129 protein-coding genes and 8 tRNA genes (2 of these 137 cut by a window edge) are annotated in these 113,754 nt (G+C 43.2%); 103 read left to right on the top strand and 34 right to left on the bottom strand.

The genetic code is table 11. The features are described from left to right. The 24 genes from IPJ70_02215 to IPJ70_02100 form a co-directional block, all read left to right on the top strand. Window positions 1-435, top strand: partial view of a ParB/RepB/Spo0J family partition protein gene (locus tag IPJ70_02215; GenBank protein ID QQR82902.1) — the 3' portion only. It extends 360 nt beyond the left edge of the window; the window shows 435 of its 795 coding nt (coding positions 361-795); its start codon lies beyond the left edge, outside the window; its stop codon occupies window positions 433-435. Window position 436: 1 nt separating this feature from the next. Continuing rightward, entirely contained in the window at window positions 437-862 is a 426-nt protein-coding gene (locus IPJ70_02210; GenBank protein QQR82901.1) for a hypothetical protein, read from the top strand. Further along, complete coding sequence (locus tag IPJ70_02205; protein ID QQR82900.1) at window positions 813-2,462, top strand: hypothetical protein; 1,650 nt, start codon at window positions 813-815, stop codon at window positions 2,460-2,462. Before IPJ70_02210 ends, IPJ70_02205 begins: the two co-directional genes overlap by 50 nt. A 2-nt stretch (window positions 2,463-2,464) precedes the next feature. Then, entirely contained in the window at window positions 2,465-4,360 is a 1,896-nt protein-coding gene (locus IPJ70_02200; protein ID QQR82899.1) for a hypothetical protein, read from the top strand. Window positions 4,361-4,365: 5 nt separating this feature from the next. Next, entirely contained in the window at window positions 4,366-4,605 is a 240-nt protein-coding gene (locus IPJ70_02195; protein ID QQR82898.1) for a hypothetical protein, read from the top strand. Between the two features lie 194 nt (window positions 4,606-4,799). Beyond that, on the top strand, window positions 4,800-5,642 hold the full coding sequence (locus IPJ70_02190) for a hypothetical protein (GenBank protein ID QQR82897.1): 843 nt from the start codon (window positions 4,800-4,802) through the stop codon (window positions 5,640-5,642). 56 nt (window positions 5,643-5,698) lie between these two features. Next, window positions 5,699-6,922, top strand: a complete 1,224-nt coding sequence (locus IPJ70_02185; protein QQR82896.1) for a DUF5309 family protein — start codon at window positions 5,699-5,701, stop codon at window positions 6,920-6,922. 104 nt (window positions 6,923-7,026) lie between these two features. Further along, window positions 7,027-7,383, top strand: coding sequence for a hypothetical protein (locus IPJ70_02180; protein ID QQR82895.1), 357 nt, complete (start codon window positions 7,027-7,029; stop codon window positions 7,381-7,383). Window positions 7,384-7,418: 35 nt separating this feature from the next. Further along, window positions 7,419-8,198, top strand: coding sequence for a hypothetical protein (locus tag IPJ70_02175; GenBank protein ID QQR82894.1), 780 nt, complete (start codon window positions 7,419-7,421; stop codon window positions 8,196-8,198). Window positions 8,199-8,216: 18 nt separating this feature from the next. After that, the gene (locus IPJ70_02170) at window positions 8,217-9,770 is read left to right on the top strand and encodes a right-handed parallel beta-helix repeat-containing protein (GenBank protein QQR82893.1); all 1,554 of its coding nucleotides are present in this window, start codon (window positions 8,217-8,219) and stop codon (window positions 9,768-9,770) included. Window positions 9,771-9,776: 6 nt separating this feature from the next. Next, window positions 9,777-11,078 carry a hypothetical protein gene (locus IPJ70_02165; GenBank protein ID QQR82892.1) on the top strand — a complete coding sequence of 434 codons (1,302 nt, stop codon included), beginning with the start codon at window positions 9,777-9,779 and terminating at the stop codon, window positions 11,076-11,078. Continuing rightward, the gene (locus IPJ70_02160) at window positions 11,075-11,389 is read left to right on the top strand and encodes a BppU family phage baseplate upper protein (protein QQR82891.1); all 315 of its coding nucleotides are present in this window, start codon (window positions 11,075-11,077) and stop codon (window positions 11,387-11,389) included. The genes IPJ70_02165 and IPJ70_02160 overlap by 4 nt, the downstream gene beginning before the upstream one ends. A 6-nt stretch (window positions 11,390-11,395) precedes the next feature. Beyond that, window positions 11,396-12,028, top strand: coding sequence for a hypothetical protein (locus IPJ70_02155; GenBank protein ID QQR82890.1), 633 nt, complete (start codon window positions 11,396-11,398; stop codon window positions 12,026-12,028). Window positions 12,029-12,033: 5 nt separating this feature from the next. Continuing rightward, window positions 12,034-13,836 (top strand): hypothetical protein, encoded by a 1,803-nt coding sequence (locus IPJ70_02150; protein QQR82889.1) that lies wholly within the window; start codon window positions 12,034-12,036, stop codon window positions 13,834-13,836. A gap of 11 nt (window positions 13,837-13,847) precedes the next feature. Continuing rightward, window positions 13,848-14,102: a hypothetical protein gene (locus IPJ70_02145; GenBank protein ID QQR82888.1), complete on the top strand. Its 255-nt coding sequence runs from the start codon at window positions 13,848-13,850 to the stop codon at window positions 14,100-14,102. After that, window positions 14,099-14,311, top strand: a complete 213-nt coding sequence (locus tag IPJ70_02140; protein ID QQR82887.1) for a hypothetical protein — start codon at window positions 14,099-14,101, stop codon at window positions 14,309-14,311. The genes IPJ70_02145 and IPJ70_02140 overlap by 4 nt, the downstream gene beginning before the upstream one ends. Before the next feature lie 6 nt (window positions 14,312-14,317). Then, window positions 14,318-15,655, top strand: coding sequence for a LysM peptidoglycan-binding domain-containing protein (locus IPJ70_02135; GenBank protein QQR82886.1), 1,338 nt, complete (start codon window positions 14,318-14,320; stop codon window positions 15,653-15,655). A gap of 6 nt (window positions 15,656-15,661) precedes the next feature. Further along, complete coding sequence (locus tag IPJ70_02130) at window positions 15,662-18,469, top strand: hypothetical protein (protein QQR82885.1); 2,808 nt, start codon at window positions 15,662-15,664, stop codon at window positions 18,467-18,469. 4 nt (window positions 18,470-18,473) lie between these two features. Beyond that, window positions 18,474-18,701, top strand: coding sequence for a hypothetical protein (locus IPJ70_02125; GenBank protein QQR82884.1), 228 nt, complete (start codon window positions 18,474-18,476; stop codon window positions 18,699-18,701). Window positions 18,702-18,705: 4 nt separating this feature from the next. Continuing rightward, window positions 18,706-19,272 carry an N-acetylmuramoyl-L-alanine amidase gene (locus IPJ70_02120; GenBank protein QQR82883.1) on the top strand — a complete coding sequence of 189 codons (567 nt, stop codon included), beginning with the start codon at window positions 18,706-18,708 and terminating at the stop codon, window positions 19,270-19,272. Between the two features lie 5 nt (window positions 19,273-19,277). Continuing rightward, complete coding sequence (locus IPJ70_02115) at window positions 19,278-19,532, top strand: hypothetical protein (protein ID QQR82882.1); 255 nt, start codon at window positions 19,278-19,280, stop codon at window positions 19,530-19,532. 325 nt (window positions 19,533-19,857) lie between these two features. Then, window positions 19,858-20,307, top strand: a complete 450-nt coding sequence (locus IPJ70_02110) for a hypothetical protein (GenBank protein ID QQR82881.1) — start codon at window positions 19,858-19,860, stop codon at window positions 20,305-20,307. 404 nt (window positions 20,308-20,711) lie between these two features. Further along, window positions 20,712-21,365, top strand: coding sequence for a hypothetical protein (locus IPJ70_02105; GenBank protein QQR82880.1), 654 nt, complete (start codon window positions 20,712-20,714; stop codon window positions 21,363-21,365). Window positions 21,366-21,516: 151 nt separating this feature from the next. Next, a complete protein-coding gene (locus IPJ70_02100; protein QQR82879.1) occupies window positions 21,517-21,933 on the top strand; it encodes a DUF1761 domain-containing protein in 417 nt (138 codons plus the stop codon). Here IPJ70_02100 and IPJ70_02095 read toward each other — a convergent pair. Further along, window positions 21,930-22,565: a ComF family protein gene (locus IPJ70_02095; protein ID QQR82878.1), complete on the bottom strand. Its 636-nt coding sequence runs from the start codon at window positions 22,563-22,565 to the stop codon at window positions 21,930-21,932. The two genes, IPJ70_02100 and IPJ70_02095, sit on opposite strands and share 4 nt — an antisense overlap. Before the next feature lie 89 nt (window positions 22,566-22,654). Here IPJ70_02095 and pilM point away from each other — a divergent pair, with 89 nt between their 5' ends. The 23 genes from pilM (at window position 22,655) to IPJ70_01980 (ending at window position 45,349) form a co-directional block, all read left to right on the top strand. Continuing rightward, the gene (gene pilM / locus IPJ70_02090; protein ID QQR82877.1) at window positions 22,655-23,782 is read left to right on the top strand and encodes a type IV pilus assembly protein PilM; all 1,128 of its coding nucleotides are present in this window, start codon (window positions 22,655-22,657) and stop codon (window positions 23,780-23,782) included. A gap of 221 nt (window positions 23,783-24,003) precedes the next feature. Next, the gene (locus IPJ70_02085; GenBank protein ID QQR82876.1) at window positions 24,004-24,702 is read left to right on the top strand and encodes a hypothetical protein; all 699 of its coding nucleotides are present in this window, start codon (window positions 24,004-24,006) and stop codon (window positions 24,700-24,702) included. Between the two features lie 10 nt (window positions 24,703-24,712). Then, complete coding sequence (gene pilO, locus IPJ70_02080; protein QQR82875.1) at window positions 24,713-25,261, top strand: type 4a pilus biogenesis protein PilO; 549 nt, start codon at window positions 24,713-24,715, stop codon at window positions 25,259-25,261. Between the two features lie 6 nt (window positions 25,262-25,267). Beyond that, window positions 25,268-25,621: a hypothetical protein gene (locus IPJ70_02075; GenBank protein ID QQR82874.1), complete on the top strand. Its 354-nt coding sequence runs from the start codon at window positions 25,268-25,270 to the stop codon at window positions 25,619-25,621. A 26-nt stretch (window positions 25,622-25,647) separates the two neighbouring features. Beyond that, window positions 25,648-27,447: a type II/IV secretion system protein gene (locus tag IPJ70_02070; GenBank protein ID QQR82873.1), complete on the top strand. Its 1,800-nt coding sequence runs from the start codon at window positions 25,648-25,650 to the stop codon at window positions 27,445-27,447. A 9-nt stretch (window positions 27,448-27,456) separates the two neighbouring features. Next, complete coding sequence (locus IPJ70_02065) at window positions 27,457-28,530, top strand: PilT/PilU family type 4a pilus ATPase (GenBank protein QQR82872.1); 1,074 nt, start codon at window positions 27,457-27,459, stop codon at window positions 28,528-28,530. A gap of 199 nt (window positions 28,531-28,729) precedes the next feature. After that, entirely contained in the window at window positions 28,730-29,935 is a 1,206-nt protein-coding gene (locus tag IPJ70_02060; GenBank protein QQR82871.1) for a type II secretion system F family protein, read from the top strand. 252 nt (window positions 29,936-30,187) lie between these two features. Then, window positions 30,188-30,643: a type II secretion system protein gene (locus tag IPJ70_02055; protein QQR82870.1), complete on the top strand. Its 456-nt coding sequence runs from the start codon at window positions 30,188-30,190 to the stop codon at window positions 30,641-30,643. 222 nt (window positions 30,644-30,865) lie between these two features. Further along, entirely contained in the window at window positions 30,866-31,681 is an 816-nt protein-coding gene (locus IPJ70_02050) for a prepilin peptidase (GenBank protein QQR82869.1), read from the top strand. A gap of 53 nt (window positions 31,682-31,734) precedes the next feature. Beyond that, window positions 31,735-32,385, top strand: a complete 651-nt coding sequence (locus IPJ70_02045; GenBank protein ID QQR82868.1) for a type II secretion system protein — start codon at window positions 31,735-31,737, stop codon at window positions 32,383-32,385. Window positions 32,386-32,503: 118 nt separating this feature from the next. Further along, window positions 32,504-33,034 carry a type II secretion system protein gene (locus IPJ70_02040; protein QQR82867.1) on the top strand — a complete coding sequence of 177 codons (531 nt, stop codon included), beginning with the start codon at window positions 32,504-32,506 and terminating at the stop codon, window positions 33,032-33,034. Window positions 33,035-33,093: 59 nt separating this feature from the next. After that, the gene (locus IPJ70_02035; protein QQR82866.1) at window positions 33,094-33,672 is read left to right on the top strand and encodes a hypothetical protein; all 579 of its coding nucleotides are present in this window, start codon (window positions 33,094-33,096) and stop codon (window positions 33,670-33,672) included. Window positions 33,673-33,816: 144 nt separating this feature from the next. Continuing rightward, window positions 33,817-35,025, top strand: coding sequence for a LamG domain-containing protein (locus tag IPJ70_02030; protein ID QQR82865.1), 1,209 nt, complete (start codon window positions 33,817-33,819; stop codon window positions 35,023-35,025). A 75-nt stretch (window positions 35,026-35,100) separates the two neighbouring features. Further along, complete coding sequence (gene ligA, locus IPJ70_02025; protein QQR82864.1) at window positions 35,101-37,110, top strand: NAD-dependent DNA ligase LigA; 2,010 nt, start codon at window positions 35,101-35,103, stop codon at window positions 37,108-37,110. Window positions 37,111-37,122: 12 nt separating this feature from the next. Then, a complete protein-coding gene (gene gatC, locus IPJ70_02020; protein ID QQR82863.1) occupies window positions 37,123-37,410 on the top strand; it encodes an Asp-tRNA(Asn)/Glu-tRNA(Gln) amidotransferase subunit GatC in 288 nt (95 codons plus the stop codon). Beyond that, on the top strand, window positions 37,407-38,843 hold the full coding sequence (gene gatA, locus IPJ70_02015; GenBank protein QQR82862.1) for an Asp-tRNA(Asn)/Glu-tRNA(Gln) amidotransferase subunit GatA: 1,437 nt from the start codon (window positions 37,407-37,409) through the stop codon (window positions 38,841-38,843). Before gatC ends, gatA begins: the two co-directional genes overlap by 4 nt. 74 nt (window positions 38,844-38,917) lie before the next feature. Continuing rightward, complete coding sequence (locus IPJ70_02010; protein QQR82861.1) at window positions 38,918-39,814, top strand: hypothetical protein; 897 nt, start codon at window positions 38,918-38,920, stop codon at window positions 39,812-39,814. 185 nt (window positions 39,815-39,999) lie between these two features. Beyond that, a complete protein-coding gene (locus IPJ70_02005) occupies window positions 40,000-41,937 on the top strand; it encodes a hypothetical protein (protein QQR82860.1) in 1,938 nt (645 codons plus the stop codon). A gap of 116 nt (window positions 41,938-42,053) precedes the next feature. Continuing rightward, window positions 42,054-43,115, top strand: coding sequence for an AI-2E family transporter (locus IPJ70_02000; protein QQR82859.1), 1,062 nt, complete (start codon window positions 42,054-42,056; stop codon window positions 43,113-43,115). A 7-nt stretch (window positions 43,116-43,122) separates the two neighbouring features. Beyond that, on the top strand, window positions 43,123-43,956 hold the full coding sequence (locus tag IPJ70_01995) for a TatD family hydrolase (GenBank protein ID QQR82858.1): 834 nt from the start codon (window positions 43,123-43,125) through the stop codon (window positions 43,954-43,956). A gap of 101 nt (window positions 43,957-44,057) precedes the next feature. Continuing rightward, window positions 44,058-44,579, top strand: coding sequence for a 30S ribosomal protein S6 (locus IPJ70_01990; protein ID QQR82857.1), 522 nt, complete (start codon window positions 44,058-44,060; stop codon window positions 44,577-44,579). Window positions 44,580-44,654: 75 nt separating this feature from the next. After that, window positions 44,655-45,125, top strand: a complete 471-nt coding sequence (locus IPJ70_01985; protein ID QQR82856.1) for a single-stranded DNA-binding protein — start codon at window positions 44,655-44,657, stop codon at window positions 45,123-45,125. A 20-nt stretch (window positions 45,126-45,145) separates the two neighbouring features. Next, on the top strand, window positions 45,146-45,349 hold the full coding sequence (locus tag IPJ70_01980; GenBank protein ID QQR82855.1) for a 30S ribosomal protein S18: 204 nt from the start codon (window positions 45,146-45,148) through the stop codon (window positions 45,347-45,349). Between the two features lie 63 nt (window positions 45,350-45,412). On the opposite strand, the gene IPJ70_01975 is transcribed toward IPJ70_01980, so the two are convergent. The 4 genes from IPJ70_01975 to IPJ70_01960 all read right to left on the bottom strand — a co-directional run bounded on the left by IPJ70_01975 (window position 45,413) and on the right by IPJ70_01960 (window position 49,839). Continuing rightward, window positions 45,413-45,973: an elongation factor P gene (locus tag IPJ70_01975; GenBank protein ID QQR82854.1), complete on the bottom strand. Its 561-nt coding sequence runs from the start codon at window positions 45,971-45,973 to the stop codon at window positions 45,413-45,415. An 81-nt stretch (window positions 45,974-46,054) separates the two neighbouring features. Continuing rightward, window positions 46,055-47,083: a recombinase RecA gene (gene recA, locus IPJ70_01970; GenBank protein ID QQR82853.1), complete on the bottom strand. Its 1,029-nt coding sequence runs from the start codon at window positions 47,081-47,083 to the stop codon at window positions 46,055-46,057. A gap of 48 nt (window positions 47,084-47,131) precedes the next feature. Beyond that, window positions 47,132-47,641 carry a hypothetical protein gene (locus IPJ70_01965; protein QQR82852.1) on the bottom strand — a complete coding sequence of 170 codons (510 nt, stop codon included), beginning with the start codon at window positions 47,639-47,641 and terminating at the stop codon, window positions 47,132-47,134. A 2-nt stretch (window positions 47,642-47,643) separates the two neighbouring features. After that, on the bottom strand, window positions 47,644-49,839 hold the full coding sequence (locus IPJ70_01960) for a DNA translocase FtsK 4TM domain-containing protein (protein ID QQR82851.1): 2,196 nt from the start codon (window positions 49,837-49,839) through the stop codon (window positions 47,644-47,646). A gap of 247 nt (window positions 49,840-50,086) precedes the next feature. Between IPJ70_01960 and IPJ70_01955 the strand changes: the two genes are divergently transcribed. Then, window positions 50,087-50,851, top strand: a complete 765-nt coding sequence (locus IPJ70_01955; protein ID QQR82850.1) for a DeoR family transcriptional regulator — start codon at window positions 50,087-50,089, stop codon at window positions 50,849-50,851. Between the two features lie 583 nt (window positions 50,852-51,434). Further along, window positions 51,435-53,375, top strand: a complete 1,941-nt coding sequence (locus IPJ70_01950) for a peptidoglycan-binding protein (protein ID QQR82849.1) — start codon at window positions 51,435-51,437, stop codon at window positions 53,373-53,375. A 439-nt stretch (window positions 53,376-53,814) separates the two neighbouring features. On the opposite strand, the gene IPJ70_01945 is transcribed toward IPJ70_01950, so the two are convergent. After that, window positions 53,815-54,267, bottom strand: a complete 453-nt coding sequence (locus IPJ70_01945) for a GatB/YqeY domain-containing protein (protein QQR82848.1) — start codon at window positions 54,265-54,267, stop codon at window positions 53,815-53,817. A gap of 82 nt (window positions 54,268-54,349) precedes the next feature. On the opposite strand from IPJ70_01945, the gene IPJ70_01940 reads away from it, so the two are divergent. Beyond that, window positions 54,350-55,399, top strand: a complete 1,050-nt coding sequence (locus IPJ70_01940) for a DNA recombination protein RmuC (protein ID QQR82847.1) — start codon at window positions 54,350-54,352, stop codon at window positions 55,397-55,399. 64 nt (window positions 55,400-55,463) lie between these two features. Beyond that, window positions 55,464-55,538 (top strand) — tRNA-Met (locus IPJ70_01935). A 234-nt stretch (window positions 55,539-55,772) separates the two neighbouring features. Here IPJ70_01935 and IPJ70_01930 read toward each other — a convergent pair. From IPJ70_01930 to IPJ70_01920, 3 genes are all read right to left on the bottom strand, one after another. Further along, the gene (locus IPJ70_01930) at window positions 55,773-56,549 is read right to left on the bottom strand and encodes an SIMPL domain-containing protein (GenBank protein QQR82846.1); all 777 of its coding nucleotides are present in this window, start codon (window positions 56,547-56,549) and stop codon (window positions 55,773-55,775) included. 302 nt (window positions 56,550-56,851) lie between these two features. Further along, window positions 56,852-56,928: transfer RNA gene (locus IPJ70_01925), tRNA-Asp, on the bottom strand. 199 nt (window positions 56,929-57,127) lie between these two features. Then, window positions 57,128-57,201 (bottom strand) — tRNA-Met (locus IPJ70_01920). A gap of 275 nt (window positions 57,202-57,476) precedes the next feature. Here IPJ70_01920 and IPJ70_01915 point away from each other — a divergent pair. Further along, complete coding sequence (locus IPJ70_01915) at window positions 57,477-58,115, top strand: hypothetical protein (protein ID QQR82845.1); 639 nt, start codon at window positions 57,477-57,479, stop codon at window positions 58,113-58,115. 111 nt (window positions 58,116-58,226) lie between these two features. On the opposite strand, the gene IPJ70_01910 is transcribed toward IPJ70_01915, so the two are convergent. Both IPJ70_01910 and IPJ70_01905 read right to left on the bottom strand, forming a co-directional pair. Further along, a tRNA-Thr gene (locus tag IPJ70_01910) sits at window positions 58,227-58,299 on the bottom strand. Window positions 58,300-58,311: 12 nt separating this feature from the next. Further along, window positions 58,312-58,387 (bottom strand) — tRNA-Thr (locus tag IPJ70_01905). A gap of 73 nt (window positions 58,388-58,460) precedes the next feature. On the opposite strand from IPJ70_01905, the gene IPJ70_01900 reads away from it, so the two are divergent. The 4 genes from IPJ70_01900 (at window position 58,461) to IPJ70_01885 (ending at window position 61,659) form a co-directional block, all read left to right on the top strand. Beyond that, complete coding sequence (locus IPJ70_01900) at window positions 58,461-59,360, top strand: PCRF domain-containing protein (GenBank protein QQR82844.1); 900 nt, start codon at window positions 58,461-58,463, stop codon at window positions 59,358-59,360. 10 nt (window positions 59,361-59,370) lie between these two features. Further along, on the top strand, window positions 59,371-60,057 hold the full coding sequence (gene ftsE, locus IPJ70_01895) for a cell division ATP-binding protein FtsE (GenBank protein QQR82843.1): 687 nt from the start codon (window positions 59,371-59,373) through the stop codon (window positions 60,055-60,057). A gap of 114 nt (window positions 60,058-60,171) precedes the next feature. Next, window positions 60,172-61,098 carry an ABC transporter permease gene (locus IPJ70_01890; GenBank protein QQR82842.1) on the top strand — a complete coding sequence of 309 codons (927 nt, stop codon included), beginning with the start codon at window positions 60,172-60,174 and terminating at the stop codon, window positions 61,096-61,098. A gap of 24 nt (window positions 61,099-61,122) precedes the next feature. Then, window positions 61,123-61,659, top strand: coding sequence for a cob(I)yrinic acid a,c-diamide adenosyltransferase (locus tag IPJ70_01885; protein ID QQR82841.1), 537 nt, complete (start codon window positions 61,123-61,125; stop codon window positions 61,657-61,659). Window positions 61,660-61,686: 27 nt separating this feature from the next. Here the strand turns inward: IPJ70_01885 and IPJ70_01880 are convergent, their stop codons facing one another. The 4 genes from IPJ70_01880 to IPJ70_01865 all read right to left on the bottom strand — a co-directional run bounded on the left by IPJ70_01880 (window position 61,687) and on the right by IPJ70_01865 (window position 66,502). Next, window positions 61,687-64,017 (bottom strand): ribonucleoside-triphosphate reductase, encoded by a 2,331-nt coding sequence (locus tag IPJ70_01880; GenBank protein ID QQR82840.1) that lies wholly within the window; start codon window positions 64,015-64,017, stop codon window positions 61,687-61,689. Between the two features lie 220 nt (window positions 64,018-64,237). Beyond that, on the bottom strand, window positions 64,238-64,942 hold the full coding sequence (locus IPJ70_01875; GenBank protein QQR82839.1) for an FAD-dependent oxidoreductase: 705 nt from the start codon (window positions 64,940-64,942) through the stop codon (window positions 64,238-64,240). After that, window positions 64,939-65,625, bottom strand: coding sequence for a hypothetical protein (locus tag IPJ70_01870; GenBank protein QQR82838.1), 687 nt, complete (start codon window positions 65,623-65,625; stop codon window positions 64,939-64,941). Before IPJ70_01870 ends, IPJ70_01875 begins: the two co-directional genes overlap by 4 nt. After that, on the bottom strand, window positions 65,612-66,502 hold the full coding sequence (locus IPJ70_01865) for an FAD:protein FMN transferase (protein QQR82837.1): 891 nt from the start codon (window positions 66,500-66,502) through the stop codon (window positions 65,612-65,614). The genes IPJ70_01870 and IPJ70_01865 overlap by 14 nt, the downstream gene beginning before the upstream one ends. Window positions 66,503-66,586: 84 nt before the next feature. On the opposite strand from IPJ70_01865, the gene IPJ70_01860 reads away from it, so the two are divergent. The 4 genes from IPJ70_01860 (at window position 66,587) to IPJ70_01845 (ending at window position 68,923) form a co-directional block, all read left to right on the top strand. Beyond that, on the top strand, window positions 66,587-67,252 hold the full coding sequence (locus tag IPJ70_01860) for a response regulator transcription factor (protein QQR82836.1): 666 nt from the start codon (window positions 66,587-66,589) through the stop codon (window positions 67,250-67,252). Continuing rightward, complete coding sequence (locus IPJ70_01855; GenBank protein ID QQR82835.1) at window positions 67,200-68,246, top strand: HAMP domain-containing histidine kinase; 1,047 nt, start codon at window positions 67,200-67,202, stop codon at window positions 68,244-68,246. The genes IPJ70_01860 and IPJ70_01855 overlap by 53 nt, the downstream gene beginning before the upstream one ends. A gap of 72 nt (window positions 68,247-68,318) precedes the next feature. Beyond that, entirely contained in the window at window positions 68,319-68,489 is a 171-nt protein-coding gene (locus IPJ70_01850; protein QQR82834.1) for a rubredoxin, read from the top strand. 8 nt (window positions 68,490-68,497) lie between these two features. Then, complete coding sequence (locus IPJ70_01845) at window positions 68,498-68,923, top strand: hypothetical protein (GenBank protein QQR82833.1); 426 nt, start codon at window positions 68,498-68,500, stop codon at window positions 68,921-68,923. Here IPJ70_01845 and IPJ70_01840 read toward each other — a convergent pair. Beyond that, entirely contained in the window at window positions 68,920-69,237 is a 318-nt protein-coding gene (locus tag IPJ70_01840) for a hypothetical protein (protein ID QQR82832.1), read from the bottom strand. The genes IPJ70_01845 and IPJ70_01840 overlap by 4 nt on opposite strands. A 117-nt stretch (window positions 69,238-69,354) precedes the next feature. On the opposite strand from IPJ70_01840, the gene IPJ70_01835 reads away from it, so the two are divergent. The 4 genes from IPJ70_01835 to IPJ70_01820 all read left to right on the top strand — a co-directional run bounded on the left by IPJ70_01835 (window position 69,355) and on the right by IPJ70_01820 (window position 72,080). Beyond that, a tRNA-Gln gene (locus IPJ70_01835) sits at window positions 69,355-69,425 on the top strand. Between the two features lie 343 nt (window positions 69,426-69,768). Further along, window positions 69,769-70,461: a methyltransferase domain-containing protein gene (locus IPJ70_01830; protein ID QQR82831.1), complete on the top strand. Its 693-nt coding sequence runs from the start codon at window positions 69,769-69,771 to the stop codon at window positions 70,459-70,461. Between the two features lie 101 nt (window positions 70,462-70,562). Further along, a complete protein-coding gene (locus IPJ70_01825; protein QQR82830.1) occupies window positions 70,563-71,279 on the top strand; it encodes a nucleotidyltransferase domain-containing protein in 717 nt (238 codons plus the stop codon). 39 nt (window positions 71,280-71,318) lie between these two features. Then, entirely contained in the window at window positions 71,319-72,080 is a 762-nt protein-coding gene (locus IPJ70_01820; protein ID QQR82829.1) for a class I SAM-dependent methyltransferase, read from the top strand. Between the two features lie 45 nt (window positions 72,081-72,125). On the opposite strand, the gene IPJ70_01815 is transcribed toward IPJ70_01820, so the two are convergent. Next, window positions 72,126-72,794, bottom strand: coding sequence for an HAD family phosphatase (locus IPJ70_01815; protein QQR82828.1), 669 nt, complete (start codon window positions 72,792-72,794; stop codon window positions 72,126-72,128). Window positions 72,795-72,867: 73 nt separating this feature from the next. Here IPJ70_01815 and IPJ70_01810 point away from each other — a divergent pair, with 73 nt between their 5' ends. The 13 genes from IPJ70_01810 to IPJ70_01750 all read left to right on the top strand — a co-directional run bounded on the left by IPJ70_01810 (window position 72,868) and on the right by IPJ70_01750 (window position 81,929). Then, window positions 72,868-73,308, top strand: coding sequence for a hypothetical protein (locus IPJ70_01810; GenBank protein ID QQR82827.1), 441 nt, complete (start codon window positions 72,868-72,870; stop codon window positions 73,306-73,308). Between the two features lie 149 nt (window positions 73,309-73,457). Then, window positions 73,458-73,985: a hypothetical protein gene (locus tag IPJ70_01805; GenBank protein QQR82826.1), complete on the top strand. Its 528-nt coding sequence runs from the start codon at window positions 73,458-73,460 to the stop codon at window positions 73,983-73,985. 93 nt (window positions 73,986-74,078) lie between these two features. Beyond that, complete coding sequence (locus tag IPJ70_01800; GenBank protein QQR82825.1) at window positions 74,079-74,309, top strand: histidine phosphatase family protein; 231 nt, start codon at window positions 74,079-74,081, stop codon at window positions 74,307-74,309. Then, window positions 74,221-74,622 (top strand): histidine phosphatase family protein, encoded by a 402-nt coding sequence (locus IPJ70_01795; protein QQR82824.1) that lies wholly within the window; start codon window positions 74,221-74,223, stop codon window positions 74,620-74,622. The genes IPJ70_01800 and IPJ70_01795 overlap by 89 nt, the downstream gene beginning before the upstream one ends. Before the next feature lie 61 nt (window positions 74,623-74,683). Continuing rightward, window positions 74,684-75,217 (top strand): AAA family ATPase, encoded by a 534-nt coding sequence (locus IPJ70_01790; protein ID QQR82823.1) that lies wholly within the window; start codon window positions 74,684-74,686, stop codon window positions 75,215-75,217. A gap of 92 nt (window positions 75,218-75,309) precedes the next feature. Then, a complete protein-coding gene (locus tag IPJ70_01785) occupies window positions 75,310-75,852 on the top strand; it encodes a hypothetical protein (protein ID QQR82822.1) in 543 nt (180 codons plus the stop codon). Window positions 75,853-76,013: 161 nt separating this feature from the next. Continuing rightward, window positions 76,014-76,427, top strand: a complete 414-nt coding sequence (locus IPJ70_01780; GenBank protein ID QQR82821.1) for a hypothetical protein — start codon at window positions 76,014-76,016, stop codon at window positions 76,425-76,427. After that, complete coding sequence (locus tag IPJ70_01775; protein QQR82820.1) at window positions 76,424-77,008, top strand: TVP38/TMEM64 family protein; 585 nt, start codon at window positions 76,424-76,426, stop codon at window positions 77,006-77,008. Before IPJ70_01780 ends, IPJ70_01775 begins: the two co-directional genes overlap by 4 nt. Then, window positions 77,005-77,565 (top strand): methyltransferase domain-containing protein, encoded by a 561-nt coding sequence (locus IPJ70_01770; GenBank protein ID QQR82819.1) that lies wholly within the window; start codon window positions 77,005-77,007, stop codon window positions 77,563-77,565. The genes IPJ70_01775 and IPJ70_01770 overlap by 4 nt, the downstream gene beginning before the upstream one ends. Before the next feature lie 66 nt (window positions 77,566-77,631). Beyond that, window positions 77,632-78,531, top strand: coding sequence for a hypothetical protein (locus IPJ70_01765; GenBank protein ID QQR82818.1), 900 nt, complete (start codon window positions 77,632-77,634; stop codon window positions 78,529-78,531). 16 nt (window positions 78,532-78,547) lie between these two features. Further along, the gene (locus IPJ70_01760) at window positions 78,548-79,435 is read left to right on the top strand and encodes a succinylglutamate desuccinylase/aspartoacylase family protein (protein QQR82817.1); all 888 of its coding nucleotides are present in this window, start codon (window positions 78,548-78,550) and stop codon (window positions 79,433-79,435) included. A 23-nt stretch (window positions 79,436-79,458) separates the two neighbouring features. Continuing rightward, window positions 79,459-80,367, top strand: a complete 909-nt coding sequence (locus IPJ70_01755; protein QQR82816.1) for an MliC family protein — start codon at window positions 79,459-79,461, stop codon at window positions 80,365-80,367. Between the two features lie 62 nt (window positions 80,368-80,429). Further along, the gene (locus IPJ70_01750) at window positions 80,430-81,929 is read left to right on the top strand and encodes an ABC-F family ATP-binding cassette domain-containing protein (GenBank protein ID QQR82815.1); all 1,500 of its coding nucleotides are present in this window, start codon (window positions 80,430-80,432) and stop codon (window positions 81,927-81,929) included. Window positions 81,930-81,939: 10 nt separating this feature from the next. Here IPJ70_01750 and IPJ70_01745 read toward each other — a convergent pair whose 3' ends face one another. Together IPJ70_01745 and IPJ70_01740 are read right to left on the bottom strand one after the other, a co-directional pair. Next, the gene (locus IPJ70_01745) at window positions 81,940-82,647 is read right to left on the bottom strand and encodes an rRNA pseudouridine synthase (protein QQR82814.1); all 708 of its coding nucleotides are present in this window, start codon (window positions 82,645-82,647) and stop codon (window positions 81,940-81,942) included. Window positions 82,648-82,672: 25 nt separating this feature from the next. Then, the gene (locus tag IPJ70_01740) at window positions 82,673-83,935 is read right to left on the bottom strand and encodes an NAD(P)/FAD-dependent oxidoreductase (GenBank protein QQR82813.1); all 1,263 of its coding nucleotides are present in this window, start codon (window positions 83,933-83,935) and stop codon (window positions 82,673-82,675) included. A gap of 44 nt (window positions 83,936-83,979) precedes the next feature. On the opposite strand from IPJ70_01740, the gene IPJ70_01735 reads away from it, so the two are divergent. From IPJ70_01735 to IPJ70_01705, 7 genes are all read left to right on the top strand, one after another. After that, entirely contained in the window at window positions 83,980-84,360 is a 381-nt protein-coding gene (locus IPJ70_01735) for a diacylglycerol kinase family protein (GenBank protein ID QQR82812.1), read from the top strand. 21 nt (window positions 84,361-84,381) lie between these two features. Then, window positions 84,382-85,095 (top strand): ZIP family metal transporter, encoded by a 714-nt coding sequence (locus tag IPJ70_01730; GenBank protein QQR82811.1) that lies wholly within the window; start codon window positions 84,382-84,384, stop codon window positions 85,093-85,095. Window positions 85,096-85,128: 33 nt separating this feature from the next. Further along, the gene (locus IPJ70_01725; protein QQR82810.1) at window positions 85,129-85,500 is read left to right on the top strand and encodes a response regulator; all 372 of its coding nucleotides are present in this window, start codon (window positions 85,129-85,131) and stop codon (window positions 85,498-85,500) included. A 197-nt stretch (window positions 85,501-85,697) separates the two neighbouring features. Next, a complete protein-coding gene (locus IPJ70_01720) occupies window positions 85,698-88,106 on the top strand; it encodes a PAS domain S-box protein (GenBank protein ID QQR82809.1) in 2,409 nt (802 codons plus the stop codon). An 89-nt stretch (window positions 88,107-88,195) separates the two neighbouring features. After that, window positions 88,196-88,576 (top strand): response regulator transcription factor, encoded by a 381-nt coding sequence (locus IPJ70_01715; GenBank protein ID QQR82808.1) that lies wholly within the window; start codon window positions 88,196-88,198, stop codon window positions 88,574-88,576. Window positions 88,577-88,593: 17 nt separating this feature from the next. Beyond that, window positions 88,594-88,989: a tryptophan-rich sensory protein gene (locus IPJ70_01710; protein ID QQR82807.1), complete on the top strand. Its 396-nt coding sequence runs from the start codon at window positions 88,594-88,596 to the stop codon at window positions 88,987-88,989. A gap of 5 nt (window positions 88,990-88,994) precedes the next feature. Then, the gene (locus tag IPJ70_01705) at window positions 88,995-89,399 is read left to right on the top strand and encodes a cupin domain-containing protein (protein QQR82806.1); all 405 of its coding nucleotides are present in this window, start codon (window positions 88,995-88,997) and stop codon (window positions 89,397-89,399) included. A gap of 57 nt (window positions 89,400-89,456) precedes the next feature. On the opposite strand, the gene IPJ70_01700 is transcribed toward IPJ70_01705, so the two are convergent. Continuing rightward, window positions 89,457-89,693 (bottom strand): hypothetical protein, encoded by a 237-nt coding sequence (locus tag IPJ70_01700; protein ID QQR82805.1) that lies wholly within the window; start codon window positions 89,691-89,693, stop codon window positions 89,457-89,459. A 125-nt stretch (window positions 89,694-89,818) separates the two neighbouring features. Here IPJ70_01700 and IPJ70_01695 point away from each other — a divergent pair, with 125 nt between their 5' ends. Genes IPJ70_01695 through IPJ70_01670 form a run of 6 tightly spaced genes read left to right on the top strand, consistent with a single transcriptional unit; the run spans window position 89,819 to window position 93,914 of the window. After that, the gene (locus tag IPJ70_01695; protein QQR82804.1) at window positions 89,819-91,240 is read left to right on the top strand and encodes a methionine--tRNA ligase; all 1,422 of its coding nucleotides are present in this window, start codon (window positions 89,819-89,821) and stop codon (window positions 91,238-91,240) included. A 2-nt stretch (window positions 91,241-91,242) separates the two neighbouring features. Further along, the gene (locus tag IPJ70_01690; protein ID QQR82803.1) at window positions 91,243-91,785 is read left to right on the top strand and encodes a hypothetical protein; all 543 of its coding nucleotides are present in this window, start codon (window positions 91,243-91,245) and stop codon (window positions 91,783-91,785) included. A 9-nt stretch (window positions 91,786-91,794) separates the two neighbouring features. Beyond that, a complete protein-coding gene (locus tag IPJ70_01685; GenBank protein QQR82802.1) occupies window positions 91,795-92,217 on the top strand; it encodes a Gmad2 immunoglobulin-like domain-containing protein in 423 nt (140 codons plus the stop codon). A gap of 10 nt (window positions 92,218-92,227) precedes the next feature. Next, window positions 92,228-93,145 carry a trypsin-like peptidase domain-containing protein gene (locus tag IPJ70_01680; GenBank protein QQR82801.1) on the top strand — a complete coding sequence of 306 codons (918 nt, stop codon included), beginning with the start codon at window positions 92,228-92,230 and terminating at the stop codon, window positions 93,143-93,145. A 29-nt stretch (window positions 93,146-93,174) separates the two neighbouring features. Beyond that, window positions 93,175-93,495, top strand: coding sequence for a hypothetical protein (locus tag IPJ70_01675; GenBank protein ID QQR82800.1), 321 nt, complete (start codon window positions 93,175-93,177; stop codon window positions 93,493-93,495). Window positions 93,496-93,503: 8 nt separating this feature from the next. Then, window positions 93,504-93,914: a hypothetical protein gene (locus IPJ70_01670; protein QQR82799.1), complete on the top strand. Its 411-nt coding sequence runs from the start codon at window positions 93,504-93,506 to the stop codon at window positions 93,912-93,914. 73 nt (window positions 93,915-93,987) lie between these two features. Here IPJ70_01670 and IPJ70_01665 read toward each other — a convergent pair whose 3' ends face one another. The 5 genes from IPJ70_01665 to secG all read right to left on the bottom strand — a co-directional run bounded on the left by IPJ70_01665 (window position 93,988) and on the right by secG (window position 99,561). Further along, entirely contained in the window at window positions 93,988-94,269 is a 282-nt protein-coding gene (locus IPJ70_01665) for a glutaredoxin family protein (GenBank protein ID QQR82798.1), read from the bottom strand. 66 nt (window positions 94,270-94,335) lie between these two features. After that, the gene (locus IPJ70_01660; GenBank protein QQR82797.1) at window positions 94,336-95,493 is read right to left on the bottom strand and encodes an MFS transporter; all 1,158 of its coding nucleotides are present in this window, start codon (window positions 95,491-95,493) and stop codon (window positions 94,336-94,338) included. Between the two features lie 13 nt (window positions 95,494-95,506). Further along, a complete protein-coding gene (locus IPJ70_01655; GenBank protein ID QQR82796.1) occupies window positions 95,507-97,402 on the bottom strand; it encodes a ribonuclease J in 1,896 nt (631 codons plus the stop codon). A gap of 182 nt (window positions 97,403-97,584) precedes the next feature. Beyond that, complete coding sequence (locus tag IPJ70_01650) at window positions 97,585-99,297, bottom strand: hypothetical protein (GenBank protein ID QQR82795.1); 1,713 nt, start codon at window positions 99,295-99,297, stop codon at window positions 97,585-97,587. A 42-nt stretch (window positions 99,298-99,339) separates the two neighbouring features. After that, entirely contained in the window at window positions 99,340-99,561 is a 222-nt protein-coding gene (secG, locus tag IPJ70_01645; protein ID QQR82794.1) for a preprotein translocase subunit SecG, read from the bottom strand. Window positions 99,562-99,666: 105 nt separating this feature from the next. Between secG and IPJ70_01640 the strand changes: the two genes are divergently transcribed. The 7 genes from IPJ70_01640 (at window position 99,667) to IPJ70_01610 (ending at window position 105,967) form a co-directional block, all read left to right on the top strand. After that, window positions 99,667-101,328, top strand: coding sequence for an FAD-binding oxidoreductase (locus IPJ70_01640; GenBank protein ID QQR82793.1), 1,662 nt, complete (start codon window positions 99,667-99,669; stop codon window positions 101,326-101,328). A gap of 106 nt (window positions 101,329-101,434) precedes the next feature. Next, on the top strand, window positions 101,435-101,767 hold the full coding sequence (locus IPJ70_01635) for a co-chaperone GroES (GenBank protein QQR82792.1): 333 nt from the start codon (window positions 101,435-101,437) through the stop codon (window positions 101,765-101,767). Window positions 101,768-101,894: 127 nt separating this feature from the next. Continuing rightward, window positions 101,895-103,529: a chaperonin GroEL gene (groL, locus tag IPJ70_01630; protein ID QQR82791.1), complete on the top strand. Its 1,635-nt coding sequence runs from the start codon at window positions 101,895-101,897 to the stop codon at window positions 103,527-103,529. 329 nt (window positions 103,530-103,858) lie between these two features. Continuing rightward, the gene (locus IPJ70_01625; protein ID QQR82790.1) at window positions 103,859-104,398 is read left to right on the top strand and encodes a LemA family protein; all 540 of its coding nucleotides are present in this window, start codon (window positions 103,859-103,861) and stop codon (window positions 104,396-104,398) included. A gap of 5 nt (window positions 104,399-104,403) precedes the next feature. Further along, the gene (locus tag IPJ70_01620; GenBank protein ID QQR82789.1) at window positions 104,404-104,607 is read left to right on the top strand and encodes a hypothetical protein; all 204 of its coding nucleotides are present in this window, start codon (window positions 104,404-104,406) and stop codon (window positions 104,605-104,607) included. Between the two features lie 76 nt (window positions 104,608-104,683). Further along, window positions 104,684-105,580: a M48 family metalloprotease gene (locus IPJ70_01615; protein ID QQR82788.1), complete on the top strand. Its 897-nt coding sequence runs from the start codon at window positions 104,684-104,686 to the stop codon at window positions 105,578-105,580. A 3-nt stretch (window positions 105,581-105,583) separates the two neighbouring features. Further along, window positions 105,584-105,967: a hypothetical protein gene (locus IPJ70_01610; protein QQR82787.1), complete on the top strand. Its 384-nt coding sequence runs from the start codon at window positions 105,584-105,586 to the stop codon at window positions 105,965-105,967. An 18-nt stretch (window positions 105,968-105,985) separates the two neighbouring features. Here the strand turns inward: IPJ70_01610 and IPJ70_01605 are convergent, their stop codons facing one another. Together IPJ70_01605 and IPJ70_01600 are read right to left on the bottom strand one after the other, a co-directional pair. Beyond that, window positions 105,986-106,117, bottom strand: coding sequence for a lmo0937 family membrane protein (locus IPJ70_01605; GenBank protein ID QQR82786.1), 132 nt, complete (start codon window positions 106,115-106,117; stop codon window positions 105,986-105,988). A gap of 17 nt (window positions 106,118-106,134) precedes the next feature. Next, window positions 106,135-106,677 carry an RNA polymerase sigma factor gene (locus tag IPJ70_01600; protein ID QQR82785.1) on the bottom strand — a complete coding sequence of 181 codons (543 nt, stop codon included), beginning with the start codon at window positions 106,675-106,677 and terminating at the stop codon, window positions 106,135-106,137. 237 nt (window positions 106,678-106,914) lie between these two features. Between IPJ70_01600 and IPJ70_01595 the strand changes: the two genes are divergently transcribed. From IPJ70_01595 to IPJ70_01575, 5 genes are all read left to right on the top strand, one after another. After that, entirely contained in the window at window positions 106,915-107,490 is a 576-nt protein-coding gene (locus IPJ70_01595; protein QQR82784.1) for a PAS domain-containing protein, read from the top strand. Between the two features lie 77 nt (window positions 107,491-107,567). Beyond that, window positions 107,568-107,927 carry a YggT family protein gene (locus IPJ70_01590; GenBank protein QQR82783.1) on the top strand — a complete coding sequence of 120 codons (360 nt, stop codon included), beginning with the start codon at window positions 107,568-107,570 and terminating at the stop codon, window positions 107,925-107,927. 58 nt (window positions 107,928-107,985) lie between these two features. Next, the gene (locus IPJ70_01585; protein ID QQR82782.1) at window positions 107,986-108,180 is read left to right on the top strand and encodes a hypothetical protein; all 195 of its coding nucleotides are present in this window, start codon (window positions 107,986-107,988) and stop codon (window positions 108,178-108,180) included. A 404-nt stretch (window positions 108,181-108,584) separates the two neighbouring features. Beyond that, entirely contained in the window at window positions 108,585-108,833 is a 249-nt protein-coding gene (locus IPJ70_01580) for a hypothetical protein (GenBank protein QQR82781.1), read from the top strand. Between the two features lie 154 nt (window positions 108,834-108,987). Then, window positions 108,988-109,641, top strand: coding sequence for a hypothetical protein (locus IPJ70_01575; protein ID QQR82780.1), 654 nt, complete (start codon window positions 108,988-108,990; stop codon window positions 109,639-109,641). Between the two features lie 46 nt (window positions 109,642-109,687). Here IPJ70_01575 and IPJ70_01570 read toward each other — a convergent pair whose 3' ends face one another. From IPJ70_01570 to IPJ70_01540, 7 genes are all read right to left on the bottom strand, one after another. Beyond that, window positions 109,688-110,239: a hypothetical protein gene (locus IPJ70_01570; protein ID QQR82779.1), complete on the bottom strand. Its 552-nt coding sequence runs from the start codon at window positions 110,237-110,239 to the stop codon at window positions 109,688-109,690. Between the two features lie 31 nt (window positions 110,240-110,270). Beyond that, window positions 110,271-110,738 (bottom strand): hypothetical protein, encoded by a 468-nt coding sequence (locus tag IPJ70_01565; protein ID QQR82778.1) that lies wholly within the window; start codon window positions 110,736-110,738, stop codon window positions 110,271-110,273. Window positions 110,739-110,826: 88 nt separating this feature from the next. Continuing rightward, the gene (locus IPJ70_01560) at window positions 110,827-111,684 is read right to left on the bottom strand and encodes a hypothetical protein (GenBank protein ID QQR82777.1); all 858 of its coding nucleotides are present in this window, start codon (window positions 111,682-111,684) and stop codon (window positions 110,827-110,829) included. 174 nt (window positions 111,685-111,858) lie between these two features. Beyond that, a tRNA-Ser gene (locus tag IPJ70_01555) sits at window positions 111,859-111,943 on the bottom strand. Window positions 111,944-112,058: 115 nt separating this feature from the next. After that, the gene (gene miaA / locus IPJ70_01550; protein QQR82776.1) at window positions 112,059-112,949 is read right to left on the bottom strand and encodes a tRNA (adenosine(37)-N6)-dimethylallyltransferase MiaA; all 891 of its coding nucleotides are present in this window, start codon (window positions 112,947-112,949) and stop codon (window positions 112,059-112,061) included. Between the two features lie 3 nt (window positions 112,950-112,952). After that, window positions 112,953-113,372 carry a hypothetical protein gene (locus IPJ70_01545; protein ID QQR82775.1) on the bottom strand — a complete coding sequence of 140 codons (420 nt, stop codon included), beginning with the start codon at window positions 113,370-113,372 and terminating at the stop codon, window positions 112,953-112,955. A 10-nt stretch (window positions 113,373-113,382) separates the two neighbouring features. Then, window positions 113,383-113,466 (bottom strand) — tRNA-Leu (locus IPJ70_01540). A gap of 211 nt (window positions 113,467-113,677) precedes the next feature. On the opposite strand from IPJ70_01540, the gene IPJ70_01535 reads away from it, so the two are divergent. Further along, window positions 113,678-113,754, top strand: partial view of a ParB/RepB/Spo0J family partition protein gene (locus tag IPJ70_01535; protein QQR82774.1) — the 5' end (the start) only. It continues 907 nt past the right edge of the window; 77 of the gene's 984 nt are visible here — the first part of the coding sequence; the start codon lies at window positions 113,678-113,680; its stop codon lies off the right edge, out of view.

Here is a 113,754-nt window from a genome sequence, read left to right as displayed (position 1 = left end):
CAAAACGGCCATTCGATAAAAGATATCGCACAGAGTCTCGGCGAGGAGGACGTGAATGTCAAAGATGCACTCGACCTCGTGAAAGACGAGATCGAAAAGAAAATGATTGAGCTCAAGAAAGCGGAACGTGAGAACTTTATCGTCCTGAATTTTATCGTCGACAAAGACCCGAAAAAATCTGCTGATGATTTTATCGCCGCAGTGACCGCTTTTGCCAAAACCAAGGGCGTAAAAGTGTCCAAGGCGGTGAAAGACGTGAATTCGCAGAGAGAAACCATTGCTCTTATAAGCTTCAACGTGACCAATCCGCAGAAAAACGCTGTAGATGAAGCACTTTCTGCGTTAACCAAGTCCGAAAAGATGACCGACAGTGAGGCGATATCGGAGATTTGTGGTCGATTTTTACTGACACTTAATGACACTAAACAACACTAAAATGGCAAAAACTGTTGAAATAAAAAGTGCGAAGTGTCAGGAAGCCATACGACTTAAATATGAGGGTGAATCGTATGAAGCAATTTCCAAGAAAACCAAAACGCCCCTCAACACGATCAAGGGCTGGTTTCGGAGTGAGGGGCCACTGCGAGAGGAATACGACACCTATGCTGACGAGCAGAACGAGCTTCGGCTCAGTGAGTCGAACCAAATCCTCAAGAGAAACATCCACACTGCATCGAACATGCTCGTTGCTCTCATGGGAAGTCCGGACGATAACGTCAAATTTCGTGCCGTCAAAGAGATGCACGACCGTGTCCACGGCAGTCCGAAGCAGACGTTTGATCGTGATGGACTGTTTGGCACAGACATAAGCTATGAACAAATCCTCCGCAAAGCCAGAGAAAAGCCCCCTCCAGATGGTTAAGGACATCACCGAAGTGATGAGGATTTGTGATGCTGATCCGCAAACCTTCATCGAGCACTGTTTATCAATAAAAACCAAGAATCAGCAGACTGTTCTTTTACACCTGAATACCGCACAGACCATGATCCACGACAGGATCAAGAAACTGCGAGCACTCGGTAAGCCAATAAGAATGATCATCTTGAAAGCGAGACAGGAGGGGGTCTCCACTCTCTGCGAAGCTCTGATCTTCGAACGGACTGCCAGATTCGAGAACACAAACTCGCTTATAGTCGCACACGAACCAGAATCAACAGATGCAATCTTTGCCATGAGTAAGCTCTTCTACGACTTACTACCGAAATGGGCGAAGCCAATGCGTCGGTACGACAACAAGAAACAGATGGTGTTCGAGAATCCGGACGAGAAAGCGAGAGCAAAAGACCCGGGACTGCGAAGCCGAATGGTTATCGCAACCGCCGAGAAAGCGAAAGTGGGACGAGGTTTGACCATCCATAACTTTCACGGATCGGAAGTAGCGTTCTGGAAAAACGCAAAGGAACTGATGCTCTCGGTACTCCAAGCAATCCCGAGCTTGCCGAATACCGCAGTCTTTCTCGAATCAACTGCCAATGGATTCGGAGGTGATGGCGAATACTTCTACAAGACCGTGCAAGACTCGCTTGCCGGCAAGAACGAATTCGAGCTTGTGTTCCTGCCGTGGCACCTGATGGACGAATACAGCACACCATTCACCAGTGATAAAGAAAAGATAAAGTTTTCCGAAACACTGGATGAATACGAAAAGAGTCTCAAAGCATCAGCAAAGCTGACCCTAGAACAGCTCAACTGGCGACGCTGGGCAATCCAGAACCTAACCGGTGGAGACATCGAGAAATTCAAACAGGAATATCCAGCCACGATCGAGGAAGCATTCGTTGCCTCAAGTAAGTCAGTCATCCCAAAGCAATACATCGAAGCCCAGGGTAAATTCACCCGAAGCCCGATACGAAAGCTAGACGACATCCTGATCTACGAGGAACCGAACCTGAAGCACTTCTACAGCCTAGGGGCAGACCCGAGCGAAGGGATCGGACAAGACGACTCAACAATGACCATCATCGACAAGATGACCGGACGAGAAGTGGGATCGTACATCGGACAGATACAGCCGGACTTGTTTGCCAAGAAAATCAAACAGGCGGCCGAACTCTTCAACAACGCACTGGCAGTCGTAGAGATAAACAATCATGGTCTGGCGGTAATCAACGCACTCAAGGGTGAGTACACGAATCTCTACCAACGCACGACGTTCGATAAAGCAACGAACACCAAACGCAAAGAGCTGGGGTGGAAAACAAGCCAAGTAACCAAACCGCTCATGGTAGACGACTTCATCGCAGGACTTCGAGATGACGACATCGGACTCTCAAGTCAGACGACCGTAAGCCAGATGATGACGTTCGTACACACGAATGAAAGCAACCGGTACGGAATGGGTGCGGAATCAGGACAGAAAGACGATGCCCTTATATCAGCAATGCTCGCATGGCAAGGACTGAAAGAACTACCGAGCGAGATGCCAAGCAATAGAAAAGGTCGAGCAATGAAACTTTACTAAATATGGCAAACACCAAACAACTACAAAAATATAACAGCGAGTACGATGAAGCGAAAAAGAACTTCTTGTACTATTTCAAACCCGAATTTGATCGGGGTTATAAGCTGTTCTCGTCTTACAACGGCGATCGTGCCGCTGAACTGGAAAGAACGAATGATGGAGAGATATGGCAGTCCAATGTTTTCATTCCGCAGGTATTTTCATACATCAAGACATTCCTACAAAAGACCGTGGGTATCACACCGGACTTCAAGCTCGAGGGTAAGAATGGTGAAGCCCTAAAAGACTTGATCATCTGGCTATGGGAGATCGGCATGAGTGACGACCTGATCGACTACTTCCTGCAAGTGTTCATCTGCGGAACGACCATCGGCAAAGACTTCCTCAAGAAAGAAACCAAGAAAAAGAGAAAGAAAGAGATAAGCATAGTCGAAAAGATAAAGCGTCTCGTGTTCAAGACCGAAACATCAAAGATCACATTCCGTCCAGACTTTGACCCTGTAGACATTTACAACTTCTATCCTCACCCAAGGATGAAAAAGATTGCCGATCCGTTCCCCGTATTCCACCGATACGTGCTGACATTGGATGAAATGAAAACACAGTACCCGGACGTGCCAAAGAATACGTGGTCGCAATTTGTAGACCGAAATGGTGACGTAACAAAGTCCGGCGGTGACACTACCGACTATGCCTACGTGAGAAAAGAAGTCCTCCTAGAACTACGAAAGAATCTCCGAGAGACAACCAAAGCGTCCTCTCCGATCCAAGGCAACCCAAACAACCCGGTCCAAATGCCAACGACAGACGATAAGCTCTTCGAAGTCGTAGAGCGATGGACTGACGACCATATCTGCGTGTTCCTGCCGATGGACGGCACACCGATAGAGATCAAGGACGGTGATAACCCATACGACCACCAGCAAAAGCCCTACTCACGAACTGGCTTCTTCCCCCGACCATTCTCATTTTACTGGCTCGGTATCCCGAAGCTCGTAGACCATTTGCAAGAACTCCTGAATTCTGTGACCAACCAGAGAGTGGATGCAATCACGATGAAAATACACAGCATGATTGCGGCGGCACCAGTAGCTCTCCCCGGATACAAGCAATCAAGCATCACTGTAAGACCGCTTGGAATCCTATGGACGAATGATCCGAACTCAGTCAAAGAGCTGAAGTTTGGCGACGTGAACTCCTCTGCATTTATCGAGCCGAATCACATCAAAGAAGCAATGCGAATCGCCGTAGGTGTAGACGAATACACAACGACGGCCGGCAAGGACTCAAGAGAAACAGCAACAGTCGCCTCGTTTATGCGTGAGGCAACACTAGAGGGCGTGAAGCTCTTCCTGATTATGCTTCGAGGTTCGTACATCATGCACTTTGAACACTGGATCTGCATGGTCAAACAATTCTGGACGACCAAAAGCGTTGTTCCGGACAAAGCCGTAGCAATCATGATCCGACACGGACTTATAACCCCTGAAGTGGAAAACATTGAAGGACTCTTTGACGATGAATATGAGATATCACTCGAATCAACATCGGCTCTTGCTTCTTCCTCTGAACTTAAGAAGTCAAAAGACTTGGAACTCTGGGGACTGATCAAAGACGTAGACCAGATCGTGGATGCGGAAACCGGTACGACATACTCCGTCAAGAAATTCAAAATCCTAATGAAGCTCTTTGAGGATTATGGCTGGGAACCAGACAACTACATTAGCGAAATAAAACAACAGCCGGTCACGCCTCCGGTTGACCCAATGAATCCAACTGATACCGGAATGCCGGCCGGTGATGCACCTGCGATCGACACACCACCCGACGTAGTGCCAGAGCAAGGACTCCCCGGTAACGAAATGGGTGCGGTTCTCGGTAACGCAATGAGGCAATAACACATATGACCAAAACACTTCACAAAGACATAGAAGCGACGATCAGCAACTTGTACGAAACCAAGTATTTTGAAGCGTTGTCCGAGCTTATTGCGAACGAACTTGATACCACAAAGACGTGGCTACTCAACAAACAACTGACTGCAGACGAGATTCGGTTTTATCAAGGTCGAGCCGAAGGACTCGGAATCATTCTCCTGCAGATCAAAGCTATTCACGATGAACATATGAAAGCACCAACATAAAACCAAACAACCAAAGGAAATCGCCAAACTTTTTGAGGGGTTCAGCTGGCCTCTTAAGATGGGATTTCTGGCGATTTCCTACATCTTGAGAGACCAACCGAGCCTCCCGAAAAGGGGCTCGGTTTTATTAACAGCAGACGCCGACGTTCCGACCGTGATCGGAAACCAAGGATCAATCTGCAATAAACACGCCTATGGAAAAACCAAACGAATCCGGCGCCGAACCGAATACACCGTCATTTGACGATGCAGTCGGCAAGGAACAACCGGTCAATTCAATCCCGTCGGGCACCTCGAAAGAGGAACAACCTGACAAGAAACCGGACGCCTCGAAACCCGAGGATCAATCCGGCGGTACGCCAGCCGATAAAGGCGAAAGTCCCGAGGACAAAGACAAAAAGCCCGAGGGCGACAAGACCTTCTGGGGCAAGTTCAAGAGCGAGGATGATGCTAAACGCTCGTATGACGAAGCTCAGACCAAGATTATCGATCAAGGCAAAGAGATCAACGATCTCAAAACCGCAAGCGAGAAAAACCAACAGTTTCTCTCAGTACTCGATAAGGCACTGGTCAAGAATCCGCAACTAGCCGAACAGCTGAAAGCAAGTATTGCCGAAGCTATGAAAGCCAGCGATGCAGAGCCAGAGGATCAACCGGACATAGACACTCTCCTCGATAAGAAGCTCGAGGAACGGGAAACGAAAGCAAAGACCAAGGCCGAGATCGACAAGTGGATCGAGGATCACGAGGACTTCAGAACTCCTGAGATCGGTCACCAGATTCTCGACTTGATCGAGAAAGAAAAGCTTCCGTTCAATGCCCGAACGCTTCAACTGGCCTACGATTCCGTAACCAAGGATTCGCAGACAAAGAAAGCGGCTGACGAAGCTCTCAAGAAAGAGGAAGTCAAAAACCTCGAACGAGAGAATGCATCAGGAGTCGGCGGTGGCCAACCGGCCGCCAAAGGCAAAACCGACCAAGAGAATCCATTCGATGATCTTGTCGGTGAAAGTATTAACCCAAATAAAGTCCGGTAACGCTTATAAGATTTTGAGGTCTCGTGAGCGGTTGCCGGCAGTAACAACCACAACCTATGGCAGAACCTGCACACATCATCGGCACGAGAGATACGTTGACTATCGAACAGTCACAGCGTATTCCCGATGTCGACGACAAAATCTTCCTGCTTGAACCCGGAGAATCGCCGCTCACAGCTTTCTTGACCCAAATCGGAAAGATCGGTGACGGCGGTGGCAAGTTCAAGGGCATGGCTCTTCAAAAGAGAGTCGTGTACAACCCGGAATTCACTGAATATGAGGATCAGTATTCCGGAGTCTGGGCTCGAATCAACAACGGTGCCGGATACGCATCCGGTGACACGGCGTTGGTCGTAGACAGCCCAGGAGCATCGATCTTCACAAAGTACGATCTGGTGAAAAACACCCGTACTGGTGAAATCATGCGAGTCACTTCAGTCAATTACTCCACGAATACCCTCACAGTAGCTCGTGGAGCCGGTGCAACAGCGGCCGCCGCTATCTTAGATAACGATTGGCTGTTGGTCATCGGTCCGGCCTTTGAGGAAGGATCGAAGTCTGGCGATTCCAACACGACTAAACTCGTGAAGGTCACTAACTTCACCCAAATCTTCAAGACCAAATTCGGCGTCACTGCAACTGAGAACGCCTCGAAGCTCTATCCGTCCGGTAACCCCGGTGCGGACTTGAAGTACCTGCGTGCAAAGCATGGTATTGAACAAGCAAAGAAAATCGAGCGTGCGTACTGGTTCGGTGAAAAGAAAGAAGTGACCGGTCCCGACGGCAAACCGCTTCGCCTCTCCGGAGGAATCTTGGAAGCGATCACAGCCGCCGGCAACGTCCAGGACGAGGCGGCTTCAGCTCTAACCGAAGCTGAATTCCGATCGTTCCTCCAGAATTATGCGTTCAAGTACGGATCAGCCGAGAAGTATTTCTTCTGCGGTAACACCGTGCTCGGATACTTGGAAAGCTTTGCAACTTCCAAGATGTACATCGTACCGAGCGATAAGACCTTCGGAGTCGAAATCCGTAAGTTCCAGTCGTCATTCGGAACGCTGAACATTGTCCGTCACCCGATGTTCGACAACCAGTACGCCGGTATCGGTGTAGTGGTCGATCTCTCCACGCTCAAGCATTGCCCACTGAATGGTCGAGACACCATGCTCGAAACCAACATTCAGGACAACGATGCTGACGAGGAAGTCGATCAGTATAAGACCGAAGCCGGTTTGCAGAGAGTCAACTTCGAAAAGAACGCATTGCTCAAGGGCGTCGCCTAAATCGAATAAGCGTCTCTGCTCTTACTCGCTGGCTTTCACTCACGTGGAGGCCAGGAGTAAGGGTGGAGGCCGAAATTACAAACATTAATCACCCAAACTTACTTATGGCTAAATTCAATTCACACATCAAAAGTCTGCGAATCGTACTCAAGCCCGCCCAGCCGATATTCGAGGGAGGCCTCAAGGTCGGAGACACCCCGGGCGAGTACGCACAATTCGCGGACGGACAATTCGAGACCTCAAACGAGGAACACGTTTCCAAGTTAGAAGGTCTCCCAACTTACGGCATCGATTTCTGGAAAGTCTCCGAGGAATCATCGCCGATTGATCCGCCGACGGTCGACGGCGAACTGCAGAAGCTCACCAAAAAGGAATTACAAACCTTGGCTGGTGAAAAAAATGTCGAACTGGACGGGTCCGAAACAAAAGACCGTCTGATCGAACTTCTGCAAGGCAAATAGACCGAACATGAGGTCGCTAATAACACACCAATCTTATGGCAATCGTATCAGCAGACTTAAAAGAATATGAGTCAAACAGTGTTGACTCAGACGGCGGTGAAATCACGGCAGTAGAAGTCGTGGACAACGTCGACAACAATCTCTTCACCGATATAACCGGTGACGAAGCGGCGGCCGGAGGCACTGAATACCGAAAAGCCTTCCGCAAGAACACACACGGATCGCTTTCGTGGCAGAACGTCGTGACGTGGCTACAGTCACAGCCGACCAACGCCGCCCTCTCGTTCGGATTCGGAATCGATCATGCCGATGATGATGACGGTGCTCAAGGAAACATGTCGGCATTTTCCGCAAACGCTGTCGTGGCCGTTGTTTCCGACGGTGCTGACACCAGACAAGTGACGGTTGTCGGAGAGGATGCATCCGGAAACAGACAGACGGAAAACCTGACACTGAACGGCACCACCGAAGTCGTGGGTGCTCTGACGTTCTCCAAACTCTACGGTGCGTATGTGGCATCGCTCTCTGGATCACGCCTTGTGACGATCCGGCAAGGATCGGGAGGCACTACCCGAGGAACCATCGGAATAAACAAAAAGATCAGCTTTATCTGGTACGGCAGAGTTTACTCCGGCGGATCTCCGATAGATGCCGAGGGAGGAAACATGGCAAGCAAGGTGGCCGGCATGGAACACGGTGACATTGCGTCCGCTGGAAACTTCGGACTCTGGTATCGCCTAACGTGGCCAGCTGGAGCCGGTGCAGTAACCGCCAATTCAACCCAAGTGAAGTCCGAGGGTGACACGGCGGCGTAAACGAAAGATCGATGAGCTATGGCTAAAACATTCTTAACAAAAAAGAATAACGCCAAGAGCACAATCACGGATAACCCTCTGACATCGGGTGCGACAACCGTGAACGTGCAGACCGGCGACGGTGCAAAGTTTCCGGCGGCTCCATTCCACGCCACGCTCTACACGAGCGACCCAAGCGTGGGAGAAATTGTGAAAGTAACTGCCAAATCGACAGATGCGTTCACAATCGAACGAGCCAAAGAAAACACAACCGCCCAAGCATGGGCGCAAAACAGCCGAATAGAACTCTTGGTAACAGCCAAGCTCTTTGACGACTTCCAAACCCGAACCGAGATCATAGTCGCAACGGACGATTCAGGAGATTACAACTGCGATGGAACAGATGATCAAACGGAGATAAATGAAGCGATTAGCAACTTGCCAGCCGGTGGCGGTATCGTTCGTTTGAAAAAAGGAACGTACACACTAACCGGTCTTGTCGAAATTCTCAAAGACAATGTCGTGTTTGAGGGTGAAGGGGCGGCGACACTTATAAAAGCGGCCAATGCCAGCAACCTCGGCGACATCTTGCGTGTGGGAGATGGAGGTACAACACCGTACTCAAATATCGTCATTCGAAACTTGAAAATCGACGGCAATCAAGCAAATCAAACTTCCGGAAATTCCAGTCCACTTGTACTCTGGGGTACGAGCTCAAACAAACACAAACGAATCCTCATTGAGAACTGCTGGCTCACCGGTGCTCGCCTCGACTGCCTGAAAGTTATCGGCACCGAGGAAAGCATCATCAGAAATTGCTTCATCCACGACAACACCGGAACCGGAATAGGACTCTTCACCAGCTCACAGCACAACACGATCACTGGAAATGTTCTGACTTCAAACGGTTATGGCGTGTATGACAGCGGATGCAACTACAACACGATGACCGGCAATGTTAGCCGAAGCAACGGCTACGGTTTCTATCTAAGCAACGCTTGGCGAGAAGCTATCTCCGGCAATGCCATCTTCACCAGCACAAACTACGGAGTGTACATAGTCGGAGGTCAAAGAAATGCTGTGACAGGCAATCATCTCTACGGCGATAGCTGGGGAATGATTATCGGAAACAGCTCAAACATAACCAAGTACAACGTCATCTCCGGAAATACGATCGCATGGGCGACGAGCCAAGGCATCGCTCTCTATCACGGAAGCGGTACCACGATCAATAACGTGGTAACTGGCAATCACATCTTCGGATGCGGAGGTCACGGAATCTACCTGTACGGCTCTTCCTACAACACCGTCACCGGAAACGCCATCGACAATGCTTCCAGAAGCACCAACAACACGTCACACAGTATCTATCTCTCCAACAACGGATCGGTTTACTCAACCTATAACGTTATCTCCTCGAATAACTGCCAAGCGACCCAAGCGAATAAGGCCGCCTATCACATCCGTGAACAGAGTACGAGCGATGACTTCAATCTGGCAATCGCAAATGTCTGCAAGGATGGCGTAACCGGACAGATCGGACTGCAAGGAACCAACTCAGTGAGAGGCACAAACATCCCATCAACTGGATAAACACTTATGTTCAACTCCTACCAATTCAACAGTGCAAGACTCAATGACACCGGCTCTTCAGTCGTGAGTAAGGTGATGAACTATGTGCTCGATGCGTTCGGATTGGTAGCAAAACCAATCACGTATGTCTTCGACCAGATGATAACGGTGGAAGCTGTGCGAACGTACCTGACCGATATCCGAAATCTCGCTGGGAAAATAGAAACGTATCTCATGGACGTGTACGCTCTTGCTGAAAAAGCCCTGACGTATGTCTTCGACATGCGAAGCCTGATCGACAAGACATCCACATACCTCTGGGACGGACTGCAACTCATCGCAAAGCAAATCACATATCTGATCGACATTATCGGAGGTGCGATCATGACAATGACGTACAAGCTCGATGTGAGAAATCTGGCGACTAAAAGCACGACGTATCTGAGTGACATCCTGATCACGATCGGCCAGACGATAACTTATGTGTTTGATTCGTTCCTGTCGGCCACCAGAGAAACAATCTACCGGCTAGATATAAGAAACCTTGCGACAAAGCTCACATCCTACTTGATCGACATTGGTGACGTGGTCGCAAAGATCATGACGTACCGACTCGACCTGAGAAATCTCGCCGAAAAGTCGACTGCGTACCTACTAGATATCCGAAACCTAATCAGTAAGACGTGGACATACGTGATCGATATCCGAAACCTTGCGACCAAGGCCGTGCAGTACCTCTTCGACATGGCCGGCACAGTAAGCAAAAGCACTGAGTATGTGTTCAATGTGCTGATGAGTGCAGTAAAGCAGATGACGTACCTCCTCGACATGAGAAGTCTTGCGACCAGAGTATCGACATACCTGTTCGATATCAGAGGACTTATAGCAACAGTGCTGACTTACAGATGGGACGTCCGGACACTCGCATCAAGAGTAACCAGCTACCTATGGGATATCACGAGCTTTGTCTCAAAGTCGATCACTTACGCATTCGACATCCTAAGCCACATTGCAAAAGTCTGGACGTATCGACTCGATATCCTGCTCGGAATCGGAAAAGCATGGACATACCTCCTCGACATTCGAGGATTGGTATCGAGGACGTGGAAGTACGTGTGGGACATCCTGAAAATTCCTCCCGGACTAAAGATCGCAATCGAATTCCTGTCGGCGAAAGTATCGGTGCTGATGCTCTCGGCCAGAGAAACGTTCGGTCTTACAACATCTAAAAGCAGTATTGAGGTCAAGACTGCCCGACAAGATCAACAGCTTCAAAACGCCAAGGCCGATGTGACTCTTCCGGGCAATAATCAAGACATAAACCTATGAGCATCAAAATCGTACAAAATGACACCCGTCCTCCACTGGAATTCAGTCTGACACAAGACGGTGCGCCGGTGGATTTAACCGGATGCACGGTGAAGTTCTACATGAAGGACTCCTCCACTGGATCGGTAAAGATTAACGGCGTGGCATGCGTTATCACTGACGCAACTAAAGGAAAATGCCGATACAACTGGACGGCCTCCGACACGAACACGGTCGGAACGTATCTCGGTGAGGTCGAGGTGACGTTCCCTGATGCAAAAATTCAGACCGGGTTCAAACAATTATCAATCATCATCCGTGATGACATCTAAACGCTTATGAACAGAGGCGACATCCGAAAAGCAATAAAGAACGAGGTCGACGATCAGACGATCGATGACACACTTGCAAACTCGTGGGTACAGCGTGCCGATGAAAAGGTGCAAAGCTGGCGGCCGCCTGAGGATAAAAACCAGACGTTTGACTACTGGGACTATCTCAAGACCGAACAGCCGTACACGACCGTTGCAAATCAACCGAAATACCCGGTCCCTGAAAACTACCGGGCATTCGTGGAATTAAAGATCGGCGACGACAAGCGTCCGTTCACGCTCGTCGATTACCGAGCAAGAGACCGATACAACGATCACATTGTGTACACGCTCGGCGGTTACTTCTATCCGGTAACAACTCCAACCGCAGACGGCGATGCAATGATGCTCGTCTTTGTCCGCATATCGGATGACTTCGCATCAGACAGCGACGAACCGGAAGTCGAAAAACTCTATCACCAAGCGTACGTCGAGTGGGGCAAAAAGATGTACTACAACCAGCAGGGCGACACGGAACTCGAACGCCAAGCTGAAAGCAACTTCGAACGGATCATGGTCGGCAAATGGCGTGATCAAGAACTTGCACGCATGGCGGCCGCAGATGATCAGGCCTCAATTCCGAGAAGCAGTCTCGTATAAAACCTATGGCACTACCTAAAAAAGTTTGGAAAACATCAAGATTCGAGAAGGGACTCGGAAATCTAAATGCCGAGGGTACTTTTTGGTGGTCGCAGAATCTTGATCTTGAAAAAACACCTCCGTACCTGCGTGTGTCCCACAAACTGTTTAAGAACCTAGACGTGAACATCAACGCAGAGGTCAACTCGATGCCGATTGACGGAGCACTCTTCGGCAAGAACATGGGTGGTACACAAATGTACAACTGGATGATAACCCAGGGCTGGGGCAACACGGCAAAATTCTTCAGATATGAATATCCGAACTGGGTGCATGTGCATAGCTATTACTTTCCGGGAGGCAGAGCCTATTCGCTTATGGGTGACAGCGTCTTTAACACGCCGGTCATCGGAACGGAACAAGGATATCTCTACTTCACGATAGGAAACTCTCTCGGACGTTACGATGCCTCCTCCAATTCATGGAACGATGCATGGCAATCACTCGGAAGCGGTGTGCTGTTCTCACAAGGCAACGTACCGCTCACAAAATTCCTAAAGTATGTGCTTGCAGGATTCAACAATATGCTCTGTGCATGGGACACCGTAAACCTAACGTGGCACGGCAACCCGAATCCTCCCAAAATCACACTTCCGCAAAATTTCGATATCCGATGGTTTGCAGTGCTTACTGACTGGCTCGTGATCGGCGCACATGACCTGACAACAAATGGTTCTGCTCTCTTTTTCTGGGACGGAATCTCTGGAACATACAATCGTGTGCTTCGTATTCCGAACGTCTCGTGTCCGGCCGGTGTCGTAGACAAGAACCGCCTATATCTCATCACTGGTGATGGATGGATCAACTACTTCGACGGGTCCGGACTCGTAAAACTTAATCGCTTCCCGGACATCGAAGCCGGCGACATTTCGTTCCAGATCAACCAGAACGCAGTGAAAGTACATAACGGCGTGATCCTGATCGGCGTCAAAGCACATGGCTTCAATATGGAAAAACGCTACTACGCCGGAGGTATCTGGGTATACAACCCTATAACCAATGCTCTCTACTTCCGAAACACACTCTCGCATGGAGGCACCACGAATATCAGCGGTACCGGCGTGGTTCAGGTCGGAAGCATCCAGCTTACGCCAAACAGTGATCAATTCTTTGTCGGCTGGGACAAGGGTGGCGGAAGCGATCGGTATCTGCTCGATGTGAATCACGATACCGGATCGTATCGACCATACAACTGGAATGCGACTGTCGTTAGCCCGATATTCGATGATGAGCCGTACCGACGTAAGCGATTCATTCAAGAAGTATTGAACTTCTGGAAACCTCTCATCGACACATCCTTTGCTAGATTTGTCGTGAAATACAACACGACCGAGAAATATCAAAAGTACACTGCATTCGCTTCCGGAGGCACGAGCACCTACTTCACGGTCTCGTTCGGCATCGGAAACTTCGAAGTCGGCGATGAAGTGACGGTCGTAGCAGGAAGCGGTGCCGGACAAATCAGACACGTGGCAAGCATCGATACCGCACTCAACCGAGTCTACGTAGACGAAACGCTCTACAACTCCGAGAACGGAAACGAATACAACAACACTTCGTACCTTCTCGTTACGCCATTCAAGAAAGCCGGAGTAATCAAAGGCAACGAAAATAAAGGTGCGGTAAACAAGCTTGTGCGATTCAACGCACGAGCGAAAAAGATTCAGATCAAGGTCGAAATCTGGTCTCCATCCGGATTCATCGGAGAGTGGGACATGGGACTCCGAGACATGTCCACGATCTACATACCGGATCGAACTATTAAGTAATCAACATCACTATGGAACCTACATCAAAATTCACAATCGAAAGAATCGATGAAAAGACTGCGAGAAAAAAGGACAACACTGAGTCGGTCACGATTCTCAACATGGATGTCCTCCGCCAACAAAAAGAGGAACTTGAACAAGAGGTCGATCTCAGACAAAGATCGCTTGCAGAGATAAGCGAGATCATCTCCGAATTCGACAAACTGCCGGTCCCTCCTAAAGAGGAACCTGTAGTCGAACCAGAAATCGGAGAGCAACCACTATGAACCCACACGACAACAATCCAAACCAGCAAAACAAACTTGATCCGTCGCTTGGGTATCTACTCTCAATTCTGCGGGACATTCCGATCTTGAACAGTGTGCCGACTGATCCGCCAAAGTATCAGATCAGCTTTGCACTGTACGAGAACGGAGCGACACGTCGGTTCTACGTATTTTTTAACGGAGCGTGGAGGTACGCACCCCTTACTTAAAAACATATGGCAACAATAACAATACAAAAAGGTCAGACCCTTTCGGGAATCGCCAAACAGCAAGGGACGACGGTCGACGCCCTGCTGAAAGCGAATCCAAGTATCAAGAATCCGAACCTGATATACGCAGGTGCGAGCTTGAGCTTGCCCGGAGCACCGGCTTCACCCGTTGTTGCCCCGGGGGCGAACCCTTCACCCAAACCTGCACCTGTGACACCTTCTTCGACCGTAAACCAGCGTATTGACCAAATTTCGAGCCCTGGGACGAGCGGCGTGCCAGCCAAAAGCACCCTATACGGAGCTGAAGTGCCTTCTTCGACCAGTTTGCTCACAAAATACCGATCTGAACTCGGTCTCGATTCTGCCCTCAAAAGCATGCAGGACAACCAGACTGCCTACCTCGATACACTCAAGAATCTGCCGAAAAAATCAGACATCTACGAGCAGGAAAAAGCGAAGCGAGGTATTGATGTGATGCAGAAAAATCTCTTGAGCTTAGATGATCGTCTGGCATCGATGGAACTTGCTATTGATGACTCAGAGAAGGACATCCGAAACCGAATGGTACAAGGCGGTGGCCTTGTGACCGAGAGTCAAACACAAAGATTGGTCGCTTCAGAGAAACAACCGCTCATAGACGAGTACCGGAAACTTCTCAACGAGCGTAACCGACTGGCCGACAAACTCGGCGTAGCAGATTCATCTGCGAAAGATGCGGCCGGCATGCAATACGAGGATTCAACACTGCCACTCACTGTTGCAGAAAAAACACTCGGATTCCAAAAAGACCAATACAGCGTTCTTGGCGATCTCTTGAAGCAAGTATTCGGTGCTTCAGAAAAAGATGTCGCAAATATTGTCGAAGCTTCCAAGTATGGAAAAGCGGAGGAAAAGAAAGATGCCCAAGACGTAATTGATCGAGCAATTCAACTCGCAAACCTCGCAAACAGTACACCGGCCGGAACGGTACATGATATCGCCGGTACGAAAGTAGTCGGTGCAAAGTCTGGTAGCGGATCAGACGGAGGCGGTTCATCGAGTGACGTAGAAGCATACGCACTCGAACTTCTAAACAACCCTAACTTCACTGCAAGCAACGTGCCTCAAAACATCCGTGCTCAAGTACTTCAGAAACGAGATCAGATCGTTGCTGAAGCAAACGCCCAACAGCAAGCGGATGCGGCCGCCGCTCAAGCATTGAAATCGGGTCAGCCAAAGATAACCGCTCAAGACTTCGGTGCTGGGGTCAAAGACGTATTCACTCAACAGATACCGAACCTTGCGAAGTCCGGATACAACACCGGTAAGAGCTTCTTGAAGGGTCTCTTCGGTATCGGAAATTAAAAAGCTATGGCCTACATCAAAGACCCGAAAACTGGAAAATACATAAACACCGGTTCTGCGCCGGTCTCTCCTCCACTCCCAAAGTCTGCACCCGGTAACGTCGTGCAGTACCAAAAGAATGCCGAGGGAAAGTATGTAACGACCGAAGTCGAGAAGCCGGCCGGTAAACCAAACGTGACTACTGTCGAAGGGTTGCGAGACTTTGCACTGCAAAATAATCTCGATGTCTCCTCCACTCAACCAAAAGAATCGACCCTACAGAAAATTCTCCACGTACTCAATACCGGCGGATACGCTGTCGGAGGTCTCATAAGCGGAAAAGGAATCAAGGCCGGAATTCAAGAACGCATCAATCCGTCTGAAGCACTTGGTATCAAGAGTAAAGTCGGCGGTTTTATTGCCGATGTCCTGCTCGATCCGACAACCTATATCACATTTGGCTACGGGGCCGGTGCGAAGCTTGCAACCAAAGCTGGGACGGTCGTGCTCAGTAAATCCGGAACGTCACTCCTCAAGAAGTCGATACAGGAAGTCGGCGAAACAGCCGCCCGAAAAGCTCTGGCCGAAAAGGTACTCGCAGAGGGTGGCGAAAAGTATCTTGCTAAAGGCGGTCTGAAATTCGCTGGCAAACAGGTGCTTCCACGATCAGCCGTCACAGCACCATTCAAAGTTGCAGACAAGCTAGTAGAAAAAACGCCAGTCGTTGGCAAGCTGTATGAGAGCGCAAAAGACCTCGCCGGTAAAGCATTCGTGCCATTTAAAAGCATCAAAGACTTGCCGGGACGTATTGGAGAGGAATATGTCGACAAATTTTCTCAATTCACCAAAGCGACCCGGTCCGAAGTCGGTAAGGCCGCTGACGAAGCAATTGAGCTCGGCAAGACCGCAAGAAAAGAACTTGGTAAAGATGCCGGTACGAGAGTCGGCCGACTGATTGAGGGGATGGGAGAGCTTCCTGCAAAAGCAACGGACGGAGTCGAGCAAGTCGCCGCCAAAGGAAACAGCACGATCGATAACATCATCAGTCACATCCAAGATGAACACAAACGATTTGCAAATGTTGAAAAAGAAAAAGGATTACTCCACACCGAGCTACCGGATTACCTACGTCACTACCTAACACCGGAAGGCCGTGACTTTTTACAAAAGAATAGCGATGTCGCCGATGAACTGGCTGGAAAGATGCGAGTAAGTACGCCATTCGCAAAGTCTCGAACCCTCGACGACACGATCGACAATATCAATAAATACTTCCGTAGAACTCACGGCGTGAGATTGTTTGAGCAAGATGCATTTAAGGCATTCGGTGCTCGCAAAGCCGAACATATCAGAGCCGTAAATACCTACGACTTTTTAACTGATGCTGGAAAACAATTCGGCAAGCAAGGTGAAGTCGTCACTAAGGAAATAAGGAATCCTGTCACCGGAAAGATGATGACCAAAGAAACGGTCAAACCGATTTTTGAAAATGGTATCCGGTATGTAGAGAGCACCGTGCCTCAATTAAAAGGAGTGCTGTTGCCTGAGCAGATCGTTAAGCATGTTGAGGAAACTTATAAGGTGCTTACGAATGATGAAGCGACCAAAGGGTTCCTTAAGCTGTACGACAAGACACTAAATTTCTGGAAAGGATCGGTTACCGGATGGTTTCCAGCATTCCATGTCAGGAACTCGATCGGTGGAATTTTCAATAACTGGATAGCAGGGGTTAAAAACCCTGCGAGATATCTGCAAGGAGATCAAATCGCCCGAGGTCTCAATGGATCAATCACAACAAAACTAGGCACTAAGTACACCTACCAACAAATAAAAGAGATGACCGAAAAGCTGGGAGTCGTTGGCCAGCCCGGTTACTTGGATGTGATGCGTGAGGTCGAAAAAGATGTCGGTAAAGGTGCTGTCGGAAAATTGATGGATCTACCAAAAGGTGCGATGGAGATCACTGAAAACCGTCTGCGTCTACCGCTTTTTATAGATCGCTTGATAAAGGGTGACGCACCGGAAGATGCCGCCAAAGCAGTGTTCCAATTTCACTTCGACTATGCACCGGAGGGTCTTGCGAAATTCGAACAAAACATAATGAAGCGACTCATGCCGTTCTATCGATGGACTCGTGGCAACATTCCGCTTCAGCTCGAGCAAATGACAAAACAGCCCGGTAAGTACAGTGCTATCGGCAAGCTCGTAGATAACCTACAAGTTGATAAAGAAAAAGCGAAAGAGGAATTCCAATACTTGCCACCGTACATGCGAGAAGGATTGCCGGTCCGACTTGGCGAAAAAGAGGGATTCTCTCAATATCTCTACGGTCTCGGTCTTCCGGTTGAGGATATCAATCGACTTTATAAAGGAAGTCCGCAAAGAACCTTGGCTAGTTTCGTTGGCGAACTGTCTCCGCTTCTTAAATATCCGATCGAAGCCGCCACCGGACAGAATCTCTTCATGGGAGAGCCGATCATCGAGAACAGCAGAGTGTATCCGTTCGTGAATTCAGTCCCCGGATTGCGTGATTGGCTTGAAGTAACCGAGCATACGAATAAGAACGGCATTGTGAGCTACCGAGCCAATGCTTATAAACTCCACTTCCTAAACACCGCTCTTGGACGCTTCTACACCACGGCCGGCAAGCTTACCGATGATAAGACTGCCGGTGCTGTGAAATTCCTATACGGAATTGTCGGTGCGAAAGCGAGATCAGTCGATATGGAAAAAGAGAAATTCTGGCGAGATCGTGAAATTCAAGATCGCCTCGAGGAAACGCTGGAAAGCAGAGGTCTCATCAACAGGTTCGACTCGGTGTACGTACCGAAATAACAATATGGACAAAGATAACTACCAAAACCAAATACAGGATGAACGCTTGAATCGACTGGAAAATTCCGTCAACGAAATCAAAGACAATCATCTTCCACACATACAGACCGAACTAACAAAGGTCGGTACGGACGTCGATTGGGTCAAACGATTTTTCTGGATTGTTGCCACCGCATCGGTGGGAGGTCTGATCACAGCCATCATCAATTTACTACTAACCATTAACAAATAAATCTATGAACATCATTCAAAAGAAATCCCCGAACTTCTGGTCTGGTCGCAAAGGTTACCGGCCAGAGGGCGTTGTCATTCACATCATGGACGGCACGCTCATTGGCACCGATTCATGGTTTGCAAACACTTCATCTCAAGTAAGCGCACATTACGGGATTGGGAGAGGCGGCGAAGTCCACCAGTATGTGCAAGAAAACGATTCCGCCTGGCACGCCGGTCGTGTCGATGCACCTCTCTGGAAGCTTATAAAACCGAATGTGAACCCGAACCTTTATACGATCGGGATCGAACACGAGGGTAAGCCAAACGATGTATGGACTGACTCTATGAAGCAATCAAGTGCAACCTTGATCCGAGAAATTTGCCAGCGATGGCAGATTCCAATCGACCGGAATCACATCGTTGGCCACTTTGAGATCTTCTCAAAGAAACCAAACTGTCCGGCGAGCAACAAACAGATTCTCGACGAACTGGTAGCCCTTGCCGGCCAACAGACAGCCAATCCCTCTATCGAGGATGGTGTGAGGAAAATCGAGGAAGGATTGGAAATTATTAAGCGAGCATTTTAACCACTATGACAACACCACAAAAAGAAGCCCTGAAGCACCTTGCGATCGTGTTCTTTTACTCCGCAGTATCAGCAATCCTGCCGATACTGATAGCCTATGCCGAGAATGACCCCCGTTGGGCATTATTGATCCCGGTGATCAATGCCGGGTGGTATTCGGTAACCCGATACCTCAAAGAACAGAGATTAATCGAGGATGCCCGAGGAAGCTGCGGCCAGCGCTCGCCCACCTGCCCTGCGAAAGCCGGAACGTCAAAATAGGCCGGATTTTCCTTGTAAATTCGCCTTAAATCACGTACAATTTTATCAACACGAGTGTAATGAAGCGACCTAATAGGTTCTAACTTCGGGACATCGTCACCGCAAAACAAGGAGCGCAATACGTATGTATTGCGCGACTTTGCTTTTTGCAAGAGAGGGAGGGATTCGAAAGTGGGCACGGATACGCGTTCAGTAGAACGTGTCGTGCGAACAGGGCTGAGCGGAGCGAGGAGCGACGGCGACGAGTGAGCGCTTGGCCGAATCACGTTCACCCAATAAAAAGACACCCACTCGTATGGGCGTTCTTTTTTGCTATACTATCCGTATGTTATTTAAAAAATTATATTCCCTTGGGGACAAACTTGAAGATACAGTGCGTGTCAAACTGAGTCATTATCCAATTGTGTATGCTTTTATAGGTGGAACGGGAATTGTTATTTTTTGGCGAGGTGTGTGGCATACGATGGATACCTTCATGGAATTCTTTTTTGTAACTGGCGCCAGTGTTTCAAGTACAAGTATATCGCAATTGCCATGGTGGGATGGTCCATTGTCGATAGCCATCGGGACGGTCTTGCTTCTTATGGTGGGATTATTTGTTACAAGTTTTATTGGTAACGAAATTATTATTTCTGGATTGAAGAAAGAAAAAAAGATAGTCGAAAAGACCGAAGAGGAGATACAAGACGATTTGGCAGAGAACTATGAGACGCAGGATGAAATTCACGAAATAAATGTCAGATCAAAAAAGATTGAGGAATTGTTGCATAAGTAATATAAAAAGTCTGGGTGTGTGGTATACAGAGTGCATTCTGTCATGTACGAACTATTTGAAAAAATTAGAAAAACATCCACACTAAGAATAGTGGCTGGGGTTTCACTTATTGTTTTCGGTTTTGTCCTACATTTGATACCATTGGTGCCGGGTTTGTGGGCGATTGTTATTGGGCTTGAGATTCTTGGTATCCGTTTGTTGTTGCAAAAGAAACTACACGAATGGTCTCAGACATCGCCGACATACCAGAGATTTTTTGGAAGAAAAAAGAATAAAGAATAAAGAAGACATTACAAAATAATTATTAGATAAATTACGTCGCGCGTTGTGTCACACCTCAATTGGCGGTACGTGACATGATTTCGTACAATCAACAATTGTGCGACGCGATTTTGTAAAATCGTATGGAAGAAAATACAACAAATACGCAAGTTTCTGGAAGTTCTTCGAAAGGAGGAAAGAAAGGTCTTATTATTGGAATTGGTATCGTAGTGCTTCTGGTTGGGGGATTTATGTTTTCTCGAGGAAGGTCGCCTCTTGGTGGACCTCTCGGTGGTTTAGATGGTATTTCGTCACTTAGTGATTTGATGTCTCGCGGAACACCAGCGAAATGTCAGTACTCAATGGCGAGTGAGGGTTTTGAACAAACAAGTACGGTGTATTACGACGGAAAAAAGATGTACATGGAAAATGCGTCAATGATGGGCGGTAAGAAAGTGCAGTCAAATATGCTTATTGATGGCGAATTTCAGTACATGTGGTCTGATGATGGTACACGACAGGGATTAAAAATGGCTGTTGTGAAGGATGCACCAGCACCATCAGAAAATATTCCAACAGGACAAGCGTCACAAGTTGATTTTGGAAAGAATCTTCAAATGAAATGTGATCGTTGGTCTGGTGATGATGGTGTTTTCACACCTCCATCAGATGTTACATTCGTAGATTTATCTGATCTAGGAAAAAGTTTTGGCGCACCAAGTTCTATGTGTGGTTCGTGTTCTGCACTTACGGGGGAGGACAAAATTCAGTGTGAAGCAACATTTTGTCAGCAGTAGGTGGCTTTACATTTTTACGTGAGTAAACAGGTGTCCTGCATGCAGGACACCTGTTTATGTAGATAGTGCATTTGCTATACTGATAGTAAGGTCAGCAAAGAGTATTAAATATATTTTTTGACATTTGATATTAGCAATTAATTGCTTGTATATGTATATAAATTTTCTAGCAGTTTTTCTAGCAGGAGGTGTGTCTCTTTTTCTTGCGTGGGCATGGTACAGTAATTTTCTTTTTGGTCGTCAGTGGCGGGCACTCAGCGGACTTCCGGATGAGTACCATCAACAAATGGCAACTGATAAAAAAATGATGGCACAAACAATGTTGATATATTTTGTCGGGCTTGTTTTGATGGCAGGCGTTTTGGCACGTGTGTTGTTTTACATGGGGGCATATGGGGTTATGGATGGTATAACAACAGCGTTCTGGATGTGGATTGGATTTGTTGCACCGTGTATGTTGGGAATGAAACTTTGGGAGCGAAAAACATGGGCATATTACTTCATCAACGTTGGATACGTGTTACTCGCACTCGTTGTGTCTGGTGTTATTCTCATGCTTTGGCACTAGTGTGCGACAGCAAGATAGTGAATGAGTCGCGCACCTGCTGCGTATAGTACTCGCGAGGCTTCGCGGAGTGTCGCACCGGTGGTGATGACGTCATCAATAAGAATGATTGTTTTTCCTTGAATGGCCGCATTGTCGGATACGGTGAATGAGCCAATACTATTTTTGAGTCGTTCTATTTTTCGGAGCGTGTGCGTTTGGTGTGTGTGCGATGGTGTCATGAGAAGGGAATGTGGTGAAAAGACAAACGCGCGCACGTCGGCATATTTTAAAAAGCCTTCTGCAATGTGTTCTGTTTGATTGTATCCGCGCACTCGACGATGTCGTTTTGAAAGTGGGATAGGAATAACGAGCCACGGGGTTCCGTTGAGTAAACTTTCAGTTGAAAGTTCTTCTCCAAACGTGTACCACAACAGTTCACCAAAAAGAACACAGAGATCTGTCCGATTTCTGTATTTTGCTGCATGAAGTGCACTTCGTACGAATGGATCACGGTACGCGTAGAGAATGTGGCTATGGGGAAGGTTTGGTGGGTCTCCGTTAGTGTAGAGACGCGCATACGATGTAATTGTTTCAGGGGTGGCCTCCTCGGCAAGACGTCTCGAAAATGCGTCACGAGAGAAGATAATGCCCAAACATGCATGTATACAGCGTCGTAAAAGAGGTATTACGGTGTTTTTCATGCGAGGGAAATGCTATACTACAAACATAACGAACGGATAAAATGTCCCCTTTTTCAGATATACTCAAAAACATTACAGGCGACCTCTTTAAACCAAAAGGGGGAAGTGTCATTGGGCTTGATGTGAGCTCATCAACAATAAAAGTCGTCCAACTTGGACGAAAGCATGGCCGTGCTGTTCTTGAAACGTACGGTGAGTTGGCGCTTGGTCCGTACGCTGGAGTTGATTCGGGGAAGGCGACAAATCTTTCAGCCGAAAAACTTGGTGAAGCGGTTGCGGATTTGATGAAAGAATCAAAAGTAAGCACTAATTTATGCGGCGTGGCTATTCCACTATCTGCAAGTTTAATTAACGTGATTGAAATGCCTGATGTCGGCGAAGCGCGATTGCACGAGATGGTTCCTATTGAATTGCGCAAGTATGTTCCTGTAAGTATCAACGAAGTGATGATTGATTGGCGCATTGTTCCAAAAGTTGAAGCACAAGATAGAACAGAGCAGCCTGTCGATGATACAAAAATAAAGAAAGTTGAAATATTGGCAGTTGCTATTCACAAAGAAACGATTGAAAAATATAACACTGTTGTGCAGAAGGCGAATTTGAACGCAAGCTTTTTTGAAATTGAAGTGTTCAGTACCATTCGTGCCGCTCTTGAAGAAGAGTTGGCACCAACAATGATTCTTGGATTAGGTGCAGCAACAACCAAAATTTATATTGTAGATAGAAAAGTGCTTCGTGAATCTCACGTGATTAGTCGAGGTTCTCAAGAAATAACACTTGCTCTCACAAAAGGGCTTGGTATCGATGAAAAGAAAGCAGATGAAATGAAGCGCACATATGGGGTGATTAAGGAGGGTCCAAATGCTGACGTTGGTCAGATCGTGTCCATTGTTGTTGATTCGATTTTCGCGGAAGCACAGCACATTATGTTGTCATACCAGCGTAAACATGCACGCAATATTGGTAGGGTTATTTTGACTGGTGGAGGGGTGGTCATTCCTGGGATGAACGAACGTGCGCGGGATATTTTTCAGGCAGATATTTCTGTTTCAAATCCGTTTAGAAAAGTTGAGTCGCCAGCATTTCTCGAGGAGGTGTTACGTAAAGTGGGTCCTGAGTTTGATGTTGCTGTTGGTGTTGCATTACGACGACTTGAAGAGCAGGGATAGGTATGAACGTTGCTCGTGACGAAAGGGAAGAGAAATAAAAGTGTATTTATTTTTATTTCCGAGTCGAGGAGCTGGAGTAGGTACAAGTATGGTTTATACACAGTGATAGTCGTGCATGAGGGCTTCGTAGTTTATACTATATCTGTAGTGTGTTTATATCTTCCAAATCTCTCAAACCAATCACCAATCTCTCGCTCCTAACTCACAACCTCTACTATATTATGGCAGAACAATTTCAAACATCATTCATTCCCAAAAAGGTAATTGAGCAAAAAAGTAGCAGTGTTTCTGGTTCAGGAATACTTATGGTGATTAGTGGTGTCATGCTTGTACTTTCGCTACTCTCTATTGGTGGTGTTTTGTTATATGAAAAATATCTTGCGAGTGCATTGGTGGGTAGAAAAGAAAGCTTACAAAAACAACGTGATTCGTTTGCCCCAGAACTTATTCGTGACATGGCGCGTCTAGATCGAAAATTGACCGTGGCACAGACATTGTTACAGGACCACGTATCGGTCTCTGGTATTTTTGAATTACTCCAAGAGTTAACACTTAAAACGGTTCGCTTTACAAATCTCTCATACATACAAACTCCCGAAGGAATAGCAATTAAGCTTCAGGGGGAAGGGCAATCATTTTCATCAGTTGCGCTGCAGTCAGATGAGTTTGGAAAAAGTAGTTCGTTGAGTGAATCTGTGTTCTCTAATTTTCAATTAAACGATCGAGGTAATGTTAATTTTGCAGTTTCTGCCATCGTGAATCCGTCCGTTGTTTCTTTTGTTGATCGAAAAGAGCGAGGTGCTGGCGCAGCGCAGGTTTCAATACCAGTAACCGAACCTGCTCCAGTTGCAGTTACAACAGCCGCGTCATCGAGTGCAACAACAACGTCGCAGGGAGCAGAAACAGTCATTGGTGGGTAATATACAAATTATGCGTTTTATTTCAAGCATCATTTTCATACTTCTTTCCCTTGGTATCTTTTTTGGTTTTACCAACGGTAGATATGTTGCAACAAAAAGTGTTCGCACAGAAATTGCACAGTACGATGACGCATTGGCAAAAGCGGCAAGTCTTGCAACGTTACGGGATTCACTCAAAGATACATATAACTCATTTTCACAAGATGAGTTACGCCGTTTGGATACACTCATTCCAGACACCATTGATACCGTTCGTCTCATTATTGATATAAATGCCATTGCGCGTAGACATGGCCTTACGGTTCTCAATATAGCAGTTGATGGTGCTACAGATGCGGGAACTAAAAAAACAGGAATAGGTCCACAAGAAAGTGCGTACGGTACTATTTCGGTTTCATTCAATGTGTCAACAACGTATGAACGATTCAAGTCATTCCTCGGGGAGCTTGAAAATAGTTTGCGGTTGATTGATGTGGATTCGGTGACACTTGGAGAAACGAATCCTATTACCGGAATAGCAACGTATTCAATTCGTGCCAAAACATATTGGCTTCGTTAAACACACATGTTTGAAAAATATAAAAAAATCATTGGTATTGTTCTCGGTATTCTCGTCTTGTTTGTTGTGTATATGGTATTTAAACCAAAGGCGGAAGCTCCTCTTTCAGCAACAACGACAGCAGCAGCGGCTCTGTCTGGTCAAGATAGTGAACTCCTTGCTTTACTTTCACAGCTCAATGCGATTAAACTCAATGGTGCATTTTTTACGGATCAACTCTTTCTTTCGCTGACAGATTTTTCAGTTAACCTTGCACCTGAACCGCGACAGCGACCAAATCCTTTTGCTCCTATTGGTTCTGATGGTGTGTCGGCGAATACACAACAAGGAACGTCGAGTGTGGCGAAAACAGGTCTGTAATACTGAGGTCTATTCATCGAACAACTATGTCTTTTTTAAATGAACTTGCACAAAAAGGTGTTATTGACGAATCGTCTGTAGGTGCTTTTGAAAAAGAGGCACAAACAACAGGAAAAAGTGTTGAGGATATTGCGCGTGCCCATGGCGTACTGTCAGAAGAAATTCTTCAGGCAAAGGGTGTGTATTTTGGTCTTCCTACAAAAGCAATTACAGCACCAATTTCATTCGAAACGCTGCGGTATATTCCTGAGGAGTCAGCTCAGCATTATCAAATTGCGCCACTTGCTATTGTAGATGGGGCACTTGAAGTTGGTATTGTTGATCCTGATAACGTTGAGGCGCGTGATGCGTTACAATTTATTGCGACAAAGATATCGATGCCCTATAAACTTTTTTTGATATCGCAAACTGATTTTGAAAATATTCTCAAAAATTATCAAGGATTGACGGGGGAGGTGACCAAGGCACTCACTGATTTGGAGACAGAGCTTAGTGAAGAAGAGGAGGAGCTGTCTCGTAAATTACAAGAAGCAGGCAAGCGAGATAAAGATACCGGCGAAACACAACTTGTTGAAGATGCTCCTGTAACAAAAATTGTGGCGACGATTCTCAAGCATGCCATTGAAGGAGATGCGTCAGATATTCACATTGAGCCAACCGCGGAAAGTGTAAAAGTTCGTTTTCGAGTTGATGGTGCGCTCTCGACAAACCTCACACTACCGCTTTCGGTACATCAAGCAATCGTCGCGCGTATCAAAATTCTCTGTAACATGAAGCTTGATGAAAAGCGCAAGCCACAAGACAATCGATTTTCGGCACGCATTGCAGGTCGTAAAATAGATTTCCGTGTCTCAACATTTCCTGCGTACTATGGAGAAAAGGTGGTGTTGCGTATTCTCGATTCAGAAAAAGGCGTGTTGCCCCTCTCGCAGATTGGTTTTTCAGAGCGTAATCTCAAAATAATTCGCAATGCGATTACGCGACCGTACGGACTCATTCTTATTTCTGGTCCAACAGGTTCAGGAAAATCAACGACGCTCTATTCGATGTTGCAAGAAGTTGACCGAGAAACACAAAACGTTCTTTCTCTTGAAGACCCAGTTGAATACAGTATTTCAGGAATGAACCAATCGCAGGTGCGTCCAGAAATTGGATACACGTTTGCGTCAGGACTTCGCACAACACTTCGACAAGATCCAGACATCATCATGGTGGGAGAAATTCGAGATAAAGAAACAGCGCAACTTGCAGTGCAGGCGGCGCTCACCGGTCACCTTGTGTTTTCAACTATCCACACCAACAATGCCATGGGTGCTATTCCACGTCTTATCGATATGGGTGTTGATCCGTTTCTTATTGGCCCAACGCTCATCTTAACAATGGCACAACGTCTTGTGCGTAAATTGTGTCCTGACTCAGGAAAGAAAATGCCAATTGATGGTGGCCTGAAATCAATGTTTGAAAAACAGTTCGCTGATTTGCCAAAAGAGTATCGTTCAGAAATACCGCCGTCGAGTGAATTTTATGGATTGCAATCAACGGATGATTGTCCAAACGGAACGCGTGGGCGTGTTGCTGTTTTTGAAGTTGCTGAAATGACCAAAGAACTCGAGCACATTATTTTGACGGATCCCGTTGAACCAAAATTGTTTGCCGCTGCTCGTGCACACGGTATGATTACTATGCGTGAAGATGCGCTCATGAAAAGTATGCGTGGGGAGGTACCATTTGAAGAAGTTAATACACTAGGAGGTTTGTATGATACTGCGGACGATTCGTTTGTTGACGAAAATGCACCAGAACAAGATACTCCCATGGTACAATAATACACATCTATGTCATCAAAAGAATACACACAAGAACTTTTTGATTTACTTGATATCACCGTGAAAGAGGGTGCATCAGATTTGCACCTATCCACAGGGTATCATCCAACTATTCGTGTGTCTGGAACGCTCATTCCGTTGGTAAAAAAAGAGGTATTGCAGTTGGAAGATGTTCGCGGTCTTATGGAGACGTTGTTGACGCCAGAAAATAAAGAGATTTTTTTGCGCAATAAAGAAATTGATTTTTCGTACAGTTTTAGAGATGGGGCGGCTCGTTTTCGTGGCAACTGCTCGTTTTCTCGTGGTGGTATTGATATTGTATTGCGTTTTATTCCCAAAAAGATTCGTACTATTGAAGAACTTGCTCTACCAACAATACTTGCCGATTTTGCTCGTCGCGAGCAAGGATTCTTTCTTGTGGTGGGACCTGTGGGGCACGGAAAATCAACTACACTTGCCGCAATGATTGATGTTATTAACTCTGAACGTGCTGACCACATTGTGACGATTGAAGATCCTATCGAATACATTTTTGAGCCAAAGAAGTCCATGATTAATCAACGTGAGATTCATATCGATACGGAGGATTTTCACATTGCACTCAAACAAATGTTTCGTCAGGACGTGGATGTTGCCATGGTGGGTGAGATGCGTGGACAAGAAACAATTGCAACGGCGGTTACCGCAGCGGAGACAGGACACCTGGTGCTTTCGACGTTACACACCAATAGTGCTTCACAAACCATTGATCGTATTATTGACTCGTTTCCTCCAGAACAGCAAGGTCAGGTACGTCTACAACTCGCAGGTTCTCTTATTGGTATTTTCTCGCAACGTCTTGTACAACGAGTATCGGGTGGATTGGTTCCTGCGTACGAGTTACTCATTAACACAAAGGCAACAGCAAATCTTATTCGTGAAGCACGAACACATGAAATAGATACCGTGATTGAAACAGGTTCTGAATACGGCATGATAGACATGAATCGTTCGCTTGCAGAGTTGGTGCGTCGAGGGGATATTACTGTTGAGACGGCACGCATTCATTCGCTTAATCCTGCAGTGCTCGAGAGACTCATTTAGTATGAATCCCGTTAGAAATGACTCAGTTAAGACGAACTATAATGGTATTATGCTTACGATGATCAAAATGTTAACAAAACTTTCTAATACTACGGAAACGAAAAACGTTTCCTGTTTCTAACGGGATGAAAGTAATTTTGTACATTGGCATTGGTGTTGTGATACTACTGGCACTTCTTAAAATTGGTGGATAATTTTTATGATTTTTTCTTACAAAGCATTAGATACAGACGGAAACGAAAAAAGTGGAACAATAGACGCTATCAATGATGATATTGCGATTCGGTCGTTGCAACAGCGTGGATTGGTTATTTCGTCAATTAAAGCGGTTAAAGAAGAGGGCGCGCTCGGAAAATCATTTACCTTTGGAGGAGGAGTTTCCAACAAAGACCTCGTTATTTTGTCTCGACAGGTAGCAACACTTTTTGAAGCACAAGTGTCTGCACTTCGTGTGTTTCGGTTGCTTGCCGAAGAAACAGAGAAGCCTGCACTTCGGTACGCACTCCTTGAAGTATCAAATGATTTACAGGGAGGAAGTGCTATTTCAAAAGCACTTGAAAAACATCCAAAAATCTTTTCGCTTTTTTACGTGAACATGGTTCGTGCGGGTGAGGAGTCGGGAAAGTTAGATCAAACATTTTTGTATCTCGCGGATTATCTTGATCGTATGTATGAAGTAACGTCCAAGGCTCGAAATGCGCTCATTTACCCTGCGTTTGTTATCTCGGTCTTCCTCGTCGTTATGGCGCTCATGTTTACGACGGTTATTCCAAAACTCTCAACTATTCTTGAGGATAGTGGACAAGCAATACCAGCATACACAAAGGTGGTTATTGGAATTAGTTCGTTTATGGTGAATTACGGTATCTTTTTTGTCATTCTCCTTGCACTTGGTGGCGTATGGTTGTGGAGATACATGAATACGCCAGCAGGAGATATTGCACTTTCAAGAGTAAAGATTTCTGTGCCGTATATTGGTACGTTGTATCGTAAACTCTACCTTTCGCGTATTGCTGACAACATGAACACAATGCTCTCATCGGGTATTCCCATGCTCAGGGGACTTGAGATTAGTTCGGTGGTTGTAGGTAACTCATTGTATGAAAATTTGTTGAAGGAAGCGGTTGAAAGTGTACGAGGTGGTTCGAGCGTTGCGGATGCAATGTCAGGAAGTGAGCTTATTCCAAACATCATGACACAAATGATTCGTATTGGTGAGGAGACGGGGGAGTTGGCGGGCATTCTCAAGACGTTGGCACACTTCTATGAACGAGAGGTAAAGAATGCCGTTGATACACTTGTGGATCTCATCGAACCAGCCATGATTGTGCTTTTGGGACTTGGAGTTGGTACGCTTTTGGCGTCAGTTCTTATCCCTATTTACAATATTTCAGCGGGAATGTAGGAGGGGAATTCAATATCAAATATATCCAACACCGGATTTCTTCTAAGCAGAAATCCGGTGTTTTAGAGGTCCGACATCCTTCTTGGAGGTCGGACCTCTTTCTAAACCAACTCTAATCACCAACCCCTCACTCCCAACCACCAATCTTCATTACTTTACGGTTATCCACAGTCGGGTTTCAGCTTTCCAAAATAAAGCCTATAATAAAAGAGCTTTATTAACCAAGCGTTTATTTATTAACTCGCAAAAAATATGAAGAAATTCACACGAGGTTTTACCCTCATCGAGTTGCTTGTCGTGATTGCAATCATCGGCATCCTCTCATCAGTTGTTTTGGCATCTCTTAATAGTGCACGTGAAAAGGCACGTGATGCAAAGCGTATCTCAGATATTAAACAGATTCAGTTGGCACTTGAACTCTATGCAGATTCACACGCTGGTCTATATCCGGCAGCCACGTCTTCATTGGTAACCACATACATGCCTTCATGGCCAGTTGCTCCTGCTGGATCACCTGCTGGATACCAATACGCAGGACTTGCTACAACTGGTACAGCATGTAACTCTTATCACGTTGGAGTGCTTCTTGAACAAACAACTCATACAGCACTTAACAGTGATTCAAATGCAACCGCAGGGACGGCATGTTCTGGCAGTGATGCAGATTTCAACGGAACAGCCGCTGGAGTGTACGACCTCAAGCCGTAATCTCTCTCGAAACTCTATTGCAAACAAAAACCCGCTTGAAGCGGGTTTTTGTTATGTTTCGAGGTCCGACCTCTTATTTAAAATGCTATACTATTCGTACGAGTCCCGTTAGAGATGTATCAGTTATGAATATGAACATATCTTCCCAAAAAAGTTTTTATCCGCATGCGCACAAACGTGTGATAACTACGGAAACGCGTCGCGTTTCCTATCTCTAACGGGATGGAATTTCTTTCGTTCTTCTTTATTTTTTGTCTCGGTGCAATCGTTGGAAGTTTTCTCAACGTGGTCATTCTCCGCCACAACACAGGACGTACTGTTGCGGGTCGTTCGGGGTGCGCACAGTGTGGAGAGCAGTTGCAGTGGTTTGAATTGCTTCCTCTTGTCAGCTTTCTGATACAAAAAGGGAAGTGCCGTACCTGTGGCTCAAAAATCTCATGGCAGTATCCGCTTGTTGAACTTTTGACCGCAGTGCTGTTTGTGCTGTCGTACGCAACGTTTGGAGTAGAAAACATTGTTGGTCTTGTCACCTCGTTTGTCATCTGGTCACTTCTTGTGGTTATTCTTGTGTATGACATACACCACAAAATAATTCCCAATGCGTTTGTATATGCGTTCATCGCTCTTTCGTTTGGTGCACTTTTTGTAACGAGTACCTGGATTCCCACACTTGAACTGCCAACACTCATGGACATGCTTGCTGGTCCATTGATTGCATTTCCGTTTGCATTTTTGTGGTTCGTTTCAGGAGGACGATGGATGGGATTTGGTGATGCAAAACTTTCTTTAGGTATTGGTTGGATTCTTGGAATAACAGGAGGTATTTCTGCAGTCTTTTTTGCGTTTTGGATTGGTGCCGTAGTGAGTATCGCACTTGTATGTGCTGAGCATCTACGACATTCGCATGCTCGTGCATTGTCTGACGCGCATGAACGCTTTACAATGAAGAGCGAAGTTCCATTTGCACCGTTTCTTATTCTTGGTTTTGCACTCGTCTTTTTCTGGCAGATTAATTTGATAGCGATTTTGTTGGGGTAGATAGTAGAGACTAGATACTGGAGACCAGAGACTTGTATCTAGAAATTAGAAAAATGTACACAAAAAAAACACAAAAAACTTCCAATATCCAGTATCCAATATCCAGTATCTGCCGTGCCGGGTTCACTCTCGTTGAGCTTATTGTTACGGTGAGCATTATTGCGCTTATCTCAACGGTTGTGTTGGTGCGCAATGGTCAATTTGACAACGAAGTGCTTTTAGCAGATGTTGCGTACGATGTTGCACTCTCTGTGAGGCAGGCACAAAACTATGGTATTAACGTACTTGGACAGGGCAATGAGTTCGATTTTCCATACGGTGTGTATTTTGAACCTGATATGACAACCTACACACTTTTTCAGGATAAGGCATCGACAGATTATCGCTATACTCCAGACGAAGAAACTCTTGAAACATTTACACTGGGACGCGGATTTACCGTTGCTCGTATTTGTACCGACGTATCGAGTCTTGATGCGTGTGATGTAAGTAGGATAGAGAATGCAACAATTATATTTAAGCGTCCAAATCCTGATGCAATTATTAATGCAGATGAAAAAGGCGGAAGTGCGATGGGCGCCGTTGGAATTGAGTTGGTTGCGCCACGTGGGGGCAGTCGGTTTATAGTCGTGCGCTCAACAGGACAAATTTCAGTAACGCAACTCCAAGCGGCGGAGTCGGGAGGAATAGACGTGGTGCAGTAGAAGAGGAAACGCGAAGCATGTAACAGAAAGCATGTAGCGCAAAACACGAATCATGAAAAATACAATAAACACAAGAGCACACAAACCACCTTGCTACACGTTACATGCTATACGTTACATGTCCGCTGGGTTCACGCTCGTTGAAATGATTGTTGCGGTATTCATTTTTTCCGTGGTTATGATTGTTGCATCAACATCTGTGGTGACTATGCTTGACGCAAATAGAAAAGCACAAGCTACAAAAACAGTGATGAACAATCTTAATTTTGCACTAGATTCTATGACGCGCGCCATTCGTGTGGGAACTGACTATGGGTGCGGAAGTGCAAAAACATGTCCTGACGGCTCCACCGAATTTTCTTTTATGGACAGGGACGGCAGACAGGTGACGTATGCATTTTCACAACCAAGAGGTTCGGAAAAAGGATCCATTGAAAGAGATGTGGGTGATGGAAGTGGGTTTCTTCCGGTAACTGCACCTGATGTGGATATTGATACGTTTATGTTTTACCTTGTTGGTGATGGGGCCTCCGAGCAGCCACGTGTACTGGTGATTATTCGAGGAACGGCAGGAAAGACGGAGCGAACAAAAGTGGCGTTTGATTTAGAAACACTCATTACGCAAAGATTTTTGGAGAGAGTAGAGTAGGAGAGGGCAGAACATGTAATGCGTAACGTAAAACATGTAACAAGTAGTATACATACACCATGGAACACACAGCAAATACAACACCATACAAATCATCACGCTACATGCTACGTGCTACACACTACATGTCTGCCGGGTTTACCTTCATCGAAACCGTCGTGGCCATTGCAGTGCTTGTTGTGTCAGTGGTGGCACCGCTTTCATTGGCATCACAAGGTCTCCGTACTGCTCGCTTGGCGCGTGATCAAGTGATTGCAAACTATCTTGGGCAAGAGGTTGTTGAATTTGTGAGATACAGGCGTGATACGAATGCAATTAATAACACTGTTGATTGGCTCAAGGGGCTTGAAGATTGTATGGACGGCTCCTCGTGCGCTGTTGATATTCCAAATGATACGGTTATATCGTGTAGTACTAAAGGTGCGTGTTCATTTTTACAATTTAAAGAGAGCACTGGTACGTACGGGTATTCGGGGAATGATAAAAGTGGATGGGCGGATACAAAATTTAAGCGTAGCGTTACCATAACTGAAACAACCCCCGACACAGAAGCGTCAATTACTGTTACGATTACATGGGATGATGTGTTGGTACACAGAACGTATGTGTTGCATGAGAAATTGTTTAATTGGCAATAGTACAAAAACTCAAAATCCAAAGCATAAAATCCAAAAAACATGAAACCAGAAATCCAAAATCCAAAATCCAAAAAATCTTTTTTGAGCTTTGAGCTTTTGACTTTTGATTTTTCCCATACTGGCGGGTTCACTCTCTTCTACGCCATGCTTATTTCGTCACTTCTCCTTTCCGTTGGATTGGCAATTTTTAATATTACGTACAAGGAATTTATTTTGACTGCAGGTGTACGTGAATCAGAAGGAGCATTTTATGCGGCGGACTCGGCACTTGAGTGTGCACTGTATTGGGATTACATACATGGAAATAGCGGCACCCCCGCTTTCGGGTTTTATGGTGATTCACTTGCCAGTGGGTTGGCAGGGTACTGGCGATTTGAAGAAGGGGATACAAATTTTGATAAGGCGATTGATAGTAGTGGGCAAGGAAATCAAGGTACTGTTATTGGTGGTCAAACTCGAGCAGATGGATATATTGGAAATGCACTCGCGTTTAACGGTTCAGGTGATTACATGAACGTTGGGCATGTAAGAGGACTATCGTTCTCTGACGGCGAAGAGACTTCACATACGGTAAGTGCTTGGGTGTATATCAACAACCTACCTTCAGGTGAATCAAAAGTTCCTCCGAAGGAATGGATTTTACTTATTGGCGAAGACACGAGCGGACATGGATGGACTATTGATTCAACGGGGACATTTTCTGCTGGAGATCAAAATGGTGGGACGACTGTGACAGGGGCATTGGGAACGGGTGCATGGCATCATGTTGTGATTACGTATGGTGGAAGTGAGCTTGATGGGTATATAGATGGGGAAGTATTTGATGCGAAAAAAGCTGCAAGTTTGTTTTCTGGACTGAATGGTACACAACCTCTTACGTTAGGAAAACCGTTTCCTGAAGAGGGGGATGATGTGTTTTTGGATGGTATGCTCGATGATGTTCGTATATATAACCGAGTGCTCTCTGTTGCTGAAATTGAAAAATTACATGAAGGTTCGCCACACAATGAATTTGTTCCACCAGTTCCACAGTATGTTGATAACAAGGAAGGTACTGCAGGGATTCAGTTGAGTTGTTCTGAACAGGTGATAAATGATCCGAATACGGGATGGAATACTGACGAGAAAGGACAAAATAAAGGATGGGATGTTGTTACGGATGAAAATAATCCAAACTATTCTCAAACAACATTTGATATGACGTTTAGTGATGATACGTGTGCGCTCGTAACGGTAACAAAACAAGCGGCCTCCGAAACTATTTCATCGACAGAAATTATTTCTCGCGGGTATAATACATGCTCTATGAGTAGTACTCGACGACTTGAACGAGCTCTTAAGGCGACATACTAGGGATGATTTTGGGGACGTTCGACCTCCATGTAGGAGGTCGAACGTATGTCGTTTTCAGGGTACAATGGGGCTACTATGGCGTCTAAACAGGCACAAACACACTACTACAAGCTTTTGGCAGAAGTGCAAAAACATGCTCGTTTGTACCACGAGCTCGATGCACCTGAAATAAGTGATGAAGCGTACGATGCATTAGTGCGCGAACTTTTGCAATTGGAGAAAAAGCACCCCGAGTTAAAAGGTGCTGATACGCCGACAGAAAAAGTCGGAGGCGCACCATCGGAAGCGTTTGCAAAAGTGCGTCATGAAGTTTCGCAGTATTCGTTTGATAACGTGTTTACACATGAGGAACTTATTGAGTGGGATGCACGAGTAAAACGATTCTTGGAAAAAGAAGGTGTGAAACAAAAGCCTACATACTGTGCTGAACTTAAAATTGATGGACTAAAAGTGGTACTTACGTATATAAAAGGAAAACTGGTACTTGCTGCAACGCGGGGAGATGGAGAGATTGGAGAAAATATTACGCACACAGCGCGGGTGATTGCATCGGTTCCGCATACATTACACGAAGCAATCGACGTTATCGCAGTTGGGGAAGTGTGGCTTGGTGAAAAGGAGTTGCATCGTATAAACACCGAAAAAGAAAAGCGAGGTGAACAGGTATTTGCAAATACACGAAATGCTGCGGCGGGGTCACTCCGTCAACTTGATGCATCAGTGACAGCTTCGCGAAAGTTGGAGACATTTGTGTACGATGTCGAACGTATTTCTTCTTCACATAATACAAATACACAGCTACAAGAGCTCCGGGTACTCAAAGAACTCGGCTTTTCAGTCAACCCACTTTGTGCACTATGTACAGATGTTGCGCAGATTGAAACATACTACCAAGATGCACTACGCAAACGTTCGTCGTTGCCATATCACATTGATGGTGTGGTGATAAAGGTCAACGAAAAAGAGTTGCAAGAAGCTCTTGGATTTACAGCAAAGGCGCCACGATTTGGTATTGCGTATAAATTTCCTGCCCAGCAGGTGACAACAGTTGTAGAAGATATTGTGTTACAGGTTGGACGCACGGGTGTGCTCACACCTGTTGCGCATCTCACGCCTATTCTTGTGGGTGGTGCCGTTGTGTCACGTGCGACACTTCACAATGAAGACTTCATTGCTGATTTAGACATTCGTGTGGGGGACACTGTGGTGTTGCAACGTGCTGGTGACGTGATTCCAGAGGTGGTGCAGGTATTGAAAGATTTACGTACAGGAAAAGAGAAGAAGTGGAAGTTTCCGACGCACGTGGCGTTGTGTGGTGGAGATGGTTCTGTTGAGCGTGTACCTGGGCAAGCGGCGTGGAAGTGTAAATATACAGGTTCATTTGTTCAAAACAAAAGACGATTCGAACACTTTGTTGGTAAACATGCGTTTGATATTGATGGGCTTGGAAAAGAGCAAGTAAAATTATTTTTGGAGAATGGACTCATTTCTGATTTTGCTGATATTTTCACCATTACCAAAGGAGATTTGTTGAGTTTGCCGAGATTTGCCGAAAAATCTGCGGACAACCTCATTACATCAATTGAAAAAGCAAAAAAAGTAACGCTTGCGCGATTATTGATTGGACTTTCCATTGAACACGTTGGTGAAGAAACGGCGATCGATATTGCAAAGCATTTTAAAACATTAGAAAAAATTTCAAGTGTATCAAAAGAAGAACTGGAAGCAATTGACGGAGTGGGGGAGATTGTTGCACAATCGGTATATGAATGGTTTAGGAATGCAGAAAACAAAAAACTCCTCACACAACTTTTTAAGTACATCACCATTGAGAGTGTAAAAGACGAAATACAAGGTACAAAACTAAAAGGACAAACATTCGTGCTTACAGGAACTCTTCCAACACTTTCTCGTGATGAGGCAAAAGAAATAATTCGAGCAAACGGCGGGAGTGTTTCAGGTTCCGTATCCAAAAAAACCGATTACGTAGTGGCGGGGGAGGAAGCGGGGACAAAACTCGATGAAGCAAAAAAGCTTGGTGTAAAGGTTATTTCAGAGAAGGAATTCATGTCTTTAACAGCATGATATACTGATTTTATGACTATTTCTAAAGAAGACATTGAAAAACTCGCGCAATTGGCTCGTATTGAGCTCCCCGAATCCGAGAAGGATGCGTTGGTAAAGGATATGGATAATATCATTGCCTTCGTGGATGAGCTTAAAACAGCGGACGTAAACTTAGATGATCATGCGACTGTGGGAATACCACACAACATACTCAGAGAGGATGCGCATCCACACGAGGGCGGAGAGTACACTGAGGCGCTTTTACATAATGCACCTGCGCGCGAAGGAAACTTTGTGAAGGTAAAAAACATTCTATGATTGACGTCACCACACTTTCTATTGCAGATGCACGAAAGAAACTCGACGCAAAAGAATTCACTGCGGTGGAACTTTTGGATGCGTGTCTTGAAAATATCAAAACAAAAGATGGTGAGATTCACGCGCTCCTTGAAGTGTTTGCAGATGCGCGTGACATGGCCGTGCGCGCAGATGCGATGATCGCTGAAGGGAAGAGCACACTTCTCACAGGAATTCCCATTGTCCTTAAAGACAACATGCTCTACACGGGTCACACAGCAACTGCGGGTTCAAAAATTCTTGAAGGGTACGTTGCACCATACGATGCAACGGTTGTTGTTAAACTTAAAGAAGTGGGAGCGGTGATTGTAGGTCGTGCGAACATGGATGAGTTTGCCATGGGGAGCTCAACCGAACAATCGGCATACGGGGCGACAAAAAATCCACTTGATACATCACGTGTTCCTGGAGGTTCATCGGGCGGTTCGGCCGCATCTGTTCTTTCGGGCATGGCACTTGCGTCCCTGGGCTCAGATACAGGTGGTTCCATTCGTCAGCCGGCTGCACTTTGCGGTCTCGTTGGTTTAAAGCCAACATACGGAAGTGTGTCGCGTCACGGATTGATTGCTCTCGGTTCGTCATTGGATGTGATTGGCCCATTTGGAAAAACAGTTACTGATGTTGAATCGGTGTTTAAGACAATTGCAGGAAAGGACGCTATGGATAGCACGACAGTGGATGAAAATGATTATACCCAAAGCCCAAAGCCCAAAGCTCAAAGCTCAAAGAAGATAGGGGTTCCAAGGAAATTTCTTGAAGAATACACACTTCGTAATGATGTTCAAAAGAATTTTGATGCCGCACTGAAAAAACTTGCAGAACTTGGCTATGAACTTGTTGATATTGAACTTCCTCTAGTAAAGTACTCCGTACCAACGTATTACGTTATTTTGCCTGCAGAAGCATCTTCAAACTTAGCTCGTTTTGATGGCGTGAAATATGGGCTTCATACAGAGGGCGCTGATTTGATTGCTGACTATTTTAAAACACGAGGCGCGGGATTTGGTTCTGAGCCGCGCCGTCGCATTATGATTGGGACGTATGTGTTGTCGTCGGGATATTACGACGCCTACTACAACAAGGCGAATGCAGTACGACGAGGTATCACGCAAGACTTTAAGAATGCATTTACACACTGTGATGTTATCATTACACCAACGACCGCAGGTCCTGCATTTAAACTCGGAAGTAAGGTGAATGATCCCGTGGCGATGTATCTCGAAGATATTTTTACTGTTTCATCAAATCACACAGGTATGCCAGCAATGTCGATTCCTTCGGGTACGGTTGAGGAAGATGGTGTACAACTACCTCTCGGGGTTCAGTTGATTGCACCGCACATGGAGGAGGACCGATTGTTTGCGGTTGGAAAGAAATTCTTAGGCGAGGAATAATTTCTACACTCTACACACTACATTCTATTTCTAATCACTAACCTCTAACTCTCAACTTCCAAACTCTATTATTTATGGCAGACAAAGGAAAAAAACCAGCTCCACCACCAAAAAATCCAACTGAAACACTCATTGGAATTTTTGTCATGCTTTTTTGTGTTGTGGTTGCCATTAACATACTTCAAAGCAAGTTTGCTGATGGTGGAAAGTTTAAACCAGAGGTAGTGGTGCGAAATGCTTTGTTTTCCTTTTCATCAAAAGTTACTCAATATACGCCATTGAACACAAGTGTTATAACATCTGAACGTACCGATGTGTGGGGCTCGTCTCTTCGTGATCGCATTCTTGGTGTGCATGAAAAAGGTGCTATGGGAACAATCGTTTCTGAACCGGTGCTGTATGGAAGTGATGCACTTTTTAATGTTGATTTTGAATCAAGCCCTGATGGGTGGGTGTATAGTACGAGTATAGAAAAACAACTGTCGGGATGGGTGGGGCAAGTGCGTTCTGTATTTTTGTGGGTATCTGCCATTGTGACACTGTGTGGGGCGTTCCTTGCGGTGTATTCGTGGAGACAATGGCGTCAGATTATGAAAAAACACAAAGATGATATGCGGGCACTCGAAAAGAAACTTGGTGGGGAAGACGTTTCTTCACATAATGAACGATGGGAGCGTTTGGAAAAACTTGAAGCATCAGAAAATCCAGCTGATTGGCGAGTTGCTATCATCGAAGCAGATATTCTTCTTGATGAATTAATAACGAGTATGGGGTACCACGGAGAAACACTTGGTGAAAAGCTTAAAGCGATAGAAAAAAGTGATTTTGTCACTCTTGATGATGCGTGGGAAGCGCACAAAATTCGTAATCGCATTGCACACCAAGGATCTGATTTTGTTCTGACACATCGAGAGGTAAAGCGTGTGATGTCTCTTTTCCGAAATGTATTTAAGGAATTTGATTATATATAAAATAATAGGAGTTGGGAGTGGGAGGTTGGAAGTGGTTGATTTTATTAGCGAGCGATAGGGAGATGTGTAAAATCACCACCCCGCCAGGGCGGGGTTCTCAAAAAACATAGTCGCTGTGCTCCTTGTTTTTTGGAAGTTAGTGGTTAGTTTTAGTTTGGTATTGGTTTGGGATATACTAAGAGAACATGAAAGAACCTATTATTGACAACGACAGTCCTATAGAATCATTGGCAAAAAAACTCAACACACCTGGAGAAGACTCACTTACGCAGTTGCACCGTTCCGGATTTCGTGAAGAGCGCTATACTGAAGTTGCCCAGGATTTTTCTCACGAACATACACATCAGCCAGTTCATGCTATGACACGTATTACTCGTCACCACACACCGGTCAAATGGTTTTTTATTGGAGCTGTTATTTTCTTTTGTGCGTCGTTGCTTGCCGCCTCCTTCTTTTTTAGTGGAGACAGAAACCTTGTATCTGCAAACAAAATAGAAATTACTGTGACAGGACCTGTGGTTATAACGGCAGGAGAAGTGCTTCCGTTGGCGATAGAGGTAAACAATACAAACGCATCAGCACTTCAGCTTGCAGATATTTTAATTGAATATCCAACAGGAACACGTACACCAGATGATGTTACAAAAGAATTACCTCGATACCGTGCGTCATTGGGCACTATTCCGTCAGGTAAGAGTGTCGCCACAACAACCAAAGCAATTTTATTTAATGAAGAGGGAAGCACACAAACAATTATTGTAAGTTTGGAGTACCGTGTCGCGGGTTCGAGTGCTATTTTCTCAAAAGAAAGTAGTTTTGCAGTACGTATCGGTGCAAGTCCGCTTACGCTTATTTTAAGTGCGCCACGTTCAATTAATTCAGGACAAGATATTGATCTCACACTCGATATCACATCAAATTCGGCGATACCACTTCAAGATGTTGTGGTTGCTGCGAATTATCCGTTTGGTTTTGCATTTTCCGCAGCTGATCCAAGTCCAACGTTTAGTGATACGGTGTGGGCGCTTGGGGGTATCGAACCGAAGGGAAAACGAACGATTCATATACGAGGTGCGCTTTCTGGACAAAATGGAGAAGACCGTATTTTTAGATTTACATCAGGTATTGCAACACAAGGAGACACAACAAAAGTTGGTGCTGTGTTTGCACAAACGGATCACGCAATACAAGTTGCGCGTTCGTTTATTGATACGCGTATGGTTATCAATGGAAGCTCGAATGATGTTGTCACGCTGTACCCAGGACGTACGGCTCGGGTTGATATCACATGGAAAAATAATCTTCCAACACAACTGACTGATGGTGTGATAGAGGTCACTCTTCAGGGAGAGGCTGTTAATGAGAAAAAAGTTGTGTCTACTGATGGTTTTTATAATTCATCAAAAAACACGCTTACTTGGACGAAAGTCAGCAACTCTGCATTGAAGACGATTGATTCCGGATCACAAGGAAAAGTATCATTCTCGTTTGATGTCCTTCCAACAGATACGGCTGGTTCGGGTAGAATAAACCCAGAAATTTCACTTGTGCTCGCGTTTACAGCAAATGCCGTTTCCGAAAGTGCTACTCCAGAAGAGGTGAGGTCTGATAGTACAAAGGTAGTACGCGTTGCATCCGATGTTCGTCTAACAAGTGAAGCGTTTCGTACAACAGGGCCACTTGAAAATTCAGGTCCGGTACCTCCACGAGTTGAACAAAAAACAACGTACACGGTTTCGTGGTCAGTTTCGAATTCGGTTAACGACATAACGGGCACAGAGGTGAAGGCAGTACTTCCTGCGTACATGTCATGGGAGAGTGTGGTAAGTCCAAGTTCGGAAAGTATTTCTTTTGACAGTTCAACGAGGGAAATTATATGGCGTCCAGGAAAAATTCGTGCAGGAAGTGGGTTTAGTACGCCAGCTCGAACCGTTGCATTTCAAATTGGACTTACTCCATCGGCAACACAGATAGGTTCAGTTCCGGTTATTTTGGAAGATGCGACATTGTCAGCAACAGACAGTACTGTTGGTGGCACTGTGGGGGATACTGCCTATGAGTTGAATACCAACTTAAACTCAGACCCAGGGTTCGATTCTTCGTGGAGTCGTGTGGTTGAATAGGTTGTTGCGCGTTTGGTTGCAGGACATGCTCTACACGTGTTTGGATTCAGGGTGTAAACTCCCAACTCGTAACTCTCAATTCCCAACTTCTGTTATTTGGGATATACTTTGTCTATATGGAAGTACAAAATGTACGTTTTTCAATAGAGCCACTTTCGGTGTTAAAGGCCGTATGCGTTCTTGTTTCTGTGTATGCACTCTATCTTTTGAAAGATATAGTACTAGTGGTTCTTACTGCGGTTGTTATTGCATCAGCCATTGAGCCAGCAACACGCTGGTGCATGAAGTATCGTCTTCCGCGAACGGTCGCAGTGGTCATAATGTATCTTTGTATTGCAGCGACGCTTTTTGGAATTGTATATTTTTTGTTACCGTCACTTTTGGGTGATTTGTCGGCATTTTTATCTCAAGTTCCGGGATATTTGGGTTCTCTCGATTCGGATTCTCTTCTAGGTCGTCTTGCTGCTCCTGAGTCTTCAGCGGTCATTCAGGGTATTTCAAGTACACTTTCCACAGGCGATGTACTTTCATCTCTACGCTCGATTATTACTGTTCCAGGAGGTGCGTTCCAGACACTCAGTACTATTTTCGGTGGTGTATTCTCATTTATTCTTGTGATTGTATTGTCGTTCTACTTATCTGTTCGAGAAAATGGAATTTCTGATTTTTTGCAGTTAGTAACACCACACCGACATCGAGTGTATGTATTAGATTTGTGGGTTCGCGCACAACGCAAAATAGGTCAGTGGATGCAAGGCCAGCTGTTGTTGATGCTCATTGTTGGTGTGTTGAGTTATCTTGGACTTACAATTCTAGGTATTGGTCATGCATTTTTGTTCGCAGTTCTTTCTGGGCTATTTGAAATCATTCCTCTTTTTGGTCCTATTCTTTCGAGTATTCCTGCTGTACTCGTCGCATATACACAGGGGAGTGTTTCTCTCGCGTTTCTTGTGATTGGTTTGTTTGTCATTATTCAACAATTTGAAAACCATCTCATTTATCCGCTTGTGGTAAATAAGGTTATCGGTGTTCCTGCGATTATTATTATTCTAGCCCTTGTCGTTGGGGCAGAATTAGCGGGATTTCTTGGTATGGTTCTTGCGGTGCCGCTGTCTGCTATTGCGATGGAATTATTGCAGGATTCAAAACGTCATTTTTCTAGTGATAGTCTTGTGTGAGTGTCCCATGCAGTACTCACTTTTTGATATTCATTCGCACCTTACCTTCAGTGATTTTGACGTTGATCGAGACGCTGTGATAGCTCGCATGAAAGAAGAAAAGATTGGTACGATAACAGTAGGAACTGATGTACAGACATCAAAGGATTCAATTGCATTAGCGGAAAAGCACGAACATCTTTTTGCGACTGTTGGTATTCACCCTACCCACGAAGGTGTACACGCAGATTTTGGTGGGATTCCTGAACTCGCACGGCACTCAAAGGTTGTTGCACTAGGGGAGACGGGGCTGGATTATTTTCGCTTGGGCGAAAATAATCCCAATGACAAATATCAGATATCAAATATTAAAGAAGAACAAAGGCGCCTTTTTATTCAACATGTAGAACTTGCGCAGGAGCACGCACTTCCGCTTATGATTCATGCACGCCCTGCAAAAGGATCAATGGATGCCTATGAGGATGTTCTCACCGTGCTCGAAAGCATGAAGCACGAAGCACGAAGCACGATACAAGGTAATGTGCACTTTTTTGCTGGGACCGTTGATGTGGCGCGTCGGTTTCTCAATCTTGGGTTTTCATTGTCGTTTGATGGGCCTATTACGTTTGCGCGGGATTACGACGAAGTGATTCGCTTTATTCCACAGGACATGATTATGGCAGAAACAGATGCTCCGTTTGCTGCGCCGACGCCATTTCGAGGAAAACGAAACGAACCGCCGTATGTTCGGCACGTTGTGGAAAAGATAGCCGAGCTTAAAGGTCTGTCAATTGAAGCATGTGCGCGAATGCTCACCGCCAATGCTTTGAGGGCCTTTCGTATTGAAGGTGATGTTGTGTAATATAGGGCTAGAAACAAGGGAAAAAAGCCGTTTTGGGATATAAAATAATTATTAAATCGCCCCTTGCGACGGGGGTAAACATATGCTACGCTAGGACGCCTATGGTAGAAGAGAAACAAAAACATATCGAGGAAGACAATGATGCAGACAGCCGGCTCTATGAGCTTGGTTTTCATGTTGTTCCTATGGTTGGAGACGATGGTCTCGCAAAAGAAATGGACACACTTCGTTCTATGCTTGATGCGCACAATGCCAAAGTACTCAGTGAAGAATGGCCTCAGCTTATGACGCTTGCATATCCGCTTGTGTGTGATATTGCACGAACTCGCCACACGTGTGCTACAGCATACTTTGGTTGGTTTGTATTCGAGGCACTTCCACATCACGCGCACGCCATTAAAGAAGAAATGGGTAAAAATGAACACATTCTACGCCACCTCTTGGTAAAGACATACGCGGATGCTCCTGTTGTTAAACACCCGGCACATGCTGGTCATGTTGATCACAAGGCTCCAGAAGAGAAAGAAGATGTGAAGGTTGAGGACGTTGCTCCGGTTGCTCCAGATGCTGCTCCGATGACAACAGAACAAATGGACGTTGAGATTGAAAAACTTGTCGTTTAGTTTTCCAAAAAACCAAATTTCCAAAACCTAAACCAAAACTAACCACTAACTTCTCACCCCCAACTCCCAACTTCTATGTATATAAACAAAGCACTTTTGTATGGCAACCTCACTCGCGATCCTGAGCTCAAGTCACTTCCTTCAGGTTCGTCGGTGACAACATTTAGTCTTGCAACAAATCGTGTGTGGAGAGATAAAGAGGGAAACAAACAAGAGTCAACAGATTTTCACAACGTTGTTGTATTTGGTAAACAAGCAGAAACAGTATCTCAGTACCTTCGCAAGGGATCATCAGCATTTGTTGAGGGACGTATGGTAACTCGAAGTTGGGATGCACAAGACGGTTCAAAGAAATATCGAACAGAGGTTATTGCAGATCACGTACAGTTTGGGCCACGTTCTGGTGGCGCATCTGAAGGACAATCATTCTCAGGTGGTGCAGGGAAGGGAAAGCCGCAACAGGAACAATCAGCACCAGCAATAGACACCATTCAATATCCAGACGCACAAGAAGAAGGTATTAACCCAGAAGACATTCCTTTTTAATTACTTATTTGTAAAATCGTATGAAAAAGAGTTGCTTTTTTAAAGAACAAAACATCAAACACGTTGATTATAAAGATATCAAGGTGTTGCGTCGTTTCCTCAATCCCTACTCACGCATGAAGACACGACGATACACAGGAGTGTGTGGTACCCACCAGCGTGAATTGGCCGTTGCAATCAAGCGTGCACGATTTATGGGACTTCTTCCATACATTGCAGGATAGATTCACTCAACCAATACAAAAAAACGCCCTCTAGGGCGTTTTTTTAGTTGCTGAAAAGAGTGATTATGCTCGGGAAACGTATTCGCCGGTTTCTGTATTGATTTCAAGTGTGTCTCCCATTTCAACAAAGAGGGGAGCACTAATCATGGCCCCTGTCTCGAGCTTTACGAGCTTGTTTCCACCCTGAGACGTATTTCCACGAATAGTTGGAGGTGCTTCAACAACTTTGTACTGCACCTTAATAGGAAGTTTAACTCCAATAGGTTTATCATCAAAAAAGAGCCCAATGATTTCCATTTTTTCTTTCAAAAACTTCGACTGGTCACCAAGTAACTCTTCATCGAGTGTGATACGTTCGCTGGGTTTACCTACGGCATGGAACCACCATTGTCCTTTGTTGTTGTAGATAAAAACAAGAGGTCGGTTTTCAATTTCTGCTTCCTCAGCTTTTTCTGATACGTGGAAGGAGTACTCGGTTACTTTCCCTGTGATGAGGTTTCGTAACTTAGTAGCATTGACCGGTTTTCGTTGTTGTTTACGAAACACGTGTGAATCAAGCACAATGTATGGCTCGTTGTTAAGAAGAATGACTTTTCCGTTGCGAATTTCGCTGTATGTAAGCATATGCGTTCAGATTAACGCTCGCCTAAATATGCTGGCGAGCGTCTCCAAGGTAACAAAAATGGGCCAAAACGGCAAGGTGCGCTACTCCTCCACAGCATTCAGTTTTTCCATAATCTCTGCCGTGAGTTTTTCAGCAACATCTTTGTTTTCAATGAGGAATTGTCGTGTCGCATCATATCCGCGTCCAAGGGCGACACTTCCATACTTGTAGGATGCACCACTTTTTTCAATGATGCTGTATTTTTCACCTAGTGCAATGAGCTCACCTTCGCGGGAAATACCGTTAGGAAAGACAAGATCAAACTCTGCCTGTCGAAATGGTGCCGCAACTTTGTTCTTCACCACTTTGACACGAACACGGCCTCCGACAACTTCTTCTCCCTTTTTAATCTGCGCGATACGGCGGACGTCCATTCGAACTGACGCGTAAAATTTGAGAGCATTTCCTCCTGGAGTTGTTTCTGGATTCCCAAACATGACACCAATCTTCATACGAATCTGGTTAATAAAGATAACCACCGTCTTACTCTTAGCGACAATACCTGTGAGTTTGCGAAGTGCCTGACTCATGAGACGTGCCTGTTTACCAACGTGTTGTGCGCCCATTTCACCCTCGATTTCATCTTTTGGTGTGAGTGCGGCAACGGAATCCACGACAATGACGTCGATTTTTCCTGTACGAACGAGTGATTCGACGATTTCGAGCGCTTGTTCTCCTGTATCTGGTTGAGAAATAAGAAGTTCATCAATCTTTACACCAAGACGTTTTGAGTACTCTGGATCCATGGCGTGTTCGGCATCAACGTACGCACATACGCCACCAAGTTTTTGTGCTTCAGCAACGATGTGTAGCGCGAGTGTCGTTTTTCCAGATGACTCTGGTCCATAAATTTCAATAATACGTCCACGAGGAATACCTCCGATACCGAGTGCGGCATCCAAGGAGAGTGATCCTGTTGGAATTGCTTCAACATCGACGTGTGGTCGAGCACCCAACATCATAATGGCGTCCTCGCCAAATTTTGTTTTGATTTGTCGGAGTGCGTCTTCGATTTGTCCGACAGTCTTTTTCAACTCTTTTGGTGCTTTTGCTTTTTTATTGAATGCCATATATGTGTGTTATGTGTTGCTACTATACTCGGTATTAATAAAATTTTTCTAAAGTGTCGTTGCGGGTGTATGTGTTGCCGTTGAGCTGGCGTTCTCTAGTGGTGTGCTTGTTGTTGCCGTCTCTTGGTTTTCGTCGGTGTTTTTAGTAGAAGCTTCATGCAATGAATTAGTGGAAGTTGCTACGGGTGTTTTTGAAATATTTTTGTCAGCCGCAGACGCCATATACATTCCTCGCAAGTACTGCACATTTGTTCGCTCATACCGATCGGTAACAGCAAGGGTAAGTGCATTGTACCCAGGCATGAGTACTACATTTTCCTTAAAATGACCCGCTTCGTCAACAAAGATTGCTCGGCCATTGAGGGTTATAGCGGTTATATTTTTTGCGTCTCCCTCAACAGTGAGTTCTTCTTCGGTAACGGAAAATCCGTCGGTGGGAGCTGTTATGGTCAATTGAGGGCCGTGAATGTACCCACGTGTTTCAAAGTATGCGTACGACACAAAAACCGCAATCGCGAGGAGAATAAAAACGTACCTACTTGAGGGTCTAAAGGCCATGATTATACAGTACCATCATTACCATTCGTTTCGCTCGGTTTGCCAACGAGCACATCACGCGGTTTCGATCCATCGGCTGGTCCAATGACACCTCGTTCCTCAAGTACATCCATCAATCGTGCGGCACGTGAATACCCAATGCGGAGTTTTCGTTGAAGGTATGATGTTGATGCTTTTCCTGCGTGCACCACTGTTTCGCGAGCGTCCTCAAAGAGGTCGTCGTCTATTTCATCTTCGTCACCAAATCCTCCTCCATCCGACGAGTGTGATGTATCGAGATCGAGAGTGAGCTCTGTTTCGGCATTGCCATTGTCGTGTTTTTTCAAGAATTCGCTCACTTTCTTTACCTCATCTTCAGAAATAAACGCCGATTGAATACGTCGTGGCTTACCCATATCACCTGACATAAAGAGCATGTCTCCGGCTCCGAGTAATTTTTCAGCTCCGGATGTGTCGAGAATTGTTCGTGAGTCAATTTGTGAGGACACCTGCATGGCAATGCGGGCTGGGATGTTTGCTTTGATGAGGCCGGTAATAACGTTCACTGATGGTCGTTGTGTTGAAAGGATGAGGTGAATACCAACCGCGCGGGACATTTGAGCAAGACGGACAATGCCGGCTTCAAGTTCGCGTGGGTACGTACTCATAATGTCGGCAAGCTCATCAATAACCACAACGATGTACGGCATGGTCTCGGGCATATCAATGGCGAGTTCTTCATCAGCACCTTTGTATTTTTCGATAGCAGGAGAGACTATTGAGTTGTGATACGAAGAAATATCGCGCACCTTGTGTTCTTCAAGAACGTTATAGCGTCGTTCCATTTCTTTTACGAGCCACTTAAGTCCAAGAATAGCTTTCTTTGGGTCGGTAATAACAGGAGTGAGAAGGTGCGGAATACCGTTGTAGAGGGTCAATTCAACACGCTTTGGGTCAATCATCACAAATCGCATTGCATTTGGCCCATTGCGGAAGAGGAGAGAGTTGACGAGTGCGTGAATAGTAACCGATTTTCCAGATCCTGTGGTACCTGCGATAAGCATGTGAGGCATTTTTGCGAGGTTTGCAAAGACGGCCTGGCCATCCACGTCGCGACCAAGTGTCATGAGGAGGCGGTGCTGGGATGCGGTATATTCCTCAGTTGATAGAAGGTTGCCAAGACCAACGGTTGTCTTTGCGGAGTTCGGCACTTCAATACCTACAAGTGCTTTTCCTGGAATTGGCGCTTCGATGCGGACAGGGTGTGCAGCAAGTGCAAGTTCGAGGTTCTTTTGAAGTCCAAGAATTTTTGAAAGGCGAACACCTTCGGCTGGTTTCATTGCGTATCGAGTAACGGACGGTCCAATGGAGATTTCGTCCATGGCAACATCAATACCAAAGTTTTGGAGTGTTCTTTTGATGATGTTTGCGTTTGCTTTGATATCACCAACCCCTGGTTTTCCGGAATCTTTTGAAAAGATGGAGAGTGGGGGAGGAATGTAGTCACCAGCCACTGATGCAAATAATGGAGAGAACTCAGGTTCACCGTCCGGTTTCTTTTTCTTGAATGAAAAGAGTCCTCCGTCTTTCTTTTCTTCGGGAGTGTTCGCGTTTTTTTCTTGAGGTGTTTCCATAGGCATTTCGTGTGCCTGCTTTTCTTCAACCGCAGCAACAGACGCGTTCACGTCTTCTTGTGCAAGGGTTCGTGCGGCCATTTTCTCTGCACGACGTTCTCGCCACGCATTAATGACAGAAAGTGGGTGTGTGTTTGAAAGTACTAATATAGAAATGAGGAAGAGCGCGATGAGTGCCACCATTGCTCCAGATGTTGCAAATAAGTAGACGAGAGGATGTGCAATCCAGATGCCAAAGTACCCGGCTTTTTGAGGAAAAAGTACTTCAATGATACCGAGTCCCGATGCAATAAAGAGAAGAGAACCAACAACATTAGTGAGTGCAAAATTTGCCTTCTCAGTTTTAAAGTAGCCGATCGCAAGAATGAATGCGAGGGTAGGGAGGAGGTAATATCCGACGCCGAGTAATGTGGAAGAAAACGAAAATATTTTCTCTCCAACGATACCTGCTTGTACAAAAGCTGCTAATAAAAGGAAGATACCCACAACGCAAAAAACAACTGATAAGACGGCGTATTTTGTTTCTTCTTGGAGTCCAAGTTTAAAGAATGGTTCGGTTTTTTCGACTCTTTTTTTCTTTGCCATATATGCGAATTGTACCACGTTGTTGGTGTGTTGTTTGTGCGTGCGATGCACAAAAGGGGACTGTGGATAACTCTTTAGAACACAAAACACGCAACGTGTACCACGCAATAACAAAAGGAGGTGATATCGCATCGTTGCCAGACCTTATTACATGTTTCGTGTTACGTGCTTTATGATTAACATCTTGTCTTTTACATCCCGAGGAGTAGTATTGTGAATGTCTCTTACGTCATGAAATAAAAGACATATGTTTCAAAAAGACAATAAAAAGGACATTTCAGTGGGCGTACTTCCCTTCCAATCCGAACATGGTGTCCATGACGAACTTTCTTCTCACGCGCAAAAGATAGCAACTGCTGTATATCTTGTTACTGGGCTCATGGACACCCATGACCCTCTCAGGGACAGGCTCAGGTCAAAAGTACTTGATGTGATGTCTTTTATATCGTCATACTCAAACATGCACGATACAAAGACACGCGTATCATCCGACGACGTTATTGAATGTGTACGTGAAGTAATGTCTTTAACAGAAGTCGGCGTATTGGCGGGTATTATTTCTGATATGAATGGCAGTATTCTTATTCGTGAACTTAAGGCACTTTCGGAATCTTTTAATGCGTACACAAAAATGTCTGACATTCAAAACTCTGCATTGGGGACACTTTTTTCTGAGGGGATTTCCCAGCAGTTCCAAACCGTCGTGTATAAAGGACATTCTGTTGATGTCCTTAATAAAGCACCAAAAAAGACACATCATGTTGTCCGAAAACAAAATGTCTTTGAAAAAAAGACACGCACAAAAACTGAATCTGGAACAGGAGAGCGAAAAGATAAGATTCTTTCTGTTGTGCGTGAAAAAGGAAATGTGATGATAAAGGACATTTCAAAACACATCCCAAACTGCAGTGAAAAGACAATCCAACGAGATCTCATTGACCTCGTTTCTCAAGGACTTTTGGATAAGCGAGGAGAGCGTCGCTGGACAACGTATTTTGTCCACAAAGGATAGTACAAGAAGCACCCGATTTTTTGGTAACAAGAGTAGTATCTCCAACGTCTATAGAAGTGAGACCCCTTTGTATGCTTCGAATCCTTGCACCGCAATGACGGGGTAAGGATTCTTCGTATGCGCCAAATTATCCCCAAAAACATGTAACCTTAGGCCTATTTTGGTGTATACTCGAAGTAGACCTGTTATGCATCAAAACACTTGGTAAAAAAAGGTGTTTTGTGGTATAGTGATTGGGCCATTAGGTGGTAGTACGCATCGCACAAGTGGACAAAGAATTTTTGTGTTATCCACAAAGTTCTTTGATACTAGAGGCATGTGAACATATAATGGTGTATTGCAGAAACGAGTTGTGTTTCAGAAGGACTGTTCCTTAACAATTTCATATCCTGAATAACGAGTATTTTTTCAGAACGAACACACGATACGAAAAGACATAGTCGTGCGACGACTCTTAATTCTTGTGAACTACCCTTTGCGCATTCGTCCATGTGGGGCGATATGAGTTGAGGAGTTAGTTAAACGTTATAAGCATTTATTAGTAGTTTATCAATTACTCTCTCACGAGAGAAAATGAATACATATGATTAAAAGAATCAGCTTGGTTGGTCTTCTTGCCGCAGCTTTGTTTGTCGGTTCAACCGCACAAGCAGCAACAGCAGAGGAACTACAGGCACAAATTACAGCGCTTCTTGCACAGATCTCCCAATTACAGGGTGGTTCTTCAGCAGCAAGCACAGGTTGTTACGCATTCACACGTGATCTCACTTTGGGATCTTCAGGTGCAGATGTAACAGCACTCCAGAGTTACCTTGCTTCAAAGGGAATGTTCTCAGCAACAGCAACAGGTTTCTTTGGCCCTCTTACAAAGACAGCAGTGTCAGCATGGCAAACAGCTAACGGTGTTATGCCAGCAGCTGGATACTTCGGCGCGGTTTCTCGTGCAAAGTTCGCATCAACATGCGCACCAACAACTACAACTGGCGGAACAACGACAGGTGGTAGTACATCACTCCAGGGTGGTGCAGGATCAGTAAACGATTACTCTCTTACAACAGCTCTCAACAACGAAAAGGTTGGTGAGAATGAGGAAGATGTAAGCGTTCTTGGTCTTGAGGTTGAAGCAGATGATGGTTCTGACCTCGCACTTACAGCAGTTCGCCTCAACTTCGACAAGGGATCAGCAACAAACAACTTCGACAAGTACGCAAGTGATGTTTCTGTTTGGCTTGATGGAGAAGAGTACGGACGTGTAGATGCATCTGAATTCACAAAGAGCAACAACTACCAAAAGACAATCTCTCTCGACAACGGTGCAGTTATTAAGGCCGGTGAAATCGGAAAGCTTGTTGTTAAAGTGAGTGGTATTAGCAGCCTTAAGGCAACTGGAACATGGACATTGGACATCAACCAGGTTCGCTTTGAGGACGCACAAGGTTCTCTCATCTCAGAGGATCCAAGCACAGCTGCACGTACACTTCAGTTTGAATCATTTGCATCAGCATCAAACATTGAGTTGAAGGCATCTCTTGGAGACGCAACAATCAATGACGCACACGTTATCAACGTGGACGCAACAGATGATACTGCAGATGTTGAACTCCTTTCTTTCAACCTTGAGGCAAAGGGAACTTCAGACATCCTTATCAACGAAATTCCAGTTCTCTTCACAGCTACAGGGGCAGGAAACGTTGACGACATGATTTCTGACGTTACTCTCTACGCAGATGGTGAAGAGATTGGTTCAGAAAACGTTCCTACAACTTCAGGTGCAACAGAGACAATTACTTTCACAGACCTCAACTACACACTCCCAGCTGGAGATAAAGTTGTGTTTGTTGTGAAGGCAAACTTCCTCTCACTTGCAGATGCTCTTGACGCAGGAGACACAATCAAGGCAGAAATGTCAGGAACAGAAGTTGACCTTATCGACGCAGAAGACGAAGCTGGTGAAGCTCTCACTTCTGGCGACCTTACTGGTACAGCACTTGGAGAAGCAAGCGTTGTATACGACTCAGGAATTGCAGTTAAACTTGTAGGAAACCCAACAGCTGTTCGCACATTTACTGCTGACGCAGCAGGTGAGGACGACCAAGGTGAATACAAGATTGTCTTCGATGTAACAGCGTTTGACGACGATATGTACATTGATGCATCTACTCTCGATTACGTAGGTGCAGCAGACGCCGCTGGTCAAGGAGTTGTATTTGCAACTTCAACATCAGCTGGTCAACCTGTAGTTTCTTCAAAGGTGCTTTCAGCACAAGGAACAGAGACTAAGGACTCAGCAGGTAGCTTCTGGATTGAGGATGGACAGACACGTCGCTTCACTCTTACAGTTATCTTGACAGCAGACACAACACCAACAGACGGTTCTTCAGTAGTATCAATCCGCTCAATCAACTGGGCAGATGCTACAACAGCTGAAGCAGCTGGTGGAGTTGTTGATGGTGACTTTGTAAACTACTACACATTCAACCTTGACGAATTCAAGACAGATCCTTTGTTCTTGAACGCAATGTAATGATTGTTTCTTAGATTAATCTCTGATTAGTTTAGGAAAGTAGTTATACAAAAACCGCCCATGTGGGGCGGTTTTTGTATTGGGGAGAGACTCGCTCGGCACATAACCCGTCATGATTTTTACTTCGGTACTAACGAAAAATTATATGCTGGCCAAAATAGTGTATAATTCTTCGTGTATGAAAAACCTCTTCAATCAAAATTTCTTTCACTTCGTATTCGGTTTTATTATGGTTCTTTTGTTGAGTTTTGGTATTCTTTTTACGGTAAATTACTTTATGCAAAAATCGATATACGATGCACAGGGGGATCTTCCTGAGAGTACGTGCATCACAAGTACTGGAGAGGCGTGCTAGAAATAGTAGCAAGCAAAAAGCCGCGCGAAGTATCGCGCGGCTTTTTGTCATATGCTATTTTCTATATCCACTATTCCACTTTTATTATCCAAGCAATTCGTTCACCACTTCTTGTACAATTTTTCCGTCGGCCTTTCCTTTAAGTTCTTTCATTACCGCGCCGATGAAGACTCCTTTTTGTGATGCATCGGCGTTGAGCTCCTCTTTTTTCTTTTGCACGACAGCTACAATTTCTTCACGACTCATTTGTTCAGGGAGAAATGTTTCAATAATGGCCAATTCTGCCTTTTCACCCTCTGATAAATCGGTGCGTCCAGCAGCATCGAACTGAGTAATAGATTCCTTGTGTTTTTTTGCTTCGCGAGCAATAACCGCCAAAGCAGCTTCATCATTGAGTTCTCCATCTGGTTTTTCCTTCAGTATAATGAGCTCATTAACAAAAGACGTTGTAAGTCCGCGTAAAACGGAAAGGCGAACGGTGTCTTTCGCACGCATGGCATCTTTGATGCTTTCCTTGATGGTTGAGTGTAGTGACATAGATAGTATAACGTTATCGAGTATGGTTTGTATGATACCACACGGTGCTTTTTATGGGCAGTATGGGGTATACTATGCACATATGACCGACACACTTGTGCTTATTCTCACCGTTGTTGTGCTTATCGCCGTTGCCGTGCAGGTATGGCTCGCGATGCGTGCAAAAGGGGCTGCGGGGGAAGATAAAGGGCTTTCGCTGATACTCCAACAACTCAATGAAATGTCTCGAACTGTTGATGCAAAGCTCGGGGAAAGTGCAAAAACGATGCACGATTCCATGCGCTCTCAGCTCTCTGAATCAACGCGAATTGTGCGAGAGGTAACGGAAGGCCTCACGAAGCTTGATGAGACAAATAAGCAGGTGGTGTCGTTTGCTGACCAGCTTCAAAACTTGCAGGATATTTTGAAGAACCCAAAACAACGAGGTATCTTGGGCGAGTACTATCTTGAAAGCGTGTTGCAAAACGTGTTGCCACCACGAACGTTTCAAATGCAGTATGCATTTGGCAACGGTGAAATTGTCGATGCGGTGGTGTTTGTGAAAGATAAAATTGTGCCGATTGATGCAAAGTTTTCGTTGGAAAACTACAATCGTATTCTTGAAGCACGAGATCCTGCCGAGCGTGAGCAGTACGAAAAAACATTTAAACAGGATCTCAAAAATCGAATTGATGAAACGAGTAAGTATGTTCGTCCAGCAGAAAACACCATGGAGTTTGCGTTCATGTTTATTCCATCAGAAGGTGTGTACTACGATCTACTTATTAATCAAGTTGGTGCGGTGAAGACGTCAACGCGTGATTTGATTGATTATGCGTTTAGTAAGAAGGTGATTATTGTTTCGCCAACATCGTTCCTCGCGTATCTTCAAACGGTGTTACAAGGACTTCGTAGTTTACAAATTGAAGATCAGGCAAAAGAAATTCAAAAACGAGTGGGCGAATTAGGTCGCCATATCAGCAACTACAATGTGTTCATGATGAAGTTGGGAACTGCACTCGGTACGACCGTCAATCATTTCAACACTGCCCACAAAGAACTCGCAAAAATTGATAAAGATGTTGTACGTATCGCGGGAGAAACTGGAGGAGTTGAAACACTTTCAATTGAAAAGCCGCAGATGGAAGAATAGTTTTACTTTTCACTGAGGACAAGAAATCTTGATTTGTAGGCTCTTTTTCTGTATACTGCGCCATAGCGGGGTAGAGCAGTAGTAGCTCGTCAGGCTCATAACCTGAAGGTCGTAGGTGCAATTCCTACCCCCGCAACCAGAATAAAAATAGCTAGGCTTTGTGCCTAGCTATTTTTACTTCTTACGTTTTTATGGCGTAGGAATTGCAGGTCGGAGCCAGCACTCAATTGTTTGAGTGCTGGCGAGATGGGGTCGAGAACACTTAGGATTTTGGGAGCGTAGCGAGCAAAATACTTAGTGATTCGTGACCAATTCCTACCCCCGCAACAATAAAAAGACACCATTTCTGGTGTCTTTTTTGTACGATGTGCTCTTACTTAATTGAGTAGTTGAGATTGACTTGCACGATAACTTCCTGGGTTCCTGAAGGAACTGTTGGCGTGACGCCTGCATCTCCTCCGCCCATACCCCCTCCCATGGCTGAGTATTGTGGATTCGTAAGTCCAGGTACATTAATTGGGTTTTCCCACCACGAAACAACCTTTTTAAGAGTTACACCTGCAGTTTCAGCAGTTGTTTGTGCGCGACTTTTTGCATCTTGAATAGCTTTGAGAAGGGCTTGTTGCTGAAGGTCTTGAACATTTGATGCAGTAAATGAAACGCCCATCACCTGATTTACACCTTGCGCGTTTGCTGTTTCAATTACTTTTCCAACGCGCTCATCTGATGTTCCATTTTTGAGTGTAAGTTTTACGTTAAGTTGCTGATCGGCTGAATAACCACTAATTGCTCCTGGTTTTCCATCTGGATAATAGTATTGAGGAAGAAGATTGTATGCTTGGGTTGAAATATCTTCTGTAGGAATACCAAGAGCCGTAAGAGCAGGAATTACTTTTGAAGTAACATCAGATAGTTTGGTAAGTGCCGCTTGTGCGGTCGCTGCGTTATCAACATGAACACCTAGAGTAATTATTGCCTGATCAGGTGTGTAGGGAACTTTTCCGGTTCCAGTGATGGTAACTTGTTGCCAGTCTTGTGCGACAAGTTTTTCTCGAATAATGGCTACTGTGATAACCCCTGCGAGGAGGAGCATTCCAAGAACAACAACGCCCGTCGTCATTCCTTTCGTGTATCGTGTGTGTGGATACATAATTATATATACTTAATAATAAATATTTTTTAAATAACATCTTTAGTATACCGCACGTCCGTGTGTATCGTGAATGTGTGGTTGTGTATTTTCGAGTCCCGTCGATTCTATGAAGGGCTCGGTCACAGGTTCTATTGATACAGGACTCGGCTACACATAATTTTCTGCTGAAAATTTGTGCAGCCCCGCCTCGCACCGCCGTGCTCCGGCTTTCGAGTCCCGACACGAGTGAAGCAGTTCACTCGTGTCAATTCCTCGATAAAACACAAAACAAGTCACCCGAGGGTGACTTGTTTTGTGTTTGGCGGAATCGACGGGACTCGAACCCGCAACCTCCTCCGTGACAGGGAGGCGCTCTAACCAGTTGAGCTACGACTCCAAATGAGGGTTGTATGCAGACGCGAGAGTGTAGTCATCGAGGTGAGGGCAAAAAGGAAAGCCTGTTTTCATTTTTGCTTGATACCGAGAGGACGGAAACTCGAGCGCTTATGTTCCCCTGAATGCTGGACTCGTAAGCTGCTGCTTACAACCCCAGACTGTCATACTATACCAAAAATACTCCTAAAATCAACGAACTGTGTCGGTGGCAGGACTTGCACCTGCGACCTAGGGCTTATGAGTCCCTCGCTCTAACTACCTGAGCTACACCGACAAATGAGGACGACACGTAGTTTGGGGCGTAGTCTTCGAAGCAAGAAAGAAAAAGAGCTTGTTCTTTTTCTTTTGAAGCTGAGAAGATGGGGGGGCGCCTAACTATGTGGTTCGAACGCTGTCGATGCAAGAGGCCTTTTGGGCCTGATTACACCAGCAGACACCACTACTTTACAATAAAAAAGCCTGACCCGCAATTTCAGTATATTTATTGAATCTTCAATACCGTGGCGGTATACTATAGACATACTAGTGTTAATAGGTTCTTGGCCACATATGAATAAACTATCAATTAAGGAAGCATTTGGATCGGCGTGGAAGATTTTTTCTACTAATGTTTGGATATTTGTTGGTTCAACAGCGTTTATTGGTGCTGTGTCATTTATTTCAGATAAAATTAGTAATGACAAAGGTCTTTTCGATTTTATTATCGGTTTAGCGACCGCTGTATTGTTGTGGTGGTTGTACATTGGGTTTATTCGTATGGCCATGACAGCGCACGCTGGAGGCAGTATTTCTTTTGAAATGTTGTTTGGCGAAAAGGGAACGACTTTATGGCACTACATTGTGGCGGTTATTCTCTCGGCAATAAGTGTTCTCATTGGGTTGGTACTTCTTATTGTTCCTGGGATTATGCTTCAAATTGGACTTATGTTTGTTCCGTTTCTTATTCTCGATAAAAATATGCAGCCAGTTGCAGCATTGAAAGAAAGTTGGCGGTTGACAAAGGGATACAAGTGGAAATTGTTTGGTTTTCTATGTATTCTTATTTTAGTTAATATCGCTGGAATTCTCGCTGCTTTTGTTGGTCTTCTCGTGTCTATTCCACTTTCGCTCCTTGTATTAACGTATGTGTATCGACAACTTGAAAAAGGTGTTCAAATGGAACCAGTAGCGTCAGTATCTACACAATAAAGAGAGAACTTGTTACGTGAGCCGAAGGCCGGGATTGAACCGACCCCCTCTACAACGAAAGATGGAGTGTATTCATACACCCCATCCCCACCAACTGGCGTGTTTTTAATGAGCCGAAGGCCGGGATTGAACCGGCGACCCCCGCTTTACGAAAGCGGTGCTCTACCAACTGAGCTACTTCGGCGGTTTTGGTGACTGGAGCCCGAGGCCGGAATTGAACCGGCGACCTACTCCTTACCATGGAGTTGCTCTACCATCTGAGCTACCCGGGCGGGGAGCTCACCTATAGTACCCAATAAAAGGCTCTAGGAAAAGGTGCTAGGCTTTCTGGTATACTTGTCGGGTATGGATGAAATTGAGATTCAAAACAAAATTAAGGGAATTGAGGCGATGATGGCACGGGGTGATTTTTGGAACGATAAAGAGAGTGCACAAGCTGTTTTGAAAGAGTATCAAGATCTTAAACTTCAAGCTGAAGGAAAAGAAAAACACGACAACGGAAATGCCATTGTTACTATTTTTTCTGGTGCAGGTGGTCTTGATGCTGAAGACTTTGCACGAATGCTCACATCAATGTATTTAGCGTTTCTTGGCCGAAAAGGGTGGGGTCATGTGGTGATGCACCAAAACGAAAATGACCACGGTGGTATTCGTAATATCACGTTTGAAGTGCAGGGAAAAGGGGCATATGGTGAACTTAAGCATGAAGAAGGTGTGCACCGCCTTGTCCGTATCTCACCTTTTAATGCAAAACAACAACGTCACACGTCGTTTGTTATGGTTGAGGTGTTGCCACGTCTTGAAGATGAACATGAACTAGAAATTCCAGAAACAGATCTTGATATTCAATTTACTCGGGCTGGAGGACCGGGTGGACAAAATGTCAACAAACGAGAAACAGCAGTGCGCATTGTGCACACACCAACAGGTATTGCAGTGCACGTAGCAACACAGCGTAATCAAGCACAAAATCGTGCTTATGCACTAGAGATTTTGCGTGGAAAGTTGTATCATAAAGAGCAGGAAGAAAAGTTGTTGCGTGCGCGTGGACTTTCGATTTCAGCAACAACGGATGCCGAGTGGGGAAATCAAATACGTTCGTACGTATTGCATCCCTACAAAATGATCAAAGATCACCGAACAGGTGTAGAGGTTCGAGATGTGGAACGCGTGCTTGCCGATGGCGATATTGATGAGTTTATTGAAGCTCAGAAGAAGACACAAACACACACTCGACTTTCTTAATTCATTCACAATGCACATGATTTCATTTGATAACGTTAGTAAGATTTACTCAGACGATTCCAAAGCGCTCCAGGGTGTTACGTTCTCAATAGAGCCAAGCGAATTTGTTTCTATTGTTGGGCATTCAGGAGCAGGAAAAACAACGCTCTTGAAATTACTTCTTGCAGAGGAGCATCCTACAGAGGGAATAGTTTCATTGGGAGATACAAATATTCACGCATTATCACGCAGGGATATTAGTGTGCTACGACGTCGTATCGGAATGATTTTTCAGGATTTTCGTCTTCTTCCATACAAAACAGCGTTTGAAAATATTGCATTTGCAATGGAAGCCGCAGGACGTGAAGACGCAGATATTGAAAGTGACGTACCTTATGCGCTTGAGCTTGTTGGATTGATAGATAAGGCATGGAAATTTCCAAATCAGATGTCTGGAGGAGAAAAGCAACGTCTTGCTATAGCTCGAGCCATCGTAAATCAACCAGATGTTCTTGTTGCCGATGAGCCAACAGGAAATCTCGATCCGCTCAATTCATACGAGGTTGTTCAGATTTTAAAGAAAATTAATGATTTAGGTACAACTGTTCTTTTGACGACACACAACAAGGGGATTATTGATAGCTTGGGTAAGCGTGTGATCACTATGGAAAAAGGGCGTGTGGTGCGTGATGATAAAGAGGGAAGATACGTCTTGTAAAATCCGAATATCGAAGTATAAAATCCGAAACAAATCAGAAATTCAAACATTTAAACATTTAAACAATCGTCATTTCGGATTTCGATATTCGAATTTAGGATTTACAATTAAAATATGTTCTGGATAAATACAAAAAGAATACTTAAGGCAGGATTTGTAAATTTTTGGCGCAATGGTTTTGTGTCGCTTGCTTCTGTGTTAATCATGATGGTGACACTCTTTACGCTCGGCGCAGTTCTTTTTTCCGGAGCAATATTAAACGCATCGCTTCTTCAGCTGAAAGAAAAAGTGGACGTGAATGTATATTTTTTACCTGACACACAAGAAGCCGATATTCTCAAATTGAAAAGTTCGCTTGAAGCGCTTCCTGAAGTTAAGAGTGTTGACTATACAACGAGTGAACAAGCACTTATAAACTTTCAAGAACGACACAAGGATGACCAAACAATTCTCGGCGCTATTCAAGAGTTGGACAGCAATCCACTTGGACCAGTATTTAATATTCGAGCACAGGAAACATCTCAATACGAAGCTATTGCGGCTTTTTTAGAAAGTCCGGCGGCTCTTGGAAGTGCAAATGACGTTATTGTTCAAAAGGTTAATTACAAAAGCAATAAGGCGGTTATCGAAAGGTTGTCGAACATTATTGATTCAGCAGAACGTCTCGGATTTGCATTGAGTATGGTACTCATCGTGCTTTCACTCATCATCACATTTAACACAATTCGACTTGCTATTTATACTGCACGAGAAGAAATTTCAGTCATGCGACTTGTTGGTGCAGGAAATATGTATGTTCGTGGTCCGTTTATTGTTGAAGGTATTATGTACGGCGTCGTATCTGCCATACTTGTCCTTGTTCTTTTTTACCCACTTACCTACTGGATTGGCCCGTTTACGAAAGAATTTTTTGGTGCAATGAATGTATTTGAGTATTACGTAAGCAACTTCGGAGAAATGTTTCTTGTACTACTTTCTGCGGGTATTGTGCTTGGTGCGGTATCAAGTTACCTCGCTGTTCGTCGATACTTGCGCATGTAAATTTTTCGACTCAGTACATTGTATATGTTGTTTACGAGAAAAGGGGACGATGGAACATCTGGATTATTTGGGACACGTGATCGTCTTGCAAAAGATAGTCCTCTTTTTGAGGCGCTTGGAACAGTTGATGAGCTTAATTCGTTGTTAGGTCTTTGTTTTGCTACGTCTCACCACGCAAAAACGGGAACCATCCAGATTGCTGCTATTGTGCGTACTATACAAGAGCACCTTTTTATTGTTCAGGCGGAGCTTGCTGGCGTTGATAAAACAATTACGCCAGAGCATGTGATGTGGCTTGAACAGGTATCAAACGACATAGAAGCGATTATAGGGAGTCCTACGACGTTTTTAATCGCGGGTGGGACGGAACTCTCGGGTTTACTTGATGTTGCGCGCGCAGTTTCTCGTCGAGCGGAACGTCGTGTTATTTCTGCTCGTGACATACAAGCGGTATCAAATACCACAAGCGCGTATCTCAACCGTCTTTCCAGTGTGCTGTACGCACTTGCACGATATGCGTCATGGAATGAAGATGTGCATGAAAAAGCCCCTTCGTACTGAAGGGGCTTTTTCATGCTGTGTATTGCCTTATGCTTTAACTGATTTTTTTGAATCAGGTGCTGGCATATCGATGTCACAGAGACCACCAATACATGCGAGCTCTTTCTTTTGTTCTGTGCCGTCGGTGAGTTCGTAGGTAAGCAATTTTGAGTAGTCGACAACAGGAAACGCTTCAACAAGTTCTTGGTAGCGTTTTTTATTTATTTCTTCGTATGGTGCGAGCTGGTAGACGTGATCAAATCGTGGTAAGAACGAAAGTCCGCCGATAATCTCCCAGTTTTTTTGTATCCAATCAACAACGCTAATCCACTCATCTTCTCCAACAGAAATAGTTGCCGATGGGTTGTGCTCGGTGTAATTAAGTTTCACATTCTTCCAATATTCAAGTTGTTCGAGTGCGCTGAAGTCGTCCTTGAATTTAGAACTCTCAGGTGACTCAATAGGAAATTCGAGCACGTATGTTGTTGCATTTTCCATAGTCTGACCAACTTCTGGGTAGTACGGAACTCCTTGGTCGCGCAACATTTTGAAGAGTGAGTCGGTTGCGGAGATTCGTACACGGCGAATGTAGTATTTTGAGTGACGTGGGTGAATACCTGATGAACAGTTAAACGTTTGAGAAACAGTTCCAGAAGGTTTAACTGCGGTTACTGACATTGATGGCTTGATACCAAAGCGTTTTGCATACGCAGCATTTGTTTTTACTGCAGCATCTCGCATTGCGCGAAGCGTTGCAGGTTCACGAGCCGCTTCACAGTCCCATTGACCTGTTACCGATACTCCAAGAAGTGCCTCATCTCTACAATTTTTTGTCCACTCCTTTGAAATGTATTTGAAATTGGTAAGTGACGCTTGGTAGGTGCCGAGAATTGCGGCAAGCTTTGCTTTGCGAACAAGTTCGTCAGGTGTATCTCCAGCGCGAGCAATTACTTCTGACAAGTTACAGAATTGTTTTGACTGGAGAATAATTTCTCCACACGGGTTTGGTCCAATTGGTCCTTGTGTTACTCCGTCGTCGGTAATGAATCCTAATTTCTCAAAATATGCTACTCGGCGTTTTGGCATTGTGTTTGCAAGGGCACCGCGGTTGAAGATTCCACGTTCTCCTGAACCGCTTTTCATGAGCGCAACCCATTCCTCCATAAGTTCGGTGTTGGATGGTTTTGCCTCATAGACGGCTGAATTGTTTGCCACTGAACGGTATGCGTCAGTAAGGAAGAATTGTCCTTTTTTAGCGTCGCGCAAATCAGCATCGTCGAGATCAGACAAACTAATCATGGCTGTTCGGCGTACTCCACCCGATACAACACATTCACCAATTTTACAAATGATGTCGTGTGCGTCGATGGTGCGGAGACGACGTCCTTGTCGTTTAAGAATTTTTTCTCGAGCAAATGCAAGAAGGGAACGAAGTGGTTCTGGTCCAGATGCTTTACCGCCCATCACTTTCAGACGTGCTCCAGCTGGGCGAACTTGAGAGAAGTCAAAATCAACATCGCGTCCGTCGTACCATGTGTGTAGTCCGAAGGTAAGTGCGTCACACCATCCTTCTTTTGAGTCGGCGACAACGTGTGCAGGGAGTTTCTTTCCTTTTTGTTTTTGTATTTGTGGAAGCTGTTCGATGTTTTGGCTTTCAACTGCGAATCCAACACCGCATCCTTGCATGGAGAGGTACATGATTTCTGCAAAATCTTCGAGTTTTGTTGGTGCAGTAAAGGTGCAGTTGTATGCACAAGTGTTACATCGACGTGCAGCTTCTCCTGCAAATTGCATGAGTCGCATTGATGGCATGATTTCTTGTTTGAGTATTGCTTCACGCACCTCGGCATATTCTTTTTGTGTCAGTTTGGTGCCGAGATTTTCTTTCATGAACGATACGTATCTATCAACTGTCTCAATCCAGGTTTCGCGCCTGTTTTCAGCTTCAATCCAACGTGCGTATGTTCGTAGATACACAAATTCACCAAGTGCATTGTTGTGGAAGTACTCCTTACTTTTTGCGGCAAGTTCTCGCACGTGTTCCGGAACGTCACCTTGTTCAATGCGGACACGAGTTCGTTCTGCACGATACAAAATGTATGATTTGGCCGTTGCAACAAATGCGTGAATCATCAATTCTGCTTCAACGGCATCCTGAATTCCTTCAACGGTAGGGATAAATTTTGTATCACGCTTTTTTTCCGAGAGTATTTTTGCGGTAACGGCTTTTGCTATTAATTCAGGAGCCCCCTCCTTGAATTCACCAGCTGCTTTCATCGCTTTTTCGACTGCAAGAGCAATCTTATTTGAATCAAAAGGCTTTTCTGATCCATCTCGTTTAATGATGGTGGTAATCGCAGCTGATTTTGCTTTTGCCATAGGATAAAAAATTAACGATAATAAATGTGTATGCATTATACTCGTCCGCGGGCATGAATGGGCACAAAAAATCTGTGGAAAAAGCGTACGGACACAGAATAGAAACTGCGTCTAGAAGGTGTTCAAAAAATAGCACTCTGTCTTGACCAAAAAGCGCCCAAACATAAAAAAAGTTTTAGGATGAAAACATGGTTACCTTGGTTTCGTCGCCTTTTGAAGGTTAATGAAATGCTTCAACAAAAAAGGTACAGTCGGTTGGATGTGTTGCTTTGATTTTTTCAAGAAGGGCAGTGCAAGCCACTCCTTGACCGCAGATGTAGACATCGCTGTTGTCAAAATTGAGGTGTGCAATGTGGTCTTGAATGTATCCACGATGCTCTAATGGTGTAGTTTCTAGTGCACGTGACATGGTGTAGTGGTATGTGACATGTGGAAAACGTTGTGATAGATCTTCAAAAAATGATGTATACAAAAGATCTTGCTTGTCACGGTTTCCGGTCATGATAACCACCTCGTGCACATCTGGGCGTTTGGTAATATGGTGTGCAAGTGCTTTTATAACCGATACACCAATACCAAAACCAAACAAAAACACGCGTTGGTGATGCATTTTGTCTGCTGTATTAAGTCCAAGTGGTCCTTGTATCTCTATTTCTGTTCCTACGAGATTATCTTTCCAGAAAAAACGTCCCGCAGTGCCATTTGGGGTTTTTCGTATGGATAGTGTGAGATTATTTTCATCGACGGCATCTGAAGAAATTGAATATGCACGACGAATCATTTTACCATCAAGTGAAAAAAATACATTTACAAACGACCCTGGTTGAAAGGCGAATGGTGTAGATGTGTGTAGTTGTATTTCACGTGCGGACTCTGAGAGATCAGCACACCCTGTGATCGTCGCTTTCATTTTTTGTATGGTCATAGTGATTGGGTTAGTGGTTGTGGTGATTGCTGTGGTGGTTGCGGAATTGAAGTAGTAGGCTGCTTGTCTTTGAATTGATTTTTTACAAACGCAATGAGGACCAGGAGTGTTACTATAATAAGCGCAACAAATGCAAAGGTGCTTTGTAGTGCGAGAAGTTCATAGAGTGCCCCAGCGTAAAAGTACACGTAGGCAAGTTTTTGAATTCGTTTCCACCATACACCGAGAACACGTTTTGAGAATTTGTTTGAGGTAATGAGAAGTGGAATTGCGGCCCAATCACCAAGGTGGGCAAAGAGCCCGTAGTTGGCGAGCGACCAGTACGCAGGAGTGAACATTGCGGTAAAATAGTCTGTTCCTGTCAGAATAATTTTTGAGAACGCAAATGACACAATGATACTCGCAGAGAGGACCCCGAGACCTTTGCGTAAAATAACAAGGGCGCGTATCCATGGTGTATTTGAAAAAATATCAGCAAGTGGTCGAATTACCATGACAAAGAAGACGCACGCGAGAGAAGTGGCATATAGCATTCCCCACGCTGTTTTTGGCACTAGGCTAGGGAAAAAACTCAATAGAATAGGTAGTGTGAGTAGTACGGCAATAGAAATACCCAGTGTGAGTGTTTGTAATTTCTGAATAAAGTCGAGATATAGTTTTGTGAATGAATTAGGCAAGGCCATAACTGTGGATAAGTTCTCCTGTTGTTGTAATAAAAACAAACGGAAGTTTTTGTTGAGTTAATAACTGTGTTGCTTTGTCTGATCCGAGCACGAGCGCTGCTGTTGCGTATGCATCGGCACGGTATCCTTCGGTACTCATGACAGTTGCTGAAATAATATCACTCTTTGAATTTTTATTCTGTGTCTCCAGAATATGGTGCACGTGTCCGTTGTCGGTGTGCCACGTACGTTTGTATGTGCCACTAGTTGCGATTGCGGCATCTCGTAGAGGCATAGAGAGGACGTGTTCGTTTGTAACAGGATTAAAGACACTAAAAGTGAATGGGCGTTCGCCAACATCTTCTCCTGTGGTAAAGATGTCACCACCAAGATTTACAATGCATCCAGTAGCGCCAGCACACTCTCGAGACATAATTTGTGCAACGTGTCCTTTTAAGAATCCACCAAAATCAAGTTTTTGTGTGGGTGCGAGCGAAATACGTGAGAGGGTGTCATCAATGAGTACGTGGGAAAAATCTATATCGTAGGTTTCTGTTTGTGTCGTGTGTACTTCCTGCGCGAGGAGAGAGAAATCTTTTGTGTAGCCAATAGTGCTGACTTGTAGGAGTGCATTAAAAACTCCATGGGTTTCAGTAAATAATTTTTGCGCAATATGTGTTGCTTCAAGAAATTCTTGAGACACGATAGCTGTTTTTGCGGTGTTTAGTTTTGATAGTTCGCTTTCATTAAGAAAACGTGAAAAGCGTTTTTCATACGCGTCCCCAATAGTGCTCATGCGCTCGAAAATAGCCTGCGCTTTTTCTTGTGAATCACTTGTAATTGCGACGACTAAGTCGCTTCCCATGAGTTTTCTGTCAAAGTTGTATTCTGTAGTCATGTGCATAGTGTATATGATTACTATGAACGTTTGATGAATATCGCACTAGCGCTCACTCCATAGCTAGGAGTATGATACGTCTATATGCGTGTATTGCTTATTGAAGATAATGTAAAACTTGCTCAACATATTCGCACGATGCTTGAGAGGGAGAGTTATTCTGTTGATTGTGAACATGACGGGGAAGCGGGCGAGCGTGCGGTGCGCGCGACGCCGTACGATCTCATCGTGCTCGATATCATGCTCCCTAAAAAGAACGGAATAGCAGTGTGCGCAGATCTCCGAAAAGATGGTATATACACACCTATTCTCATGATGACGGCCCGAGGAGAGGTGGATGACCGTGTGGAAGGTCTTGATAGTGGCGCCGATGATTATGTAGTGAAGCCGTTTGATATGAAGGAGCTCCTTGCACGCGTTCGAGCGCTTCTCCGAAGACCTAAGGAGAGTGTTGGTGAAATATTTTCTGCACAAGATGTGGCTCTGAGTACGTCGACACGAGCTGTCACACAAAAGGGAAAGAAGATTGCGCTGACAATAAAAGAGTACGCGGTATTGGAATATTTACTTCGAAACAAAGGTCGTACGGTTACGCGAGATGAATTATTGCACCACTGCTGGGATTTTTCATATGACCCTTTCAGTAACATTACAGATGCATACATCAAACAATTAAGAAAAAAATTACACGACACTAATGAAAAATATATTTCGACAGTCCGGGGTGTTGGATACACATTCAACGCATAACACGTTTTTTAAGGCAAGCGTGAAGCTCACGGCGTACTATTCTGCAGGTGTTTTTCTCGTACTCACACTTTTTTCTGTATTTGTGTACGTACTCTTTATTCAAAATCTTTCGTTTGATACGGACGACGGTGGCTATGTTGTTGTCACAGAACGACACCGACCCGCAAATGATGAAGAAATAAATAAAACGGTAGGCGCACGGGAGCGATTGTTGTCGGTTCTTCTTATGACGGATTTTGTTGCGTTGCTGATTATTGTCATTGTGTCGTATTTGCTATCACGCGCAACACTCCGACCAATCGAAGAGTCCTACATGCGTCAAAAACGTTTTGTGTCTGATGCGGCACATGAATTACGAACACCATTGTCTGTTATGAAGGCCGGAGCGGAAGTGCTCCTCGATAGAAAATCAACTCATGAGGAGTATGAATCTTTTATTGTCGAAGCACTCCATGAAATTAACTACATGTCGACGATGGCAAATAATCTTTTGTTTCTAGCTCGTCGAGACACGGCACAGCGCACGCGCCCTACAGAGACAATTGATATAAGCACCGCATGTGAACAGCATGTTTCTTTTATGAAATCCTATGCGACGAGTCGCAACGTTGCGCTTACTGGCGCGTGTGAAGCAAGTTTGCAGGTGCGTGGGCGTGGTGTGGATGTTGAACGCCTCATCATGAATCTTATAAAAAACGCTGTTGATTATAACGTCTCCGGCGGTACTGTGACTGTATCGCTCGCCAAGCAGGGTGAGAAGGTGGTACTCGAGGTTCTTGATACGGGTATAGGAATTGCCCCTGCAGATATACCTCATATTTTTGAACGATTTTATAAGGCAGATACTTCTCGAGATGCAACGTACACCGAAGGGTCTGGTTTAGGACTTTCGATGGTTAAAGAGATTGTAGATGAGATGGATGGTACTATTACAGTTACCAGTAACGTTGGAAAGGGGACACGAGTGCACGTTGAGATACCAATGGTGGTGTAACCTCTATTCATCAAGCATTCATAGTAGGACTGTACACTACAGTGTGTTAATAACGTTAATATATAAAACTATATGGCACAGTATATTTGTTTAGAATGCGGATGGACGTACGACGAAGCTGTCGGAGTCCCCGAGCGCGGTATTCCACCAGGAACAAAGTGGGAAACGCTCCCTGATGATTTTAAGTGTATGGAGTGTGATGTTCGAAAACGAGACACACACATGTGGCAAAGAATTGACTAAAAAATTATATGCAAAAAGATACAAGTACATTTATCAAAACAATGCTTGCGGTGCTCATCGTCATTGGTGGAGCGACGGGGTTTAACCACGCACTTGTTGCAACGCAGGCACGCGAGCAAGAATCACTGCAGAAATACAAAAGTGCGGAAGATACACTCGCTATTGTTTTGGAGCGTCGTCAGCTTATTCGTGAATTAGCTCGTATAAAAGAAACAGGACAAGCAACTGATGCATTGGCACAACGTGTTGCTGCAGATGCTGTTCGTGTAGGAAAATTACAAGCACAACGTGATGCACAAGCGGCGGCTCAAGCAACATCGGCTCCAGTTGTGGTACAGCCAGTTGTACCAGTTGTACAACAAACACAGACAGTAACGCCAGTGCGTCGAATGCAACCAATTACTGTGCAAGTACGAACAACTCAGGCAAGCTAGTGTGTGTCGCGTGTATCGTCCTTCTTTGGAAAGCCCCACTGCCAGCGGGGCTTTTCTCCTGTTGCATAACAGATTGCGATGAGGATGAGTGCAAGAATGAACGTTTGTATAAGAAATGCGATTGGTACTTCATTGTTTGAGAGTGACTGAGTATCCACTCGGTATGCGTTGCCAACAATAAGGGCAATAAAAAGAATAAGGGTAACCCACCCTTGCCATCGAGCCGGCGTCCACCCCCATCCAAATACTTTTCGCTTGAACCAGTACTTCTCGGGATTATCTTTGAGATATTCAATATATTTTTGTACTAGCATACACAAAGTGTATTCCTGTTTATGATTTTTTTCTACTTTATTCTCTAATTCGCGCGAATTAGAGAATAAAGAAAAGGGGATTGAAAAAAGGCCCAAAATAGGGCATTGTGTTGGTACTGCTGGGTCATCTAACGGTAGGATAATGGACTCTGAATCCATTCATCTTGGTTCGAATCCAAGCCCAGCAACAATGAAAATTTTGGTAGCTTTTGCTACTTAAAATTTCTCATATTGTTCCGAGCGTAGGATTCGAAGGCCGTAGGTGCGCGTCCTGTGGACGAGTAAGCACCGAGGCGGGGTCGAGAATACTTAGGATTTTAGGAGCTTTGCTACTAAAATACTTAGTAACTCGTGACCGAATCCAAGCCCAGCAACTCTGGACAGAAAACAGGCACAAGGGCCTCTGGAGATTAATTGGTCCTAGTCCGGCAGCCAACTTGAGATAGGTTCGAGCGCACGAGATGCATACAGGTCTTGAGCATCCGAGGCGCGCTGCTTAGCAAATTTAGCAAAAGCGATATAATTAAGATTATGGTTGATTTCTATAAAGACTGGTACAACAATCTTATCGCGCATAGCAATGAGAAGGATCTTCTTGTTCAGAAAATCTCTGATTTGCTGAAAGGCAAGACTCACGAGAGTTGCTTAGAAATAGGACTCGGAACTTCGGCATATTTTGCCTCGCATCTCGGAAGCTATTTTGAGGACTATCAAATAGTTGAAAAGGAGGAATTCAATGACCCACTTCCCTCGAATGTGCATATAGTTCATGGAGACTTTGAGACTACTGAGTTCGATAAGCAGTTTGATGTAATACTCGCTTCTCATGTCGTTTATTACTTCAGGGACTTGCCAGGTGCTGTAGAGAAGATAGCTTCTCTTTTGAAGAAGGGTGGTCGTGCTTATTTTGTCGTAAACGGGAGAGAATCAGACTACGGTCCAATTAAGGATGCATTCGCGGAATTCATCAATAAGCCGTACACCTTTACTTACGACATTTTGAAGAATTCTCTAAGCTCGTATTCGGTCCGAGAATATACAACGCAAGCCAGTCTTTCATTTAGTTCGTACGAGGATTTATATGAGACCCTCCGACTTTCGTTCGACTTATATCCAAAGGAATACGAAGAAAATAGAAATAACGTCATCGGGTGGCTGAAAGAGAGTGTTAAGGGTGACAAGTTCTTTATAGACCAGAAAATAATTGAAGTCGCCAAGCTTTAGAAGCGTCCGAGACGCGTCGTTTTAGTAAGTTAGGAAGAAGACAGATGGACTAAGCGGGGCTTGACCATGTATGGTTCTGGCTCGAACGTCTCAACAACTACATGCAAACTGAATTCACTCAAAAAATGAAAGGACTTTGTGATAAGGTCACAAACGATATTGTTGAAATATTCAAAGATGAAGCAATAGAGGCACACATCTTTGGCTCGATAGCTCGTGGGGCGAATGATGCCTTGAGTGATGTTGATATCTGGGTTACGTTTGAAGATTCTGATATTCAGAAGATATTAGAAAATAGGTTTACCAATTACGCTAAAGTTGGACAAATCGTTTTGTGGCACGAAATGCAAAACAACTTTCCTCTCGATGGGGTTCAGTCAGCCGTTATTTACAAGATTGATGGTGAGTTGATTCGAGTAGATTACTATCTCTGTCCGTTCTCAAGTTCTCGGGTACTTCCTGACGCAAAGATTCTTCTTGAAAAAAAGCATGTGTCAGTAGGTGACATAATTCCTGAAACAAAAAGAAATCCTCGCGATCTTTCTGATCGAATCACATTCTTTATTTGTATGTGCTTTAACGGTATCAAAAAGGTGGTGCGTGGAGATGAGTCTTTCATTCCTTTTCTTACAAATGAGTTTCAGAAGTCCGAGAAAGATATTCCGGCCCTCACTTCTGCCCCTAAAGAGTCAAATTTCCAGACAATACGAAAGTCTATGGAGATTTTGGAAACAGTTTCAAACACTGAACAAAAGAAGGCTATCTTTGAAATCAGAAGTTTCTTGGATAGGGTTGAATCTCAGTTGTTAGTTGGTTAAATTAGTTCCATAAGTCGCCTTGCGTCGCCATCAAATTATATGTCTTCTGAATTGAGTAAAATTAACTTAGAAAGAGACAAGAGGGTTTTGGGAGATGCTTGGGGAAAAACATACAACAGCTATTTTTCTGATGAGAATAATATACAAAGTTTTGTTTCTTCGGTAATACCATATCTACCAAACCATGCGTTAGATATTTTGTATGTTGCTTCGGCCGGTGGAATACTCGGGGAAGCTTTATTAAAGGAATTAGGACAGGGGTGTTTGACGTTGGTGGACATCTCTCAAAAGCATCTCGATTCCAATAAGAACCCAGAGACAAAAAAGATTTGTGCTGATTTGTTAGAAATGGATTTGGGAAAGAAGTTCGATCTTATTCTTATGAGGAGCTCACTTGATTATTTTCCAACTAAAACACTACAAGTTGAGGTATTGAAGAAAATTAAAAAACACTTGAAACCAGATGGACTTTTTATCAATCAGCCTGCATATATTGGTGATCTCGCTGATTGTGAACGAATAAGCACCGCATATAATACCGTGGATAAAATTGGCGACAGATTATTTCAGTCCTCTGATATTGCGGAGTTGTATAGAGAGGCTGGATTTGAGGAACCAAAAAAGATCGGTGAAGGCGGAGTATTGCATATCTCCGAAAAGGAGCACATTGAGAGGTACGGTGTTTCTCGGGAAGATATCAAAAAAATTCAAGGATGTTTAAAAAAATGTAATTTGTATTGTGGTGTCACAGAATCTGGTTATGTTATGAACTTTGATTTTCCTATTTTCTTGTCAAAATAAATGTTCCAACATCGTACTAGATAGCCAACCCGTAAATTCGCTTCTCTAAAATTTTTCGTGAAGCTCGATAAGCGTCTCCACAATCATATCGGCAGCAGACAAGTCTTGCGGATGTTCGTTGCCTGCGCGCACACCGATAACGTACATACCGGCATTTTTTCCGGCTCTACTTCCATTCTTTGAATCTTCAATAACAACACAGGATTCAGGAGATACTCCAAGTCGATTTGCCGCCATAAGAAATGAAGCTGGGTCGGGCTTTTTTGTTTTGTATTCATCCTGAGTAACAACTGCCGTAAAAGCGTCTTGCCAATCATGCTCCTTCAAAACCTTTTGGGTTTGCGATTGATTACTTGCGGTAACAAGAGCAGTCAAATACTTCCCCTTAAGCTTTCCTAAAAGCTCCTTTGCTCCGGGTAAAAGAGAAGCTCGGATTATCGCTCCTTCGTAGCTGTCATAAAAACTTTTGGTAAATTCCTCTTCGTTTGTATTGGACGCATATGATCCTAGAATCTGGTGGATGAATTCCTCCGTTGTCATCTCAGTTCCATCACGACGCCAAACTTTATCAAAAAGCACCCATTCTTCTTCGCTTATCTGAACCCCAATCTCTCCAAGACAAGTCTTCATTACTTCTATTCCCAGTGGTTCAGTATTTGTGAGCGTACCGTCCATATCGAACAATACGGCCTTGATGTTTTCCTTTTTGAACATAGATTAATGATACCAGCTCTAGGTCTTACAGTCAGCGATTGATATTCTGCAGAAACAGTCTTATGATTAACCTATGAGCGTTTTAACCCTGACGATAATATCTGTATTGCTTTATTCTCTCTTCGCGATTTTTTTGGGTCGAATGGGAGGAAAGATTAATGAGAATATCGGCGCCTCCATCTTTACTGGTCTTTCTGCGATTCTTCCTCTACTCTATTATTTCTACGAAAAAGTAGTACACAAAACTTCTACCGTAGTAACGACCTCAACGGGGGTCATTTATGCTGTCCTAGCTGGTTTGGCTATAGCCGCCTGGAATGTTCTTGTCATCATTATTTTTGCCCGTGGCGGAAATCTTTCTTATGTGTTTCCTGTCATCTATGGTGCAGGAGCTATTGCGATACCTTCAATTGTTGGCTGGCTGTTCTTTAAGGAAAGTCTGACCTTGATACAAGGAGGTGGTATTGCTTTGATTCTCATCGGTATCACGATGGTTATTTTTGCTAAGCTTTAATAGCCGTTCCAACATCGTCCTTGCCTGCGTCGAGGCTTCGGTAGGCGGGCCAGGTAGCCAACTCTGGATAGAAAACAGGTACAAGGGCCTTTGGAGCATGGAATCTAGATTCAATCCCTAGTCCGGCAGCATGTGATATTATTGAATACATGAAATTAGCGAAAGATATTCTTCTTATAGATTTTGAAGGTGTGAGACATCCTGTTCAAGTTGGAGCGGTATTACTAGACAAAGAAACATTAGAAGAAAAAGATAACTTTCTTTCTTACATTTATGCTGATCTTGAAGGTAAAATAGTTAAGAAATCTGGAATAACTCAGAAGATGATAAATGATGCTCCAAAGCCGGAAGAAGTTGGTAAAATGCTTTATGAAAAGTTTGGATCGAATGTGTTTATTGGATCGTGGGTTCAAAGTTTAGATATTTCACATTTTGCCAATCTTATGAGCAAAGCAAATGTAGATTTTACTGAAGGACCAATTAGCTTTTCTAGGTATGATTTTCACGTTCTAGATATATGGCCCGCTGCATATATTTATGCGCTAAAAAATGGTTACACAGGAGACGCTAGTTCTGAAGAATTATTCCAATATTTTGGAGCTGAACCAAGAAATCTCCATAACGCCCTTGAGGATTGCAGAATTACAGCCGATGTTTTAAGAAAAATTGCTTTATAAAAAAGTTTCAATTACTTAATGAAAACGCCGACCATTTTTTCACTGGTCGACTTGGGAGTTAGGGTCAGACACCTTTCTGTTTAAAAATAAGACATGAAAATATTTGTAGTTAGACACGGGCAGACCGAATCAAACCAGAGAGGTTTTGTTATGGGTAATAGAATTGATGAACCTTTAAACAATGAAGGTATCCATCAAGCAGAAAAAATTGCTACAGAACTGGGTAAGGAGAAGTTTGATATTATTTTTTTCCTCCACTCTCAAAAGGGCCTTGGAGACTGCAGAGATTCTAAAGAAACACATCGATGCCCCCATAATAATTGATGACAGATTAATAGAACGAGATTTTGGCTTGTTGACCGGGAAAAATTGGAATGAAATAGAAAAAGAGTTTTCAGAGACCGCTCATAACGATGACCGCGCGCAAAAATACGACTATACTCGGTTTGGTGGTGAGAGTGCTGAAGATGTCAAACGTCGTCTTTTAGCATTTCTTGATTTTATAAAGAAAGAGTATGGCTCGAAGAAAATTCTGATTGTTGCGCATGGTGGTATTATGAAAATGCTTCAACGTGTATATACACAAGAAATCATTTTTACTCCAGAAAACGGAACATTACAGACCTTTGATATATAATAAAATACTTTTCAGGCTGTTTTGTTCAACACAAAAACTATATATAAACTAAACTAAAAAAATGGCGAAAATAATTATGGGTATAGGTATTCCAGGTTCAGGAAAGACTACAGCTCTTAAGCCTTTTGCAGAAAAGAATTCTTATATATACATCTCTCCAGATGAGATTCGCGCTGAACTTACAGGAAATGCTTCTGACCAATCAAAAAATAAAGAAGTATGGGAAGAGGCGCATCGTAGGGTCGTCGACTCACTAGAGAAAGGGGAAACGGTTGTTTTTGATGCAACCTTTGCAAAAGATTTTGAGCGAAAAAGTTTTATTCAATTTGCTCGTGAACATGGTGCAGAAAAAGTACAAGGTATATTCGCAGCTATTCCATTTGAAGTAGCGAATGAGCGGAACAAAGAAAGGGATAAAATGGTGCCAGAATATGCGATAGAAAGGATGCATAAAATGTTAAAACAAAATCCTCCGGTTATAGAAGATGGTTTTGATGGTGTATTTTATATTAATGAGTTTCAGGAGTTGGAACGAGTTGAGATAAAAGCGGAAGAAGAGGTTGTGGTTCGTGAATTTAAACCAAAATTTCGTTAAGGTAATCAGATTACAAACTAGAGGTCTCTATTTCTGGAATTTGGGATATGTTTGGTAAGCATGTTCAACATCGTCACGTGAGGTTTACATATATGGAAAAACTTCCCGATAACAAAATAGAGATTGTACAACTTCCTGAAATTGCCTCAGAAATTCAGCAGATGGCTGCTGTGGATCAAGGTATGCGGGAACGACATATTGATGAAGAAGAATTTTGGGATGAGGAAGTGGATAAGAATAATACCGAAAGAATGAAGGAAATTGTGGAAGAGATTGGTTGGCCAACAGTTTCAAAAGTTGGTGCGGATGCTTCAAAAGATGCATGGCTTCTTATCCAACACGCTGATCACGATATTGCGTTTCAGATTATGTGTCTCGGTCTTATGAAGCGGGAGCCACAAGGAGAGGTTTCTCTACATGACATCGCATATCTAGAGGATAGAATCCGCATACATAATAAAACCCCGCAAGTATACGGCACACAGTTTGATCAAAAAGATGGGAGGTTTGTCCCTCGAGAGATTGAAAATGAAGAAGAAGTAAATCTACGTCGTGCAGAAATGGGTCTGCCAACCCTAGAAGAAAACATCGAAGATATGTACAGGCGTTATAAGGTAGAGAAGCCAAAAGAATAAAAATTAGTTCCACTATCGTCCCACATAGCCAACAAATGTCTTCTCTCCATTCAAAAGCATATTTCGTTGCACTCTGGCTCACACTCCTTTGTAGCGGGCCGTGCGTGTATTTTTTTCACCCGCCTTTTTCACCACGAAGATAAACTTGGTATACTACATGCATGCGTACATATCTACGAGCTCTTGGTGTGTGGGTGATACTTATCATCGCTGAAATTATCCACGGCATTCTTCGAAGAATGTTCATACTTCCTATTGTTGGTATGTTCGTGGGGAGCCAAGTGGGTGTGTGTATTGGTTCCGCGCTTATCATGACGGTTGTGTATTGTGCGTCACCCTATCTTCATTTTCAGACTGCCCGCCAGCGACTAAATGTCGGGTTGCTGTGGCTTGTACTAACACTCATATTTGAATTTTCATTTGGGTATTTTGTTGCAGGATCGTCGCTCGAGAGCATTCTCTTTGACTACAATCTTTTTGCGGGAGGTCTACTTCCATTTGGAATGCTCGTTCTCGCATTTTCTCCATTTCTTGCTTCGCGTATAGAAAAAAGTAATGTCATACCGCGTACATGATTTCATTTCGTTCAAAAATGTTGTTTCTTTTTTTGTGGATTCTTGTCGTGTGCGGGGGATTGTTTGTCTACGTGTATTACCCAACACTGTTCCAACGAGCACTGACACACGTGATGGGAGTGTCGGTGTATTTTGGATATGCGCTCCTGCTTCTCATTGGAGCGTTGCGCGGATTCACTCTTGTCCCTTCGACGTACTTAATTGTGGTTGGTTTGTTTTTCTTTGCACCAGTCCCACTATTTTTTGTTATTCTTGCAGGAATTATTATCTCTTCGATAAGTGTGTACTATTTCTCAGAATACTTGCACGTAGATACCTTTTTTGAGAAAAAACATCACGCGAGAGTGGTTCAAATACGGACCCTGCTCGAAAAAAATGAACTTCCCATCATCATCCTTTGGAGTTTTGCTCCGATTTTGCCGACAGATATTATTTGTTACGTGTGTGGTACGCTCCGGGTTGATATCAGAAAATTTGTTCTCGGCATTACGATTGGAGAAGGAACAATTGTTGCGCTGTATATCTTTTTTGGTCAATATCTTTTAAAGTATAGTCATACTCTTCTCTCTTTATTTGTATGAATTGGCGTGAACGATTTTCATTTCTAAAAAAAGCACTTGGAAGTTCAAAGGAAGTCGGTGCCATAACAATGAGTTCACACTATGTTGTGGAAGATGTTCTTGCTATGTTGCCTAAAAATTTCTCCACTGTTGTTGAGTATGGGGCTGGAGATGGTGTTATGACCCGCGCCCTGTTAGAGAAACTTCCTGTTTCAGGGAAAATGTTAGCGATTGAATCAAATGAGTCTTTTGTTCTTGAGCTCGGACGTATTAACGATTCGCGGTTAACCATTATGCAGAACCTTGTACAGCATATGACGTCAGAGGATATGGCGCTGTATAGTTCTGCTGACGTGGTTGTTTCAAGCATCCCTTTTTCATTTTTGAGTCCAGCGGAGCGGACCAAGGTAGTGAGTGAGGTATTCAATCTCTTGGCTCCTGGTGGCTTGTGTATCATCTTTCATCAATATAGTTGGCTTATGAAAAAGCCGCTGCAAGATATTTTTGGTACCGTGTCTATGAAATTTGAGCCGCGCAATTTTCCTCCCTGTTTTATTCTTTGTGCAAAGAAGCTGTAGGGTGTTAGTTGGTAAGGATTTTTGGGTAGTAGCTAGTAAAGGGTTTTTGCCGTATACTATCCCTATATGAAAAACACAATTATTGCCCTCGTTGTCATTATTCTAATTGGTATCGGAGGTTATTTTTTACTACGCCAAGCTCCTAAGGTGGTTGATATGCCGGTTTCTGTGGCAACGACAACCACATCTACAACAACTGTAGTATCAGAAGATCAAGGTGACAAGGCGGAGGTGGTTATTGGAAAGTCTGTTGAAGGACGTGATATTGTTGCGTACAACTTTGGTACAGGAACTACAAAACTTCTTTTTGTTGGAGGTATCCACGGTGGATATGAATGGAACACAGTTCAGGTTGCCTACGAATTGATGGACTATCTCAAAGCAACTCCATCTGCTATACCTGCAAATGTGCGAGTGACTGTTATTCCTGTTGTGAATCCAGATGGTCTTAACAAAGTTGTTGGTACTGCAGGACGCTTTACATCAGCTGATGTGTCCCCATCACAACAAGTGGCTGTTTCTGGTCGTTTCAACGCAAACAACGTGGACCTCAACCGAAACTTTGATTGTGGATGGCAGGCAACAGGCACATGGCAAAACAAATCAGTTTCTGGTGGAACAAGTGCATTTTCTGAACCAGAAAGTAAAGCTGTCCGAGATTACGTAACGACACTCGATCCTAACGCGGTTGTTGTGTGGTACAGTGCCGCTGGAGGTGTATACGCATCAAGTTGTAACGGTCCCGTTTCTACAGAGACACGCGCAATGACAAACGCGTACGCAACGGCTTCAGGATATCCTGCATATGAGAGTTTTGATTTTTACGAGACAACAGGTGATATGGTGAACTGGCTTGCAAAAGATAACGTTCCCGCAATCAGTGTTCTTCTCACGAACCACACCGACACCGAATGGACAAAAAACAAAGCTGGTATTGAAGCACTCTTTAAGCAGTTTGCTCAGTAATACTACGTAAAAAGTAATGCGATCTTTCTCTACGAAACAAATCGTCACGGCTGTTCTTATTGCCTTGGTATTTATAGGCGTACTTACTTTTGTGGTTGTGCGCATAAAGACTCCTGCGAATGTTCCGGTGCCTCAAGAAAAACCACAAGACCTTGGATATGCACATACAGTGATTGGAAAGTCTGTACAGGGTCGCACTATTGATGCGTACACGTACGGGACAGGAACAACACATCTTTTGTTTGTTGGTGGGATTCATGGTGGATACGAATGGAACAGCATTCTCTTGGCCTATCAGTTCATGGATTATTTGAAAACTAATCCATTGATTATTCCAAAAAATCTTACTATCACCGTTATACCTTCAGCTAATCCAGATGGTGTGTTTAAAGTGATTGGTAAAGAAGGTCGTTTTGCTGCAGCAGATGTTCCGACGGGTGGTAAAGAAGTGCGGGCACCAGGTCGTTTCAATGCACACGGTGTAGATCTCAATCGTAACTTTGATTGTAAATGGAAGAGCGAAAGTACGTGGCAATCAAAAATAGTTTCTGCTGGAACGTCGGCATTTTCGGAGCCTGAAACGTCGGCACTTCGTGATTTTGTTTTGAAAGAAAAACCGGACGTTGTTGTGTTTTGGCACAGTCAATCAAATGCGGTGTATGCGTCCGAGTGTGAGAAGGGGATTCTTCCAAAAACTCTTGAAGTTATGAATGCATATGCAAAAGCGGCTGGGTATCCAGCAGTGTCATCATTTGATGCGTATCCAATTACTGGTGATGCTGAAGGGTGGCTTGCGTCTATTAATATTCCTGCGGTTACCGTCGAACTCAAAACACACGAAACAATTGAGTGGGAACAAAACCTTGCTGGAATTAAGGCGTTGTTTACGCTGTATTCAAAATAATACATTAGATTTAAAAAATGAGTATGAATAAAACTGTTCTATCAAGTATTGGTATTCTTATTGCGATATGTGGTGGGTGGTACCTCGTAAATCATTTTGCGAATCAACAACAGACAAACACTAAACCTCTGTCTGCACTCTTTTCGTGTGCGGGTGGTAACACTATCGCAGGAGTTTTTTATGATGGTGAGGTGGTCCCAGGAGCAACGGCCGATGAACCGCCAACACCAAGTGGACATATCGACCTTACGTTGAGCGATGGGCGTACGATGACTCTCCAACAAACTATTTCAGCTGATGGTGTTCGTTTTGTAAATGCGGATGAATCGTTTGTATTTTGGAATAAAGGAAATGGTGCGTTAGTGCTCGAGCAGGATGAAGAAAAAACATACACAGGATGTGTGGTGGTTGCGCCAGTGTCAGAGGATTCGTTATTGAGTAGGGTGTACTCAAGTAACGACGGCATGTTTTCGGTGCGTCTTCCTGGTGGTGATAGTGGATACACTGTGGATGAACACTATCAGTATCAAGTAAGCCCAGAAAAAATAATTAAGGGAACGAAGTTTACTATTCCTACCTCACACACAACGGGAACCAATCTTTCCAAAGATACATACATAAGCGTTGAAACTATTCCAACCGCGGAAACGTGCACCGCCGACCTTTTTTTTGATGGTGTACATAATGCGCTAGAAGAAGTGCGCAGTGGGGTAACATATTCAGTTGCGACCTCATCAAATGCTGGGGCGGGAAACAGATATGATGAAGCAGTATACGCACTTTCCGGAACGAATCCATGTGTGGCGGTGCGATACTTTGTTCACTACACGGCAGTTCAAAATTATGACCCAGGAACAGTTGCCGAGTTTAATGGGGGTGCGCTTATTGGTGAATTTGACTCTATTCGTGACACGTTGGTTGTAAATCAATAGGGTATTCGTTTTTAGGCACGCGGGTATCCAAAAGTGTATTTTTGTGGTATTGTGCACCTCCTATGTCACGAGATGAAATTATTCTTCGTTTTGAAGAACTCAGTTTTGCATACGAGCCCACAAAGCCTATTTTGGATGAGGTTTCTTTCTCCGTACGCCGAAATTCAAAACTAACCATCATGGGACAAAATGGAGGCGGTAAAAGTACCATTTTTAAACTCATTACTGGGGTTGTAGCACCAGAAGACGGTGAGGTGTCCAAGGTTAACGGACTTACTATTGCAATTGCTCGACAAGTCATTCCACGTGACGAACTTGATTTGACGGTTCGTGAGTTTTTTGCAAAAGCATTTGAAGACTCTGTACAAGCTGGTTTGCGAAAAGATATTGGTAAGATCCACAATATTGATCCTAAAATTGACGACGTGCTTGAGGTGGTAAATTTGAAAGGGCATGAAAAAATGCACGAACGCATTATCCGTTCATTTTCTGGAGGTCAACAAGCACGACTTCTTCTTGCGTCTGCACTTATCCAAGACCCAGACCTGCTTCTACTCGATGAACCAACAAATAACCTAGATAAAGCTGGTATTGCGCATCTCACCGACTTTTTGAAGCAGTACAAAAAAACGTTGATGGTTATTTCGCACGACTCTGAATTTTTAAACGCATTTACTGATGCGGTGCTATACCTTGATATTTATACAAAGAAAGTCCAACAGTATGTTGGAAACTATTTTGATGTGGTTGAGCAAATTGCGGCTCAAGTAGAACGAGAGAATCGAAAGAATGCACAGCTAGCAAAAAAAATTCAAGATAACAAAGACAAGGCAAACTTTTTTGCGCATAAAGGAGGAAAGATGCGCTTAGTTGCACGACGTATGCGTGAAGAAGCTGAAGAGCTTGAAGAAAGTAAGGTGGATACACGAAAAGATGATAAAACTATCCGTTCATTCACTATTCCATTTCAAAAAGGACTTGTGGGAGATATCCTCACGATTACCAAGTTTAAGACGATGAGTCCAAAGACGCATAAGTTTGTAGAACGAAAGGCAAATGTTACCGTGCGTAAAAACTGGCACCTTTTATTGAGGGGGCCAAATGGTATTGGTAAAAGCACGCTTCTTGAGGCAATTGCAAAAGGCACAGCTGAAGGGTCAAAAATACTCGAGGGTACGACGGTTGGATATTATCGACAGGATTTTTCAACACTTAACTTTGAAGATACCGTCTATGACTCACTTTCGTCTGTTATGAAAGAACACCTTGAGGAAACTCTTCGTGCAACTGCTGCAGGATTTCTTATTACTGCAGATCTTATTCAAAGTAAAATTGGAAGCCTATCGGAAGGGCAGAAGGGTCTTGTTGCATTTGCTCGACTTGTTCTCCAAAAACCAGGACTCCTTATTCTTGATGAGCCAACAAACCACATTAACTTCCGTCATATTCCTGTTATTGCCGAGGCCCTTAATAAGTATGAGGGTGCGATGGTGTTAGTATCACACGTACCTGAGTTCGTGGAGAAAATTCGTATTGACGATATTCTCGATTTGGAGAAATAATCTTTAAACATTACGCCAATTCGAGTGCGTGCAAAAACGTGCGGAGTTCCTCTCCTTTGAGCTCCCGGTGTTCTCCTTCTGCAAGAGTGCCGAGTTCAATATTCATGACACGAACTCGTTTGAGGTCTTGTACTTCTTGAAAGAGAGCAACACACATGCGTCGAATCTGGTGTTTCTTTCCTTCGGTGAGAATAACTCTGAATGTGTGATCGTTGAGAATGCGCACCTTGCATTTTTCGGTGTGCTCTTTTTCTATTTTTACACCAGCTTCCATTTTTTCTTTGAAGTTTGGTCGTAGTTTATTTTTTGTCTTTACAACATATTCTTTTTCGTGTGCGTACGTTGGTCCGAGAAGTCGTTCGGTGATACGCCCATCATTCGTGAGGATGATAAGCCCGTGTGAATCTTTGTCGAGTCGTCCAACAGGGAAGACATCTTTGAGAGCCACAACCTCTTTAATTTCTTGCTCTCCCTCTTGTGCAGAGTGGGTGATAATTCCTCGTGGTTTATTGTACGCGATATAGAGATACGGTTTTTGTTTACCGCGATATCGTACATCCACTTTGTCTTTTTGTTCTACCTTATCACCAAGGACGGCAAGTTTTCCGTTAATGAAAACTTGTTTCTTTTTAATGAGTTCATCAGCACCACGTCGTGTAGAGTGCTTCTTCAGCGCCAAATACTTGTTAATCCGCATGGGATAGAGTGGTTTTTCCATATAGAGTAGGCGCAGTATAGCATCTTTACGCCCGTTTGGATGCTGAGGTTCCTGCAACGAATCCAGTCGTCCAACAGAGTTGTAAACTGTATCCACCTGAGGGTCTATCGATGTTGAGCATGTCACCAATGATGTAGAGATTTGGAAAGAGGCGAGACTGCATGGTTTTGAAATCTACCTCAGAAAGCACAACTCCTCCACTTGTGATAATTGCTTTGTCGCTTCCCAATAATTTTTTAACGTGCATAGGGATGTGTTTGAGTACGTTCACAAGTTTGAGACGTTGTTCTCGTGTGATGCTGTTGCAGTGTGTTTCTCCGTTGATTTCTGAAAGTCCGATAACAATAGGAACAAGTGCTTTTGGAATAAGATTTGAAAGAGCGTTGTGGAATTTTTTCTTGTCGTGTTCTTTGAAAAGTGTTTGAAGTGCAGAATTTAATTTTCCATAATCATGTGTGGGAAGGAGATCAAGGGCGAGGATGACTTCACCATCTCCATATTTTAGTAGTTCACCAATATCTTTACTCATATTAAGAATTGTCGGACCACTAACACCAACATGAGTAAAGAGTATTTTACCTTTTGCGACACTGTGTTTTTTTTCGTTCTGAAAAATCGTTAGTTTAATGTCAGACAACGCCACTCCTGCAAGTTTTTTTATCCACGCATCTTTGAGTGCGACGGGTACGAGTGATGGGGTAGGCACTACCACTGTGTGTCCAATTTTTTTCAGCCATGCGTAGGCATCACCCGTAGAACCTGTTTCTGGTCGGGAGGTTCCACCTGTCGCAATAATAATAGATTTTCCGTGGAGTATTTTTTTACTTTTTAGTTGTACACCTACAATCTGTTTATTCTCACAGACAATATCAGCAACGGGTGAATTAGAGAGTATCTCTACGTTGTATTTTTGTATATTTTTTACAAGAACATCCCACACAGATTGCGCAGAGTTTGAAACAGGGAAGGTACGTAATTCATTTTCCACCTTTGTTTGCATACCTCGAGAGTGAAAAAAATTGAGTGTTTCTTGCACACCGTGTTGTGCAAAAGCAGAAAAAAGAAATTTTCCATCACTTTTAAATTTTGCGAGGAGTTTGCGAGTATCAAATTCAGAGTTGGTGACGTTACAGCGCCCACCGCCAGTAATGAGAAGTTTTTCGCCGAGCTTCCCGTTTTTTTCAATAAGAAGGACCTTGGCACCGTTTTGCGCTGCAGTACCGGCTGCCATCATACCCGACGGCCCTCCACCGACTACAATGACATCCCATAGAGTTTTGTTGTTCATACAGCAATCCTACCAGAAAAAGCTGATTAGGGTATACTTATTTTATGGAACACTATTCAGAAAAAAAGGAGTTTTCGATTATTAAAAGAGCAAAGAGTTTTACGCACGCAGGAAGAGGGGTCTGGTTTTTCCTAAAAACAACACATAACGCCTGGATTCATGTCGCACTATTCGTGCTAGCGATTTGTTTGGGTGTGTACTGCGGAATTAGTCGTATTGAGTGGATTCTTCTCGTTTTTGCGGGAGGATTTGTGCTTGTGTCTGAAGCATTTAATACAGCAATTGAAATTGATATGGATTTGACGTCGCCAGAACATCATCCGTATGCTCGAGATACAAAAGATGTTGCTGCAGGTGCAGTTCTTTTGTCTGCGTGTACGGCACTTGTAGTTGGTATACTTATTTTTGGTCAGTACCTCTTTTAATTTTGTACACGTGTGGAACGTATGATTATCATAATTACCATTGCAACATTTTTAGCAACACTGCTTGGCGGGCTCTTTGCACTCCGTCTTAAAGATCGTCTCCACCTTATTTTAGGATTTAGTGCGGGTGCGGTTATTGGTATTGTTTTTTTTGATTTAATACCAGAATCAATTGAACTGGGAAGCGCAGTGTATTCGGCTTCTTTTATGACAACGGTTATGGCAGTTGGTTTTGTTCTGTATTTATTACTTGATAGATTATTTTTGGTGCACGGACATGACGAGCATTGTGCACATGAGGGGCGGGGAAAGGTCGGAGCGGGAAGTTTATCATTGCATAGTTTTCTTGATGGTGTTGGTATTGGTTTGGCATTTCAAGTATCACCTGTGGTTGGTGCGATTGTTGCGGCAGCTGTCTTAACACACGATTTTTCAGACGGAATAAATACTGTTGGTTTTATTTTAAAAAATGGAGGAGACAAAAAACAGGCATTGCGATGGTTATTCGTTGATGCGTGTGCTCCCGTTCTCGGTGTGCTCTCGACACTTTTTTTCTCGGTGCAGGATACAACACTTGCGCTTTTTCTCGCTCTTTTTTCTGGATTCTTTTTATACATTGGCGCAAGTGACCTGCTTCCAGAAAGTCACCACGCGCATCCCGTAAAATGGACAACATTTGCAACGGTTCTGGGTATTGGAATTATGTATGGAGTGATTCGTTTAGCAGGATTGTAGTAATGCCGTGATATCCTTTAAAGGAATTCGGATATGGTTAATCCAAAGAAAAAAATTCTTATTATTGAGGACGAAAAGCCACTGGCTCATGCGCTTGAACTTAAACTAACTAAGTATGGTTTTGATGTGCATTGCGCAGCTAATGGGGAAGACGCGGTGGGTGATTTAGAAAGAGGTGGGTTCGCACTTATTGTGTGTGATTTGGTTATGCCCAAGATGGACGGGTTTCAAGTTCTGAGTGTCATAAAAGAAAAAAAAATACAAACTCCAATTATTGTGTTGACAAATCTCAGTCAACCACAAGATGAACAACGTGCGCGTGAACTTGGTGCCAATGGATTTTTTGTTAAAGCAGATACGCCGATTGTGACTATTGTTGAAACTATAAAAAAGATGGTGGGGTAATGTCGGTGACATTACTCGCAAACTCACCATAACCACGAGTGCATTTAATCCGCTCACGATTTCTTCGTGGCAAGAAGCAGAATAATTATTTTTATAACACTTGAAAAATTAAAATAAAAATAATTACGTATATAAATTGTAGAACGCGCCGTCAGGTATGGTACACTTACTAAAGCTTCTCAGTATTCTGTGTCATCATGTTTAAAAAATTGAAATTAAAAACAAAGATTATCTTTTCGATTTTTGTATCGGCGGTTATTTTATCAATATTAACAGCGGCTGGGGTCTATTTTTATCTCGGAAACACGCTTGTTAATGAAAAATTGAAAGAAACCGATAAACTTATTACTGAACAGGTTCATGAGAGTCGACAAATATTGGATAAAAATGAAGTTTTTGTAAAAACAATTGCCACCCAGGAGTATGTAAAAGAATACTTACAAAATCCTGATGAAAAAAAGAGGTTGGCAGTATTAAAGATATTTTCCGACTACGCATCTACAGACCCTAAGTATTTGTCGCTTTATTTGCTTAATACAAAAGGGATAGCGCTCCTTTCAACTGATCCGAGTTTTGTTGGACAAGATTATAGTTTCCGTGTGTATTATACGGAAGGTATGGCAGGAAGACCCTCCGTTGATCTTCTCCTTGGAAAAATGACAAATAGATTTGGATATTTTTTCTCACATCCTGTTTTTGATGAAAAGGGAAAGGTGCTCGGTATTTTTGTTGTAAAGATCACCGGTGATGAAATTAACTCCGCTATTGTTGAGAGTGAAATCGGACGAATAAATACGGTCATGCTTGTTGATAAGTATGGTGTAGTTATTGCCTCAAATAGACCCGAGCGTTTTTTGAAGAGTTTGGGAACTCTGACTATTGAAGAAAAAAGAGAATTACAAGTATCAAAAAAGTTTCTTAACACGGAAATCGTACCTCTTCAGTATGGTGAGGTACAAAAAGCTCTACGAACAGGAACTTCGACATTAATCATGAGGGTGGTTGATGTAGAAGATAATGACACTGAGATTATTCATGTTGATAAGATTGAGGACTCACCTTTTTATCTCGTTACTGAAATAAGATTAGGTATTGTGAATAATACTGTGTTGCATATTCTGGCAATTCTCTTGGGGTTTATGTTGTTTGGAATAGTTCTTTCTACGGCTATAAATTATTGGTTACTTTCTACAGCACTCTCTCCGTTAAAGAGGTTCAAAGAATTTGCCGAGGGTATTTCTTCTGGTGATTTTTCAAAAACAATAGATTTGAAAACAGATGATGAACTTATGGATGTTGCAAAAACATTGAATGGTATGTCAAAGAATTTAAAGGACTTATATGAAAACTTGGGTGCGAGGGTTGAAGAACAGACACAAGAAATAAGAAAAAAGGCAAAAGATTTAAATGATCAAAAAGTGGCAATTCTTAATATTCTTGAGGATGTTGAGAAAGAGAAGAGGCAATCTGAAGCTCTTGCAAATGATTTAGAAAAATTCAAACAAGCAGTAGAGAATGCATCAGACCAAATTGTTATTGCTGACGCAGAAGGTACCGTTGTGTATGGTAACAAGATTTTAGAGAAGATTACAGGATATACGCCAGAAGAAGCTATTGGTAAAAAGGCTGGAACATTGTGGAAAAAACCAATGCCACCTGAGTATTATGCACATTTGTGGAATACGATTAAGGTCCAGAAGAAGACATTTATTGGCGAGATAGAAAATAAAAGAAAGAACGGAGAAATATATACAGCTGTTATTAGTATATCTCCAATTTTTAACAAGCAAGGTGACATAGTATATTTTGTTGCCCTCGAGCGTGATATAACAAAAGAAAAGGAAATTGATAAAGCAAAAACCGAATTCGTTTCACTGGCTTCTCATCAGCTTCGTACACCACTCTCGGCGATAAATTGGTACACAGAGATGTTGCTTTCAGGTGATGCTGGAAAAATTACAAAAGAACAGAAAAAGTTTTTGGAAGAGGTGTATCGAGGTAATCAGCGCATGGTTGATTTGGTGAATGCGCTTCTTAATGTATCTCGTCTTGATTTGGGAACATTTATTATTGAACCAACATCGACAGACGTAGCTGGATTAATACAAAGTGTGTTAGGAGAATTGCGCTTTGAAATTAAGAAGCGAAAATTAAGTGTTTCAACATCATTTGGCACTCTTCCAAATCCTTTTTTGGCAGATCAAAAATTATTTAGAATGGTTATTCAAAATCTGTTATCAAATGCTGTGAAGTATACGTCCACAAAAGGAACAGTTACGATTGTTGTGGACACACACTCTAAAGGAGATGCACTTGGGGAAAGGTTTCTTGATGAGGATAGTTTGGTGGTGTCTGTAACTGATTCGGGTATTGGTATTCCTGTCGGTGAACAGGATAAGATTTTCTCTAAACTTTTCCGTGCCACTAACGCACGAGAATCTGAAACTGAAGGAACAGGTCTCGGGTTGTATATGGTCAAATCCATCATTGATGAATCAGGAGGGAAGGTGTGGTTTATCTCAGAGGAGAAAAAAGGTTCAACGTTTTACGTGGCATTATCTGTAGATGGAATGAAAAAGAAAGAGGGGTCAAAGAAGTTGGATTAGTCCATAAAAGGGCCCTAGCAGCGCAGTGCATAGAGACATTAGACAATGGGTTTGTTGCTGTGTACAATAAATCCCGTTAGTAAACCAATATGGAAACAAAAAAGACCATCCTAGTTGTAGAAGACGAAACACCGTTGCGAAATGCTTTGTGTGACAAACTTGCAGGTGAAGGATTTCACACACTTCCTGCAAAAAATGGTGTAGAGGGATTGCAGGTAGCACTACAAGAACATCCAGACCTAATTCTCCTTGATGTTGTCATGCCACTTATGGATGGTGTAATGATGCTACAGAAACTGCGCGCAGATACGTGGGGTGCTGGTGCACATGTTATTATCCTAACGAACTTAAGTGATACTGATAGTGTTGCGAAGGCGATGGATCAAGAGGTGTTTGAATACATTATTAAATCAAACATAAAAATTGAAGAATTAGTGAAGAGGGTAAAGGAAGCACTCGGTGGAGAATAATTGTGCGTTAATTTTGTATGCCAACATATACGTGGTATCAGGAACTTATTAAGCCAACATGGGCACCGCCATCGTGGCTTTTCGGTCCTGTGTGGAGCGTACTGTATATTGGTATTGCACTCTCATTTGGATATGTGGTCTATCTTTTTACAAAAGGACGTATTTCATTTTTTGTACTTCTTCCATTTCTCCTCAATATAGTTTTTAATCTTGCGTTTACCCCAATACAGTTTGGATTACGAAATAACCTTCTTGCAGGTGTTGATGTCCTTTTTGTTCTGGGCACTCTTGTTTGGGCGATGGTGGTTATATATCCACACATGCGATGGGTTACGTACGCACAAATCCCGTATCTTGTATGGGTTTGCTTTGCTACAACATTACAATTTACTGTTACGTATTTAAATAAATAATACATATGAAAAAAGGATACAAAGACAATATCGAGAAGCTCACATTAGAAAATGAAAATTTTCGAAAAGTGCTCTACACTGCACAGCACTGTCAATTGGTGCTTATGTCACTTCTTCCAGGGGAGGAAATAGGTTCTGAGGTGCATGAAGAAAATGATCAATTTTTTCGCTTTGAAAAAGGTGAAGGAAAGGTTGTGATCAATGAAACCGAGTACAGTGTTTCTGATGGAGATGCGGTTATTGTTCCGGCAGGAGCAACACACAATGTTGTTAACGTATCAACAACGGATATGCTCAAGCTGTATACTATCTACGCACCAGCACATCATAAGGATGGAGTTGAACGTCACACAAAAGCAGAGGCTATTGCCGATGGTCCAGAGTTTGATGGTGTAACAACTGAGGCATAAGTATTTTAAAAAATGAAAAACACGCGATGTGCGGAATATTCCCGTACGTCGCGTGTTTTAGTTTAGCTGCTTCGGCTGTATGGTGATGGTAACCACTGACTGGCCTCCGTTGCGTGAACACATGGGGCAGGTACTTGAAAAATCTACTACAGCATTTTCCGCAACCTGTAGCTCGTTACGGTGTCGTGCACACACATCTGGTTCGTGTGCATATACTGCAAAAAGTACTCCGTCAAATGCTTCTTTGGTCACCTCACACCCCGGACACGTGGCACAACGAAAGTAATATCTCATTGTATTCCTCCATGTGGGTAGCTGTTGGCAGATCATCTATTTCCATCATGTGTTGATTCAGTTCTCTAGTCAAGATGGCGTGGTGTATATGCTAAAAAGACCTTATTTTGCTATACTGACACAGTATGAAAAAAACATACATTACCACAACACTCCCGTATGTTAATGACAATCCTCATGTAGGGCACGCTCTCGAGTTTGTTCAAGCAGATACATATGCGCGATCACGACGGTTACAAGGCGATGAGGTGTTTTTTAATACAGGAACAGATGAGCACGGGCAGAAAATATTTACTAAAGCAAAAGAGGAGGGAAAAGAGGTTCAGGCGTATGTTGATTTTTATGCGAAACGTTTTGAAAGTCTAAAAGAAAAATTAAACCTCTCGTTTGATGCGTTCGTACGAACAACCAATCCGCACCATATATCTGCGGCTCAAGAATTATGGCGTCGCTGTGAGGTGGGGGGTGATATCTATAAAAAAAATTTTGAAGGACTGTACTGTGTCGGGTGTGAGAGGTATCTCAATGATCGAGATCTCGTGGATGGGCGTTGTCCGTTGCACCCAAATTTAGTACCAGAACGTGTATCCGAAGAAAATTATTTTTTTCGTTTTTCAAAATATACTGACGCACTTCGAGAGTATCTTACAAAAAATTCTATTGTGCCTGCAGTTCGTCGGATAGAAGCAGAGCGGTTGATTGGAGAGGGGCTTGAGGATTTTTCAATATCACGACGAAAAGAGCGGATGTCGTGGGGAGTCCCAGTTCCTGGTGATGATGAACACGTGATGTATGTATGGTTTGACGCTCTTACTAACTATATTTCAACATTAGGATGGCCAGAAGATTCGGATGGCACTTTCCAGAAGTTTTGGATTGATGGAACAACGGTTCAAATGGCGGGGAAGGATCAAGTTCGTTTTCAGTCGCTCATGTGGCAGGCAATGCTTATGTCGGCACACATTAAGCCCACCGACCTTGTTGTGTATCACGGATTTATAACAAGTGGAGGACAAAAAATAAGCAAATCACTCGGAAATGTAATAGACCCAATTGCGTTTGTTGACGAATTTGGTACAGACGCTGTTCGGTATTTCTTTTTACGCCACATTCACCCGTTTGAAGATTCTGATTTTACCCGGGAGCGTTTTGTTGAAAGCTACAATGCAGGACTCTCTAATGGCTTAGGAAATCTTGTGTCTCGTGTTATGAAAATGGCGGAAGAGTATCTTGATGCTCCTGTGCAGGTTCCTGAATGGGAAGATTTTAGTGCGTATTTTGAATTACTTGATACCTATCGATTTAATGACGCGTGCGATATGGTGTGGGCTGAGATTACTGAGTGTGACGTGTCAATCCAAGAAACACAGCCATTTAAGATAATTAAAACAGATCCAGAAAAAGGGAGGGCACTTATTGCGGAACTTGCCGTACGAGTATACCGCATTGGTCGTATGCTCAATCCGTTGATGCCGACAACATCAAACCTCATTAAAGAGGCGGTAAGAGCAAATAAAAAACCCGAAAATCTTTTTGTAAGAAAATAGTCATGCGTATTGTATTAAAAATTATTGGAATTGTCGTGAGTGTTTGTGTTGCTGTGTATATTGTACAAACAGATGTTGTGGGTACTCTTTTGGTACACCTTCGTGATTTTCAACTTTTAGGAAGTTTTGTTGCTGGTTTTTTCTTCACGTCATTTTTTACCGCAGTTCCATCAATTGCCGTGTTGGGAGAGATTATGCGGGTGACGCCGGTTTGGCAGGTTGCACTTATTGGTGGACTCGGTGCGGCGCTTGGTGATTGTGTTATTTTGCGTGTTATTCACAAGAGCCTTGATGAGGAAACAAAAAATTTATTACGGCAGCCTCGTTTCGGGGGTTTTAAGAAAATAGTGAAAACAAAATTGTTCCATCGTACATCACTTTTTTTTGGTGCAGTATGTATTTCTTCGCCGCTTCCTGATGAGTTAGGTCTTATTTTAATTGGTATTAACAAGGTATCGCCAATAAAACTTTTTCTTATTTTGTTTGTCATGCACAGCATTGGAATTGCAACTATTGGATATTCTGTACGCGCATTATTTTTTTAATTGTATAGTATGAAAAAAAGTATTCTTGTTGGCAGCTTCCTTTTTTTCTCGTTTTTTGCCGGATGGTATATATTCAATCAGAGTATAGAAAATCCGCTTGGTGCGAGTATCCCAGATATGATATACGTAGTATCTCCTCGTATACATACTGAAATCGCATCGCCACTCACTATTTCTGGTCGTGCCCGGGGAACATGGTTTTTTGAAGGCTCATTTCCAGTTCTTCTTGTTGATTGGGATGGAAAAATAATTGCTGAGGGATTTGCCACTACGAGTGAATGGATGACAGAGGAGTTCGTGCCATTCACAGGTACAATAGAGTTTTCAAAACCGGCGTATGATAAAAATGGTACTCTGATTTTGAAAAAAGATAATCCTTCGGGGTTATCTGAAAATGATATGGCACTTGAGATCCCTGTTGTATTTAAGTAGTTTTTTATATATGAAATTGTATAGTATAAAAAAACATGGTGTACAGATTGGTGTTGTAGTAAGTATTTTGCTGGTTTTGATTGTAGGATTTTTTGTGGCCATGCGTGAGATTCGTACCTCATGTATCCATGTTGAAGAAGAGGTTGCACAGACTCGCGCGCGTATTTCTGTATTAGAGCAACATTTGTCGGATATTACTGGTGACACAGAGGCACTGAAGACGTCTAGTGCATTGCGTGACGAAGACCAAATAAAAGAAAGTGCTCTGTTGAAAGAAAAACTAGGCGCACTTTCCGGCCACTTGGATGCGCAAGAAACACAGATTGAAAAAATTGTTACAACAACTGACGTGAGTAGTTTGGTAACACAATGGAGTCCAGTGGTATATCGTGCGGAGTGTTTGTTCCGAAAAACAGATAGTGGTGATATAGAAACTTCCAAAGGATCGGCATTATTGGAAAGTACATCATTAGGTACACGGTTTATTACGAGCGGGCATGTTCTTAGTATGGATGGCGCTCGGTTGATACGGTGCACATTGTCAGCCTCTGGTAGTGATGCGCATGTTGTCATTGATGATTCAAATGTAGTGATCTCAAGAGATGTTGATTTTGGATATGGATATATCGCTGAAAATACCGTGTCTATGAAACCTTCTCAGATATGTGCTGATAAACCACGTATTGGTGACGCCGTTCTTATTCTTGGGTATCCTGCCATTGGGGCAAAAGAAACGATAACTGCAACTGAGGGTATTATTTCAGGATTTGATGAAAACTACTTCACCACTTCAGCAAAAATAGAACGTGGAAACTCTGGTGGTGCAGCAATAGATATAAAACGAAATTGTTTTTTTGGTCTTCCGACACTTGTATTTACTGGTAAAATAGAATCACTTGCGAGAATATTGCCAGCTTCAGCTTTTTAAAAAAATCTTATTTGATATACTGCACACATATGCAAGAAATATTCCTTCGTACTTTTGATGTGCAAATTTTCGTGCAATGCATTGTTAGTATCATCGGTGTAGGTATTGGTTGTTTAGTTGGATTGTATTTAACACATCGACCATGTCGTATACGACAAAAAGGTGCTAATAATATTGTGAATGGTAGTGTTTTGCAAAATCCTAAGGTACGTGTGCACGCAGAGTATGCAGAGACACCCGTTCAACAAAGTGTACGAAAAGAGGTGTGCGGGACACATGTGGTGTCTCCAGTGGGAAGAAAAGATCCGAGATCTCCCCAAAGAAAAGTTAAAAAGATTATTGTTCGTTAATTATGTGTATGAGAAAAAAAATATTTATCATTCTTGTCGTTGTTATAGTTGTTCTTATTGGTGTTTCTTTTTTAAAAAAGGGAAGCGGTGTAAAGATTCCTGGTGTTGATACTGTGCAAACAACGTCGCTGTCTGAAAAAGATGTGCAAAGTATTGTTGCAATGCTTGGTAAGCATATTAAAATACCGAATGAAACACCAGATATTAGAATTGTTGAAGACGCTTCGCTTACACAAGGCGTACCGTTTCTTCAAAATGCAAAAAATGGTGATATCTTGCTTATCTATCCAAGTATCTCACGGGCTATTTTGTTTGATTTAAAAAATGACATCATTATTAACGTTGGTCCTGTGGTACTCGAAAATCCAGAAGGTGGCCCAACGACTCAAACTTCAACTGCAACCGATACCGCTCAGTAATAAAAAATGGCTCTCATATGAGGGCCATTTTTTATAAAACGTCGGACGTTTAATTGAATATTTGGTTTCTTGATTATGCAATAGAAAGAAGCTTGCGAAGGCGTCCTTCATCAAAACCAATAATAAGATTCTCGTGCCCCTCCTGCCCCTCAGGAATTGTTGTTGTAACAATAGAAATAACAGGAACTCCAAGTTGCCCGGTTTTATCAACCATTTCAGTACGTTTTTGCATGTCTTCAGCAACGTTGTATTCTGTGAATGTAATACCTTTTTCAGTAAAGAAATCTTTTGCCATGTGACAAAAATGGCATGTTGGTGTTGAGTAAATAGAGACGTTTTTTGTTTGTTGTTCCATATGTAGTGTGTTTTTCTAATAGAGTGAAAAGTATAGCATATCAAGTACCTTGCTAAAAAATGATTGCTATTTTGTATCGTGAAGAGCATACGCGGGAACGAGCCCGCAGAGTACGATGGCTCCAAGAACGAGAAAAAGATATTGTGTATCAATAAAAAATAGCAGTATTGAGGCACCGATAGGGGCTACGACATACGCACAGGGTTCAACAATGCGGTATAAGCTCATCATTTCAAGATCTTTTCCTTGCACGTGTTTGAAAAAGTATGTTTCGGTCATTATTTCTATGGTGCTTGCACCAATACGCGTTATAAGAAGGGCGATACTCCACACAATGACACTGGTGCTTGTTATCCATGGAAGTAGTACTGTTGTAATTCCAGTTATCATGAGGCCTGCAATAAGCATCTCCTTTTCTCCAAAGCGTGTGTCGGCGAGATAGCCGAGAGGAAACTCAAGAAGTGCAAAGGGAAGAAGCATGACTGTAAAGATGATTCCAATGCTACTCCACGGGAGAGATAGCGTTGTGTGTAGGTACATACCCATGTAAATCACCATGGTTGCATAAAAGGTGCGCAGTACCATATCTAACATAAAAATAATACGTAAGGCTTGCGTGTTCCACATTTTTTTAATGGTTGGCACGAGGGCAATGCGGGTGTATCGAGGGTCTGAAAAATGCTTGAAAGAAAATGCCAGTATGAGAAAAGCGGGGACGAGTGCGCATAGGGCAGCGACAAAAACGCGCATGTAGGTATTTCCCTGCTGTAAAAGTATTCCAACGAGAAGAGGAGAGAGGACCAGAGATGAGTTGAGGATAGTTAGAAAAATACCACGAGTTTTTCCGGTCGCTGCATCGCGCGAAGCGCTTTCAAGTAATACATCAGTATCAAGAAGAAGGATGCGCAACAAAACAGTGTGTGCAAAAAATGCCATGATAACGACATATATGTTTGTGCTGCTAACTAAATAAAAAAGAGCAGTACCTTCAAGTATGAGTGTTGCGAGTGTAAGGCGTACATCACCGAATTTCTTTAGTATGTGAGGAAGGAATATAAGAATAGGAATGGTAAAAAGTGAGCTTATTGCAAACAATACTCCAACTTGTTTTTGAGAAACAAATTGTTCAAGAATGCTTGAATTGATATAGAGGAAGAGAAATGCGTGAAGGCCAAGAAAAAAGGTGAAGAGGTATGTATTCTTCAAGAGTATCGTGCGTTTCATTAGTGATGCGTAGTTAGACTCCGATAACAACAGGAATAACTATAGGTGATTTTCCTGTTTTTTGGAAGAGAAAACGTCGAACGTCATCGGTTACAACGGTTTTAACGATATCAAAGTTAATAGGTTGCATGCCGTGGGTTGTTTTTTCAACTGTTTTTGTAACAAGCGTACGTGCACCTGCGATGAGTTCTTGTTGTTCTTTGAGATACACAAAACCACGCGAAATAATGTCAGGTGATTTTCGTAGTTTTCCTGTACGAGGGTTTACAGAGACAACAATAACAAAGATGCCATCTTCTGCGAGTGTTTGTCGGTCTCGAATAACTACTTTTTGATGTTCTCCAATTGAAAAACCATCAACCATAATTGAGCCAGATGGTGCCTTCTCTTTTCGAACGTTTATTTTTGTTCCTTGTTCGCTGATTTCAATAATAGACCCGTTGTCAGGTATTACGATATTTTCTTTTGGTGTTCCTAATGTTTCTGCCAATTCTGCATGAATACGGAGCATGAAGTGATGCCCGTGAAGTGGCATAAAATAGCGGTACTTAATCTGTTGATGAATCCATCCAAGCTCATCACGGTTTCCATGTCCGGATGCGTGTACGGCTGAGTCGGTGTATGTGATGATGTGTGCCTCTTGTCGGTACAAGCTGTCTTTTAATTTTGTAATGGAACGTTCGTTTCCAGGAATAACAGATGAGGAGAAAATAACAGTGTCCGATTTAGCGAGTGTAATATATTTGTGTGTTTTGTTGGCAATACGATCAAAGACAGAATATTCTTCGCCTTGCGCGCCAGTTGCAAGAATAACTATTTTATTTGCAGGGTACTTATCGATTTCTTCAATGGGAATGATGTTGTCGAATTTAACAAGCTTGAGCAATTTAACAATCTCAAGGTTTGTTTTCATTGAACGGCCATCAACAGCAATCATTTTGTTATACTTTTGCGCAATGTTGATTATTTGAATGACACGTTCAACTTGAGACGCAAAGGTACCAATGATGAGTCGTCCGGGCACGTCCTTAAGAATGGTGTCGATAGTTCCAAGTGCCTTTGATTCGGGGAGAGAAAAACCAGGTTTTTCAACGCTTGTTGAATCGAGGGTAAAGAGAACAATATTTTTGTCTTTAAAGAATGCGTAGTGCTCCTTTTCCTTATCTGTTGGCTTGCCGTCGATGTGATCAACACGCACGTCTTCAACGAATGCAACTGTTCCTACGGGTGTTTCAATCAAAAGTCCCATGGAGTCAGGAATTGCGTGGGAGATAGGAAAAAAAGTAATTGAAAAGTGTTGTCCGATTTTTATTGTTTCCGTTCCGCGGATAGTGTGCATGTCTATCGGTGCAACATCTGGAAATTCCATTTGTCGTTTTTGAATAATCATTGAACCAAATTCACGGGAGTAAATTGGCGGATTTCCCATGTCTTCAATGATGTAGGGAATAGCTCCGATGTGGTCATAGTGACCATGGGTGATAAAGAGAGCTTTCACTTTTGCTTTGCGCTCTTTGAGGTACGTTACATCGGGGAGGATGTAGTCAATTCCAGGAGTTTCGGCTTCGCTAAATTGGAATCCTGCATCTATAACAATGATTTCATCGCCGTATTCTAGAACGGTCATGTTTTTTCCAATCTCTTCAGTTCCACCAAGAGGAACAACTCGTAATACCCCAGGTGCTGGTGGGGGAATAAGGGGGCTCTTTTTGTCTAAGTTTTCTGGTTGGCGATTCATTCGTGTCTGCATTGGTTTGCGTCCACGATGGCCACCATTACCTCCACGTCCTCCATCTCGGTGTTTGTGGCGGGAGGTAGAGGATACATGCTTTTGGTGTGCTAATGGGGCGCCTTGTGTGTTGTGTGGGGATGAGTGGGGTTGCTGGTTTACACGAGGAGTGGTGTTCATAAGAGGGCTATAGACACGTCTTTGGCGCGGTGTGGCGCTATTCTGAAGTTTCTGGGATACCTGTGGGTGTTGCGAAGAGCTAGGCGTCGTTGTTGCACGCATAACGCGAATACGAGACCGATTCGGTCTTTGACCTGGTTGTCGTTCCATACGATTTCTTGAAATCAATAATTAATGAAATGCTAATAGGTGTTCTCCTTTACGAGAAAAGAAAATACATTTTGTGAGTTTATATACCACGTGTGGATATCCAAAAATCTTTCGGCTCCTTCTTGCACAGGTCCGGCATCAACACCGTGAATGTGTTCAGGAAGAACGTACAAAAAATCAGGAATATACACGAAGATGGCTGGAATATCTGCACGCCATTCAGTAAGAAATGATGCGTAGAGCGCGTTGCGCTTGGGTACATCAATAGTTCTTCGTAGTTCATCGAGTGTAGCATCAACGGTTGCGTTTGTATAGAGGGCGATGTTGAGTCCTGGAGCATTGCGTTGTGACGAGTGCCAAAATGGGTATGGATCTGCATCTCTTCCAAGCGCTTGTCCAAATAGTAGGGCCTCGTAGTCTCGTGGTTGAATAACGGTTTGATCGAGTTGTCCGAGGTCAAAAAGTTCAATTGAAACGGATGCACCAAGAGTATTCCATTGGTTTTGTATAAATTCAGCGACAAGTTTCAATTCAGGGCTGTTGACGGTTTTAATTGTGAACGAAAGTGACTCACCTTTTTTTGTGTAGATACCAGATTCAGCGTCTCGTTTCCAGCCATCGTTCTCAAGAACACCTCGTGCTTCATCAATAGAGTGGGTTTGAGATGTTGATGATTTCGTTATGTGCGGAGGAAGTGGGTCATATAAGGGTGTACCAAAGCCATTGAGCACCGTTTTGAGTATCTCTTGTCTGTCGAGTGCATATGAGAGTGCCTTACGTACAGCTTCGTTTGTAAAAATAGCTTTTTTATTATGATTGAGAAAAACACCAAACGTGCGAGGGAGTGGGTAGGAAAGTAGCAAATCTGTTTTTTTAAGAATAGTTTTGGTAGTAAATGGATCTATACCATGAAAGGATTCAATAACTCCTTGTTCGTATGCGGTAAGCAAATCTTTCTCATTTCCAAAGATGCGCATACTAATCCTTGAAATGTAAGGTGCTCCAAGTGTATTGTATTTGAATGATCGTAGAGTATAAAGTTGGACAGAGCCGTCGTTTTTTGTGTCGATACCCTCTATCATGTATGGCCCCGATCCTATAGGACGAACGTTATATGATGAGCCGTGAAAATCTTCAGCAGCAACACTTTCCCATATATGTTGTGGGAGAATACCGAGTGTCGTATTATGCAAAAAACCAGCATAGGCTTTAGATAGTGTAAAGCGAACAGTTCGAGTGTCGAGCGCCTCAACAGTAATTCCTTCCCACATGTTTTGTTTCGGACTTTGAATGCGTGGATCTTGAGCCATCGTAACGGTAAATACGACATCTTGAGCAGTCAGTGGCATCATGTCGTGAAAACGTGCATCTTTTTTTATAACAAAGGTATAGATTGTTCCGTCTTCAGAAATAGAGTAAGATTCCGCGAGGTCTTCTGTAAGTTCGCCACCGCGTTGTGCTCGCATGAGTCCTGAGTACGTCAAAATGGTTAAATCTTTATCTGCTTCAGTTTGCGCAAGAAGTGGGTTAATGAAACGTGGAGTTCCGACAATACCTTCGGAAAGTGATCCTCCAGGTGCAGGGATGTTTATTGTAAGAATAGAGTGCACGCGGACGACCATCCATAGCGCGCTTAGGGTAAAAATACCAAAAAGAATTGCAACAAAAACCTTTTCAAGAAAAGAGAACGAGGATATAGCTTTATGAATGTGCCCGGTTCCGGGTATATGGAATTCTCGATCCATGTCGTGTAAGAGATAAGGTGTGAAAATAGAGCAAAAAAGCTCTTATCGAAGAACCAATGCTGCGATAGCTGAAACCGTAAAAAGTATTGCAACAACAATGGTTGCTGTAAAAATCATTTGTTCTGCACCGCGTCGTGTTCGACGCACTCCACCGTCATCGCTTCCAAAAGCACTTCCTAAACCAGCATCCGATTGCTGTATAAGGATAAGTGTAATTAAAAGTAACGAGAGACCGATTTGAATGAAAGGAATAAAAGTTGTCATAATGTGTATCTATACTAAGAAAACCTACTATAGCATACCGTGGCGTGTTGGTGAAGTGTGTATGTTTCGTTGTGATTTTTCCCTACAATAGCGTACACTATTTGCATGAAAGAAGATTTGCATGAAGATCTTACTCATTGTATTTCAGGAGATGTGTACACTGATGGTGATGTTGTGCATACACGTAGTATTGACACATCTCTTTTTTCACTTCAACCGCAGGCAGTGGTATTTCCGCGCACTGTTGCAGATGTACAGGCGCTTGTCGCGTATGCTTCGAGCCACGGGCTTTCACTTACAGGTCGTTCTGCTGGAACGGGAATGGATGGAGGTGCGTTGAGTGAAAGTATTGTTGTTGATTTTGGATCTTACTTTACAACAATTGGAGTTATTACCGCGGACGTGCGCGGTGATTCGGGGCATGTGTCAGTACAACCAGGAGTGTTGTATCGAACATTTGAAAAAGAAACACTTAAGCGAAATTTTTTGATGCCGTCGTATCCAGCGTCGCGAGAGTTATGCATGATCGGGGGTATGACAGCAAATAATGCAGGGGGCGAATTAACGCTACGATACGGTAAGGTTGAAAATTTTGTTGAGAGTATACGTGCAGTTCTTTCAGATGGAAACGAATATGTGCTCGGACCGCTTTCGCACGATGAACTTCATATAAAATTACTCCAGAGAGATTTTGAAGGTGATATATACAGGAACATGTATACGTTGGTGACTGATTCATATGACAGTATTCAAAAGGCTCGCCCGAAGGTCTCAAAAAATTCAGCGGGGTATGCCTTATGGAGTGTCTATGATCGAGAACGCGACATATTTGATCTCTCAAAGTTATTTGTTGGTTCACAAGGGACACTCGGCCTTATTACAGAGACGACATTTCGGCTTATTCGTCCCAATCAGCACTCTGTGATGGTTGTTGTATTTCTTGATTCTATTGAAGACCTTGAGCGGTATGTATCAATTACACTTGCGCACAAACCAACAACGTTTGAATCATATGATGATAAAACACTGACGCTTGCATTACGATTTTTTTGGGAATTTATTAAGCGTCTTGGAGTTCGTAATATTTTTTCACTCGCGATACACAACATATCAGAAGCACTCTCTATACTTCGGTACGGTATTCCACAGCTAGTGTTGCAGATAACCTTTGATGGGGACGATGTGTTGGCGTTACGTGCTCAAGCTGAGCAATTGGCCCACGATCTGATACCGTTACAACCTCGATACACCCAGGTTGTGAGTTCAAAAAAAGAAATGGATGAGTATTGGCTTATTCGTCGAGAAAGTTTTAATCTCCTACGTCAAAGGGTGCATGGAAAGAAAACAGCACCATTCATTGATGACATTGTGGTTCCTCCAGATACGTTGTCTGAATTTCTACCTAAATTGTATGCAATTCTTGATGAGTATAAGGAATATATGGTTCACAATATTGCGGGGCATATTGGAAATGGAAATTTTCACATCATTCCTTTGATGGATCTCACAAATGAAAAAGCACGCGCCGTTATTCCCGAAGTGGCTCGTCGTGTGTATGATCTCGTACTTTCGTATGGAGGATCAACAACCGGTGAACATAATGATGGCATAATTCGAACACCATTTTTGAAACAGCAGTTTGGTGATGAAATGTATGCGTTGTTTGAAAAAACCAAAAAAATATTTGATCCAAAAAATATCTTTAACCCAGGAAAGAAAGTTGGAGGTACATTAGAGTATGCAATGATGCATATCAAAAAAGAGTAGGTACCCTTGTGTCAATAGCTTCGTGAAGCGTATACTACTGCACCTATAAAGGTGTGTGGTTTGCATCACCTTTCTTTTATAAGAAATTATTCTTATCTCATATACTATGGCTAAACATAAGACTGTACAACAAGTAAAAAAAGAGGGTGTGACCCCTCTTGGTGATCGCGTATTACTCAAACCATTATCTGCAGATGAGTATGCTACAAAACGGGCTTCAGGAATTATTATTCCGGAGACGGTGGACAAAGAGCGACCAGAACAAGGAAAGGTCATTGCTGTTGGACCAGGGCGATACGATGATGGAGTGTTGGTTCCTATGCGAGTGAAGGTTGGTGACACGGTTGTGTTTTCAAAGTATGGATATGATGAAATAAAAATAGATGGAGTTGAATATTTTATTTTGAAAGAAGAGAGCATTCTTGCCGTTATTAAATAAGCACGAAATTCGAAGTACGAAACTCGAAACAAATTTGAAATTCTAAGGTAAAATGTTTGAAACCTTTGAATTTAAAGAGTAGAAACTGTTTGGGATTTCGATATTTGGATTTCGAATTTAATCTACTATGACCAGTAAAAAAATTCTTTTTGATACAGAAGCACGAGACGCACTCAAGCGTGGTATTGATAAAGTTGCTCGCGCCGTTCGCGTGACGATTGGTCCACGTGGGCGAAACGCAGTTCTTGAAAAAGGGTATGGTGCGCCTATGATAACGAATGATGGAGTGTCTATTGCAAAAGAAATAGAGTTGTCGGACAAGTTTGAAAACATGGGTGCAGAAATTGTAAAAGATGTTGCAGGTAAAACAAATGATAGTGCTGGAGATGGTACAACAACAGCTATCGTGCTGTTGCAGGCCCTTGTTACCGAAGGATTGCGTCACACAACACTGGGGGTAAACTCCATGGCAATTCGTCGTGGTATGGAGCGTGCAGGTGTTGATGTTGTAAAAGCATTACATACTCTTGCAAAACCAATAAAAAATAAAGAGGAAATACAACAAGTGGCAATGATTTCTTCTGAGTCTGAAGGGTTAGGAAAAATTATTGCAGAGACGATCGATACGGTTGGTAAGGATGGTGTGGTGACTGTCGAGGAATCACAAACACTCGGCGTTGATTCCGAGGTTGTTGAAGGTCTCGCGTTTGATAAGGGGTATATATCGCCATACATGGTGACGAACAGTGAGCGCATGGAGGCAGAATATCGAGATGTTGCCGTGATGGTAACAGACAAGAAAATTTCAGTGATTAAAGAGATCCTTCCTCTTCTTGAGGGACTCGCACAAAGTGGAACAAAAGAACTGGTTATTATTGCAGATGATATTGATGGTGAAGCGCTTGCAACATTTGTAGTTAATAAACTACGTGGTGGATTTAATGTACTTGCAATTAAAGCCCCTGGATTCGGTGATCGAAAGAAAGAAGTACTTGCTGATATTGCAATTACTGTTGGTGCAAAGGTGATTTCAGAAGAAACAGGAATAAAACTGGAGAAAGCGACGGTTGCAATGTTTGGAAAGGCCCGACGTGTTGTTTCTACAAAAGATGGAACGGTGATTGTTGGCGGAAAGGGAAAAAAATCTGATATTGATGCACGAGTTGCTCAACTCAGAACACAACTTGCAAATACAGATTCAAAATACGACAAAGAAAAACTCCAAGAGCGAATTGGAAAACTGTCCGGTGGTGTTGCCGTGATTCGTGTGGGAGCCGCGACAGAGACTGAAATGAAATACTTGAAGTTGAAAATCGAGGATGCGGTGAATGCAACAAAAGCGGCTATTGAAGAAGGGATTGTGCCCGGTGGAGGTAGCGCGCTCGTTAAGGTTGCCAAAAAACTTTCTAGTGAAAAAAAAGAAGTTGTGACCGCAGAAAGTATTGGGTATGACATTGTAATAAAAGCGTTATGTGCTCCATTGCAACAAATTGCGATAAACGCTGGAAAAGAAGATGGGTTAGTTATTGTTGAAAAAGTAAAAGAAGGAGAAAAAAATTCTGGATACAACGCGGCTGATGACGTTATTGTAAATGATATGTTGGAAGCAGGAATTGTTGATCCGGTAAAAGTAACGCGTTCAGCACTTCAAAATGCGGTTTCTGCAGCGGCAATACTCATTACTACTGAAGTGGCAATTGCGGAAGAGCCAAAGGAAGAAAAAGTGGCACCTCACGAGCACGGTGGGGGAATGGAATATTAAAAAGTGTCACACATGATCAAGAACACCTCGTTTTTAGTTGAAACGAGGTGTTACTTGCTTTTTAGTAAGTATGTGCTATAATATAAAATAGATGTACCACTTCACGGAGGGGTCATGAAGAGAATTTTCCAATTGTGGCTGGAGTTGCCCGCAGAATCGCGGTGGGCTCTCTATGCCACCGCCGCGCTGGGGTGTGTGCTCGGCTATCTGGTAAACTAAGATAGCATTCGCACCCACTCAAAAGGTCTCGCTTACGGCGAGGCCTTTTCAATTTATATGCTACAATTAGTCCACTATTTTATAGGTATAATAACTTCCATAACACTCGTATGTATATTCTTATAGGTATTGCGCTGGTCATTGTGTGGGGAATTTTTTCGTACAATCGCTTTGTTCAATATGCTAACCGTGCTGATGAGGCGTGGTCAGATATCGATGTACAACTCAAGCGTCGATATGATCTTATTCCAAATCTCGTTGAGGCTGTTAAGGGATATGCGACACATGAACGCGAAGCGTTTGAGAGTGTGACTAAGGCGCGCGCCGCAGCTATGGGGGCACAGACAATGGAGCAACATGCCAAAGCTGAAAATGCACTTGCGGGAACACTTAAATCACTCTTTGCAATTGCTGAGGCGTATCCTGAGCTTAAGGCAAATCAAAATTTCCTTGAGTTACAACGTGAATTGTCTGATACAGAAAATAAAATCCAGGCAGCGCGACGTTTTTATAACAGCACCGTTCGTGATCTCAACACGGCGTCCGCATCATTTCCAGGAAATGTTGTTGCTCGCATGTTTGGTTTTACAAAACGTGCATTCTTTGATATTGAGGAAGGTGAGCGGGAGCCTGTCAAAGTACAGTTTTAGGTAAGTTGGAAATCACTCTCTCAATGCCATCTGTGTACTCACACTTTAATCGAAATGTAAGCTCTGTATGGTACTTGGTACTCATTGTTGTTGTTTTGATTGGGACAATAACATGGCGAACCTATTTGCTTATTCAAAAAATTGAAATAGCAAATCAAAAAATGGTGGCAGATATTGGTGACCTTATGACCGTTAATCAGCCGCGATAACTCAAAGCACAAAATTCAAAAATTGACAGCAAAATTTTTTGAACTTTGAAATTTGGATTTTGAACTTGTGTATAGTATGTCTTCTCTCTATTCACACAAAGAAAGTAATATTGCTAAAACATGGCTTCTCATGGTTGTATTTTTGTGTCTTATTGTTGTTCTCGGATGGTTCTTTGGAAGAGTCTATAATGCCCCAGAACTTGTCTATATCGCTGTTATATTCAGTCTGGTGATGAACGTGAGTAGCTACTGGTACTCTGACACATTGGCGCTTTCCTTATCTGGTGCTCGACCCGCATCGCGTGAAGAGTTTTTTGATTTGTATACCGTTACAGAAAATTTGTCTATTACTGCTGGGGTGCCTATGCCCAGAATCTATGTTATTTCTGACGATGCGCCGAATGCATTTGCAACAGGGAGAAATCCAGAACATGCAACTATCGCAGTGACGACGGGATTGTTGCGTGTGTTGGATAGAGCGGAACTCGAAGGTGTTGTGGCGCACGAACTTTCGCACATACGAAACTGGGATATTCTCTTGTCGACCGTGGTGGTCATTGTTGTTGGGTTTATTGTGGTACTTTCTGATTTTTTTATGCGCTCATCATTCCGTATGCGGGGGAATGATGATAGTCGTGGGAATACTCTTTTTATACTGATCGGTTTTGTTCTTGCAATTTTGACACCTATCGCTGGTATGTGTATTCAATTGGCTATTTCACGAAAGCGTGAATTTTTAGCCGATGCTTCAGGTGCACTTCTTACGAGATACCCAGAAGGTTTGGCGAAAGCTCTGGAAAAGATTTCTTCGTATACACAACCAATGAAGCGGGTGAATAAAGCAACCGCACATCTTTTTATCAGTAGTCCATTAGGTGGAACACAAGAGAAAAAAAGTGAATTCTTTGGAAAGTTATTTTTAACGCACCCACCAGTGTCTGAGCGAATAGCAGCTCTTCTTGGAACACGCTAATATATGTCACATATTCCTTTTATATCAACAACATGGAAAGAGGGTAAGGTGTGGGATCTGTGGATGCTGGTGCACTTTTTTTCAGGTGTGACTGTTGGATTTGCAAATTCTTTCCTTGGACTTTCTGTTGAAACACTCTTTTTTGCTACGTCCGCTGGGATGATTGTGTGGGAAATTATTGAAATTTTTAATGGTGTGCACGAAGTGGCCGAAAATCGTATTCTCGATGTATTGCTTGGGCTAATTGGACTTTTTGGGGCAGTAGAGGTTGCTCGTTATTTTTCACTCAAACAACAGCATGGCGCATTTTATATAAGTGCGTGTGTTCTTGCGTTTGGTTGCTACTTGGGTTGGCGAGCCTACCAAAGACGGACCTTGGAAGTGTAGATTTTTAAGCGTGTAGATTTATGTTAAGAGTCGAACGATAAGAACAATAAGCGCAATGACCAGTACGAGGTGAATAAGACTACCTCCTACACTAAAGCTAAATCCAAGAAGCCACAAGGCGAATAGAATGACAATGATGGTCCAAAGCATATTTTTTAAATTAATGATTAATGAATATGAACTTGGGTACTTCCATACAATAATCTGAGTTTGCTGAGACCTCTATGAATTTGTACGGCAATTGTATTTTTTGATTGTCCTGTGATAAGAGAAATTTCCTTGAGAGATAAATCTTGTATGTATCGCATACGCATTGTTTTTTGATATTTATCTGGGAGATGATCGATGAGTTCTATAAGTGCTTTTCCATCAAATGTGTTATGAAGATGTTCTGTGTTGTCTTCATCGTGTGGATCAAACCCTTTTTCTAAAAGTGTATCAAGTGATGTTGTTTTGTGTTTTCGATACTCATCAACAATAAGATTATTCAAAATATGATAGAGAAACGCTTTCATTATGTGAATCTCTCCTCCACGAACAAGGTATACCCATGTTTTCATAAAGGTATTTTGTACTAAATCTTCCCCCACAATATGACTACTTGTTTTAAAAAAGGCACGAGCGTTGAGACCTTTTTGGTAGTCTGTGTACGCCGTGGAGAGTACGGATCGTAGCTGGTTTTCTTTTTTAGGGCTTACTCGAGTCATCATACATGGTATAAATTCAGACGAACATACAAGTAGACTATTACAAAAGTGTTACAAAAATATTTGTAGACACTAAAAAGCGTTACTGCTGTGTGTGATATTACACAGTATGTAAGATCTGCTTACAAATATATTACAGCGGCGCTACGCCGGGAGGTGGGTATCAGTACCTGTAGTATAACACGTTATGACGACATTGATATTTTGTAATACATGTCATTTTTGGACGACTATAAGAGTATGAAAACCAACACAGATACAAAAAAGTACTCACTTGAAAATCAAGGGGAGGATTTTTTTGCACGTTTATGGGAAGAAAGTTGGACGTACATTCGAACGGTTGTTGATGTCGTTCGTGAACCGGTTCTCGTTCTAGATAAAGAACTCCGCGTTATGACAGCTAATGAGTCTTTTTATAAAAAGTTTCAAGTCGAGCCAAAAGATACCGAAGGAGTGGTTGTATATAAGCTCGGTAACGGTCAGTGGAATATTCCAGCGTTACGAAAACTTCTTGAGGATATCTTGCCCAAGAATACCTTCTTTAAAGGTTTTGAGGTTGATCATGAGTTTCAGTTTATTGGACGCAAAGTAATGATTCTCAATGCCCGAGAAATTCATTCAAAGAGGATAGAAACAAAAGGATCGTTTCCACCAATCATACTTTTGGCGATGGAGGATATTACCGACATGATGGGGGTTGCTGAAATGTTGGCAAATCATACCAACCAATTTGAGGCAAAAATGGCAGAACGAACAGAACAATTGGAAATGCACATAAAAAAACTACAAAAGGAAATTAAAACAATCAAGAAATAAAACAAGAACAAGCAAATTAGACTTCTATTAAAAGAACATATTAAAAAATAACTTATCTGCATACTGCAGTACTATATATGGACTCATTTAATTCTCCAACAACAAAACCACTATATCGAGGCACACAAATTGTCTGGTATGTCCTAGGTATCATTGAAGTGTTGCTAGTTTTTCGCTTCGCTTTAAAACTCTTTGGTGCAAATCCGATCGCTGGGTTTAGTAGTCTCATTTACGAGATAACGTACATTTTCGCTACACCTTTTATTAGTGTGTTTCGTGTGACGTATGTTCAAGGTAGTGTTTTTGAATGGACGACACTTCTTGCAATGTTGGTGTATTGGATTGTTGCTATTGGCGTTACAAAATTACTTGTTATGGGAAAAACAGTTTCTACACCTGAAGCCGCAGTAAAATTGAACGAGCAAGAACAACAATAGTGATACTCAACATCCACATCTGCTTACTAACCATTACTACAATACTAATAAAAAATATATGACCGACGATATCACACAAAAAGACAAAGAAATGGAACAAAAAGATGAAGATGCAAAACAAAAAGATATAGAAGCACAAACCCAGAGCGAGCAGACACACAAAGCAGAGGTACAGGCAGCAGCGGCACACATTGGTGCTGCCGAAGAACATATAAAGCGTGCGGATGAGCAGGTAGAAAAAAGTAATTCATAATATTTTCTGTCCGCATGTACTCATGGTACATGGGTGAACAAAAAACTAGTGTGATATCACGGGATATTTTAGGATCCACATTGATTCTCATCAATATGAACACTAGATGGGGTACGTAATATGGTATGCCACAAAAGTATGTTGGTGATGTAATGCAGTTGTGCTTCGATCGGCTTATACAGTAGAGGCGCAAACACATCTAATTAGTACGTACATGTCAGACTCATTGACCCTATAAGTCGACTACGGAGCACTTTTTTGTAAGGGTATCTGTAGAGGAACATATTTTGAGCGTGTACCTTAGAGACTTCTTGCTTCGATGAATCATGAGATTCGACGATTCAGACGGCACGATGCGTCAAAACAAAAACCTAAGGTACTTTTATTTCTTAATACATTCAATTATGACTACAATAAAAAATTATGTGAAGATGGGACTTATTGTCGCTGCGTTTACGTTTCTTGGTGTTCCTGCCATTTCACATGCTGCAGTATATGCATATGTAGATAACGGTGGTTATGTAAAAGCCGTTGTTGCTAATGACTGGATGACAGCTATTGCTGTTGCTCCAAACATTTACATCCACAGTGGTGTTCTCTTGCTCAATAGTGCATCTGACAGTATTGTTGGTAACAATGTACGCGGATTCTAATTTGCAGACACCTAGGGAAAAGAGGGCGCATGTATATTGCGCTCTCTTTTTCAAACTTCGCAAGTAACAATTTTTTGACAAAAGCTCATACTACCCTTGTCTGGTGTAATAATAAAAATATAAAAAGCACACACATTATCTAATTACATTTTTTATGAAAAAATACGTTACGTTTTTCGTCACCTTAGTGCTCATCGGCTCGTTTGCTTTACCTGCTTTTGCGCAAACTGACACCGAGGTTTTGACGGCACAGATCCAGTCATTGAAACAAGAACTCATCAAACTACTGCTGGTGCGCGTTGAAGAATTGAAAGCCCAACTCAGTGAACTCCAAGCTGCGCAAGTGGGAGCTTCGACAGGCGTTTCAACGCTTATAATAGAATCTGTACCATTACTCTCCGGAGGAACTGCTCATGCGGGCACATCGGTCCCGGTATCATATTTGTACATACGCCACACCGGAAAGGAAAATGCAAAATTGGAAGGTTTCTGGGTCAAACAAAACGGTTCCGCGTCCACAAAAGCAGTCATTGGTTTTACATCCGTTGACGATAAAGAAATTGTGCACGGTTCGATTGGCGGAAACGAAGGTACCGCGCCGTTTAAAGACGGATCAGCATTCGTGCCGATGAACATCACCTTTACTCCCAGACAAGAGCGGCTTTTTACTATCAGGGCAGTACTCACCGACGACGTATCCTCATACACGGGCACACAACTCAAGATTGACGTCACTGGGATTGAATCAAATGCTCAGGAAAAGGGCACATTTCCAATTCGCGGAACAACGTGGACAATTGCATACTAATCACAAAAGCCCCCGTACGGGGGCTTTTGTTTTAGGACATTAGAGTTTATTTTGACAATTTCTTGGTCACTTCATCTAAGATGTCCGGGTGAAATTGTTTTATTTTTTCTAGAATAGTGCTTCCTGGTTTGCGTGCCCATTCAACAACTTTCTCAACTAAGTCACTTTTGTCATTTGGCATCCAAGAAGGTAGAGTAGGATATCTATATATTGTTATTTTTCCCTCCGACTCAAGTTGTAGTATTTTTTCTAATGCATTTTCAATTTTTTCTTCTTTAACAACGTCACATATATGATCGCAAACAAGTTCACAAGAAAAAGCTGTCTGTCCCGTCTTAAAATCAGCTCCTTCTAGTGTATATATGGAGCCGCGCAGGTCTTTATAGGCGTATTTGAGAGCGCCTTTGAACCTTTCGGCTATAAACGGCACTCCATCTTTAAGGCCGGTTTGATTAATAATGTCGCCATGATTTCCTAGAAACATGAGGCAATATTCTGGTTTTTTCATTGCATATATCCACGATTTCCCGTGAGTACTTACTCGTGGTTCAATACTTTTCAAGCCCTGTTTTTTTGATGAATGATAGACGTATTCCATATTTCTATGTTTTTGCGGAGGTGGAGAGATGTTATTGATCTATTAAACCTCCAATATATTTAGCTTCATAGACACAAATACCATCTTTAAAAATCTTTTCAGCACCAGAGAAGTTCTGCGCTTCTCCTATAAAATCATTTTCGTATCTCCAGCCCTTTTGTTCATATGAAACGGGGCCACGATACGGCATTTCAATAGTTGAATGTGAAAGAGATTGTATAAGGAAATCATACACTCCTTTATTTTCAACGCCCGTGTGTACAAAACCGTAGTACGTCATCATCCATATAGGTTTTTCATTAAGGAAAACAACCTCCCTCCCGCCATATGGTTCACCGCCGAAGTAGTTATCGTGGTATGTGTATATACCATTTGTATAACGAATAGTCGTTGACCCGTCGGGTTGTTTTTGCTTTAAGGATTCATCTCCTGAAGCATATGTCGCACGACTCGCTTCAAGAATAAATTTTTTAAGATCACTTGTATTAATAGTGTTCATAATAAGTTTTGTTATAAACTTTGTGGGTTACACGGGTATAGTACTTGTTATAAGGTCTTGTAAGGGTATTTAACATCCTCAGGTAACCTTATTTAAGGTTTGTGGGTTTATAGATTCTTCTGCGTCCTCTGCCAGCCTTAAGGTTTGTATATTTTCTATATTCACATCCAATACCCTCCCAATTTTCTGCGGATAGTCGTAATTGTTTTCTGTTGAAAGTTAAATCTGTATTTATTGGTAATAAAGAAAGGTCTTTGACAAGAAGTGTCGGATCTTTTGCTGGGTTTATTCGCCGCATTGTTGGGGCTGATCCAGGGCCAATAGGAAATCTGCCGAAGAGGTTAATATATTGCGGAAATTGATAGCTAATATCGATTAAAACCTCTGTCCATAGAAATCGGAGATTATATTTGAAAAGAGGAAGTATGATTTCCACTCCATCATACACAGACTTATGTTTCCAGGTAGCTATTTCTTTGGCTATCAATTTTATGACGGTAGGTAGATGCTGAGAAATAAATTTTTCTCTCGTTGGGGTATTGCTTTTCTGAATGACGCTTATGGGAAAAACATAAGGTGTACCAAAGCGTGGTCGTGGAGATGCCATAAGACCCTCGTATAATTTTATATTTTCTTTCTGGTCAAAAGAAAGTAGTCCAACAGATGTAACCGTTGTCGTCCGTGCAACCATTCGACAGTAAAACATATTCAAAAGCCACAATGGGAAGTTGTTTCTAATAGGATTTAGTAATTCATGAAATTCTATTGTCTGTCGGTCAAATTCTCTGAAGATGTTGCAGAAACGATAGGTTGAGAGAATGGGGTTTTTTGTGTATGGAGGTTTTTCGCCAATAATTTTTCTCTTCCATATATTGTTTCGTTCCTCTATAAACCAAGAAATTTCTTTGAGTAGGTTTTTATCTTTAAATAGAATATCCGCTTCCACAAAAGCGCTCACTACTTGTATGAAAATTCCAATGACGATATAGATTTTTTAGGGTATCAGGAAGTTCCATAATTTGCGCACCCGGGTTTGTGTTACTATCAGGTTCTTAATGTGAAGACGGAGAGATGTGAACTCATGGTGGTGTGACCTACACACACTTTCTCCTACACAAAGCGGAGGGTATGAGATTCGAACTCATGGTGCCTTGCGGCACACACGCTTTCCAAGCGTGCGCACTAGACCACTATGCGAACCCTCCGCTTTATTTGGGATTGCGATGTACAATACAATTACTTCGTCTTTGTGTAAATCTGGAACAATTATGCGCACCTAGACACTCTGCGAGCCCTCTCGAAGCTATTTATAGCATGAAGTTAGGAAGCCAGAAAATGCTCCACGGTTTTGAGGATTTTTTTAGTATCCGTTGGTTTAAACCACATGATATCTTCATTTCGTTTGAACCATGTTATTTGTCTCTTTGCATATTGGATAATCGCGTGCTCAAGTTGGACTAACATTTCTTGCTTTGTAAGTTTCTTTTGTAGATATCGAGAAACGTACCGATACTCGAGTCCTAGTTCCTCCATTCGTTTCCATGAAAGCCCTTGTTTGTGAAGGTTTTGCACTTCTGCAATGAGACCTAATCGTAGGCGTTTGATAAGTCGCTTGTGGATATTGTCCTGTAATTTTTCTTTAGGGAGATTGAGACCAATAAAAAGTGGGGAATACAAATTTTTCTTTTTTGTTCTTGGAACTTTGCCCAACGCATCGACGATTTCGAGTGCGCGAATAAGTCGTCGTTTGTTGTGTGTATCAATAGTTTTTGCACGGGCAGAATCTTTTTTTTCTAAAATAGAAAAGAGTTTTTCTGTGGAAAATTTTTCTAAGCGAGTGCGTAGTTTCTTGTTTGGAGGTACTTCGGGGACTTGGAGTCCATATACGACAGTATCGATGTACTGACCGGTACCACCGACAAGAATTGGTATGCGTTTGTACCGATATATCGGTACAAACGCATTGTGGGTATCACGGACGAAATCGGCGACTGTGTATTGGTGTTTTGGAGACAGAACATTAAGAAGATGGTGGGGAATACCCCCCATTTCTTTTTTTGTTACTTTTCCGGTTCCAAGATTGAGTCCGGTATATACTTGTCGTGAATCTGCAGACACAATTTCTCCATTGTATTTTTTTGCAATAGTAACAGCACAGTCACTTTTTCCGGTAGCTGTTGGGCCGAGAATAACGATGAGTTTTTGCTTCATGTACTATTTCAGGTAGGTCACTTTCTTTTTCTTGAGATAAAATCCTTTTGATTTTTTTGTTATTGCAAGAATACTGATAACCGCGATATAGGTCGCGATGACTTCAGTGGGCATTATGTAAGTGTACCGAAAAACCATTCCAACAATAAAAAGCCCCAAAAGTAGGATAGTCCATACGATGACGTACACTTCTCCCATATGTCTTCCTGAAAGTTGGTCGTGCCAGCGTTCAAATTCTTTTTCGGTGCTATAAATTGCAAGTATGGCAGTGTAAATAACACTGACTGGTTCAACAATGTTGGGAATTCCATTGCTCGTTATAAAGTCCCAAATAATGACACCAAATAGCAATAAACACCACCCGTTGAGTACATATCGCCAGGAATAGGAATTTAGGCCAAAGTTTTCTAGGATACTTTTCATGTTCTGTTTTTGGTGCCGGAGGAGGGACTCGAACCCTCACCCCTTGCGAGACACGATTTTGAGTCGTGCGCGTATACCATTCCGCCACTCCGGCATTTCTCAAATATACTCCGTATTTTTGTCGCTTGCGAGCAATTGAACCATGCTGGAGTGGCGGCCTATCGCACTTCGTTTGGATTCAAAATGAAGCAGTTCATTTTAATTCCACTCCGGCAATAGGCTGATTCTACCAAAGTATCAGTTTTTTTGCTAAACTGTATCTGTCTCCCAGCATTCTGTATACCACATTCAAAATTTTATTTACTATGAGTTTCCACAATAACGCAATTTTTTGGGTTGAAGTAGAAAAGATTGTTCCGAACCCATTTCAGCCTAGACGTTT

Source organism: Candidatus Campbellbacteria bacterium (assembly GCA_016699465.1).
Lineage (GTDB): Bacteria > Patescibacteriota > Minisyncoccia > Phycocordibacterales > EsbW-18 > EsbW-18.
The sequence above is the reverse complement of the archived record's forward strand: the minus strand, read 5'-3'. Positions and strand labels throughout refer to the sequence as shown.

Coding starts and splice junctions, on each gene's coding strand:
- IPJ70_02210 (QQR82901.1), top strand. CDS start 437: ATGGCAAAAACTGTTGAAATAAAAAGTGCGAAGTGTCAGGAAGCCATA.
- IPJ70_02205 (QQR82900.1), top strand. CDS start 813: ATGAACAAATCCTCCGCAAAGCCAGAGAAAAGCCCCCTCCAGATGGTT.
- IPJ70_02200 (QQR82899.1), top strand. CDS start 2,465: ATGGCAAACACCAAACAACTACAAAAATATAACAGCGAGTACGATGAA.
- IPJ70_02195 (QQR82898.1), top strand. CDS start 4,366: ATGACCAAAACACTTCACAAAGACATAGAAGCGACGATCAGCAACTTG.
- IPJ70_02190 (QQR82897.1), top strand. CDS start 4,800: ATGGAAAAACCAAACGAATCCGGCGCCGAACCGAATACACCGTCATTT.
- IPJ70_02185 (QQR82896.1), top strand. CDS start 5,699: ATGGCAGAACCTGCACACATCATCGGCACGAGAGATACGTTGACTATC.
- IPJ70_02180 (QQR82895.1), top strand. CDS start 7,027: ATGGCTAAATTCAATTCACACATCAAAAGTCTGCGAATCGTACTCAAG.
- IPJ70_02175 (QQR82894.1), top strand. CDS start 7,419: ATGGCAATCGTATCAGCAGACTTAAAAGAATATGAGTCAAACAGTGTT.
- IPJ70_02170 (QQR82893.1), top strand. CDS start 8,217: ATGGCTAAAACATTCTTAACAAAAAAGAATAACGCCAAGAGCACAATC.
- IPJ70_02165 (QQR82892.1), top strand. CDS start 9,777: ATGTTCAACTCCTACCAATTCAACAGTGCAAGACTCAATGACACCGGC.
- IPJ70_02160 (QQR82891.1), top strand. CDS start 11,075: ATGAGCATCAAAATCGTACAAAATGACACCCGTCCTCCACTGGAATTC.
- IPJ70_02155 (QQR82890.1), top strand. CDS start 11,396: ATGAACAGAGGCGACATCCGAAAAGCAATAAAGAACGAGGTCGACGAT.
- IPJ70_02150 (QQR82889.1), top strand. CDS start 12,034: ATGGCACTACCTAAAAAAGTTTGGAAAACATCAAGATTCGAGAAGGGA.
- IPJ70_02145 (QQR82888.1), top strand. CDS start 13,848: ATGGAACCTACATCAAAATTCACAATCGAAAGAATCGATGAAAAGACT.
- IPJ70_02140 (QQR82887.1), top strand. CDS start 14,099: ATGAACCCACACGACAACAATCCAAACCAGCAAAACAAACTTGATCCG.
- IPJ70_02135 (QQR82886.1), top strand. CDS start 14,318: ATGGCAACAATAACAATACAAAAAGGTCAGACCCTTTCGGGAATCGCC.
- IPJ70_02130 (QQR82885.1), top strand. CDS start 15,662: ATGGCCTACATCAAAGACCCGAAAACTGGAAAATACATAAACACCGGT.
- IPJ70_02125 (QQR82884.1), top strand. CDS start 18,474: ATGGACAAAGATAACTACCAAAACCAAATACAGGATGAACGCTTGAAT.
- IPJ70_02120 (QQR82883.1), top strand. CDS start 18,706: ATGAACATCATTCAAAAGAAATCCCCGAACTTCTGGTCTGGTCGCAAA.
- IPJ70_02115 (QQR82882.1), top strand. CDS start 19,278: ATGACAACACCACAAAAAGAAGCCCTGAAGCACCTTGCGATCGTGTTC.
- IPJ70_02110 (QQR82881.1), top strand. CDS start 19,858: ATGTTATTTAAAAAATTATATTCCCTTGGGGACAAACTTGAAGATACA.
- IPJ70_02105 (QQR82880.1), top strand. CDS start 20,712: ATGGAAGAAAATACAACAAATACGCAAGTTTCTGGAAGTTCTTCGAAA.
- IPJ70_02100 (QQR82879.1), top strand. CDS start 21,517: ATGTATATAAATTTTCTAGCAGTTTTTCTAGCAGGAGGTGTGTCTCTT.
- pilM (QQR82877.1), top strand. CDS start 22,655: ATGTCCCCTTTTTCAGATATACTCAAAAACATTACAGGCGACCTCTTT.
- IPJ70_02085 (QQR82876.1), top strand. CDS start 24,004: ATGGCAGAACAATTTCAAACATCATTCATTCCCAAAAAGGTAATTGAG.
- pilO (QQR82875.1), top strand. CDS start 24,713: ATGCGTTTTATTTCAAGCATCATTTTCATACTTCTTTCCCTTGGTATC.
- IPJ70_02075 (QQR82874.1), top strand. CDS start 25,268: ATGTTTGAAAAATATAAAAAAATCATTGGTATTGTTCTCGGTATTCTC.
- IPJ70_02070 (QQR82873.1), top strand. CDS start 25,648: ATGTCTTTTTTAAATGAACTTGCACAAAAAGGTGTTATTGACGAATCG.
- IPJ70_02065 (QQR82872.1), top strand. CDS start 27,457: ATGTCATCAAAAGAATACACACAAGAACTTTTTGATTTACTTGATATC.
- IPJ70_02060 (QQR82871.1), top strand. CDS start 28,730: ATGATTTTTTCTTACAAAGCATTAGATACAGACGGAAACGAAAAAAGT.
- IPJ70_02055 (QQR82870.1), top strand. CDS start 30,188: ATGAAGAAATTCACACGAGGTTTTACCCTCATCGAGTTGCTTGTCGTG.
- IPJ70_02050 (QQR82869.1), top strand. CDS start 30,866: ATGGAATTTCTTTCGTTCTTCTTTATTTTTTGTCTCGGTGCAATCGTT.
- IPJ70_02045 (QQR82868.1), top strand. CDS start 31,735: ATGTACACAAAAAAAACACAAAAAACTTCCAATATCCAGTATCCAATA.
- IPJ70_02040 (QQR82867.1), top strand. CDS start 32,504: ATGTCCGCTGGGTTCACGCTCGTTGAAATGATTGTTGCGGTATTCATT.
- IPJ70_02035 (QQR82866.1), top strand. CDS start 33,094: ATGGAACACACAGCAAATACAACACCATACAAATCATCACGCTACATG.
- IPJ70_02030 (QQR82865.1), top strand. CDS start 33,817: ATGCTTATTTCGTCACTTCTCCTTTCCGTTGGATTGGCAATTTTTAAT.
- ligA (QQR82864.1), top strand. CDS start 35,101: ATGGCGTCTAAACAGGCACAAACACACTACTACAAGCTTTTGGCAGAA.
- gatC (QQR82863.1), top strand. CDS start 37,123: ATGACTATTTCTAAAGAAGACATTGAAAAACTCGCGCAATTGGCTCGT.
- gatA (QQR82862.1), top strand. CDS start 37,407: ATGATTGACGTCACCACACTTTCTATTGCAGATGCACGAAAGAAACTC.
- IPJ70_02010 (QQR82861.1), top strand. CDS start 38,918: ATGGCAGACAAAGGAAAAAAACCAGCTCCACCACCAAAAAATCCAACT.
- IPJ70_02005 (QQR82860.1), top strand. CDS start 40,000: ATGAAAGAACCTATTATTGACAACGACAGTCCTATAGAATCATTGGCA.
- IPJ70_02000 (QQR82859.1), top strand. CDS start 42,054: ATGGAAGTACAAAATGTACGTTTTTCAATAGAGCCACTTTCGGTGTTA.
- IPJ70_01995 (QQR82858.1), top strand. CDS start 43,123: ATGCAGTACTCACTTTTTGATATTCATTCGCACCTTACCTTCAGTGAT.
- IPJ70_01990 (QQR82857.1), top strand. CDS start 44,058: ATGGTAGAAGAGAAACAAAAACATATCGAGGAAGACAATGATGCAGAC.
- IPJ70_01985 (QQR82856.1), top strand. CDS start 44,655: ATGTATATAAACAAAGCACTTTTGTATGGCAACCTCACTCGCGATCCT.
- IPJ70_01980 (QQR82855.1), top strand. CDS start 45,146: ATGAAAAAGAGTTGCTTTTTTAAAGAACAAAACATCAAACACGTTGAT.
- IPJ70_01975 (QQR82854.1), bottom strand. CDS start 45,973: ATGCTTACATACAGCGAAATTCGCAACGGAAAAGTCATTCTTCTTAAC.
- recA (QQR82853.1), bottom strand. CDS start 47,083: ATGGCATTCAATAAAAAAGCAAAAGCACCAAAAGAGTTGAAAAAGACT.
- IPJ70_01965 (QQR82852.1), bottom strand. CDS start 47,641: ATGGCCTTTAGACCCTCAAGTAGGTACGTTTTTATTCTCCTCGCGATT.
- IPJ70_01960 (QQR82851.1), bottom strand. CDS start 49,839: ATGGCAAAGAAAAAAAGAGTCGAAAAAACCGAACCATTCTTTAAACTT.
- IPJ70_01955 (QQR82850.1), top strand. CDS start 50,087: ATGTTTCAAAAAGACAATAAAAAGGACATTTCAGTGGGCGTACTTCCC.
- IPJ70_01950 (QQR82849.1), top strand. CDS start 51,435: ATGATTAAAAGAATCAGCTTGGTTGGTCTTCTTGCCGCAGCTTTGTTT.
- IPJ70_01945 (QQR82848.1), bottom strand. CDS start 54,267: ATGTCACTACACTCAACCATCAAGGAAAGCATCAAAGATGCCATGCGT.
- IPJ70_01940 (QQR82847.1), top strand. CDS start 54,350: ATGACCGACACACTTGTGCTTATTCTCACCGTTGTTGTGCTTATCGCC.
- IPJ70_01930 (QQR82846.1), bottom strand. CDS start 56,549: ATGTATCCACACACACGATACACGAAAGGAATGACGACGGGCGTTGTT.
- IPJ70_01915 (QQR82845.1), top strand. CDS start 57,477: ATGAATAAACTATCAATTAAGGAAGCATTTGGATCGGCGTGGAAGATT.
- IPJ70_01900 (QQR82844.1), top strand. CDS start 58,461: ATGGATGAAATTGAGATTCAAAACAAAATTAAGGGAATTGAGGCGATG.
- ftsE (QQR82843.1), top strand. CDS start 59,371: ATGCACATGATTTCATTTGATAACGTTAGTAAGATTTACTCAGACGAT.
- IPJ70_01890 (QQR82842.1), top strand. CDS start 60,172: ATGTTCTGGATAAATACAAAAAGAATACTTAAGGCAGGATTTGTAAAT.
- IPJ70_01885 (QQR82841.1), top strand. CDS start 61,123: ATGTTGTTTACGAGAAAAGGGGACGATGGAACATCTGGATTATTTGGG.
- IPJ70_01880 (QQR82840.1), bottom strand. CDS start 64,017: ATGGCAAAAGCAAAATCAGCTGCGATTACCACCATCATTAAACGAGAT.
- IPJ70_01875 (QQR82839.1), bottom strand. CDS start 64,942: ATGACCATACAAAAAATGAAAGCGACGATCACAGGGTGTGCTGATCTC.
- IPJ70_01870 (QQR82838.1), bottom strand. CDS start 65,625: ATGGCCTTGCCTAATTCATTCACAAAACTATATCTCGACTTTATTCAG.
- IPJ70_01865 (QQR82837.1), bottom strand. CDS start 66,502: ATGACTACAGAATACAACTTTGACAGAAAACTCATGGGAAGCGACTTA.
- IPJ70_01860 (QQR82836.1), top strand. CDS start 66,587: ATGCGTGTATTGCTTATTGAAGATAATGTAAAACTTGCTCAACATATT.
- IPJ70_01855 (QQR82835.1), top strand. CDS start 67,200: ATGAAAAATATATTTCGACAGTCCGGGGTGTTGGATACACATTCAACG.
- IPJ70_01850 (QQR82834.1), top strand. CDS start 68,319: ATGGCACAGTATATTTGTTTAGAATGCGGATGGACGTACGACGAAGCT.
- IPJ70_01845 (QQR82833.1), top strand. CDS start 68,498: ATGCAAAAAGATACAAGTACATTTATCAAAACAATGCTTGCGGTGCTC.
- IPJ70_01840 (QQR82832.1), bottom strand. CDS start 69,237: ATGCTAGTACAAAAATATATTGAATATCTCAAAGATAATCCCGAGAAG.
- IPJ70_01830 (QQR82831.1), top strand. CDS start 69,769: ATGGTTGATTTCTATAAAGACTGGTACAACAATCTTATCGCGCATAGC.
- IPJ70_01825 (QQR82830.1), top strand. CDS start 70,563: ATGCAAACTGAATTCACTCAAAAAATGAAAGGACTTTGTGATAAGGTC.
- IPJ70_01820 (QQR82829.1), top strand. CDS start 71,319: ATGTCTTCTGAATTGAGTAAAATTAACTTAGAAAGAGACAAGAGGGTT.
- IPJ70_01815 (QQR82828.1), bottom strand. CDS start 72,794: ATGTTCAAAAAGGAAAACATCAAGGCCGTATTGTTCGATATGGACGGT.
- IPJ70_01810 (QQR82827.1), top strand. CDS start 72,868: ATGAGCGTTTTAACCCTGACGATAATATCTGTATTGCTTTATTCTCTC.
- IPJ70_01805 (QQR82826.1), top strand. CDS start 73,458: ATGAAATTAGCGAAAGATATTCTTCTTATAGATTTTGAAGGTGTGAGA.
- IPJ70_01800 (QQR82825.1), top strand. CDS start 74,079: ATGAAAATATTTGTAGTTAGACACGGGCAGACCGAATCAAACCAGAGA.
- IPJ70_01790 (QQR82823.1), top strand. CDS start 74,684: ATGGCGAAAATAATTATGGGTATAGGTATTCCAGGTTCAGGAAAGACT.
- IPJ70_01785 (QQR82822.1), top strand. CDS start 75,310: ATGGAAAAACTTCCCGATAACAAAATAGAGATTGTACAACTTCCTGAA.
- IPJ70_01780 (QQR82821.1), top strand. CDS start 76,014: ATGCGTACATATCTACGAGCTCTTGGTGTGTGGGTGATACTTATCATC.
- IPJ70_01775 (QQR82820.1), top strand. CDS start 76,424: ATGATTTCATTTCGTTCAAAAATGTTGTTTCTTTTTTTGTGGATTCTT.
- IPJ70_01770 (QQR82819.1), top strand. CDS start 77,005: ATGAATTGGCGTGAACGATTTTCATTTCTAAAAAAAGCACTTGGAAGT.
- IPJ70_01765 (QQR82818.1), top strand. CDS start 77,632: ATGAAAAACACAATTATTGCCCTCGTTGTCATTATTCTAATTGGTATC.
- IPJ70_01760 (QQR82817.1), top strand. CDS start 78,548: ATGCGATCTTTCTCTACGAAACAAATCGTCACGGCTGTTCTTATTGCC.
- IPJ70_01755 (QQR82816.1), top strand. CDS start 79,459: ATGAATAAAACTGTTCTATCAAGTATTGGTATTCTTATTGCGATATGT.
- IPJ70_01750 (QQR82815.1), top strand. CDS start 80,430: ATGTCACGAGATGAAATTATTCTTCGTTTTGAAGAACTCAGTTTTGCA.
- IPJ70_01745 (QQR82814.1), bottom strand. CDS start 82,647: ATGGAAAAACCACTCTATCCCATGCGGATTAACAAGTATTTGGCGCTG.
- IPJ70_01740 (QQR82813.1), bottom strand. CDS start 83,935: ATGAACAACAAAACTCTATGGGATGTCATTGTAGTCGGTGGAGGGCCG.
- IPJ70_01735 (QQR82812.1), top strand. CDS start 83,980: ATGGAACACTATTCAGAAAAAAAGGAGTTTTCGATTATTAAAAGAGCA.
- IPJ70_01730 (QQR82811.1), top strand. CDS start 84,382: ATGATTATCATAATTACCATTGCAACATTTTTAGCAACACTGCTTGGC.
- IPJ70_01725 (QQR82810.1), top strand. CDS start 85,129: ATGGTTAATCCAAAGAAAAAAATTCTTATTATTGAGGACGAAAAGCCA.
- IPJ70_01720 (QQR82809.1), top strand. CDS start 85,698: ATGTTTAAAAAATTGAAATTAAAAACAAAGATTATCTTTTCGATTTTT.
- IPJ70_01715 (QQR82808.1), top strand. CDS start 88,196: ATGGAAACAAAAAAGACCATCCTAGTTGTAGAAGACGAAACACCGTTG.
- IPJ70_01710 (QQR82807.1), top strand. CDS start 88,594: ATGCCAACATATACGTGGTATCAGGAACTTATTAAGCCAACATGGGCA.
- IPJ70_01705 (QQR82806.1), top strand. CDS start 88,995: ATGAAAAAAGGATACAAAGACAATATCGAGAAGCTCACATTAGAAAAT.
- IPJ70_01700 (QQR82805.1), bottom strand. CDS start 89,693: ATGAGATATTACTTTCGTTGTGCCACGTGTCCGGGGTGTGAGGTGACC.
- IPJ70_01695 (QQR82804.1), top strand. CDS start 89,819: ATGAAAAAAACATACATTACCACAACACTCCCGTATGTTAATGACAAT.
- IPJ70_01690 (QQR82803.1), top strand. CDS start 91,243: ATGCGTATTGTATTAAAAATTATTGGAATTGTCGTGAGTGTTTGTGTT.
- IPJ70_01685 (QQR82802.1), top strand. CDS start 91,795: ATGAAAAAAAGTATTCTTGTTGGCAGCTTCCTTTTTTTCTCGTTTTTT.
- IPJ70_01680 (QQR82801.1), top strand. CDS start 92,228: ATGAAATTGTATAGTATAAAAAAACATGGTGTACAGATTGGTGTTGTA.
- IPJ70_01675 (QQR82800.1), top strand. CDS start 93,175: ATGCAAGAAATATTCCTTCGTACTTTTGATGTGCAAATTTTCGTGCAA.
- IPJ70_01670 (QQR82799.1), top strand. CDS start 93,504: ATGAGAAAAAAAATATTTATCATTCTTGTCGTTGTTATAGTTGTTCTT.
- IPJ70_01665 (QQR82798.1), bottom strand. CDS start 94,269: ATGGAACAACAAACAAAAAACGTCTCTATTTACTCAACACCAACATGC.
- IPJ70_01660 (QQR82797.1), bottom strand. CDS start 95,493: ATGAAACGCACGATACTCTTGAAGAATACATACCTCTTCACCTTTTTT.
- IPJ70_01655 (QQR82796.1), bottom strand. CDS start 97,402: ATGAACACCACTCCTCGTGTAAACCAGCAACCCCACTCATCCCCACAC.
- IPJ70_01650 (QQR82795.1), bottom strand. CDS start 99,297: ATGGATCGAGAATTCCATATACCCGGAACCGGGCACATTCATAAAGCT.
- secG (QQR82794.1), bottom strand. CDS start 99,561: ATGACAACTTTTATTCCTTTCATTCAAATCGGTCTCTCGTTACTTTTA.
- IPJ70_01640 (QQR82793.1), top strand. CDS start 99,667: ATGAAAGAAGATTTGCATGAAGATCTTACTCATTGTATTTCAGGAGAT.
- IPJ70_01635 (QQR82792.1), top strand. CDS start 101,435: ATGGCTAAACATAAGACTGTACAACAAGTAAAAAAAGAGGGTGTGACC.
- groL (QQR82791.1), top strand. CDS start 101,895: ATGACCAGTAAAAAAATTCTTTTTGATACAGAAGCACGAGACGCACTC.
- IPJ70_01625 (QQR82790.1), top strand. CDS start 103,859: ATGTATATTCTTATAGGTATTGCGCTGGTCATTGTGTGGGGAATTTTT.
- IPJ70_01615 (QQR82788.1), top strand. CDS start 104,684: ATGTCTTCTCTCTATTCACACAAAGAAAGTAATATTGCTAAAACATGG.
- IPJ70_01610 (QQR82787.1), top strand. CDS start 105,584: ATGTCACATATTCCTTTTATATCAACAACATGGAAAGAGGGTAAGGTG.
- IPJ70_01605 (QQR82786.1), bottom strand. CDS start 106,117: ATGCTTTGGACCATCATTGTCATTCTATTCGCCTTGTGGCTTCTTGGA.
- IPJ70_01600 (QQR82785.1), bottom strand. CDS start 106,677: ATGATGACTCGAGTAAGCCCTAAAAAAGAAAACCAGCTACGATCCGTA.
- IPJ70_01595 (QQR82784.1), top strand. CDS start 106,915: ATGAAAACCAACACAGATACAAAAAAGTACTCACTTGAAAATCAAGGG.
- IPJ70_01590 (QQR82783.1), top strand. CDS start 107,568: ATGGACTCATTTAATTCTCCAACAACAAAACCACTATATCGAGGCACA.
- IPJ70_01585 (QQR82782.1), top strand. CDS start 107,986: ATGACCGACGATATCACACAAAAAGACAAAGAAATGGAACAAAAAGAT.
- IPJ70_01580 (QQR82781.1), top strand. CDS start 108,585: ATGACTACAATAAAAAATTATGTGAAGATGGGACTTATTGTCGCTGCG.
- IPJ70_01575 (QQR82780.1), top strand. CDS start 108,988: ATGAAAAAATACGTTACGTTTTTCGTCACCTTAGTGCTCATCGGCTCG.
- IPJ70_01570 (QQR82779.1), bottom strand. CDS start 110,239: ATGGAATACGTCTATCATTCATCAAAAAAACAGGGCTTGAAAAGTATT.
- IPJ70_01565 (QQR82778.1), bottom strand. CDS start 110,738: ATGAACACTATTAATACAAGTGATCTTAAAAAATTTATTCTTGAAGCG.
- miaA (QQR82776.1), bottom strand. CDS start 112,949: ATGAAGCAAAAACTCATCGTTATTCTCGGCCCAACAGCTACCGGAAAA.
- IPJ70_01545 (QQR82775.1), bottom strand. CDS start 113,372: ATGAAAAGTATCCTAGAAAACTTTGGCCTAAATTCCTATTCCTGGCGA.